The organism is Butyricimonas faecalis, from assembly GCF_003991565.1.
GTDB classification, from domain to species: domain Bacteria; phylum Bacteroidota; class Bacteroidia; order Bacteroidales; family Marinifilaceae; genus Butyricimonas; species Butyricimonas faecalis.
In genome coordinates this window covers 2,243,486-2,358,828 of the sequence record NZ_CP032819.1, presented here as the reverse complement: position 1 = coordinate 2,358,828, position 115,343 = coordinate 2,243,486, and the positions used below count along the sequence as shown (strand labels likewise).

At 42.9% G+C, this 115,343-nt stretch carries 95 protein-coding genes, 3 tRNA genes, 2 pseudogenes and 1 riboswitch (1 of these 101 cut by a window edge); of the genes and pseudogenes, 67 read left to right on the top strand and 33 right to left on the bottom strand.

The genetic code is table 11. The annotated features are described in order from the left end of the window. From D8S85_RS10375 to D8S85_RS10355, 5 genes are all read left to right on the top strand, one after another. Positions 1 to 1,387: the 3' portion of a glycerol-3-phosphate dehydrogenase/oxidase gene (locus tag D8S85_RS10375; protein ID WP_106480646.1), read on the top strand. It extends 191 nt beyond the left edge of the window; the window shows 1,387 of its 1,578 coding nt (coding positions 192-1,578); its start codon lies off the left edge, out of view; it ends in the stop codon at positions 1,385 to 1,387. Positions 1,388 to 1,490: 103 nt separating this feature from the next. Continuing rightward, positions 1,491 to 2,840, top strand: a complete 1,350-nt coding sequence (gene glpT / locus D8S85_RS10370; RefSeq protein ID WP_106480645.1) for a glycerol-3-phosphate transporter — start codon at positions 1,491 to 1,493, stop codon at positions 2,838 to 2,840. A 20-nt stretch (positions 2,841 to 2,860) separates the two neighbouring features. Next, positions 2,861 to 4,282 carry a glycerophosphodiester phosphodiesterase family protein gene (locus tag D8S85_RS10365; RefSeq protein WP_127075039.1) on the top strand — a complete coding sequence of 474 codons (1,422 nt, stop codon included), beginning with the start codon at positions 2,861 to 2,863 and terminating at the stop codon, positions 4,280 to 4,282. 24 nt (positions 4,283 to 4,306) lie between these two features. Beyond that, on the top strand, positions 4,307 to 5,662 hold the full coding sequence (locus D8S85_RS10360) for a porin (protein WP_106625067.1): 1,356 nt from the start codon (positions 4,307 to 4,309) through the stop codon (positions 5,660 to 5,662). 158 nt (positions 5,663 to 5,820) lie between these two features. Continuing rightward, a complete protein-coding gene (locus D8S85_RS10355) occupies positions 5,821 to 6,471 on the top strand; it encodes a tetratricopeptide repeat protein (protein ID WP_106480643.1) in 651 nt (216 codons plus the stop codon). A 69-nt stretch (positions 6,472 to 6,540) separates the two neighbouring features. Here the strand turns inward: D8S85_RS10355 and D8S85_RS10350 are convergent, their stop codons facing one another. Together D8S85_RS10350 and D8S85_RS10345 are read right to left on the bottom strand one after the other, a co-directional pair. Further along, on the bottom strand, positions 6,541 to 7,341 hold the full coding sequence (locus D8S85_RS10350) for a hypothetical protein (RefSeq protein ID WP_106480642.1): 801 nt from the start codon (positions 7,339 to 7,341) through the stop codon (positions 6,541 to 6,543). Between the two features lie 94 nt (positions 7,342 to 7,435). Then, the gene (locus D8S85_RS10345; RefSeq protein ID WP_106480641.1) at positions 7,436 to 8,032 is read right to left on the bottom strand and encodes a MarC family protein; all 597 of its coding nucleotides are present in this window, start codon (positions 8,030 to 8,032) and stop codon (positions 7,436 to 7,438) included. 98 nt (positions 8,033 to 8,130) lie between these two features. On the opposite strand from D8S85_RS10345, the gene D8S85_RS10340 reads away from it, so the two are divergent. Together D8S85_RS10340 and D8S85_RS10335 are read left to right on the top strand one after the other, a co-directional pair. Further along, positions 8,131 to 8,910, top strand: a complete 780-nt coding sequence (locus tag D8S85_RS10340; RefSeq protein WP_106625066.1) for a short-chain-enoyl-CoA hydratase — start codon at positions 8,131 to 8,133, stop codon at positions 8,908 to 8,910. Between the two features lie 68 nt (positions 8,911 to 8,978). Then, positions 8,979 to 9,824: a 3-hydroxybutyryl-CoA dehydrogenase gene (locus D8S85_RS10335; RefSeq protein ID WP_106480640.1), complete on the top strand. Its 846-nt coding sequence runs from the start codon at positions 8,979 to 8,981 to the stop codon at positions 9,822 to 9,824. 82 nt (positions 9,825 to 9,906) lie between these two features. On the opposite strand, the gene D8S85_RS10330 is transcribed toward D8S85_RS10335, so the two are convergent. From D8S85_RS10330 to D8S85_RS10320, 3 genes are all read right to left on the bottom strand, one after another. Continuing rightward, positions 9,907 to 10,482, bottom strand: coding sequence for an RloB domain-containing protein (locus D8S85_RS10330; RefSeq protein ID WP_158641552.1), 576 nt, complete (start codon positions 10,480 to 10,482; stop codon positions 9,907 to 9,909). Positions 10,483 to 10,487: 5 nt separating this feature from the next. Beyond that, a complete protein-coding gene (locus D8S85_RS10325) occupies positions 10,488 to 11,771 on the bottom strand; it encodes an AAA family ATPase (RefSeq protein WP_106480638.1) in 1,284 nt (427 codons plus the stop codon). 284 nt (positions 11,772 to 12,055) lie between these two features. Further along, positions 12,056 to 13,822, bottom strand: a complete 1,767-nt coding sequence (locus D8S85_RS10320) for an outer membrane beta-barrel family protein (RefSeq protein ID WP_106480637.1) — start codon at positions 13,820 to 13,822, stop codon at positions 12,056 to 12,058. Between the two features lie 737 nt (positions 13,823 to 14,559). Here D8S85_RS10320 and D8S85_RS10315 point away from each other — a divergent pair. From D8S85_RS10315 to D8S85_RS21500, 22 genes and pseudogenes are all read left to right on the top strand, one after another. Then, positions 14,560 to 15,081: a UpxY family transcription antiterminator gene (locus tag D8S85_RS10315; RefSeq protein WP_106480636.1), complete on the top strand. Its 522-nt coding sequence runs from the start codon at positions 14,560 to 14,562 to the stop codon at positions 15,079 to 15,081. A gap of 9 nt (positions 15,082 to 15,090) precedes the next feature. Continuing rightward, positions 15,091 to 15,849: a hypothetical protein gene (locus tag D8S85_RS10310; RefSeq protein ID WP_127075038.1), complete on the top strand. Its 759-nt coding sequence runs from the start codon at positions 15,091 to 15,093 to the stop codon at positions 15,847 to 15,849. Positions 15,850 to 16,022: 173 nt separating this feature from the next. Then, positions 16,023 to 17,332, top strand: a pseudogene (locus D8S85_RS10305) (UDP-glucose dehydrogenase family protein). Continuing rightward, complete coding sequence (locus D8S85_RS10300; protein ID WP_106480633.1) at positions 17,329 to 18,378, top strand: NAD-dependent epimerase; 1,050 nt, start codon at positions 17,329 to 17,331, stop codon at positions 18,376 to 18,378. The pseudogene D8S85_RS10305 and the gene D8S85_RS10300 overlap by 4 nt, the downstream one beginning before the upstream one ends. 8 nt (positions 18,379 to 18,386) lie before the next feature. Then, positions 18,387 to 19,502 carry an acyltransferase family protein gene (locus D8S85_RS10295; RefSeq protein ID WP_106480632.1) on the top strand — a complete coding sequence of 372 codons (1,116 nt, stop codon included), beginning with the start codon at positions 18,387 to 18,389 and terminating at the stop codon, positions 19,500 to 19,502. 73 nt (positions 19,503 to 19,575) lie between these two features. Further along, a complete protein-coding gene (locus D8S85_RS10290; RefSeq protein WP_106480631.1) occupies positions 19,576 to 20,814 on the top strand; it encodes an oligosaccharide flippase family protein in 1,239 nt (412 codons plus the stop codon). A gap of 71 nt (positions 20,815 to 20,885) precedes the next feature. Then, a complete protein-coding gene (locus tag D8S85_RS10285) occupies positions 20,886 to 21,791 on the top strand; it encodes an ATP-grasp fold amidoligase family protein (protein ID WP_106480630.1) in 906 nt (301 codons plus the stop codon). Positions 21,792 to 21,971: 180 nt separating this feature from the next. Beyond that, on the top strand, positions 21,972 to 23,027 hold the full coding sequence (locus tag D8S85_RS10280) for an EpsG family protein (RefSeq protein ID WP_172726503.1): 1,056 nt from the start codon (positions 21,972 to 21,974) through the stop codon (positions 23,025 to 23,027). Positions 23,028 to 23,054: 27 nt separating this feature from the next. Continuing rightward, positions 23,055 to 24,155, top strand: coding sequence for a glycosyltransferase family 4 protein (locus tag D8S85_RS10275; protein ID WP_106480628.1), 1,101 nt, complete (start codon positions 23,055 to 23,057; stop codon positions 24,153 to 24,155). Positions 24,156 to 24,165: 10 nt separating this feature from the next. After that, positions 24,166 to 25,359 (top strand): glycosyltransferase family 4 protein, encoded by a 1,194-nt coding sequence (locus tag D8S85_RS10270; RefSeq protein ID WP_158641551.1) that lies wholly within the window; start codon positions 24,166 to 24,168, stop codon positions 25,357 to 25,359. Between the two features lie 5 nt (positions 25,360 to 25,364). Then, positions 25,365 to 26,039, top strand: coding sequence for a sugar transferase (locus D8S85_RS10265; protein WP_106480626.1), 675 nt, complete (start codon positions 25,365 to 25,367; stop codon positions 26,037 to 26,039). Then, positions 26,008 to 27,096 (top strand): aspartate aminotransferase family protein, encoded by a 1,089-nt coding sequence (locus D8S85_RS10260; RefSeq protein WP_106480625.1) that lies wholly within the window; start codon positions 26,008 to 26,010, stop codon positions 27,094 to 27,096. Before D8S85_RS10265 ends, D8S85_RS10260 begins: the two co-directional genes overlap by 32 nt. Then, complete coding sequence (locus D8S85_RS10255; RefSeq protein ID WP_127075037.1) at positions 27,093 to 28,160, top strand: ATP-binding protein; 1,068 nt, start codon at positions 27,093 to 27,095, stop codon at positions 28,158 to 28,160. Before D8S85_RS10260 ends, D8S85_RS10255 begins: the two co-directional genes overlap by 4 nt. Before the next feature lie 11 nt (positions 28,161 to 28,171). Further along, positions 28,172 to 28,717, top strand: coding sequence for a GNAT family N-acetyltransferase (locus tag D8S85_RS10250; protein WP_106480623.1), 546 nt, complete (start codon positions 28,172 to 28,174; stop codon positions 28,715 to 28,717). A 95-nt stretch (positions 28,718 to 28,812) separates the two neighbouring features. After that, positions 28,813 to 29,973 carry a DegT/DnrJ/EryC1/StrS family aminotransferase gene (locus D8S85_RS10245; protein WP_106625065.1) on the top strand — a complete coding sequence of 387 codons (1,161 nt, stop codon included), beginning with the start codon at positions 28,813 to 28,815 and terminating at the stop codon, positions 29,971 to 29,973. A gap of 120 nt (positions 29,974 to 30,093) precedes the next feature. Beyond that, positions 30,094 to 30,372 (top strand): hypothetical protein, encoded by a 279-nt coding sequence (locus D8S85_RS10240; RefSeq protein WP_106480622.1) that lies wholly within the window; start codon positions 30,094 to 30,096, stop codon positions 30,370 to 30,372. Then, the gene (locus tag D8S85_RS10235; RefSeq protein WP_158641550.1) at positions 30,308 to 30,709 is read left to right on the top strand and encodes a hypothetical protein; all 402 of its coding nucleotides are present in this window, start codon (positions 30,308 to 30,310) and stop codon (positions 30,707 to 30,709) included. The genes D8S85_RS10240 and D8S85_RS10235 overlap by 65 nt, the downstream gene beginning before the upstream one ends. Before the next feature lie 251 nt (positions 30,710 to 30,960). Continuing rightward, positions 30,961 to 31,590, top strand: coding sequence for a DUF6266 family protein (locus D8S85_RS10230; protein WP_106480620.1), 630 nt, complete (start codon positions 30,961 to 30,963; stop codon positions 31,588 to 31,590). A 7-nt stretch (positions 31,591 to 31,597) separates the two neighbouring features. After that, complete coding sequence (locus D8S85_RS10225) at positions 31,598 to 31,966, top strand: 3TM-type holin (RefSeq protein WP_106480619.1); 369 nt, start codon at positions 31,598 to 31,600, stop codon at positions 31,964 to 31,966. 46 nt (positions 31,967 to 32,012) lie between these two features. Then, on the top strand, positions 32,013 to 32,618 hold the full coding sequence (locus tag D8S85_RS10220) for an N-acetylmuramoyl-L-alanine amidase (protein WP_106480618.1): 606 nt from the start codon (positions 32,013 to 32,015) through the stop codon (positions 32,616 to 32,618). A gap of 222 nt (positions 32,619 to 32,840) precedes the next feature. Beyond that, on the top strand, positions 32,841 to 33,470 hold the full coding sequence (locus D8S85_RS10215; RefSeq protein ID WP_106480617.1) for a DUF6266 family protein: 630 nt from the start codon (positions 32,841 to 32,843) through the stop codon (positions 33,468 to 33,470). Next, on the top strand, positions 33,467 to 33,643 hold the full coding sequence (locus D8S85_RS21500) for a hypothetical protein (RefSeq protein WP_158641549.1): 177 nt from the start codon (positions 33,467 to 33,469) through the stop codon (positions 33,641 to 33,643). The genes D8S85_RS10215 and D8S85_RS21500 overlap by 4 nt, the downstream gene beginning before the upstream one ends. A 284-nt stretch (positions 33,644 to 33,927) precedes the next feature. Here the strand turns inward: D8S85_RS21500 and D8S85_RS10210 are convergent, their stop codons facing one another. The 17 genes from D8S85_RS10210 to D8S85_RS10130 form a co-directional block, all read right to left on the bottom strand. Continuing rightward, positions 33,928 to 34,920 (bottom strand): electron transfer flavoprotein subunit alpha/FixB family protein, encoded by a 993-nt coding sequence (locus tag D8S85_RS10210; protein WP_106480616.1) that lies wholly within the window; start codon positions 34,918 to 34,920, stop codon positions 33,928 to 33,930. 71 nt (positions 34,921 to 34,991) lie between these two features. After that, positions 34,992 to 35,774 (bottom strand): electron transfer flavoprotein subunit beta/FixA family protein, encoded by a 783-nt coding sequence (locus D8S85_RS10205; protein WP_027201897.1) that lies wholly within the window; start codon positions 35,772 to 35,774, stop codon positions 34,992 to 34,994. A 12-nt stretch (positions 35,775 to 35,786) separates the two neighbouring features. Next, positions 35,787 to 36,926 carry an acyl-CoA dehydrogenase gene (locus D8S85_RS10200; RefSeq protein ID WP_106480615.1) on the bottom strand — a complete coding sequence of 380 codons (1,140 nt, stop codon included), beginning with the start codon at positions 36,924 to 36,926 and terminating at the stop codon, positions 35,787 to 35,789. 47 nt (positions 36,927 to 36,973) lie between these two features. Next, positions 36,974 to 38,179: an acetyl-CoA C-acetyltransferase gene (locus D8S85_RS10195; RefSeq protein ID WP_127075036.1), complete on the bottom strand. Its 1,206-nt coding sequence runs from the start codon at positions 38,177 to 38,179 to the stop codon at positions 36,974 to 36,976. Continuing rightward, positions 38,176 to 38,835 carry a 3-oxoacid CoA-transferase subunit B gene (locus D8S85_RS10190; protein ID WP_106480613.1) on the bottom strand — a complete coding sequence of 220 codons (660 nt, stop codon included), beginning with the start codon at positions 38,833 to 38,835 and terminating at the stop codon, positions 38,176 to 38,178. The genes D8S85_RS10195 and D8S85_RS10190 overlap by 4 nt, the downstream gene beginning before the upstream one ends. 86 nt (positions 38,836 to 38,921) lie before the next feature. Further along, entirely contained in the window at positions 38,922 to 39,710 is a 789-nt protein-coding gene (kamE, locus tag D8S85_RS10185) for a lysine 5,6-aminomutase subunit beta (protein ID WP_106480612.1), read from the bottom strand. A gap of 133 nt (positions 39,711 to 39,843) precedes the next feature. Continuing rightward, entirely contained in the window at positions 39,844 to 41,400 is a 1,557-nt protein-coding gene (kamD, locus tag D8S85_RS10180; protein WP_106480611.1) for a lysine 5,6-aminomutase subunit alpha, read from the bottom strand. A gap of 15 nt (positions 41,401 to 41,415) precedes the next feature. Further along, a complete protein-coding gene (gene kamC / locus D8S85_RS10175) occupies positions 41,416 to 42,831 on the bottom strand; it encodes a lysine 5,6-aminomutase reactivase ATPase KamC (RefSeq protein WP_228423185.1) in 1,416 nt (471 codons plus the stop codon). A gap of 130 nt (positions 42,832 to 42,961) precedes the next feature. Continuing rightward, positions 42,962 to 43,966, bottom strand: a complete 1,005-nt coding sequence (kamB, locus tag D8S85_RS10170; RefSeq protein ID WP_228423184.1) for a lysine 5,6-aminomutase reactivase subunit KamB — start codon at positions 43,964 to 43,966, stop codon at positions 42,962 to 42,964. A 126-nt stretch (positions 43,967 to 44,092) separates the two neighbouring features. Continuing rightward, positions 44,093 to 45,337 carry a lysine 2,3-aminomutase gene (kamA, locus tag D8S85_RS10165; RefSeq protein ID WP_106480609.1) on the bottom strand — a complete coding sequence of 415 codons (1,245 nt, stop codon included), beginning with the start codon at positions 45,335 to 45,337 and terminating at the stop codon, positions 44,093 to 44,095. A 131-nt stretch (positions 45,338 to 45,468) separates the two neighbouring features. Beyond that, the gene (gene kdd / locus D8S85_RS10160; RefSeq protein ID WP_106480608.1) at positions 45,469 to 46,506 is read right to left on the bottom strand and encodes an L-erythro-3,5-diaminohexanoate dehydrogenase; all 1,038 of its coding nucleotides are present in this window, start codon (positions 46,504 to 46,506) and stop codon (positions 45,469 to 45,471) included. Positions 46,507 to 46,593: 87 nt separating this feature from the next. Continuing rightward, on the bottom strand, positions 46,594 to 47,637 hold the full coding sequence (kdd, locus tag D8S85_RS10155; RefSeq protein WP_106480607.1) for an L-erythro-3,5-diaminohexanoate dehydrogenase: 1,044 nt from the start codon (positions 47,635 to 47,637) through the stop codon (positions 46,594 to 46,596). Between the two features lie 32 nt (positions 47,638 to 47,669). Continuing rightward, entirely contained in the window at positions 47,670 to 48,497 is an 828-nt protein-coding gene (kce, locus tag D8S85_RS10150) for a 3-keto-5-aminohexanoate cleavage enzyme (RefSeq protein ID WP_127075035.1), read from the bottom strand. Positions 48,498 to 48,572: 75 nt separating this feature from the next. After that, a complete protein-coding gene (gene kal / locus D8S85_RS10145; RefSeq protein ID WP_106480605.1) occupies positions 48,573 to 48,959 on the bottom strand; it encodes a 3-aminobutyryl-CoA ammonia lyase in 387 nt (128 codons plus the stop codon). Between the two features lie 62 nt (positions 48,960 to 49,021). Continuing rightward, on the bottom strand, positions 49,022 to 49,666 hold the full coding sequence (locus D8S85_RS10140) for a CoA transferase subunit A (protein ID WP_127075034.1): 645 nt from the start codon (positions 49,664 to 49,666) through the stop codon (positions 49,022 to 49,024). A 276-nt stretch (positions 49,667 to 49,942) separates the two neighbouring features. After that, on the bottom strand, positions 49,943 to 50,857 hold the full coding sequence (locus D8S85_RS10135; protein ID WP_106480603.1) for a helix-turn-helix domain-containing protein: 915 nt from the start codon (positions 50,855 to 50,857) through the stop codon (positions 49,943 to 49,945). A gap of 241 nt (positions 50,858 to 51,098) precedes the next feature. Next, on the bottom strand, positions 51,099 to 51,629 hold the full coding sequence (locus D8S85_RS10130; protein ID WP_228423183.1) for a flavodoxin: 531 nt from the start codon (positions 51,627 to 51,629) through the stop codon (positions 51,099 to 51,101). A gap of 246 nt (positions 51,630 to 51,875) precedes the next feature. Between D8S85_RS10130 and D8S85_RS10125 the strand changes: the two genes are divergently transcribed. After that, positions 51,876 to 52,553, top strand: coding sequence for an HhH-GPD family protein (locus D8S85_RS10125; RefSeq protein ID WP_106480601.1), 678 nt, complete (start codon positions 51,876 to 51,878; stop codon positions 52,551 to 52,553). A 123-nt stretch (positions 52,554 to 52,676) separates the two neighbouring features. Here D8S85_RS10125 and kbl read toward each other — a convergent pair whose 3' ends face one another. After that, on the bottom strand, positions 52,677 to 53,867 hold the full coding sequence (kbl, locus tag D8S85_RS10120) for a glycine C-acetyltransferase (RefSeq protein WP_127075033.1): 1,191 nt from the start codon (positions 53,865 to 53,867) through the stop codon (positions 52,677 to 52,679). Positions 53,868 to 54,543: 676 nt separating this feature from the next. Between kbl and ltrA the strand changes: the two genes are divergently transcribed. Then, positions 54,544 to 55,950 (top strand): group II intron reverse transcriptase/maturase, encoded by a 1,407-nt coding sequence (ltrA, locus tag D8S85_RS10115; RefSeq protein ID WP_127074879.1) that lies wholly within the window; start codon positions 54,544 to 54,546, stop codon positions 55,948 to 55,950. A 125-nt stretch (positions 55,951 to 56,075) separates the two neighbouring features. On the opposite strand, the gene D8S85_RS10110 is transcribed toward ltrA, so the two are convergent. The 4 genes from D8S85_RS10110 to D8S85_RS10095 all read right to left on the bottom strand — a co-directional run bounded on the left by D8S85_RS10110 (position 56,076) and on the right by D8S85_RS10095 (position 59,543). Next, positions 56,076 to 57,239 (bottom strand): aminotransferase class V-fold PLP-dependent enzyme, encoded by a 1,164-nt coding sequence (locus D8S85_RS10110; RefSeq protein ID WP_106625063.1) that lies wholly within the window; start codon positions 57,237 to 57,239, stop codon positions 56,076 to 56,078. Between the two features lie 22 nt (positions 57,240 to 57,261). Continuing rightward, positions 57,262 to 58,563, bottom strand: coding sequence for a (Fe-S)-binding protein (locus D8S85_RS10105; protein ID WP_106480600.1), 1,302 nt, complete (start codon positions 58,561 to 58,563; stop codon positions 57,262 to 57,264). After that, positions 58,553 to 59,047: a hypothetical protein gene (locus D8S85_RS10100; protein ID WP_127075032.1), complete on the bottom strand. Its 495-nt coding sequence runs from the start codon at positions 59,045 to 59,047 to the stop codon at positions 58,553 to 58,555. Before D8S85_RS10100 ends, D8S85_RS10105 begins: the two co-directional genes overlap by 11 nt. A 178-nt stretch (positions 59,048 to 59,225) precedes the next feature. Then, a complete protein-coding gene (locus D8S85_RS10095; protein WP_106625062.1) occupies positions 59,226 to 59,543 on the bottom strand; it encodes a TusE/DsrC/DsvC family sulfur relay protein in 318 nt (105 codons plus the stop codon). Positions 59,544 to 59,803: 260 nt separating this feature from the next. Between D8S85_RS10095 and D8S85_RS10090 the strand changes: the two genes are divergently transcribed. Further along, positions 59,804 to 62,458: a sensor histidine kinase gene (locus tag D8S85_RS10090; RefSeq protein WP_158641548.1), complete on the top strand. Its 2,655-nt coding sequence runs from the start codon at positions 59,804 to 59,806 to the stop codon at positions 62,456 to 62,458. A gap of 444 nt (positions 62,459 to 62,902) precedes the next feature. Here D8S85_RS10090 and D8S85_RS10085 read toward each other — a convergent pair. Further along, positions 62,903 to 62,979, bottom strand: a tRNA-Asn gene (locus D8S85_RS10085). 233 nt (positions 62,980 to 63,212) lie between these two features. Between D8S85_RS10085 and D8S85_RS10080 the strand changes: the two genes are divergently transcribed. The 28 genes and pseudogenes from D8S85_RS10080 (at position 63,213) to D8S85_RS09950 (ending at position 103,458) form a co-directional block, all read left to right on the top strand. Continuing rightward, complete coding sequence (locus D8S85_RS10080) at positions 63,213 to 63,782, top strand: RNA polymerase sigma factor (RefSeq protein WP_106480597.1); 570 nt, start codon at positions 63,213 to 63,215, stop codon at positions 63,780 to 63,782. 173 nt (positions 63,783 to 63,955) lie between these two features. Continuing rightward, a complete protein-coding gene (locus D8S85_RS10075) occupies positions 63,956 to 65,104 on the top strand; it encodes a FecR family protein (RefSeq protein WP_106480596.1) in 1,149 nt (382 codons plus the stop codon). Between the two features lie 101 nt (positions 65,105 to 65,205). Then, positions 65,206 to 68,655: a SusC/RagA family TonB-linked outer membrane protein gene (locus D8S85_RS10070; protein WP_228423182.1), complete on the top strand. Its 3,450-nt coding sequence runs from the start codon at positions 65,206 to 65,208 to the stop codon at positions 68,653 to 68,655. A gap of 12 nt (positions 68,656 to 68,667) precedes the next feature. Further along, entirely contained in the window at positions 68,668 to 70,161 is a 1,494-nt protein-coding gene (locus tag D8S85_RS10065; RefSeq protein WP_127075031.1) for a RagB/SusD family nutrient uptake outer membrane protein, read from the top strand. Between the two features lie 17 nt (positions 70,162 to 70,178). Next, a complete protein-coding gene (locus D8S85_RS10060) occupies positions 70,179 to 70,871 on the top strand; it encodes a DUF4843 domain-containing protein (protein ID WP_106480593.1) in 693 nt (230 codons plus the stop codon). Positions 70,872 to 70,887: 16 nt separating this feature from the next. Then, entirely contained in the window at positions 70,888 to 72,429 is a 1,542-nt protein-coding gene (locus D8S85_RS10055) for a PKD-like family lipoprotein (RefSeq protein WP_158641547.1), read from the top strand. A gap of 227 nt (positions 72,430 to 72,656) precedes the next feature. Beyond that, positions 72,657 to 75,320 (top strand): zinc-dependent metalloprotease, encoded by a 2,664-nt coding sequence (locus tag D8S85_RS10050; protein ID WP_106480591.1) that lies wholly within the window; start codon positions 72,657 to 72,659, stop codon positions 75,318 to 75,320. 147 nt (positions 75,321 to 75,467) lie between these two features. After that, positions 75,468 to 75,575: pseudogene (locus D8S85_RS22095) on the top strand (DUF5118 domain-containing protein); the annotation flags it as partial. Further along, the gene (locus tag D8S85_RS10045; protein ID WP_317128934.1) at positions 75,564 to 77,945 is read left to right on the top strand and encodes a zinc-dependent metalloprotease; all 2,382 of its coding nucleotides are present in this window, start codon (positions 75,564 to 75,566) and stop codon (positions 77,943 to 77,945) included. The pseudogene D8S85_RS22095 and the gene D8S85_RS10045, both read left to right, overlap by 12 nt. A 323-nt stretch (positions 77,946 to 78,268) precedes the next feature. Beyond that, positions 78,269 to 79,189, top strand: a complete 921-nt coding sequence (locus D8S85_RS10040) for an ABC transporter ATP-binding protein (RefSeq protein ID WP_106480589.1) — start codon at positions 78,269 to 78,271, stop codon at positions 79,187 to 79,189. A 21-nt stretch (positions 79,190 to 79,210) separates the two neighbouring features. Further along, complete coding sequence (locus tag D8S85_RS10035; protein WP_106480588.1) at positions 79,211 to 81,505, top strand: Gldg family protein; 2,295 nt, start codon at positions 79,211 to 79,213, stop codon at positions 81,503 to 81,505. Positions 81,506 to 82,158: 653 nt separating this feature from the next. Further along, entirely contained in the window at positions 82,159 to 84,249 is a 2,091-nt protein-coding gene (locus D8S85_RS10030; RefSeq protein WP_127075029.1) for an alpha-L-fucosidase, read from the top strand. Between the two features lie 19 nt (positions 84,250 to 84,268). Continuing rightward, complete coding sequence (locus D8S85_RS10025) at positions 84,269 to 84,589, top strand: 50S ribosome-binding protein YggL (protein ID WP_106480586.1); 321 nt, start codon at positions 84,269 to 84,271, stop codon at positions 84,587 to 84,589. Between the two features lie 107 nt (positions 84,590 to 84,696). Beyond that, positions 84,697 to 86,733 (top strand): M13 family metallopeptidase, encoded by a 2,037-nt coding sequence (locus D8S85_RS10020; RefSeq protein ID WP_106480585.1) that lies wholly within the window; start codon positions 84,697 to 84,699, stop codon positions 86,731 to 86,733. Positions 86,734 to 86,926: 193 nt separating this feature from the next. Further along, positions 86,927 to 87,667, top strand: a complete 741-nt coding sequence (locus tag D8S85_RS10015; protein WP_127075028.1) for a DUF169 domain-containing protein — start codon at positions 86,927 to 86,929, stop codon at positions 87,665 to 87,667. A 143-nt stretch (positions 87,668 to 87,810) separates the two neighbouring features. Beyond that, a riboswitch (FMN riboswitch) is annotated at positions 87,811 to 87,932 on the top strand. A gap of 92 nt (positions 87,933 to 88,024) precedes the next feature. Next, positions 88,025 to 89,134, top strand: coding sequence for a bifunctional diaminohydroxyphosphoribosylaminopyrimidine deaminase/5-amino-6-(5-phosphoribosylamino)uracil reductase RibD (ribD, locus tag D8S85_RS10010; protein WP_106480583.1), 1,110 nt, complete (start codon positions 88,025 to 88,027; stop codon positions 89,132 to 89,134). 78 nt (positions 89,135 to 89,212) lie between these two features. Beyond that, positions 89,213 to 89,860 (top strand): riboflavin synthase, encoded by a 648-nt coding sequence (locus D8S85_RS10005; protein WP_106480582.1) that lies wholly within the window; start codon positions 89,213 to 89,215, stop codon positions 89,858 to 89,860. 56 nt (positions 89,861 to 89,916) lie between these two features. After that, positions 89,917 to 91,170, top strand: coding sequence for a bifunctional 3,4-dihydroxy-2-butanone-4-phosphate synthase/GTP cyclohydrolase II (locus tag D8S85_RS10000; RefSeq protein ID WP_106480581.1), 1,254 nt, complete (start codon positions 89,917 to 89,919; stop codon positions 91,168 to 91,170). Between the two features lie 11 nt (positions 91,171 to 91,181). Further along, complete coding sequence (gene ribH, locus D8S85_RS09995; protein ID WP_106480580.1) at positions 91,182 to 91,643, top strand: 6,7-dimethyl-8-ribityllumazine synthase; 462 nt, start codon at positions 91,182 to 91,184, stop codon at positions 91,641 to 91,643. Between the two features lie 207 nt (positions 91,644 to 91,850). Further along, entirely contained in the window at positions 91,851 to 92,408 is a 558-nt protein-coding gene (locus D8S85_RS09990) for an RNA polymerase sigma factor (RefSeq protein ID WP_106480579.1), read from the top strand. 114 nt (positions 92,409 to 92,522) lie between these two features. Continuing rightward, positions 92,523 to 93,689: a FecR family protein gene (locus tag D8S85_RS09985; protein ID WP_106480578.1), complete on the top strand. Its 1,167-nt coding sequence runs from the start codon at positions 92,523 to 92,525 to the stop codon at positions 93,687 to 93,689. A gap of 135 nt (positions 93,690 to 93,824) precedes the next feature. Then, complete coding sequence (locus tag D8S85_RS09980; protein WP_158641546.1) at positions 93,825 to 97,133, top strand: SusC/RagA family TonB-linked outer membrane protein; 3,309 nt, start codon at positions 93,825 to 93,827, stop codon at positions 97,131 to 97,133. A gap of 17 nt (positions 97,134 to 97,150) precedes the next feature. Further along, positions 97,151 to 98,653 (top strand): RagB/SusD family nutrient uptake outer membrane protein, encoded by a 1,503-nt coding sequence (locus tag D8S85_RS09975; RefSeq protein WP_127075027.1) that lies wholly within the window; start codon positions 97,151 to 97,153, stop codon positions 98,651 to 98,653. A 20-nt stretch (positions 98,654 to 98,673) separates the two neighbouring features. Further along, entirely contained in the window at positions 98,674 to 99,459 is a 786-nt protein-coding gene (locus D8S85_RS09970) for a DUF4843 domain-containing protein (protein WP_106480575.1), read from the top strand. Positions 99,460 to 99,477: 18 nt separating this feature from the next. After that, complete coding sequence (locus D8S85_RS09965; RefSeq protein ID WP_106480574.1) at positions 99,478 to 100,953, top strand: PKD-like family lipoprotein; 1,476 nt, start codon at positions 99,478 to 99,480, stop codon at positions 100,951 to 100,953. 373 nt (positions 100,954 to 101,326) lie between these two features. Next, complete coding sequence (locus D8S85_RS09960) at positions 101,327 to 101,569, top strand: hypothetical protein (protein ID WP_240648935.1); 243 nt, start codon at positions 101,327 to 101,329, stop codon at positions 101,567 to 101,569. Between the two features lie 346 nt (positions 101,570 to 101,915). Continuing rightward, positions 101,916 to 102,425 (top strand): hypothetical protein, encoded by a 510-nt coding sequence (locus D8S85_RS09955; protein ID WP_106480572.1) that lies wholly within the window; start codon positions 101,916 to 101,918, stop codon positions 102,423 to 102,425. Continuing rightward, complete coding sequence (locus D8S85_RS09950; RefSeq protein ID WP_106480571.1) at positions 102,415 to 103,458, top strand: hypothetical protein; 1,044 nt, start codon at positions 102,415 to 102,417, stop codon at positions 103,456 to 103,458. Before D8S85_RS09955 ends, D8S85_RS09950 begins: the two co-directional genes overlap by 11 nt. 63 nt (positions 103,459 to 103,521) lie before the next feature. On the opposite strand, the gene yidC is transcribed toward D8S85_RS09950, so the two are convergent. From yidC to D8S85_RS09935, 3 genes are all read right to left on the bottom strand, one after another. After that, positions 103,522 to 105,369, bottom strand: coding sequence for a membrane protein insertase YidC (gene yidC, locus D8S85_RS09945; protein WP_106480570.1), 1,848 nt, complete (start codon positions 105,367 to 105,369; stop codon positions 103,522 to 103,524). 86 nt (positions 105,370 to 105,455) lie between these two features. Further along, on the bottom strand, positions 105,456 to 107,063 hold the full coding sequence (locus D8S85_RS09940) for a CTP synthase (protein WP_394345044.1): 1,608 nt from the start codon (positions 107,061 to 107,063) through the stop codon (positions 105,456 to 105,458). 186 nt (positions 107,064 to 107,249) lie between these two features. Then, on the bottom strand, positions 107,250 to 109,109 hold the full coding sequence (locus tag D8S85_RS09935) for a DUF349 domain-containing protein (RefSeq protein WP_106480568.1): 1,860 nt from the start codon (positions 109,107 to 109,109) through the stop codon (positions 107,250 to 107,252). A gap of 147 nt (positions 109,110 to 109,256) precedes the next feature. On the opposite strand from D8S85_RS09935, the gene D8S85_RS09930 reads away from it, so the two are divergent. The 7 genes from D8S85_RS09930 to D8S85_RS09900 all read left to right on the top strand — a co-directional run bounded on the left by D8S85_RS09930 (position 109,257) and on the right by D8S85_RS09900 (position 112,993). After that, on the top strand, positions 109,257 to 110,126 hold the full coding sequence (locus tag D8S85_RS09930; protein WP_106480567.1) for a lysophospholipid acyltransferase family protein: 870 nt from the start codon (positions 109,257 to 109,259) through the stop codon (positions 110,124 to 110,126). A gap of 34 nt (positions 110,127 to 110,160) precedes the next feature. Then, positions 110,161 to 111,168, top strand: coding sequence for a glycosyltransferase family 2 protein (locus D8S85_RS09925; protein ID WP_127075026.1), 1,008 nt, complete (start codon positions 110,161 to 110,163; stop codon positions 111,166 to 111,168). A gap of 68 nt (positions 111,169 to 111,236) precedes the next feature. Then, positions 111,237 to 111,806: an RNA polymerase sigma factor gene (locus D8S85_RS09920; protein WP_106480565.1), complete on the top strand. Its 570-nt coding sequence runs from the start codon at positions 111,237 to 111,239 to the stop codon at positions 111,804 to 111,806. Positions 111,807 to 111,833: 27 nt separating this feature from the next. Then, positions 111,834 to 112,220, top strand: coding sequence for a hypothetical protein (locus tag D8S85_RS09915; protein ID WP_106480564.1), 387 nt, complete (start codon positions 111,834 to 111,836; stop codon positions 112,218 to 112,220). 23 nt (positions 112,221 to 112,243) lie between these two features. Then, positions 112,244 to 112,705, top strand: a complete 462-nt coding sequence (locus tag D8S85_RS09910; protein WP_106480563.1) for a hypothetical protein — start codon at positions 112,244 to 112,246, stop codon at positions 112,703 to 112,705. Between the two features lie 103 nt (positions 112,706 to 112,808). Continuing rightward, positions 112,809 to 112,899: transfer RNA gene (locus D8S85_RS09905), tRNA-Ser, on the top strand. A 20-nt stretch (positions 112,900 to 112,919) separates the two neighbouring features. Then, positions 112,920 to 112,993: transfer RNA gene (locus D8S85_RS09900), tRNA-Pro, on the top strand. 744 nt (positions 112,994 to 113,737) lie between these two features. On the opposite strand, the gene D8S85_RS22250 is transcribed toward D8S85_RS09900, so the two are convergent. Together D8S85_RS22250 and D8S85_RS09885 are read right to left on the bottom strand one after the other, a co-directional pair. After that, entirely contained in the window at positions 113,738 to 114,046 is a 309-nt protein-coding gene (locus D8S85_RS22250; RefSeq protein WP_106480561.1) for a DUF3784 domain-containing protein, read from the bottom strand. A gap of 199 nt (positions 114,047 to 114,245) precedes the next feature. Continuing rightward, positions 114,246 to 115,208, bottom strand: a complete 963-nt coding sequence (locus D8S85_RS09885; RefSeq protein ID WP_106480560.1) for an ADP-ribosylglycohydrolase family protein — start codon at positions 115,206 to 115,208, stop codon at positions 114,246 to 114,248. Positions 115,209 to 115,343 lie beyond the last annotated feature (135 nt).

The window sequence follows — 115,343 nt, the reverse complement described above, 5'->3', positions numbered from 1 at the left end:
CGGTGTGCGCTATCTTCAAAAAGGAGATGTCGCTTTGGTGTTAGAGGCGTTAAGGGAGAGAGGGCGAATGAAAGCGAATGCTCCACATCTCGTGAAGGATCAAGCTTTTGTAATATCAAATTATACGTATTGGGATAATTTTCTGTATTTCTGCGGACTTACACTTTATGACCTGTTATCTTTTGGCTTCGGGTACGGCAGAAGTCGTTTTATTTCTTCCAGGAAGGTGATGGAGTATTTACCGACATCGGTGAAGAAAGGGTTGAAAGGGGGAATCGTTTATCATGACGGGCAGTTTGATGATTCGCGGATGGCGATTAATTTGGCTCAAACTTGTGCGGATAATGGTGGGGTAATACTCAATAAAGCGAAGGTCTCCGGGATTGTGCATGACCAGAACGGGAAAGTTGCCGGGGTAAAGTTCGTGGATGTGGAGTCTGGAAAAGAGATGCAGTTGAAGGCGAAGAGCGTGATCAATGCCTGTGGTATTCTGGTGGATGACCTGATGGCGATGGATTCCCCGGGGCATAGCAAGATGGTGACGCCGAGTCAAGGAGTGCATCTGGTGTTGGATATGAAGTTTTTGCAGAGCGATTACGCGATTATGGTTCCGAAGACGAGTGACGGACGAGTACTTTTTGCTGTGCCTTGGCACAATAAGGTCGTCGTGGGGACGACGGATATTATGCGTCCGGTTCCGGAAATTGAGCCGAAACCGTTGAAGGAGGAGATTGATTTTATTCTGAAGACGGCTTCTTTATACATGGATCCGGCCCCGACGTATGCCGATATTGAATCCGTGTTTGCAGGGCAACGACCGTTGGCAGCCCCGAAACACGAGGGAAAGAGTACGAAAGAGCTTTCCCGTGGGCATAAGATTATAGTTTCCGATAATGATTTAATCACGATCACGGGAGGTAAATGGACTTCATATCGTTTGATGGCAGAGGATACGGTGAATAAGGCGATTGCCATGAAATTGCTGGATGACAGACCTTGTGTGACGAAGAAATTCCATATACACGGGTACCGGAAGAATCCGAATCTGAAAAATCACATGTACGTTTATGGTAGTGATCAAGACGCGATTATGAAGTTGATGGCTGAAAACCCGGAATATGGGAAGAAGTTGTCAGATAAATATGATTATACCGTTGCTGAGGTTGTTTGGGCAGTTCGGGAGGAGATGGCCCAAGAGGTTGAGGATGTTCTTGCCCGGAGGGTTCGATTGTTGTTTGTCGATGCGAGAGAGGCGATGAAGGCTGCCCCGCTGGTGGCAGAAGTGATGGCGAAAGAACTTGGGAAAGATCAGGCATGGATTGATGAAGAAGTGAAGGAGTTCACCGAATTGGCAGAAAATTACATCGCTGCTAAGATCATGTTTTGATCTTAGCTCGATGTATTTCATCCCAAAGAAGTCGCAAGTAATAATGGAAACGTTTACGATAACCAGATTGGAATCAATATAATATTTATTAAAAATTAATATCATGTGGAGTTTTCTGAAGCCTGAGCCTCATAAACCCTTGCTACCGAAAGAAAAAATAGACCCTACGTACAAGAAGTTACGTCTACAGGTCTTTTTAGGTATATTTATAGGGTACGCGGGGTATTATTTAGTACGTAAGAATTTTACTCTGGCAATGCCTTATTTGCAGGAGTTGGGATTTGACAAGGGAGATTTAGGGGTAGCACTTTCGGCTAATGCGATTGCTTACGGGATATCGAAATTTTTGATGGGAGGTGTTTCCGATCGGAGTAGCGCCCGTAAGTTTTTGCCGTTGGGATTGGTGTTGTCGGCACTCGTGACGTTGTTTTTGGGAACAAGCGCGGGTGTTTCTTCGATCGTGGTCATGTTTATTACCCAGTTTTTAATCGGTTGGTTCCAGGGAATGGGTTGGCCTCCTTGCGGGCGGGTAATGACGCACTGGTTTTCCTTGAAGGAACGGGGAACTAAAATGTCGATCTGGAACGTGGCTCATAACGTGGGAGGTAGTTTGGTCGGAATCATGTTTTCCGTGGGCTTGGTGTGGTTCGGATTCTGGCAGTCTGCCACGTTTGTTTTCCCGGCTGTTGTGGCCTTGGTGATTGCCGTGATCGCGTTCTTCCTGATCCGGGACACGCCGCAATCGTGTGGTCTGCCACCGATCGAGGAATATCGTAATGATTACCCGAAGAATTACAGCGCGAAGTCGGAGGAAGAGTTGACGGCAAAAGAGATTTTTTTCAAATATGTTTTGAATAACAAGATATTATGGTATATCGCTATCGCTAATGCTTTTATCTATCTGGTGAGATACGGGGTACTTGACTGGGCGCCGACTTACCTGAAGGACGTGAAAGGGTACGATAGCGGAGCGGTGGGCTGGATTTATTCGGCTTACGAGATTGCGGCTATTCCCGGTACGATTATTTGCGGTATCGTGAGCGACTACGTGTTCAAGGGACGGCGGGCAATTACGACGATGATTTACATGGTGCTGGTGGCCCTGTTCGTGTTTATCTACTGGAAGACGGAACATAATTTGGTAATGGACAGTATCTGCCTGATCGCTATCGGTTTCTTGATTTACGGGCCGGTGATGTTGATCGGGGTTCATGCCTTGGATCTGGCTCCTAAAAAGGCGGCAGGAACGGCTGCCGGATTGACCGGTTTTTTCGGTTATTTCTTTGGAACGGCTTTGTTGGCCAATATCATGTTGGGGTACGTGGTGGATCATCTTGGATGGGACTGGAGTTTCGTCATCCTGTTGGTGGCCTGCGCTTTGGCATTTGTCTTTACGGCATTTACAGTGAAAGAAGAACAATATCTGGTAAAAGAGAGTACGAACAAACATTAAACGCTCTAAAATTCAAAATTATGATTAAAAAGTTTTTTCATGCAGTGATGGCATGTGGGTTGATAACCTTGGTCATGTCGTGTGAAGATCAAAAATTCAACAACATAAATGTCGATGTTGACAAGGTTGAATTGGATCATTTGACTCCTGAAATGGTTAAAGTACGGGATTACGTGCCGGAGTATGCTGTTGTGGCTCACCGGGGATCGACGTTTTGGACCCCGGAGGAGACGGAAGCAGCGTATCGTTGGGCAAGAGAAATTGGGGCTGACTATCTGGAGTGTGATATGCAGGTTTCGAAAGATGGAGTGGTGTTGGCATTGCATGATGACAACTTGAAACGAACCACGAATATCGAAAACGTGTTTGGGGAGACCATCCCTTACGAGATCAGAAAGGCGTATTACCAGAAGATCGGTTACTCGGAGGTCGAGGCCGAGGCTTTGGTGAAAGAGGATGCCAAGAATTTTGTCCCGAATCTTCCGGCTTATTATACCTACGAGGAGTTGATGATGTTGGATGCCGGTACGTGGTTTAATGAAACGAGTATCGAACAGGCTCGCCCGAGTTTTGCCTCACAACATCAATACATCTCTACACTGGAGGATCTCGTGGCTTATTCCAAGGGGAAAATGCTGGAGCGGGATGCTCAAGGGAAACGCGTGTTCACGATGGGCCAGAAGACCGGAGAGAAGATCAAGAGTTTAAGTGGTACGGCTGACGTGATCAAGTACACGTTCGGTTACGTGGATGATCCGGAAGACACGGGTAATCGGCCGGGTATTTATATCGAGTTCAAGGAACCGTGGCTGAATTCTACCGGCTTCGAGGAGATTGTCTACAAGGAACTGGATCGTTTGGGCATGAATATTATCACGCAACCGGAACCGGAGAGCAACCCCTTCTACGTGAATGGCAAGGTGAATACCGGGAACACGAATGGTAAGGTGATCCTGCAGACCTTCTCGTTGGAGAGCTTGGTGCGGGTAGCCGAACATTTCGAAGGCAAGGTCCCGATGTGTTTCCTGTTGTGGAAAGGTACGGGAGCGACGGATATCACGTATGACGACCCGCTAGGGTATGCCTCGTTTATCAACCTGGGCGTGAAGTACAAGGCCCATTTTATCGGACCGTGTATTGCCGGAGCCCCGAATGATTATCCGGAACTGAACCAACCGTGGCAGGATTACCTGATTCACAAGGCCGGAATGAAGAATCATCCCTACACGTTTGACACGTATGACCAGATGGCCAAGTATTTCGGCCAATATAATTTCGGTGTCGAGATTGACGGAAAATATAAAGCTCCTTATCTGGACGCGTTGTTTACAAACCATTCTGATATGAGTATCAACTACATGATAACTCAAGGCTGGCGAAAGAGTCCGGCTTCCGAGACATTGGTTGACGCGAAGGTGGTGTTGGAGAGATTAGGTTACTAAATAATTGTTTAAATGCAGACCGGTATGAAAAAATATATATTATTCCTTGTTGTATTATTCGCCCTTGTATTGTCGTCTAAAATGGTGAAAGCTCAGGTCGAGGATGTCGCCAATCCTCTTTTGCAATATATCAATAAAGATAAAGGAATTCGTTTCACGGCAGGCGCCCGTTTGTTTGCCGATGTGGCTTATTATCATTCGGAGTACACGCCGATGAAGTCGGGGGCTGCGATCACGGATGCCCGTGTACGCACGTCGTTGACGTACGGACCGTTGTATTTTTACGCTGATTTTGATTTTTCGAAAGGGGTTTTCAAGCAGAAGAATATTTTCGTGCGATACAATTTCCACGAATCGGCATTCGGGATTCATAGCGTGAAAGCAGGTTATTTCAACGAACCGTCGAGCATGAGCCTGAACGCGAGTTTGTATAATTACCATTTTATTTCCCGTGCGGCTCCGGCCATGGCTTTGTCTGCCGGGCGAGGTTTGGGGATTACCTACAAGTATTATGATGCCATGTTCTTCGCTGATCAAGGGATTTTCTCGGAGAACAAGTACAATGACCAGATTTCCGGTTTTCAAGGGGTAAGCCTGAGCGGACGCTGGTTGTACAAGCCGCTTAATAATGAGTTTATAACTTTGCACGTGGGAGCCTCTTTCCGCTACGGACGGATTAACACGGGTGAGGTGGTGAATAACGTGTTCAAGACGAATATCGAGCTGGAATCGAACATGCAGACCTACGTGGACGGTACGACGGAATTCTTGAACGCACGAGTGCCTTGGGCAAAGAACACGATCACGGTAGGGCCGGAAGTACTGGTGGTTACCAGCAATATGTTTTTGCGGGGCGAGTATATTTACAAGAGATTGTACAAGAAAAGAAATGACGAGGCCTTGTTCGAGAATCAACTGGGAGGCGTGTGGAGCTGGACAACCTTGTCTGCCTGGCAGGCCGGAAACCCGATACGGAGTTCCAAGTTCCAAGGAGCGTACGTGGAAATGGGATACTTGCTTTGCGGTGAAGGATACGGTTATGACGACGAGTACGGATTGTTACGGGGATGTAACGAGGGGGGCGACCTGGAGATTGTAGCCCGTTACAGTTACACGGATTTGAATGACATCAATAAAGGTGATTTCTTTTTGATCGGCAAGCAGGTGTTCTACCCCGGGGGAGTAGTGGCAGATTACCCGGCCGTGTCAACGAGTATTGGCGGGGGACGGTTGCATGCAGCTACGATTGGCGTGAATTACACGTTCAACCGGTACGTGAAGGTGATGGGGGAGTACCAGTATAGTAATTTGAAGAATGTTTATTTCCCGTTGGATAAGAATTTCCATCAGTTACAGATGCGTTTGATGGTATCGTTCTGAAAAATAGGTTTGTAAGAGGGTGACTTAAAATTCATCCTCTTACAGACTTTTATGGTTGTTATAACTTTTTGACTTTTTTAGCGAGTGTATTTGTTTTTTGATTCCTTTTCATTATTTTTGAGATTCAAAACACACAAACACTAATTTATATCCAAACTATGAAAAAAGTCATTTTGTTGTTGATGACCTTGGTTGCTGTGACTCGTGTTGCGGTAGGTCAGGTAGATGTGGGCGCAATTAATAAACCGATTGAGTTGTTGAACGAGGCCAACGCGGACATTGAAAATGGAAATTATAAAGATGCTGTTCAAAAATTAATCGCGGCGAATCGATTGAATCCGAAATTGAGGGAGGTTTACTCGTCTTTGAATACAGCTTGTACTCACACGAACCAGATTTCTTTGTTGAAGGAGTTTTTAGTGAAAGGGAAAGGGATATTCGAGGAGGATGACGAGCTTTGTTATTATTTGGGAAATATTTACCAGAATCAGCAGAATTACACGGCAGCCATAAAGGAGTACTCTCTGGCAATCCAGTATGCCAAGAAGAACGGGGAAGAGTACGAGTTGGTATATGCTTACTACTTGAACCGGGGAAATTGCTATCTGAAACAGCGTGAATTCGCGAAGGCAATACCGGATTATACCTATTCGCTCAAATTGAACAAGGATAACGGTGCCATTTACGCGAATCGGGGAATTGCTTATTTCAGTACCGGAAAGCGTAAGGAGGCATGTGCCGATTGGCGGAAAGCTAAATCGTTGGGGGTAACAAGCGTGAATGCTTATATTAATCGCTATTGCCGATAAAGGTTTTAAATAAAGTAAGCGAGTCAAATGATTTTGACTCGCTTACTTTATGTTTTTATAGGTTGGGAATTAGAAGGTCCAGCCTAATCGAAGAACCGGTTCGATGTATGTTTTGACATTTGTTTGACGTGTTTTTTCTGTCATTTTTTGATCGTATTCCGTGATGGTTGTTTCTCCTTGGCTATTCAAGGTTAATTTCCCGGTATATTTGGCTTTTTGGCTGCTTTCAGTCTTGACGCTTAAACCAAATTCTGTTCCAATGTACAAGCCTTTGTACAAGTAAAAATCCAATCCTGTAAAAATGGCGAATGTCACGCCGGAAGTTGCAGGATCATTAACTGCGTTAAGTAAATCTTCTTCATCCCAGTTATTGTCAAGTGTAAGTATGGCTCCGTTTTTAATCTTACCGTTGAATTTGTTGGAAAAAGCGCTTGATTCACTAATTCTTTCGGAATAGCCTTCTATTTTGGTCGAAGCAAAATGTTTTTTGAACCCGATACTTCCGCCCACGTAGGCATTTAGTCTTTTTGCCAGATCGTAATGACGTTCATAGCCTAAGTCCAGGTTGAAATCCCCGGTCGTGCTTTTGAATTCATTCTTATAGCTGGTTTTTATATCATTTTCTTCTTGAGAATCTGAATCTGTGAATTTGTTTTGAGTTGAATTGATTCCGAATTTCAAGCGAATGGCATCCCTGTCAGAAATGAAGTAACGGAATTTAAGCCCGTCTAATTGGAACGTCTTGCCATTTTGATCGAAAGGGTTGAATTGGATTTCAGTACCGAATGAACCTTTTTCAGGTTTTTGTTGTGCCGATACATTGTTTGAAACAATGAGTACGACAACCAGAATAAATAATAATTTTTTCATGCTTTAAATAAAATTGTTGATGAATCTTTTTCGTGGAACAAAAGTATACAATTCTCTCCCCTTGTGCAAGGGGAGTTGGAGATGTCCCTTCCCGTTATTTGAAAATATCAATCAGTGATGCGAGGTTGCTGGTAAAGAGTTTAACAGAGATAGCCAGTAGGATGATCCCTAAGAATTTACGTAATATGTAAGCTCCTCCTTTCCCGAACACCTTTTCGATCAACGATACATTTTTTAGGACAAAATAGACAATAATAATGTTTAATGTCAGCGCGATAATAATGTTGATGGTATGATATTCCGCCCGTAAAGCCAACAAGGTCGTTAGGGTCCCGGCCCCCACGATCAAGGGAAACACGAGTGGAACAATGGATGCCGTCCCCGATGGACCATCATTTTTAAAAATCGGAATCCCAAAGATCATTTCTACCGCCAGAACGAAGATCACGAGGGAACCGGCCACGGCAAATGAAGAGATGTCCACGTTGAACAGGTTGAGCAGTCCGTCCCCGGCGAAAAGGAAAGCCACGAGAAGAATGTATGAAGCCAAAGCGGCCTTGATAGCACTGATTTTGCGCCCGTTATTTTGAATATCATTAATAATGGGCACGGCTCCCGTGATGTCGATGACGGCAAACAGGACCATGAATGCACTTGCTAGTTCTTGTATACTGATGTCTGAAAAACTCATATCAAAAAGATTGGTTTATTCTTGATTAAAGGTTATTTTTGCCTACAAAGATACAGAAACGAGGACTGTTATCAAAATGAATGAAAATAGAAAAAATTATGACGTATACAAAACTAATTGTTGAGAAACAGGATAATATTTGCACGGTTAAAATTAATAACCCGGAAGCGTTGAATGCTTTGAATTCGACGATTTTGAAAGAATTGGATGCCGCTTTCACGGCTATCGGTGAGGATGACGGCATCGATGTTGTTATTCTGACGGGGGAAGGACGTTCATTCGTGGCGGGTGCGGATATATCCCAGATGAGCACGTTGAACGCGGTAGAGGGAAAAGCGTTTGGAGAATTGGGAGCGGCTGTTTTTCGTAAAATCGAATTGTTGAACAAGGTGGTTATTGCCGGGGTGAATGGTTTCGCCTTGGGTGGCGGGTGTGAATTGGCCATGGCTTGTGACATCCGTATCGCTTCGGTAAAGGCTAAATTCGGCCAGCCGGAAGTAGGTTTAGGGATCACCCCGGGATTCTCCGGTACACAACGATTGCCGCGTATCGTGGGATTGGGTAAGGCCAAGGAGCTGATCTACACGGCAGACGTGATTGTTGCCGAGGAGGCTTATCGTATCGGGTTGGTGAACAAGGTAGTAGAGCCGGAAGCACTGATGGATGAATGTATGGCCATGGCGAAGAAGATTGCTTCAAAGGCCCCGTTAGCCGTGCGTTACGCGAAAGAAGCGATTAATCGGGGAGTGGAAACGGATATCGACACGGGTATTTCCATCGAGAGCGACCTGTTTGGACTCTGTTTCTCAACCGCGGACCAGAAAGAGGGAATGCAGGCATTCCTGGGCAAACGAAAAGCGGAATTCAAGAAAAGATAAAAAATTGACATTTACATGATAATATAAAATTTGATATTATATAGTTGAAGATTTTAAATTAAGTAGAAATGAAAATTTGCGTTGTAGGTACAGGTACGATGGGTAATGGTATTGCCCAAACCTTTGCTCAAGCAGGGCATGACGTGTTGTTAAAAGGTCGTTCGGAAGCATCTTTAGGCAAAGCTCACAAGGCTATCGAGAAGAGTCTTTCCAAAATGGTAGAAAAAGGCAAGATGGAAGCAACCGAGAAGGATGCTATCAATGCCCGCATCAAGGACACGATGGCATACGAGGATTGTAAAGATGCCGATTTGGTCATCGAGGTAGTTGCCGAGGATATGGCTACCAAGAACGAGATATTCAAAACTTTGGATGCCATCTGTAAACCGGAGGCTATCCTGGCCACGAATACTTCTTCTCTCTCTATCACGGAAATCGCTGCCGCAACCAGCCGTCCGGAGAAAGTGATCGGTATGCACTTCTTTAACCCGGTGCCGATGATGAAATTGGTGGAGGTGATTAAAGGACAGTTGACTTCCCAAGAGGTTCACGACAAGGTGATGGCAATTGCATCCGAGATCGGTAAAACCCCTGTAAGCGTGAACGAGGCTCCCGGATTCGTGGTAAACAGAATCCTGATCCCGATGGTGAACGAGGGTATCGGAATCTATGCTGACGGTGTTGCCTCCAAGGAAGAGATCGACGAAGCCATGAAATTAGGTGCCAACCACCCGATGGGACCTTTGGCTTTGGGAGACTTAATCGGCTTGGACGTGTGTCTGGCTATCATGGAAGTGCTGTACAATGAATTCGGTGATTCCAAGTATCGTCCTCACCCGCTATTACGGAAAATGGTTCGTGCCAACTTATTGGGACGTAAAACCGGAATCGGTTTCTATGATTACCGGAAATAAGGAGTGATAATTTATAGGAGGATGTATTAAAACGAGTTTTTTACAAAAACGAGTTTAATACATCTTCATTCGAAGGCTTGTTTTACTTCATCACCTTGATAGCCTTCCATACATCAGAGTATGATGTCCCGCTTCGGCCTAGTGCTTCTGCTCGCCGCATAGCATGATCCATTTTGTTGTCCTTAATTAGTTCGGCAACCCACTTTTGATGCTTGAGAAAATTTTCCTTTTTGTCGAACTGGACAATGTATCTGCGCAAAGAACTGATTGCGTCACGAGAGGTAGCAAGGTGACGGTTAGTCTTTTCGTGGTGAAGTAAAAACCAATATTCGATAGAGGGCATACTACATGCAAGCGTTACACGGGAATTATTATCGTATTTACAATGCAATTCCTTTATACGTTTTCCTTCTACTTGATCCCATCGCATAACATCTTCATCGAAGAAGCATATTACCTCTGCGTCATCATTAAGTCCCTCCTCGATGAGTTTGTTTATCTCCCCCATGGATTCATTGCCAAATAGACGAGGGTATAACTCAAACTTTAAGTCAAGTAGAGGCTTGAGGTGCTTTAAATACCAAAATTCAGTAAGTCCTGCTCCAATCACACGTTTTTGTGGTTGTCGAGTTTGTCGGGAATTAATCTTGCGTGCCATAAGCATTAAATATTTGGAAGTGCACCAAATTGACCTTTACGATAGGCACGTTCAATCTTTGAAATCTTGTTCAATCCCTTGAATTCCACGAGAGAATACAAATCGGTAGTACCCGACTTGTCTTTCTCCACAAACCAGATATTATCCTTGCGGACAAGATCATCAATCGTGTTAAGCAAGCCAGGATAATGCGTGGTTATGAGCATTTGACTCTCGTTACTGTTCATGATATATTCTTGAAGAATAAACTCAATTAAATTTGGATGTAACGAAGATTCTATCTCATCCAGTAGCAAGACCGAGTTGTTTTTGATAGCCTCGTAGATAGCTGCTTCAATGTCCATTACACGTGTTGTACCATCACTCTCCTGACGAGTGGACAACTCGTAAGTTTCCAGACCGCGTTCATTTTCTACCGTGTGTTCGAAACCTAAGACATGTTCTTTATAAGCCTCTAGAGTAAGTAATTCTTTCTTTTTATCTTCGGGTAAAGAATCTTGTATCTGTAGATATTTATGAAAATAAGGAGGCAACGGCTTTTCTTCAGTCTTTTCACTCAATCCGGTAATATTGAAGTCTGCCTGGTGAAGAAAACGAAGCAAATGCTCTTTAAAATTCACATCTTCTCTTATCTTTCTCTTGCTATATTTCTCCATATTCGTAAATGGTCCCACCATAGGCATGAATCTGTTGCGAATCCATTGACGGACACCATCCACGTGTTCCATTTTCATATTCACGCGACCGCGAGCTGCAAAAAATGACTTGTTCGGGAGGCAGTTCAGCGTGAGGGCTTTCTGTTCTTCCTGATCAATCTTCTGCACGGCAGGATTGAATGACAATACAGATTGCCCGTCTTCCAATACTCGTTCAAACACTTTGATTGGCTGAACAGTCTTATAATATGACAATTTTTCGTGTATAACCAATTTTGTTGTGGCTGTAAGTTGATACCAATAGCGTATTCCGTTAACCCAAAATTTTATACTATATTCAGATGGCAAGTTTGGCGTTTCCTTGTCAAGTAAAAACGGTTCAAAACCTGTCGGTTCATCCATATTCAGTGGGTCAAACACCATAAAATCACGAAGCGCGGAGATTGCATAAAGTAAATTACTTTTCCCGCCTGCGTTAGGACCATAGACGATACCGAGTTTAAGCAATCTTGTGCCATTAGGCATTGTTACCACGTGTTGAGTTTCAAATGTGGTATCAGGGGTTGCTTCGAAACTGAATGTCGTTTCTTTTTTAAAGGATAATACATTCTTGAATATAATTTCTTCTATCATATTATGAGAGATTTGTTATAACGATGTAAAGGTAATGTTTTGATATGAATTGAAGAAATAAAAAGGCTAGAATTCATTATTTTTTTATCTTATTTTGGGGCAAAATGTGCAGATTTGCAAAATAAAATAGCTGTAATAGGCTTTTTTATGGCATTTCTAGGTTCAATATACATTAAATCCGGTAATTTGTGCTTTGTCGCCCGCCGACTAACCATTATTCTTCAGTCTTTAATCGTTGAAAACTCTTGCTTGGCATTATGAAAAGTAAAATTTCCTGCCATACGTTATTGCCCCACCTGTATCACCTGACGTTTTTGCGGGTGAGAATTGTCTGTTGACGGACGGGATTTGAAGTTGTTAAAATTGAATGTCAACCCGATCCAGTAAGCATGAGTGGCTTCTTTGCAGTAATTTGCCAGTCGATAGGTGTTCGTGTTTGAGCGGGCTTGCCATTCGGACGTATCGAAGACGTCGGAAACGGAGAAACTGATTTGAAGGCGGTCATTAAAGAAGCCTTGTTTGATGGCGAGATCAAGATAGTAATTTTCCTCCATTTTGAATTGGGGAATTTTTGTCGGCGATTGATAGGAAAAGAGGACTTGAAATTCGGTGTGTTTTTTGGAATTCAAGGTTAATTCCAGTTTCCCTGACCAGGAAAAATCGTCGACATGAAGGTCGATGCTTTGAAATTTCCCGTTGGTGTGAGCGTGGACGATGGATATGGAAGGGTTGATCGTCATCCATGATGCGGGAGCGCCGGATAGGTTGATGTCCAGACCGACTTTATTTTCCATGTTTCCATTTGCGTAAGACAGCGTTAGGGTATTGTCTTCTGTCAATAGCGCGACCGGGGTGATAAACTTCTCTATGGAAGTGAAATAAAGATTCCCGTTCACCTGGATCTTTTCCCCCGACAAAAGATAGTTGATCTCGGCCCGATTCGAGACTTCGGGACGTAACAGCGGGTTGCCTTGCTCGAAAGTCTGGTGATCGATCGGGCTTGTAAACGGGTTTAGTCGGGTGTAATCCGGGCGAGTGGCTTTTCTGGTAAAATGAAAGGCCAGTTCTTGCTGTTCTGAAGGCGTGTATTGAAGGGTTAGGTGGGGATAAAAGTAGAATCTATCCGAATCATGCTTGTCTGCGGTTTCCGTGAGCCGGGTGCGGGTAATATCGTAATCGGCGAGTAAGCCTATTTTGTAATGCCAGGATTCTCCCGGTTGTCGGGAGTAGGAAAGATGTGCCGTGTAAATGTACTCTTTATGGTTTAGCCCGTCGTTGGGATTTAATCTCGACAACCAGCTATCGGGATTTTCCCCCTTGTCATAAAGATGGTATCGGGTTTTATTCCACCTGGAGAAGAATTGAATACCGCTTTCGAGTTGTCCCCGGTTCGCGAATGTGTAGAGGTGATCCATTTGCATGCGGACGAATTCCGGCTGTTCGTTTCCGGTGGTGGTGTAAGAGAGAAGATCATCGATTTGATACGTGCTCGGGCGGGAATCTTTCGTGTGGGAAAAGACACCGTTTAGGGATAGTTCGTGCATGTCTTTTTCGTACACGTGTTTGTAGAATAAAGCACCTTCAATTGTTTTCCGGCTGAATGCGATTCGATGGTGTAGGTTATATTCTTTTGCTTGTGTACGGTTATTTATGTCCCGGTTTGTCGTGATCTTGGGAAATTGCAACTTGAGATTCCATAGAAACAGATCGTGCGAGGAGGGGCGTAGGTCTACTTGTAGGGCGAAGGAGTGGCTTAAATGGTGCTGTTCTGTTTCTATTAGTTGTTCTGTTTCTACCGAATAAGAGCGGAATAGCTCGCTGCTGATTTCAATCCGATCCGAGTGACCGGAGTAATCCAGGAATAGATCCCAGTTCTTTTGGGTATATCCCAAATTTACGTTTCCCGTGAAATTGTTCGTGAAATCATGGTTGAGGGAAACGGAACCGCTCCATGGATTTTTGGTTTTTCCCTCGTTTTCTTGGGCGTAAATGTCGGCATTCGTGTAAAAGGTCAGGAGGCTGAAGATGATTTGTGTGATGCGTTTTTTCATGGGTCTGTGCTGTTGTTTCGCAGGTTTGACAAGGAATGTAAGTAGAAACTTGCGCCTATTGAAGGTGTTTTAATATTTTTTGTAGTTCGTGATTTATAGGAGAAGCTCTAGAGAATAGGAGGAAATACTAGGGAAATAATACCCCTTTTTCGATGATGTCTCGATGCTTACTCGAAGCTTAACCATTGGGAAACGTGTGAGCAACGAATGTGCAACGGCTGAGCAACGAATAAGTGGGATTATTTGGGTTACTTTACTTCTTTATTTGGGTTAGTTTAGGGTGGGAATAGGAGGTGTTGAATTCGATATTATGAATCGCGTGGTGAAAGTATAGCGGTGAATATAATTTGAGCTTGTAGTAGACGAGGCAAGGGCGGGGACGGTTTATTTTAGAATGATTAGGATATCTTAAAACGATCGTTTAATGATATCGTCACTTATCAACAATGTGTCGATTTTCGCAAAATCATAAGTATTTGATTGCTAAAAAGAAAAAATATTTTATTTAAATTTGTGGAATTCGAAAATTCATTATATTTGTAACGCATTAAACGATCGTTTTTTTGTAGGAAATGATGTTTATGCGGACAGCTTCTAGGCGTTATTGCTGTTTAAGTATAGCGTGTAGGACACATGGCAATAAATCAGGACTCGTGGTAGGGTTAGTGCGCGAAGCGTACCCAATCGGGTCTTCATTTTTAAAATTGCCGGTATAAACACAAGCCTAAAAACAATCCATGATATCGACTGATAAATTAAACTGGTATGCCGCCTATACCCGTGTAAATCAAGAATTGGTCATTAAAAAGAAATTAGACGAACTGGGGGTAGAAAATTATCTGCCGCAAGAAGAGCGAGTACGTGAAACTCCACTCGGTCGAAAAAAGATCAGGGTAATTCTCATTCATGGCTTGATCTTTATTCGAACAGACAAAGCAACTAGTTTTTCTTTACTGAACGATCACTTGTTGAATATTGTTTATTTGAAGGATCGAGAAGGACGTTGTTCTTTGGTTATCCCGGATAAACAAATGCAAGATTTCATGTTTTTGTTAGACTTTTCCACCGATGGTGTAGAGGTGCTAAATAAAGACTTGAAAAGGGGGGATCGTGTGCGAGTGATCAAGGGGCCTTTGTCGGGTTTGGAAGGGGAACTGGTACGCTTGAAAGGACACAAACGGGTTGTTATTCGATTGGATGGTGTGGCATCTATAGCCACGTCTTATATACCGGGTTCGTTTTTGGAAAAAATAGAGTAATAAGAAATAATGGAAAAGGATTTATTTCGCAAAGTGTACAAGCAGGTGAGTGGATTGGCGTTGAAAGATTGTCCCCCCTCGTCTCTGTCGGGACTTTTGCACGGTTACTTGTCGGTTTACTCGATGGTGAGAGTGTACCCCTGGCTGGAAGACGAGTATGGTAGTCTTTGGGATATTCACGATCGAATACGGGAAATAGCCCGGGTTATTCAAGAATTGTTGAAGGATAGAGATCTTCCGGTGGATACTCGTGCAGGGTATGTCGTGGATTTGATGGATGCTTACCTGTTGTATTCGGATATGAAATTTTTGGATACGGCATTGGATGCTGCTTATGAAATTCTTATTCCTAAGGGGAGTGATAAGATGGTATTGCCTTGTCGGACACCGAATATTTGCCGCCTGCTTTGTAATTGCTATTATTTCACGGGAGAAGATGAATGTGGCATGTTGGCTAAAAATCTCGTAACGGAGGCTTTGGGAATAAGTCGGAAATTTAGTCATGAGGAGTTGTGGGATTGGTGGGGGGCTATCTGCTTTTACGAGGATGTTGTCGGGGCTATGGAATTGTCGCTAGAAGAGCAAATTTCTTTGGAAGAGGAACGAGTTCGTTTGACAACCTGCGTGAAACAACGGAAGGATGAGATGATAGAGCGTTTTATGGGGTCGGCAGGTGAGGATCTTGGGGCATTAGCAAATGTGTTTAAGATTTTGGCAAAACGTAATTTTTATGAATATAATGAATTGAATGGTAAGGCTTTTCGTTAGAGAGTGTTTTTGCTCCTATTGCGTCCCCGGGAGAATTACTAAGCTGGGAGTAAGCCATTACAAGCGAAAGCAGGTGGATTCGGTTAATAAAACAAGTGACACCGTATTTAAGCTGAAAGATTCGGTGTACGAGAAATTAGATAAGGTTGCAAATTAAATAGAAATGTCTCGATATGAAAATAGTAATAGTGGGAACTGGATATGTCGGTTTGGTTTCAGGAACTTGTTTTTCAGAGATGGGAGTGGATGTTACTTGTGTAGATGTAGATCGAAAGAAAATTGATAAACTGCAACAAGGAATTATCCCAATATATGAACCTGGTTTAGAGGAATTGGTTTGTAAAAATGTTAATGCCGGTAGATTACATTTCACGACAGATTTGAGGGAGATACTTGATGAGGTTGAGGTGGTGTTTAGTGCGGTAGGTACTCCCCCGACGAGGATGGTTCTGCCGATTTGAAATACGTGTTGGAAGTGGCTCGTTCCGTGGGGCAGAATATGAAAAAATATCTTGTAATTGTTACTAAAAGTACAGTCCCTGTCGGTACGGCACTTAAAGTAAAGAATGCAATTCAAGAGGAATTAGATCGTCGAGGTGTAAATATTGAATTTGATGTGGCTTCAAATCCGGAATTTTTGAAAGAGGGGGCTGCTGTTCATGATTTTATGTCACCGGATCGTGTTGTTGTTGGTGTTGCAAACGAGCGGGCAAAAGAGATCATGTCTCGGTTGTACAAGCCGTTTATGTTGAGTGGGGATCGGATGATATTCACGGATATTCCTAGTGCAGAGATGATCAAATATGCTGCTAATTCGATGTTAGCTACCCGGATTTCTTTTATGAATGATATGGCAAATTTATGCGAGCTCGTTGGAGCTGATATTAATATGGTTCGTAAAGGGATTGGCACAGATTCCCGGATTGGTAAGAAATTTCTGTATGCCGGTTGTGGTTACGGTGGGAGTTGTTTCCCGAAAGACGTGAAAGCGTTGATCAAGACTGCAGAGCAAAATGGTTACGAGATGCAAGTCTTGAAAGCGGTTGAAAATGTGAACGAGAAACAAAAATCGATTCTTTTTGATAAGTTTATGAAACATTTTGCTGGAGAGGTGAAAGGGAAGATTGTGGCTATGTGGGGATTATCTTTCAAGCCGGAGACGGATGATATGCGGGAGGCTCCGGCATTGGTGTTGATCGATTTGCTGTTGAATGCAGGTGTATGCGTAAAAGTATATGACCCGATCGCCATGGATGAGTGTAAAAGACGTATCGGTGATAAGGTTATTTATTGTAAAGATATGTATGATGCGACGGTTGATGCTGATACCTTGATGCTTGTGACGGAATGGAAAGAGTTTAGGATGCCGAGTTGGAACGTGTTGAAGAAAGTGATGCGAGGGTACGTGGTTGTTGATGGTCGGAATATTTATGACAGGAAGGAACTGAAGGAAAACGGTTTTAATTATTACAAGATAGGATGAAAATACTGGTAACCGGTGCGGCTGGTTTTATCGGTTTTCACGTGGTACGATGCCTCCTGGAGCGAGGTGACGATGTCGTCGGGTTGGATAATATCAATGACTATTATGATGTGAATTTAAAGTACGCTCGTTTAGCGGAAACGGGAATCGATAAAGAAAATATAGAATATGGGAAACTGGTACGGGGTAAGAGATACCCGTTGTATCGGTTTATCAAGTTGAACCTTGAGGATCGGGAAGAGTTGCCGAAATTGTTTGAACGGGAACGATTTGAACGAGTGGTAAACCTTGCCGCCCAGGCGGGAGTTCGTTACTCGATAGAGAACCCTTGGGCTTATGTCGATAGTAATATTACGGGCTTCTTGAATATCCTGGAATGTTGTCGTTACTTGGGGGTTCGTCATCTCGTTTACGCCAGTTCCAGTAGTGTTTACGGCTTGAATGCCAACGTCCCATTCAAAGAGGATAGTGGGATAGCTCATCCTGTCAGCTTGTATGCGGCGACGAAAAAATCCAATGAGTTGATGGCACACGTGTACAGTCATCTTTACGGTCTTCCTACTACGGGTTTGCGTTTTTTCACGGTATACGGTCCTTGGGGACGCCCAGACATGAGCCCTCACCTTTTTACGAGGGCAATTATGGAAGGGCAAACCATGAAAGTGTTCAATCACGGGGACATGTTGCGAGATTTCACTTACGTGGATGATATCGTGGAGGGGGTGATTCGGGTGATGGATCGGGTGGCTGTGCCGGATGAAGATTGGAACGCGGAAGTCCCGAACCCGGCGACTTCTAGTGCGGCTTACCGGGTTTACAATATAGGTAACTCTTCCCCGGTAAGATTGATGGATTTCATTCACGCCCTGGAGGAAGCGTGCGGTAAGGAGGCGGTGAAGGAATATCTGCCTATGCAACCGGGAGACGTTTACCAGACAGATGCAGACACGACCCGTTTGTATCGAGAGATAAATTACAAGCCGAAGACTCCCTTGAAGGAGGGAGTGGAGAAATTCGTGAGGTGGTACAAAAAGTATTATAAATAAATTTGGCGATGGGAAAATACCTCTTGGATGCGGTTGTGATTCGTCCCTTGATAATAGGAATTGTTGTTATTTATCACGCTTTTATAATCTATAATGGAGGCTGGGAGGAACCGGTTGGTTTTCAGTCCATAAAATGGTATGGATGGATTGCTAAATTTTTTGACACCTTCCAAATGCCAGCAATAATTTTTGTGTCAGGTTATATTTATGGTTATCAGCAATTGACACTTGGACGTTTCGATAGTTTAAAGGATATCATGATAAAGAAATTTAAAAGGTTAGTGCTTCCAAGTGTGTTTTTCAGTTTGATTTATTTTTTCATGTTTTATAGGTGGGAAGATTACACGTTTTTATCGAGTGTGCTGAAAATATTAAGTGGGGTTGGTCACTTGTGGTTTTTGCCTATGCTCTTTTGGTGTTTCGTGGTGGGGAAAATTCTCGTTAATATGTGTTTTAAGCGATTGCCTAGTCAATTAAATCAAAATGAACTTGGTACGTTAAACAGTAAATGTGGGTTAGAGGTGGTAATTTCTAAAGATGTATATGTTTGGATGTCTTTTTTGTTTCTGTTAATGATATCTCTATTCCCCTGTCCTTTGCCTCTCGGGTTAGGCTCTGCAACCCGTTATATGGTATTTTTCTGGGGTGGTTTTCTGGTATGGAAATATCGTGATTGGATTATAGAAAAAACTTGCGATTTAAAGTATGTTGTGTTAATCGTGTCATGTTTTTTATTCCTGTTTCTGTTGAGTAATTATTTTTTTATATCGGTTAGTGAAGATCAGAATTTGATTGGGCGTTTAATAAAATACGTGGTAAATAGAATTGTAATCCTGCCGGTTTCTATATCTGGTGTTTGTGCGATATACCTGCTGACGAACTATGTGATTGATAAATGTCGAGTTAGGCCTGCTTCGTGGGTTGTTAATGCCGGGGCGATTTGTTTTGGGGTTTATATTTATCAACAATTTGTATTGGAAGTGTTATATTATAAAACTTCTTTGCCTCAACTTGTAGGGCCTTATTGGCTGCCGTGGATAGCTTGTGTTGTTACGTTTGTTTTGTCTATAATGTTTTCACAATTGACATTGAAAACACGTTTAGGAAGATATTTAATAGGCTAAAATGATAAAATAATTCTTTGGAAGACATTAACGAAAATGTTTGATAAAAATGCGTAAACTTAAATCGCTTTTTATGCGAATCCTTAGAAGTAAAGACGGGAAAGTATTGGCTTCGAATTTTGCCTATCTTTCTTCACTTCAAATTGCCAGTTACATATTCCCGTTGATCTCGATACCGTATCTTGCTCGCGTGTTGGGTGTTGACGGGTTGGGTAAGATTTCTTTTGCGGCGGCAATTATTATTTGGATTCAAACTATCGCGGATTGGGGATTTGATATGACCGGGGCGAGGAATGTGGCGCAAGCTAGAGATGATAAAAAGGAAGTTTCCAAAATATTTTCGGATATCTTTTGGTCAAGGATCTTTTTGATGTTTTGTTCTTTTCTGGTATTGCTCCTCTTGTTGTTGATCGTTCCCAAGTTTCGGGAGAATTACGTGATAATATTGTTTACTTTTTTATATGTCCCCGGGCATATACTTTTCCCAGCATGGTTTTTCTTAGGTTTGGAAAGGATGAAGTATTCCACTATATTGAATGTAATTTCCAAATTGATATTTATTGTGGCAATTTTTATCTTTATAAAGGATAAAGATGATTACATACTACAACCGGTCTTGGTAGCCTCTGGATATTTTTTGTCAGGGATTATAGCTTTGTATTTTATTTTCGTGAAATGGAAATATCGTCTATATAAACCGGTATTTCGGACGATAATCTTTACAATAAAAGGTAGTACAGATGTTTTCATTAACACGTTGATGCCGAACTTGTATAATAATCTTTCAGTTTTGCTGTTAGGATTTTTTGGAGGGGATACGGCAAACGGGATTTATTATGCGGGGCGGAAATTCGGGCAAGTTGCGTACTCGGTTTTAAATACTCTTACCAATGTTTTCTTCCCGTATCTTTCCAGGAAAATAGAGTATCATTCTTTATACGCTAAATTCAATTTGGGTGTATCCGGTTTGGGTAGTTTGATATTATTTGTTTTCGCACCCTTGTTAATTAGGTTATTTTTTGGCGAGGGGTATGGTGATGCAATTATTGTTCTGAGAATTACTGCATTTGCATTATTATTCACGAACATGGATTCTGTTTACGGTCAGAACTACTTGATCGTGTTACATCGAGAAAAATTATTGAGGAATCTCACGATAGTGGCTTCTGTTTGTGGTTTTGTTATAGCATTTCCACTTATATATTATTTTTCTTACATCGGGGCCTCGATTACTTACATGGTATCGAGTCTTTTGATTGGTGTCCTTCCAATGTATTATGCATTAAAAATAAAGAGAACAACTTGTGTATAATATGAATTATTAATCTTTACTGAAGGTTGTTTGTTTTTTACAGTTTGAGGTATTATGTAATTATTAAATTTATGAGATCTTTAGGTTATTATATAAAAAATCCATTGAAGGCACTGGGTGCCATTGTTGTACGTTGTAACTTTTTTTTCCCTGATGATGAGTTGTATTTAAAACTATTATTTCGATTATACATGGGGAAGAGATTGAATTTGAAGCGACCTCAAACATATAGTGAAAAATTGCAATGGCTAAAACTTCATGATAGAAAACCAGAATACACACAAATGGTGGATAAAATTACAGCCAAGGAATATGTAGCTTCTATTATTGGTAGGGATTATATAATTCCAACATTGGGAATTTGGAAGAGTTTTGATGAAATTGATTTCTCTACATTGCCAGACCAATTCGTATTGAAGACTAATAATGGAGGGGGAGGTGGTGGTATTGCCATTTGTAAGAACAAGGCAACATTTAATAAAAAGAATGCTGAAAAAAAATTGATGCGTTCAATGAAATCTAATTTGTACAGAACCTTAAGAGAATGGCCTTATAAAAACATAAAGTCTAAAATATTGGCAGAACAGTTTATGCAGGATGATAGTGGGCAGTTGCGTGATTATAAATTTTTTTGTTTCTCAGGAGTTGTAAGAGCCGTACTAGTTGCTACAAATCGATTTACATCTCATAATTTTAATTATTATGATCCTTTGTTCAATCCTTTACCAATAGAGAGTCGTGATGGGAAATGTTCTAGTGCGATAATAAATAGACCAGAAAAGTGGGACGAGATGATCTCAATTGCGGAAAAACTTTCAAAAGAAATTCCTTTTATTAGGGTAGATCTTTACTATGTAAACAACCACGTGTATTTTGGAGAATTGACTTTTTTTGATTCGTCTGGATATGATGATCTGTCTTCAGAGCATTGGAATATGGTATTTGGTGATTGGATTCAATTGCCGGATTGTAATTAGTTTATTGATAATTTTTATAATAGCATTTTTCCTCTTGTGTAGGTATTTACAAGTAAATTAATATATTTTTTCTTAGAAATCATGTATCTAATTCCAAGGCTAATAGGTGTTGGTATATACGCATTATTGCTAATCATTGTATATTATCTGATTCCTAGAACGAAAAGATGGTCTATTCCATTGAATATCTATACGATTGCATTAGCACTTATGGGATTTTTCTACGTGCCAATGGATGGTTCTGATTTAACAAGAATATATCCCGTTTTACAGTTATATGCTCAATATGCCCTTGATGATCCAGAGTCATGGGGGATAATAATGGCAAGTGGAACCCCGATGGCGGCACTTTATTATCACGTACTAGGTAATTTGGGAGATGAAAGATGGTTGCCTTTTGTTAACGCTTGTTTAACATATGGTTTATGTTTTGCGTTATTGAAATCTATATGCAAGCGGAGGCAAGTATTGAAAAAGGATATAGCTTTAGTTCTTCTTTTTTTCATGTCAAGGGGACTCTTGATGATGACGATTGCAAATATCAGAACCATGCTTTCTATGGCGATCGTGGCATATTGTATTTATAAAATATTAATAGAACACAAGGGGGGTGTCAAATATTTTTCGTTATTGATTATTGCTGCATTGATACATGCTGCGGGGATGGCTGCGGTAATGGTTTTTATTGTTTATTATGTGCTAAAAGGAAATAAAGGAAGAAATCGTTTATTTACAACGCTGGGAGTGCTCATCTTTGTGGTGGTTTCCTACGTGTATGGACGTAATTATATTCATCTTGCTATTGATAAAGGGGGGGATTACTTGGCTTATTCACAAGCATCGACAGGGTATTTTTATATATGGGAATTTGTGTTGAGTCTGATTGTTATTTTCGTGACACTGTTCATTCTTTTGGTTTATTATTTGAAAATTAATAGAAAATTGGGATTAGAGGAGTATAAAAAGGAAAGAGAAGAATACGGTGCTTTTATGGGATTTATGTTGTTCTTTACATTGATTGATTTAGTTGCAATATGGATTGAGTTTAATATTGGTTGGAGGTTAAGCTGGTTGATAGCTATTCTAGATATGCCCTTGTTATTGCTGATACTTGTATCGAAGCGTTACCCTGATACATATAAGTATAGACTTAGGAATTTAATCAAGATTATCAGTTTTGTATTGTTGTTTATCGCTTGTGTAAGAGGTGATTTATGCAGTTTGAAATTCGTGTGATGGATAGGCTGTAATTGTTATTTATCTATGAATATTTTATACATTTCACATTTAGGGGATAAAATATCGGCAGGTCCCAGTTGGAGCGTGCCCGCTAGTATTCGAGCTCAGGCGAAGTACGATAATGTTTTTTGGGTTAATATAACCTCGGCTCGAATGGAACACTGGTTAAATATTGCGTCTTTTCATTCAATAGAAGATTGTGGAAGATTAAGATTGAAAAACTTACCGGGCCCTTTCTCTTCTCCCGATATTGTGGTGTTCGAAGGATTTTATGCAATTAAAGAGGTTTTATTTTCGTATGAGCTAAGACGTAAAAGAATACCTTATGTTATAATTCCTCGTGGCTCATTAACGAGACAAGCGTTACGTAATCATAGTTGGTTAAAAAAGAAAATAGCTCACTGGTTATTTTTCAATTCTTTCGTGAAACACGCGTTAGCAATTCAATTTTTGACCGAAAAAGAACACGAGGATTCAATAAAGTTAAATAAAAATCACGTGATTATTCCCAATGGTTTTCATCAGCCCGTTTTGAGAAAGGAATGTTTTTCAGAAGTTGGTATAAAGGCATTGTTTATCGGGCGGATAGATGTCTATCATAAGGGATTGGATTTGTTGGTGCAAGCATGCCAACAGATAAAAGAAGAATTGAGAGAAGCTAAATTCATGATTACTTGTTATGGTCCTAAAGGGGACGAGGCCGATGGACTCGACATGTTAATTAAAGGATACGGGATAGAAGATATTGTAAAATTGAAAGGCGAGATCGGGGGAAAAGAAAAAGAAAACGCTATTCTTGATGCGGACGTGTTCATCATGACCTCTCGTTTCGAGGGGCATCCCATGGGGCTGATAGAAGCTTTATCTTACGGGTTGCCGGTGTTGGTATCCCGGGGCACGAACATGATGGATGAGGTGCAAGAGGCGAATGCCGGGTGGACGTGTGAGAATGAAGTGAATAGTATCGTTACATGTTTATTGCGTTTAATAAAGGAAAAAAGTCTTTTAAAACAAAAATCTCGGAATGCTCGCTTGCTGGCGTCAAGATATGATTGGGATCTTTTGGCAAAAGATTTTCATCAAGCTATATCCAGTATCCTCGAAACAAGCAAGCTTTCTGTTTAGGGAGATTATCATGAAAACAATAATTATCATTGCAAATTTCTGTCGCAAGTTTGATGGGACAGTGAATGGGCGTTTTCTCTATTTGGCAGAGATGTTTGCCAAGCGAGGATTTCGAGTAGAGTTGATCACGAGTGATTTTGATCATGGAACTAAAAAGTATAAAGATGAACCGGTAAAGACATACGAGTCAAAAATTATTTATATACATGAACCGGGTTACGTGAAAAATATAAGCTTTAGACGCTTGTATAGTCATCGATGTTGGGGAAAGAACGTTCGTGAATATTTGGAATCGTGTACGGTTCCCGATTACATTTACTGTGCCGTTCCCTCGTTGACAGCGGCGAGGGAAGCCGCGAGTTTTTCGAAAAGACATCATGTGAAATTCTTTATCGATATTCAAGATTTATGGCCGGAAGCGTTTGGCCTGGTTATAAAATCTCGATCGTTGCGAAATTTGTTATCATTCCCGATGAAATTGTACGTGGACGAGATATATAGGGCCGCGGATAAAGTGATCGCAGTTTCAGATACTTATAGAAATAGAGCGTTAGCAGTAAATAAACGTGACAAAGAGAGTTTGAGTGTTTATCTTGGTACTGATGGGGGTGTTTTTGATCTAGCTAGAAAGAAATATCGACTTGATCGAAAAGATAATGAAATATGGCTTTGTTATGTAGGCACTTTAAGTTTTAGTTATGATATAGAGTGCGTTTTGGATGCGTTATGCTTGTTGAAAGAAAGAAACTTTTCTCGTGTAGTGAAGTTTGTCGTTATTGGAGATGGACCGTTAAAAAATAGATTCGAGAGATATGCAGAGAACAAATTCGTTTATGTTGAATTTGCAGGAAAAATGCCGTATGAAAAGATGGTCGGATTGTTATGTTCCTGTGATATCGCTATAAATCCGATAAAAAAAGGGTCCGCTGGTAGTATTATAAATAAGGTTGGAGATTACGCCCTGTCAGGTCTTCCGGTTATTAACACGCAAGAATGTGAAGAGTATCGTGATTTGATAGAACGATACAAGTGTGGAATAAATTGTGAAGTAGGAAATGTCAACGAGGTAGCAAATGCAATTGAAAAGTTGGTCTTAGATAAAGACTTGAGAGACAGGATGGGTAAGCGATCTAGTGAGCTGGGTGATGAGCGATTTGATAGAAGAAAAACTTATCCAGCTATAGTAAACTTGTTTGAGAATTGAAATTTATGTACAAGCATTTTTTTAAACGTTGTATAGATTTTGTTTTCGTGTCAATCGTCTTGCTGGTGATCTGGCCAGTCTTGTTCATTATCGCGATCTGGTTGCATTTTGCCAACAAGGGGGCAGGAGCATTTTTTCTTCAAGAGCGCCCGGGAAAAGGCGGGAAGATCTTTAAAGTGATCAAGTTCAAGTCAATGACGGACGAGCGGGATGCAACGGGAAAATTGTTGCCGGATAAGCAACGCTTGACTAAAGTTGGGCGTTTTATTCGTTTGACGTCTATTGACGAGTTGCCACAATTGATAAACGTGTTAAAAGGAGACATGTCTTTAATCGGCCCCCGCCCTCTCGCTGTAGTGTATCTTCCTTATTATAACGAAGACGAGAAGCACAGGCATGACGTGCGTCCCGGGATTACCGGTTGGGCACAGGTGAACGGGCGGAAATCTATCACGTGGGATCGGAAATTGGCTTATGATATTGAATACGTGAATAACATGAGCTTGTGGATGGACGTGAAAATATTCTTTCTTACCGTGTACAGGGTTTTCAAAAGAGAAGATGTCGGGGTTGAAACGAGCGGTATCACTAATTTCCATGATTATAGAATCGCCCAATGGAAGATGGAGGGCCGGCAAGATTTGATAGATGAAGCAAGTGATAGAAGAAATCGGCAGTGAATTCTGGATTGATGATGTTATTACGATTGTTGATAATATGCATCATGATTTTAAAGAAAATGGTTTTAGTGGAAACCGTCAATTATTGTTATCCGGTAGAACCGCCATAGATTATATTTGTCAGGATATCGAGAGAGATAGAAAGATCACCACTGTTTACATGCCCGCTTATTGTTGCGACTCCATGATATATCCTTTCAAGAATCGAGGTATTGATGTGATATTTTATGATTTGATTCACGAGAACGGGAAAATCAAGTGTGATATTGACACTACTTTGAAAATAGATATTTTATACGTCTGTAACTACTTCGGTTTTAGTACAGGTGTTGATATTGAAACGATTACAAGCATGCAGGATAAGGGCGTGATAGTTCTTCACGATAGAACTCATGACCTTTTCAACAAAGCAAACACGTTTTCTGATTACACGTTTTGTAGCCTCAGAAAATGGATGGGGATTCCAACCGGGGCGATTGTCTCTAAAAAAGACGGGAGTTTCTTTCAAGCCTCTTTAAAGGAATGTGATTTCTCGAGAGGTAAATTCAAGGGGATGAGAATGAAATACGATTATCTCCGGGGTAACACGACTATTGATAAAGAAGATTTTCTTCGTCTTTTCACCGCTTTTAACAAAAGATTATCACGAGATTATCAGGATTACTCGATAGATAAGATGTCGTTACGATTGTTGCATGAACAAGATTTTGAACTGGTAAGAACACGTCGTCAACAAAACGCGAAGTTGTTGCACGATGAATTATCTGGATTGAATAACGTGTCCATGATGTTTCAACACGAGGGGGATCGTGTCCCCCTGTTTGTCCCGATCCTCGTGAAAAAAGAGATTAGAAATTCATTAAGAGATTACCTGGTCGGCAATAAAGTTTATTGTCCCGTGCACTGGCCTAAAAGCCATTCATTGCCAGATACGACGCGTGCAGATGCTTTCTATAATAGCGAGTTATCCTTGGTTTGCGACCAACGCTATGGCGAGAGACAAATGAGAAAAATAGTGGATTTGATAAAGAATTATTGTAATAAAACCAACATATGAAAACAATCTTGATAACGGGGATAGGAGGACTTACCCCTCGTTCAATAGCGAAGACTATTCGAAGAAATCATCCGGGCTACAAGTTAATAGGAATTGACGTAAATAAAAAAGCGATTGGCTTTTTCATGAAAGGGTTGTTGGACGACTACTCGGTATGTCCCCGGTGTACCGATGTCGAATATTTCCCTTTTATAGAGAGGCTAGTTGAAGAAAAAGGAGTTGATTACGCGTTTGTCCAGCCGGAAAGTGAAATTGTTGAATGGGGTGATTACTTTGAAAAATGCGGGAAATTCCCGTGTCCTGTTTTCATGGGATGCAAATCGTTGTCAGAATCGTTGAGAGACAAAGCTATCATGGCAGAATTGTTGAAAGATACGGGCTTTATCCCAAAAACCATTAAGGTAACACAGGAGAATCCCCGGTTCGAGGACGTGGAAAAAGAAATTGGTTTTCCTTGCTGGATTCGCGCGACCGAGGGTACGGGAGGATTAGGCTCTTTAAAACTGGAAAATCTCAGTAGTTATAAAAGTTGGCTTTTTATCAACAATCAAATACCGGAGTTTACGGTTAGTGAATTTTTAACCGGGAGGCATCTGGCAAACGAGATGCTTTATTATAATAACGAGTACGTGAAAGGTGCGGCATTGGAATGTGTCGAGTACGTGATGGCAAACATCGCCCCGTCCCATGTCACGGGTAATACTGCATTCGGTCGTTTCTTGAATGAAGATCGCGTTAATAAATTTTGTGATGATTGCGTAAAATATTTGTGCGATAAACTGAACGTGCCGGCTCATGGCATATTATCTTTTGATCTCAAGGAAGACAAGGATGGTAACATGAAAGTAACGGAAGTGAATATTCGCCACATGGCTTATACCGGTGTTATGGCACAAGTAGGTTTTGACTTGATAGAAGACACGATACGTGTCATGGAAGATGGTAACGCGAATAACGTTACCAGGGACCGGTATCATCATTACGATAAGCCGTACGTGTTTTTTAGAGACGTGGATGTGGAGCCAATCGTGTTAGAGTCTGAAAGAATGTTTGTTGAACGTTGAAATGTTCGTGTATGAATATCTATGGGAATAAAGTTATCTTGAGGGCATTGGAACCTGGTGATATGCCTTGTTTGCGTGAAATGATTAATGATCCAGAAATGGAAAGAATGGTTATCGGTTGGAGTTTCCCTGTTTCAGAGAAACAACAATTGGATTGGTATAATCGGGTTATTAGTGATGATAAGAATTTTCGTTTCGCGATCATGTACGAGGGGAAATTTGTTGGCGTTTCAACTTTAACTCGAATAGATTGGAAGAATCGTTCGGCGGATCATGGAATAAAGTTGTGTAATGATGTGCCTAAAAAAATTGGAATAGGGACAGATGGCGTGTATGCAACGATGAGGTACGCTTTTGAAGAGTTACAATTAAATCGATTGTATAGTAGTATTTTGGAATATAACATAGCATCTCAAAAGTTATACGCGAAATGTGGGTGGAAGGTGGAGGGAAACTATAGAAGGAGCATTTTTAAAAATAATGCTTATCATGATGAATTGGCTATTGCGATTTTGCGAGATGAATATTTTGAGTGGAAGGCGAATCGGGGAGAATGATTTTTCGGGAATGTCTAGCATTGAATCGGGTATACATAAAAGAGTCGTGTAAGTGGTGTTGAGACTCGATGAATTTATTTTCTAAATTTTTTTCAATGAAAAATAGAATTTGGTTGTCTCTAGCCCACATGGGTGGACGGGAACAGGAATTTATACAAGAAGCGTTTGACACGAATTGGGTAGTTCCCTTGGGTCCGAATGTGAACGCTTTCGAAAAAGCCTTACGGGACTTTTTAATTGGAAATGGGAAATTGAAAGTTGAAAACGAGGGGAAACAGGTGGTGGCTTTGAGTGCGGGAACGGCGGCGTTGCATTTGGGGTTGATACTTTTAGGTGTTGGAGAGGGGGATGAGGTGATTTGCCAGAGTTTCACGTTTTCGGCGTCGGCGAATCCAATTGCTTATCAGGGTGCAACTCCTGTTTTTGTGGATAGCGAGGAGGATACATGGAACATGGATCCGGTGTTGCTGGAGGAGGCAATTAAGGATCGTTTGGAGAAGACCGGGCGGTTGCCGAAGGCTATTATCCCGGTGCATTTGTACGGGATGCCCGGGAAGTTGGACGAGATTTTAGAGGTTGCCGGTCGTTATAACATTCCCGTGCTAGAGGATTCGGCAGAGGCGTTGGGGTCAGAGTACAAGGGGAGGAAGTGCGGGACGTTCGGGGTGTACGCGGCGTTGTCGTTTAACGGGAACAAGATTATCACGACGTCCGGTGGTGGGGCGTTGGTTTGCCCGAGCGAGGAACGAGCAAAACGGGCGTTGTTTTACGCCACGCAGGCGAGGGAGCAAGCCCCGCATTACCAGCACGAGAAAATCGGTTATAATTACCGGATGAGTAATATATGCGCGGGGATCGGGAGGGGCCAGATGTTCGTGTTGGAGGAGCACGTTGCCCGCAGGAGGGAGATTCATGATTTGTACGTGAAGTTGCTGGACGGGGTGAAGGGGGTGAAGGTGATGTGCCAGCCGGAAGGAGGGGATTTTAACTCGAATTACTGGTTGACGTGCATCACGGTGGATCCGGAAGAGGCGGGTTTCACGAGGGAGGACGTGAGGTTGGCATTGGATGGGGATAACATAGAGAGTCGCCCGTTGTGGAAGCCGATGCATTTGCAACCCGTGTTTAAGGAGGCTCCTTTTTACGGGAACGGGACCAGTGAACGATTGTTCGAGATCGGGTTGTGCTTGCCATCGGGACCGATGTTGACGGATCAAGATATAGAAAGAGTGGTGAAAGTGATTTGCGATTTATGATTTACGATTGAAGGATTGAAAGGGTATTTTGATGTGATTTCCTGAACTTGATTTTAAAATTAAGGATATTTCCCGGGTAATGACGCCCGGGAATTTTTATTTATTTTTAATTTTAAGATTATGGTAGAATTATTGGAAACAAGGTTTTTTGCCTTATTAGCGGGAGAATCATTTGAGGAAATCACGAAAGAAGTTTTGGAGAATGAATTGGGAAAATTTGTTGAAGAGGTTGCGAGATTATGCGACTCGGGAGATGATTATTTGTTGACGTGTCGTGTGCTGAATTACACGAAAACTCGATTGCGGGCTTTATCGGAGATGTATAAGGACCGCGATGGAGTGGGGGAAAAAAGGGGCATGTCGGTTATGCTTTATCGGGCAAGGGTTACAAGTGATTGAGGATGAATGGTTGCTTTTTCACGAGAGGAAGGATAATCCGGTGAGGTTTCAGAAAAATGAGGAGAAGAAGGTGTTGGTGTACTGGCAGACAGAGAATGTGCAGACGAAGGTGATGGAGCTGTTGATTGGTTTCGAGGCTCTCGGGGAGTTTTATTCTCCGACGGGGAAGTTGCTGGAGTTTTGCGAGTTGGTGGCCATTGCAGAACAGGTTTTGGGCATACGGATTAAAAATTTCCGGCAGTTGAAAAGCAGGGTGTTGAAACGGTATAAGGAAGAGACGGTTTTAGATCAAATGGAGAAGTTGATTGAAAGGTTGAGGGTACAGGTGTACAAGTAGGTTAGAATCTAGAGTAAAAAGTTAGTAGGATTTAGGGTAGTACGAGTTTAAAATACTTTTACTACCCTTTTTTGTTGTCTTGAACGTGGGGTGCAAGTGCTTTAATGAGTGTTGGTAATCATGGATTTAGGGTTATTTTGTTTGACGTAACCGTGACGTATAACTATCGGGAAGTTGGGGTGTTGTAATATTGCATTCGGAAATCAGCGAGAGTTGATGAGATAAAAATAGTATTCATTAAAAAAAGAGTTATGGCTTTAGTTCGGAATGAATTTGGAATAAAGGGGCGAGTTGGACATGTGGTTTTCTGCACGCTGAACGGTACAGGTACATCTTATCTGAGGAGTGTATCCAATAGAATGGACGCCAACACGCCGAAGCAGCAGGAGGTGAGATCGCGGTTTCGGGTGGCCGTGCGTTTTTACCAGCGGATTAAGAATACTCCCTTGAAGTGGATATTGGATCTTTCGGCCGACGAGATCTGCAATAGTGGTTACGCGCTTTTTATGAAGAAGAATTTGAAGGCGTTTCGGGCAAACGGGAAGATCGGGGATTTTTCGCAGTTGCATTTTTCTATCGGGGAACGACAACGGGCGTATAATCTGCAGGGGAGAATGGATGAACAGGGAATGGTTACGTTGGAGTGGGAGAATGATGAGGGGGTGTACGACTTTGGGGCGGCAGATCGTTTGAATGTGATCGTGCTTTATTCGAATCGTTCATTTAGCCCGAAGTTGGTGGAGGGGGTGGAGGTGTCGCGGGTGGCAGGAAAAGCAATGTTCCCGTTAGAGTGCGGTGAGGGGGTGACGGCGCATTTGTATTGTTTCTTTGTGTCCCCGGATGGGAAACGATTCTCGAATTCGCAGTACATTAAATTGTGAACGGGGTATGAAACCGATAAGTGGAATCGTTAATTCGATCAGCGAGTTGATTGGTCAATTAACACTCCCGGCAAGGGAGAAGAGAGAGTTGGAAATCGGGTTGTTGAAGTTAATTCAAGAGTTGGAGAGAGAATTAACACAGGCAAGGGCAGTTGCGGTGCAGGAGGAGGTGAAGGGGAATTGGTTGCAGCGATCGTGGCGACCGTTGGTGATGTTGACGTTTGCCAGTGTTATTTTGATCGGGACGTTTACCAGTTTACCGTTATTGGCGGATTCTTCCCGGTTCTGGGATTTGTTGGAGATCGGGTTGGGAGGCTACGTGGTGGGGAGAAGCGGGGAAAAAATCATGCAGGCATTCGCACGAAAGCCACGCTAATTGATTTTATTTTAAATTTTACATTTTAAATTCTAAATTTTTTGTTATGGATGTATTTTCAAATTCGAATTCACGATTTTCAATTGTAAACCATCGTTTGGTGGGAGGTGGGGTGATTCATCTTGTGTGTGAGAAGAATAGGCGGACGCTGGGTGAGCCGGAGATGATTATTTTGCATTACACGGCAGGTAGAGATGCGATGTCTTCGGCAAAGTTTTTGGTAAGGCCGGAGGTGAAGGCTTCAACTCATTTGGTGATCGGGAGGGATGGGCAGGTGATACAACTGGTTCCCTTTAATATCGAGGCGTGGCACGCGGGGAAGAGTAGTTACAAGGGGAGGAGTGAGCTGAATCGTTACTCGATCGGGATTGAGCTGGACAATTTGGGACAGTTGCAACTGGAAGGGGGAAAGTTCGTGGCGGAGTGTGGGAAAGAAGTACCCGTGAAGGAGGTGTACTCGGAAGATTCGGGAGAGATGCCGACGTACTGGCATGACTACACGGATGAGCAAATGCGGGTGTTGAACGAGGTGTGTGGTTTGCTGGTGGATACTTACCCTATCGGGGATATCGTGGGACATTCGGACGTGACTCCAAGAAAGGTGGACCCGGGACCGGCGTTGAGGGTGGCGGAGTGGATTCGGTATTATTGATTTACGATTTTTGATTTTAAATTTTAGATTGAACTCCCTTCCCCCTTCGGGGTGCTCCCTCTATAAATGGAGGAAGAGTTGGATTACTCACTGTTTTTGGGAAACTGTTCATTCTAAATTTTAAATTCTACATTCTAAATTTCATTCTTCGTGTAGGGCCCATGCGGGGAGTGTGAGATCATTTTAAATTTTCAGATTTATTCATTTTTAAATTTTATTGTTATGGCAAAATTTGATTCTTATTTATTAGGTAAGGTAACGAATTCCGTTGGTAACGTGACGATGTGTTACACGAACAAGCAGAATATCGCAAAGGCGAAGATTTTTTCAAGGAAGGATAAACCGACTCCGGAGATTCTTGATCAACGTGCTAAAATGAAAGTTCTGGTTCAATTATCCAGACGATTGTTGCCCGTGATTCGGAAAGGGTTTGCCGGAATTGGTAGAGGAACGACTTCTAATGCTTTCGTGAAGGAGAATCTGGTTGCGGTGGAGACGGACGAGAAACACGTGGCAACGATTATGTTTGACCGGGTAAAGTTGTCAAAGGGGTTGTTGAACCCGCCTAAAGTGTCGGTAACTTATGCATCAGAGAATAAGACCTTTGCTTTCGAACAGACGATGGAAAAGGACGAGGACGGGTATGCTTTCGGGGATGATAAGGTGTACGTCGTGCTGTTGGAAACCGTGTTGAGTCGGTCCAAGATTGTGGCTTTAAGGGATCGAAGTGAAAGCGGTAACATGAGTTATGCTCTTCCCGAGGATTGGGATGAGGCTAACGTGAAGGTGTATTGTTTCGCAACTTTGAAGAACGGGAGTGCAGTATCGGACAGTCGTTATTTGACGGTATGATGGGCGTGTACTTTTTTACCGGAATATTTTTCACGCTGGGGTTTAATGCTTTTCTCTCGCAAGTGGCGGATGATTTCGTGACGGGGGTGTTGAGTATCGTGGGAGGAGTGATTAGCTCGGTCGTGGTGGCTTGGTGTAAGAACCGATGGGAGCGGAAACGTTCCGAGAGGTGAGGAAAAAGGGGTGGCTTCGGCTGCCCCTTTTGAGTTATAAGGGAGAGTCTAACAAGTCAGCCTTTTAATGACTACCTCCCCTAACCCCTCCTTGCACAGGAGGGGAAACCGCTTGGTAATCAACCTTTCCCCTGTCTTCGGGAAGAGTCACCAGTTCCTCCTCTGTTTGTGTCAGAGAAGGAAGAAGAGTTTTCAGTATGATGAAAACTCTTGATGAATTGAGGAAAAGTTTTCAGTATAATGAAAATGGAGTCCTTCAAAAAGAACTCCATTTTTAATTTATCTTATCTTTTCAACTTTTCAGTTAAAAGTGGAACGATTTTGCGAACATCGCCGACGATACCCAAGTCTGCCACGTTGAAGATCGGGGCAAATTTGTCTTTGTTAATCGCGATGATGTATTCGGATTCTTCCATTCCGGCCAAGTGCTGGATGGCTCCGGAGATACCCATGGCGAAGTACAAGTCGGGACGTACGGTTTTACCGGTCTGTCCTACCTGACGTTCGTGGCCTAATACTCCAGCATCAACCATGGCTCGGGATGCAGATACTTCGGCACCGATGGTGTTTGCCATAGCACGCAACATATCGAATCCTTCTGCATTACCTACTCCACGACCTCCAGAGATCAATACATGAGCTTCGGTGATGTCCACCAAGTTCTTTGTTTGTTTAACTGTTTCAAGAACCCGTACACGGAATTTAGATTTGTCGAAGTTGATTTTTACATCTTCGATGGTTCCTTTCCGGTTGTCATCGCGTTGGCCCATGCGCATTACACCCGGGCGTACGGTTGACATTTGCGGACGGTGTTCCTTACAGATGATGGTTGCCATCAAGTTACCTCCAAATGCGGGACGGGTCATCAACAGATCCCGGTCCTCAGAAATTTCCAAACCTGTACAGTCTGCTGTCAATCCTGTTTCAACACGGGCAGACAAACGGGGACCGAGGTCACGACCGATGGTGGTTGCTCCGATCAACACGATACTCGGTTTGTTGTCACGGATGATCTGGTAAATAGCCTGTGCGTAAGGTTCGGTAACGTAAGTTGCCAGTTCCGGGGCATCCACACGCAATACGGTGTCGGCTCCGTAAGCAATACATTCCTGTGCCTGCGTTGTCAGGTCATGTCCCAACAACATGGCATATACTTTTTCATTTAAAGCATCAGCTAATTCTCTGGCTTTGCCTAACAATTCCAGACCCACGTTTTGGATAACGCCTTCTCTTTGTTCAACGAAGACGTAAACGTTTTTATATTGTGCCTTATCCATTTCTAATTTTAGATTTAATGATTTTAGATTTTAGATTTTAGATTGAAATACTCTAAATCTATCCTCTTTCATTAGATAATAAATTTTTCTTTCAATTTGCTGATAATGATGTCTACAGCTTCTGCCGGGTCTACTTCGTAGATTTGTCCTGCAGCTTTTACACCCTTGGTGAATGATTTGAATACGCGGGTCGGTGATCCGTTTAGTCCGATCTTCTGGTCATCCACGGTGATGTCGTTGTAGGTCCAGGTTTCGATGGGGTGGTTGTAAGCCTCAACGATTCCTCTTACAGACATGTACCGGGGTTTTACGCCGGATGCCAATGCCGTGAACACGCAAGGGGTATCTACCTGTACCATCTGGTAACCGTCTTCCATGGATTTCTTCACAGTGAAGGTCTTGTTGCCGTCGAAAGTCAAGCTTTCCACGTAAGTTACTTGCGGTAGATCCAGGTGTTCGGCGATCTGAGGACCAACCTGTGCGGTATCCCCGTCGATAGCCTGACGTCCGGTGATCAATAAGTCGAATTCCAAAGATCTCAAGGCTGCGGCAATGGTATTGGAAGTGGCCAACGTGTCGGCTCCACCGAATTTACGGTCACTTAACAAGATGGCACGATCCACTCCCATGGCGTATGCCTCTCTCAGGATAGCTTCAGCCTGAGGCGGACCCATGGTGATCACGGTTACGTGTGCTCCATATTGATCTTTTAATTGAAGGGCAAATTCAAGTCCTCCCTTGTCATCGGGATTCATAATACTGGGTACACCGTCTCTGATAAGGGTTCCTGTTACGGGGTCCAGTTTGATTTCCGTGGTATCCGGAACTTGTTTAATACAAACAACGATCTTCATGTCAACTGTCTTTTACTTTAATAAATTTGCTGCAATCACCATTCTCTGAACTTCTGACGTACCCTCGTAGATTTCAGTAATCTTGGCATCTCTCATCATTCTTTCAACCGGGTATTCACGGGTGTATCCGTAACCTCCATGGAATTGTACGGCTTTGGTCGTTACTTCCATGGCCGTTTCTGCCGCGAATAATTTAGCCATAGCTGCATCTGCAGAATAAGGCACTTTCAGGTCTTTCTTGTAGGCAGCTTGTCTTACCAACAAACGGGCAGCTTCAACTTTGGTCTGCAGGTCAGCCAATTGGAATTGGGTGTTCTGGAATTGTCCGATGGCTTTGCCGAATTGTTTACGTTCTTTCACGTATTTCACGGTTTCATCCATGGCTCCTTGGGCAATACCTAAGGCCTGAGAAGCGATACCGATACGTCCGCCGTCAAGTGTTTTCATGGCGATACCGAAGCCTTTACCTTCTTGTCCGAGTAAGTTTTCGGCAGGAACGATGCAGTTTTCCATGATCAGCTCGCAAGTAGCCGAACCGCGGATACCCATCTTTTTCTCTTTTTTACCGATAGAGAATCCCGGGAAGTCTTTTTCCACGATAAAGGCAGAAATTCCTTTAGTCCCTTTGGATTTATCGGTCATCGCCATGATGATGTACACGTGTGCGTAACCGGCATTGGTGATGAAGATTTTAGATCCGTTCAGCACGTAGTGATCTCCCTCTTTTACCGCGAATGTCTGTTGTGCGGATGCGTCGGTCCCGGCGTTCGGTTCTGTCAGTCCGAATGCTCCGATCCATTCACCGGAAGTCAACTTGGGAAGATACTTGGCTTTTTGTTCGGGAGTTCCGTGTTCCATGATCGGTGCGCAACACAAAGAGGTGTGTGCCGACACGATTACTCCGGTCGTGGCACATACGCGGGATAACTCTTCTACCGCCATCGTGTAAAGGATGTTGTTACCGCCTGCTCCGCCGTATTCAACCGGGAACGGGATACCCATAATACCGAGTTTTGCCATTTTTTGAACGGTTTCCATCGGGAATCTCTCTGATTCGTCCACTTCCGCCGCCAGAGGTTTTACCTCTTTTTCTGCAAACTCTCTTATCATTTGTAAGAAGAGTTGCTCTTGTTTTGATAGACTGAAATCCATTATTATTAATGTTTTTTTAATTGATCGAAGCTAATTGTAATTCTAAATCAACATTTTTTCAGAATTATTGCCGTCCCCATGCCTCCTCCGATACAGAGGGATGCAAGACCTAATGTTGCTTCATTATTTATCATTTCATGTACTAATGATACAACGATGCGGTTGCCTGATGCCCCGATGGGATGTCCCAGTGCAATAGCACCACCGTTGATGTTCGTACGTTCATTTATCCATTCTCTCGTAACGCCGTGTTGTGCCATGAGTTCGTGAATCACTCCCAGTGATTGTGCCGCGAATGCCTCGTTTAACTCGATCACGTCGATGTCAGATAGTTTGATACCGGCATTCTTGAGCGCGTTGGCAATGGCAGGCACGGGGCCCATACCCATGATGGCCGGATCCACACCGCCTTGTCCGACACCGATGATCTCGCACAAGGGAGTTAAATGATATTGTTTAACAGCCTCTTCCGATGCGATCAGCACGAATGATGCCCCGTCGTTGATTCCCGAAGCGTTACCGGCCGTGACGGAACCCTCTTTTTTGAAAGCGGGACGTAAGGTCGATAATCTTTCCAGGGAGGTCGTTCGGTTCGGGAATTCATCCGTGTCGAACACGAGAGTTTCTTTCTTCACCTTGTACTCTATAGGCACGATCTCTGACTTGAATTTACCGTTATCGATAGCCGCAATAGCACGTTGTTGCGATTCGATAGCAAATTCATCCTGTTCTTCCCGGCTGATCGCGTATTTCTCTGCGATGTTTTCAGCCGTTATGCCCATGTGGTATCCCTCGAAGGCGTCCGTCAGTCCATCATACACCATATGATCCACTACTGTCACGTCGCCCATTTTGTGTCCGTCACGTACACGTGCCGGGAGGATATAGCCCGCATTGGACATGGATTCGGTTCCTCCTGCAATGATCAGGTTCGCCAGTCCCGATTTGATAGCGGCTACACCATTGAGCACGGCTTTCATGCCACTTCCGCATATCATGTTGATTCCGTAAGCCGGAACTTCTTGTGGAATTCCTCCCTTGATGGATGCCTGACGGGCTACACCTTGTCCCTGTCCGGCGGAGAGTACGTTGCCGACTATTACTTCATCAATGTTGGCGGGATCGACTCCGGTTTCCGCTATAATGTTTTTTATTACTGCGGCACCCAAGTCTGCTGCTGTCATTGAAAGAGTTGTTCCTAGAAATTTGCCAATCGCAGTTCTTTTTGCTGCTACGATATAGGTTCTTGTCATTGAGGCATTGCTTTTAAATTTTTTGAAATTATAAGTTCACAGCCTGTAGCTGCTTTGATGTCATCTAACGTAAATTCAGGGTTTAATTCTACCAGTTCGATACCTTCGGGGGTAACGTTCATAACACCCATTTCGGTGATAATCATGTCAACTTCCCCGGCAGCCGTCAACGGCAGGGTGCACTCTTTCAAAATCTTGTGATTCCCTTTTGCCGTGTGTTCCATGGCAAGGATCACTTTTTTAGCACCAACCAAAAGGTCCATGGCTCCACCCATACCCGGGGCTTTTTTGCCGGGGATGATCCAGTTTGCCAGGTTTCCTTTCTCGTCTACCTGTAAAGCACCAAGAATGGTGACATCCACGTGTCCGCCGCGGATAAGTCCAAAAGAGGTTGCACTGTCAAAGCTGCAGGCTCCTTCGATTGCCGTGATGTAACCACCACCAGCATCCGTCAACTCCGGATTTTCTTGACCTTCTTCCGGTTTCGGACCCATACCTAATAATCCGTTCTCGGATTGTAGGATCACGTGCACGTTTTTGGGCAAGTAGTTCGGTACCATCGTCGGAAGCCCGATTCCCAAGTTTACCACGTCGCCGTCTTTTAATTCGAGAGCTACCCGTTTCGCGATAACTTCTCTTACTTGATCTTTATCCATACCGTTTTGATTTTAGATTTTTTGATTTTAGATTTTAGATTCTTAAATAACGAATCGTAAATCATGAATCATAAATCGTAAATTAATTATTTATTTTTTCTTCTAACAAATTCTTGTGCAATGAATGACGCCACGTCATCTGCGTAAGTGTTCATGCCGAATCCCGCGTCGTAACCAAGTTCTTTTGCCAGCTCGTGAGAGATACGAGGACCTCCGCAGGCAAGGATAACTTTGTCGCGTAATCCTTCGGCTTCCAGCATCTCCACGAGTTCCGTCAAGTTCTTGATATGAATATCTTTCTGGGTAACAGTCTGGGATACGAGAAGAGCATCGGCTTTCAGCTCGATAGCTTTGGCAATAAACTCCTCGTTGGGAACCTGACTTCCCAGGTTGTGCGCCTCGATCATGTCGTAACGTTCCAGTCCGTAGTGTCCGGCAAAGCCTTTCATGTTCATGATGGCATCGATACCCACGGTGTGAGCGTCGGTTCCGGTACTTGCTCCCACAACAATCAAAGGACGTCCGATGTTCTCACGGATGAACTCGTCTGTTTCGTGCATATCCCATTTCGTTCCTTCTACTTTCGGGACATGAATGCTCGTGAAGTCCACGGTGTGCGTGCAGCTACCGTAGCAGTTGAAGAAGGTGAAGCCTTTGGTCAACTCTTTGTGGAATACCACTTGCGGGTTTTCGAATCCCATTTTTTTCAATAATTGTTTTGCGGCTTCGATAGCCTCATCTCCGGCAGGCACGGGCAACGTGAAACTCAATTGGGTTTTCCCGTCGTTCATCGTGTCCCCGTAGGGTTTTATTTTTTTCAGATCCAGCGTCTGGTCGAAATCATTTTTTTCAGTAGAATATAATCCTCCACTCATAATGAATTGAAAATTGAAAATGCAAAATTGAAAATTATCAATCGCATAGGTTTAAATTTTATTTTTATTCACTCTCTTGAAACTTGGAACTAAAAATGACAAGTCGTCATTTTCAATTCTCAATTTTCAATTTTCAATTGCCTTTCAGCATTAACTCGATAAACGGGTTGTAGTAGTTAGCACCTTTGGGGGTAACTCCGTCAAGTCCCTTACCACCATTCTTCGGACGTTTTACGTCACCGAAGATTCCTTTTTCCAGAGCGGTAAAAAGACCTTCACGTTCAATGTTTTCAAGTAACGCGATAGCGTTGTTCAATACTTCCTTGGCACGACTCTGGATGATACCGTCTTTTTTAAACTCTACTTCGTCACCGATATTCTTCATGTTATTAAAGATATATTTGGCGTTCTCGATAGAGAGATAGCGGTCGGACATGAACGGCGTGTGGATAGCTTCCGTCGGCATTCCCAGCAATTGGATACCTTGTGAAGTCCAGATTCCGATCATGTTGAAAAGTGCATCCTGAATGTGTCCTCGGAAAATATTTCCCGTCATGAATTTGGTCGGAGGCATATATTTTAAAGTGGCTTTCGGGAAGATCTCACGGGTCATTTGCGCTTGGGCCAATTCCAGCAAGAATCCGTTTTCAAGAGACGGATCCATTTCGAAAGCGTGTCCTAATCCCATTTGTTCTTCTTTCAGTCCAGCGATCAAGGCCAATTGCTCGTTGATCAAGTCGGATGCCAGCACGGTGTGTGCTTGTTCCACGGCATCAGCGGTCGTCAGGTAGTTATCCTCTCCGGTGTTGATGATTACTCCGGCAAATCCGTTGATTACTCTTGACATGAATTGGTCAACCAGTGTACGCTGCATGTTGATATCCCGGAACAGGATACCGTAAAGAGCGTCGTTCAACATGACGTCCAATCCTTCCAATGCTCCCATGGCCGCAATTTCCGGCATACACAAGCCGGAGCAATAGTTACATAAGCGAATGTAACGGCCTACTTCTTCGCCTACTTCATCCAAAGCCTTACGCATAATGCGGAAGTTTTCCTGTGTCGCGAATGTTCCCCCGAATCCTTCCGTGGTAGCTCCATAAGGCACGTAATCCAACAAACTCTGCCCTGTTGTACGGATTACGGCAATGATGTCTGCTCCCTGACGTGCGGCAGCCTGAGCTTGTACCACGTCTTCATAGATATTTCCGGTAGCCACGATCACGTAGAGGTAAGGTTTCGGACCTTCCCCGATCGTGTTTAAGTAGTTTTCCTTCTTGGCACGGCGGTCGCTGATCCGTTTGATACTTGCGTCAACGTGAGGTTTCAATGCGGCTTTAATCTTGTCTGTCGGATGAATGGGTAACGTGGTGATATCCAGTGTTCCCTCTGCAACCTTCTCTGCTATTTGTTGCGGGTTCATTCCGGTTTCCACGATAGCGTTTCCGAGGAAGAATAAAATACCTTCACCTAACACGCCTTTGTCTTTGATCTCGTCTACCAACACGTTGGGTAGGGGTACGGTGTTCGCATCGATCCCGTCAATGCCGAGCAAACGGCATAGCGTACGCTCTACGGCGACGGTAGAGTATTGTTCCACGAATTTTTGTACATCGTCGGCTATCTTTCGGGCCACGTCCTTTGCGTGTGCCACTTTGGTAAAATCAAGCCCTAGTTTACTGTTCTGCATATCTTTGTTCTGTTATTAATTTCTGTTCTCCTTCTCTTCATCATTCAAAAACTCCTCCGCCTTGTCCAACAATTCTTCGTCAACGCCTAGAATACGGGCGATGCGCATGGCTTCTTGCGGCACGGAGTCATGAGTATCTTCGATTAGCGAGTAATCGATGTACTCGTTTATGTTGTTGATGGTCAATTGACCTTTCACGTGTTCTTTGACAAATCCTTTTACCCGCATCTTTTTGCAACGGGCTTTGATCCCACTGTAATGGCTGGTAATCAAGGAGCGAGCCTGTTGATCTGTCAGAAAATCGAGCATGGCATTCACGATCGCTTTTCCTTCCGTGGGGTTCGTGGTTCTTGCCAGTTCATCAATCAGGATTAAAGCATTTTTGCCTGCTTTCACATCCTGAACAATGGCGTTTACCCGCAGCATTTCCGAGGCGTACGAGGACAGGCCGCTTAATTCGGATTGTTCGTCCCCGATACAAAGGAGAACTTCGTCAACCAATGCAATCTCGGCTTGTTCTGCCGGAACGTAGAATCCGAATTGGAATAACGTCTGTGCCAGTGCCACGGTTTTCAAGATAACGCTTTTCCCGGCCATGTTGGCTCCGGTAATCAGGCAGGCACCTTGCTCGATGTCAATGTCAATGGCCTGAAATTTTTTGCCTTCTTGCCAAAGTACCTCTTTTACCTGTGGGTTGAATATTTTTGTATAGCGAGTCGTGCCGGTGGAAATTTCCGGTTTACACAACTGCATATCAATGGTCTGTTGGGCTTTGGCCAACAGAATATCTAAAGTCGCCGTGTTTGTCAGGGCTTCGTTAATTTCTTTTTTATAGGGATGAATCTGTTCGGATAACTTTTCCCGAATCCGGTCTTCTAATTCCGTATGCTCGAATAGAAGTTGATCCAGTACTCGTTCCTCTGTTTTTCCATCCATTTTGAGCGCTTTCATTTTTGCCCGTAGGGCTGCCAGTTCCGGGGAATAGGCATCGTACACGTAAAAATGAGGAATACGCATCTTTTCGGGATCTAAAATGTCTACTACCGGTTCCAAATCCGGGAGTGAAACGACCGTAATATTTGCCGATAGGAGTAATTCCCGCATCTCCACGACCAGCAAAGAGAAAGCTTTTAATTCAAATAGTTCAATGTCATCCAGTACCTGCGATTCTGTTACCCGGTTTGCCGTGCCCCGGATGTCCTTCACTTGCATCAGTTTGACCTTGATCTTGGTAATGGTGTCTGTTTGTGCGGAGGTTTGTAGAATATTTCGCATGACCTCGGTTTTGTCCAATTCCTGGGCAATTGCTTCCGGGGTATGCAAATAAGGTAGTGTATTCAAGATTCGTTTTGCCAGACCGGATTGAATTTCCAGTTTGTCGATCATGAATCTGAACCCTTTAATTTCTTCTATGGCACTTCTTAAAAACACCGCTACTAATTTTAGATTTAATGATTTTAGATTTTAGATTGAACTCTCTCCCGGCTTTGCCGTACTTCCTCTATAAACAGAGGGAGAGTTGGAATACTCATCGTTTTCGGGAAACATTTCATTCTAAATTCTACATTTTCTTAACGTCATAAACAGGAATACCCAAGCTCTCTTGCATGGCTACTCTCAGTTCGTCGGAATCCAGACAATATCCTTCCGGGGATTGGGGATTGATGCAAACAGCCAGTAGTTTACTTTTTTGCAATACTTTCATGGTGCCACCTTTTTTAAGGAAGGCATAGTACGTTTCCATGGAGGCAAACACTTTGGTGAAATCACGGATAATCAGTGTGATCTCCTTGATTTGCTTTTGTTGCCGTAGAAATTGCAATAATTTGTCGCTGATGGCGCCTGCCACGTACAACGTGTTCCCGTACTTGAAAACTTCATCTTTGTTATTTTCAAGCATAAACACGGAAGGTATGTTCAGATCGTGAACTTTCCCGTTTTCATCAATGGACCACATCCCTTGCTCGATGTCAATCAGTTGCCGGATAATTTCCGGCTCTGCTTTCTCCAAGCAAATGAGGTCATACACGTATTTTGTTTTTCTAACCAATTGAGGAATATTGCAGGATACCGCAGCTCCCGTGGCTAGTACCATGGCTTCCGTCACAGCTGGAGAGCTGAGACTGAGCCGGGATAGTGCCCCGTCGACGATGGTGGTGTCCACGTCAAAGCGTTTCATCTTTTGGATGAGGGTTTTCAATGATCCCGTGTCGGCAGGCCCTGATAACAAGGCTTTCCCCGAACTGACGGCCCTGGCGGTTACCAGACGTCCTAACGAGGTTTGTTGTGTGCTGACATCCATGATTTCTGCCACCAAACGTTTGGACCGATAATGCATCTCCGATGTGATGAATATCATATCTTCGAAAATTTCAATTTCCGGTTTGGGTGTTTGGCAAACTTGATCCCTGTTTTCCCCGTCGATGCCTATTGAGGTAAGGGCGAAACGCTTCCCCGTATTCTTCACTTTCCGAAGAATATAGTTCAAGCATTCCGTTTTTCCGGCATTTTTTGCCAGACCCACGATTGCTATACTATTGTATTTTAGAATCTCCTCGATAAACACGGTTTGAATTTATGATTTACGATTTATGATTTTAGATTTCCACGCACGATCCTGTACTCGTTTAATTATAGATTTACGATTTAAGAAAGTGAATCAACGATCTTAAATCGTAAATCTAAAATTATTTTATTCGTGATGATTTCTCTCGTTACGAGCCAAGTGTTTCGGTTCGATGGAGAGCATATCACCATTTAGCAGGGCGGCAACGCCTTCTTTGCGAGCTTTTTCGCATTCCGGACAGTGACACTCTTCCTTGTAATCTGTCGGTTCCGTGTAGGTGGTGATAACACCTTCGTAGTTTCTCAATACAACGCGGTTCGGAGATTGAGAGATCACGTAGTTCGGCATTACCGGAGTCTTACCTCCACCACCGGGAGCGTCAACCACGAACGTGGGAACGGCATATCCGGAAGTGTGTCCGCGTAAGTTTTCGATGATCTCGATACCTTTGGAAACCGGAGTACGGAAGTGCTCGATGCCCATGGAAAGATCACATTGATAAATGTAGTACGGACGAACACGCATTTTTACCAATCCATGCATCAATTTTTTCATCACGTAGGTACAATCGTTGATACCTCTCAATAACACGGTCTGGTTTCCTAACGGGATACCTGCATCAGCCAAGCGGGCGCAAGCAGCAGCTGATTCTTCCGTGATCTCATTGGGATGATTGAAGTGGGTATTTAACCAAATCGGGTGATATTTTTTCAGCATATTCACCAACTCCGGGGTAATTCTTTGCGGGCATACTACCGGGGTGCGGCTACCGATACGGATGATTTCCACGTGAGGAATGGCTCTCAATCGACTGATGATGTATTCCAAACGATCGTCGCTTACCAACAATGCGTCACCACCGGACAACAGCACGTCTCTTACTTGCGGAGTCTTGGCAATGTATTCGATACATTTATCAATACGCTCGGTTGGGGAGGCACTGTCTTTTTGTCCGGCAAAACGTCTACGGGTACAGTGACGGCAGTACATGGAACATTGGTCCGTGATCAGGAACAACACCCGGTCCGGATAACGGTGAGTTAATCCCGGTACGGGAGAATCGCTGTCTTCGTGTAGCGGGTCTTCCAAGTCTGCACTAGCCTTGTGTAACTCCAACGCGGAAGGAACCGCTTGTTTACGAATCGGGCAATGCGGGTTGTTCTTGTCAATTAAACTCAAATAGTACGGGGTGATTGCCATTCTCAACATTTTTAATGCGTTGCGAATGCCCTCTTCTTCGCTAGGATCCAGATCAAGATATTTTTTTAATTGATCCACAGTCTCAATTCTGTTTTTCACTTGCCATTTCCAGTCGTTCCATTGTTCATCTGTTACTTCCGGAAAAAATTCTTTTCGTCTGCTTTCAGCCATCTCAGTTTATTTATTTTAGATTTTAGATTTTAAATTTTAAATTGCCCTAGTGCGCGGTGAGCGCTTCCGGCGTTTTGATTTTAGATTAAAAAATAGCTCGTTCTACATTTTAAATTCTAAATTCTACATTTTTATTTCACGTACAGTCTGTTAAATAGTTCCCGGATTTTCTCAGACTCCCGAATGATATTCAGTGTCAGTTCGGCATGTCCTTTGGCGTATCCGTTTCCTACAATTAAATTTATATCTTTTCCTACTCCTTCGGCTCCCAATGCAGCTTTCGTGAAGCTGGTCGCCATGGAGAAGAAATAAACGCATCCTTGTCCTTTCGTGACGAGAATCGAGGTCATCTCTGTCGAGGGAACATTTACATTGTTGATGGTAACCTCACAACCTCTTTCCCCTGCAATAGCAGTCACTTTTTTATACACGTCCATCACTTTTGTCGCGTCGGCAACAATAACGTGAGTGGCGAGATTCATATCTTTAATTCTCTGGGCATTCTCTTCCGAGTATTCCACCACGATGACCTTTCCGTAAGGCCCGACGTTTTTCATGGCCTGGTAGCAACAAAGCACTCCAGACTTTCCTCCTCCTCCGATGATACATACCGTATCGCCTTCTTTTACCAGACGGGCCACTTGAGCCGGGGCTCCTGCCACGTCCAATACGGCTAATGCCAGTTTCTCCGGAATATCATTCGGTAGCACGGCGTATAAACCGCTTTCAAATAGGATGGCTTGCGCATCCACGTCTACTTGATCCGATGCCGGGTCAAGATGTTTGATCTTGTTTATTTTCAATGGAGTCAGGGATAAGGAGACCAGTGTGGCAATTTTGTCTCCAACCTTCAGGGACTTATCCGGGAAGTTAGGCCCGATCTCTTTCACCGTTCCGATCAGCATACCCCCCGATCCGGTAACAGGATTTTGCATTTTACCTCTCTCCTCCACGATAGAAAGAATCATCTCTTTCATTTTGTCCGCATTCCCGTTGCAAGCGCTTTTGATCTGCGTGTAACTGGCCGAATCAATATTTAATGTTTGCACATCAATCAACAACTCGTTGTCATAAATGCTCATCGTGTTATCCAGCTTTAATGCCGGTTGCGGAAGTGTACCTTCCGGAGTAATTACCCTGTGTGTCCCGTATCTGCAACCCTTGTCCATCGAATAATTTTAAATTTTAGATTTTGAATTTTAGATTATGATTTACGATTGAGTCATCCTCAATCGTAAATCATAAATCTTAAATGATTAAGCGTAAAGTTCCGTAAAGATCTTTCTCAAGGCTTCGCATTCTCTCAGTTCCTGGAGCGTGATCTCTGCATGTCCTTTCGTGTATCCGTTACCAACGATCATCGTCACGTCGCTACCAACACCTTCTGCTCCAAGGGCTGCTTTCGTGAAGCTGGTGGCCATAGAGAAGAAGTAAACGATACCCGTGTTCTTCGTACAAAGAATAGAGGTCATTTCCGTATCGGTAATGTTCACATTGTTGATTGTAATATCGCACATTTCGCCATTGGTCAATTCCTCGATTTTCTCCATTACCGGAACGGGTTGAGTCGCATCGGCAGAGAATACATAGTCGCAGAAACCAAGTTTCTGTAAACGTTCGGTACTCTTCTGGCTGTGGCACAAACCGATGACTTTACCGGTAACACCTGCACGTTTTTTAGCTTCGTAACAGCACAACATCCCTGATTTACCACCGGCACCGATGATTAATACCGTATCGCCCGGTTTAACCAATTTAGCGGTTTGAGCGGGAGCTCCGGCTACGTCCAATGCCGACAATGCCAAGTTTTCAGGAAGGTCTGCCGGAATCTTGGCGTAGATACCACTTTCAAAAAGGATAGCTTTACCGTCGATGTCTACTTGGTCGATTTCCGGACGAATATCTTTGATCTTGTCAATACGAAGCGGGGTCAAAGAAAGAGAAACCAACGTGGCAATCTTATCACCTTCTTTCAAATCGATTTTGCCTTTCAGTGCATCACCGATTTTCTCTACCGTACCTAACAACATACCGCCGGATCCAGTTACCGGGTTACGATGTTTTCCTTGTTTTGCAACAATGTCCATCATGATCTCGGCGATCTTTGCTTTGTCACCACCGGCTTGTTGCTCGATCTGGGTGAAACTAGCCGAGTCGATATTTAAAGTCTGAACGTCGATCAGAATCTCGTTGTCGTAGATCTCGTCCATGTTGTTGTCAATCTTGTTGGCGGGTTGTGGTAATACTCCCTTCGGTTCGATTACACGGTGGGTTCCGTATTTATTTCCTTTCTTTTGCATAGTATAATTAAATTTGAAATTTATAAGATCGATTATTTTAAAGGTTTTAAGCCTAAAATTTCTCTTGCTTCCGCGGAGGTAGCGATCGGACGGCCTAATTCTTTGGCGATTCGAACTACTTTTGCTACTAATTCTCCGTTGGATTTAGCCAGCACACCTCTTTCCAAGTAAAGATTGTCTTCAAAACCTACTCTCACGTTACCACCCATGGCAATAGCGGGAGCTGCAAGCGTGAAGGCATGACGACCGATTCCTGTTGCCGTCCACGTTGAGCCTGCTGGAATCGCGTTTACAAGCCAGCAAAGGTTCGATACCGTGGCAGGAGTACATCCGGGAACGCCGAGAACGAAGTTGAATTGCATCGGGGCACCGGGAACCTGTCCTTTTTTAGCCATGTTTAATACGGTATCAAGATGTCCCATTTCGAAACATTCGTATTCCGGTTTGATGTTGTTTTCTAACATCCTTTTTCCGAAATCTCTCATCATGGGCATGGTGTTCTCGAAAACATCGTCTCCGAAGTTACAGGTTCCGCAATCCAGAGTTGCCATTTCAGGGAAAAGTTCTGTCGGTTGAAGACGCTCTTCAGCGGTCATTCCCACGGCTCCTCCGGTAGAGGGGATCAAAATAACATCCGGGCATACCTTATAAATAGCGTCGATACACTCTTTGAAGCGTGCTTTGCTTTGGGTCGGGGTACCGTCATCTTCGCGAACGTGAAGGTGAACAATGGCTGCACCAGCGTCTACAGCGGATTTCGCTTCTCTCACGATCTCTTCTACTGTATAAGGAACGGCGGGGTTTTGTTCTTTGGTAACTTCCGCCCCACAAATGGCTGCTGTGATAATTAATTTTTCCATAATAGTAATTTAGAATTTAAAATTTAGCATTTAGAATGAGATCTAAATTGCACGAGAGGGATGTTGTTCCCTTTTCTAATTCTTTCTCTGGTCTTCTTTCTTCACCACGCAGGTTCCGCTTGCACGGCAAACCACGATCGGTTCCTCCAATACATCTGCAGCCGAGGCTGAAATGTCAGGTCTGGCAGCGACTACTTTTTTTGCTTCGAAAACCATTTTGCGGGAAGTGTTCCCTACTTTCACGATCTCTCCGGTAGCTTCGATGTAATCTCCGGCATAAACAGGAGCCAAGAACTCCACGTTGTCATAGGCAACAAACAGACCTTCGTCACCATCATGCATGATTAATAATTCCGTGGCCACATCCCCGAACAAGTGCACCATGTGTGCCCCGTCAACCAAATTACCGCCGTAATGAGCATCTTTTGCACTCATTCTTAATCTTATCATTGATTTTTCCATTTCCTTGAATTTTTAATTTTATTAATCAGACGATTTGATGTTTTTTAATCAAAAATCGTCAATTATTTAACGATGAAGTCCACCATGATGGAAGGTGTCTTCACGTTTTCTGCGGCAATTTCACCGACTTCAACCAACTCGTTAACCTCGGCAATTACCAGGTCTGCGGCAGAAGCCATTAACGGGTTGAAATTTTGAGATGTCCCCCGGTAAACCAGATTCCCTGCTTTATCCCCAAGGCTGGCGCCAACCAACGCGATGTCGGCTCTCAACGTTTTTTCCAACAAATAGTCTTTCCCATCCACGTTGACGATCTGTTTCCCTTCAGCCACGATAGTACCCATTCCGGTTTGAGTCAGGATACCTCCCAGTCCGCAACCTCCGGCACGCACACGCTCTGCCAATGAACCTTGCGGGCAGAATTCGATTTCTAGCTCTCCGCTATTCATTTGTTCGCTCGTGTGCGGGTTGGTCCCGATGTGTGACACGAAAAGTTTCTTTACTTGTTTGTTGGCAATCAATTGACCTACTCCTTTGTCCGGGTAAGCCGTGTCATTACAGATCAACGTCAAGTTCTTAACGCCTGATTTCGCTAATGCATCAACGATCTTGTTCGGGGTTCCGTTTGCGAGGAATCCGCCTACCATGATGGTCATGCCATCTTTTACTTTTGATACAGCCTCTTCGATAGAAATAAATTTACTCATAGGAAGCATTTTTATATTGTTTCAGTTAAATATTTAACACATTCGCATTGATTTGTCAAATTTATATTATTCCGGGCAATAAATGAAATATTTTCAACACAAAAACGGAAATAATTCTTTATTGAGAATCATTTTACGTAGTCGAAAATAAAATCTGGTTACCGCCTCAGAATTTACGGTATTAAGTTATGAAATTTTAAGATAAAAAACAAACGAATGGGATGGGAAATGTAATTATCCCACTGGAAATCAATTTTAAAGAAGAGAGCGAATGAGCTAGTTCGGTTTATTGTTTCCTTGTTGCCTGTATTCGTTCGGGGAACAACCTACGAGTCTTTTAAACAGGCAGAGAAATGTTTGGGTGTTAGAAAAACCTAACGCGAGTGCGATTTCGGAAATAGTTTTATTTGAGCTTGTTACAAGGCTTTTGGCGATGTCTATTTTTTTTAAACGTACGTATTCTCGGAGTGTTTTCCCGGTTTCAACTCGTACGAGATCATTGAGATAGGCAAGGGATTGAGGCAGGTGGTCATGGACGTATTCGATCGAGCGCAGTTCGGTTTTTACTTCGTGTTCCGATTGGAGATGCTGCTCTAAAAGCTGGTCGAAATACGTCAAAATATCATTATTTATATGGCAGCGGGTAATAAATTGGCGTTCGTAAAATCGCAGGCAGTAATCCAAGAGTAATTCGAGATGCACGGCTAGCAACCGGAGACTGAACCGGTCAATGTCTCGTAGCAACTCTTTTTGGAAATTGCTCATGCATCCTAAGACGATCTGTTTTTCCCGTTCGGATAAATGAAGGGATTCATTTTCCTGATAGGAAAAAAACGTGTATTCGGATTTCTTGCAGACTAGCGGTGCCTCGTTAAATACTTTGGGATGGAATGCGATGCCAAGAATATGGGTTTGTTCCGGAAGATCGTGGCGATTAACGTCAATGGTTTGTCCGGGAGCTTTGAATACGAGAGTACAGGATTGAAAATCATGACATCTGCGGCCGTATCTGAAATCACCGCATGGTACTTGTTTGAAGAATAGGGTATAAAAATCACCGGAAATAGAGAGTTGGTCGAGGCGGGTAGCCTCGGTTAAGTCAATAACGCTTAGGAGCGGGTGGCGTGTTTTTTGCCCGATTAGCGTGTTAAACTGACTGATGGATTCTATTTTCTGGGTGTGATGGATCATGATAATATGATTTGCCTTTGACAAGTTGGCTGGTTACTAATGAAGGTGTGTCTAACAAGTCAGTCTTTTAATGACTACCACCCCTAACCCCTCCTTGCACAGGAGGGGAAAACGTTTGGTAATCAACCCTCCCCCTGTGTAAGGGGGAGTTGGAGGGGGTAGTTTGTTGATAGGAATAAGACTTGTTAGACACCCTCGTATAGAGTAGTTGAAATAAATAAATCGTTATTTTTAAGACGGGTTATTTATTTATAATATCAATTTCTTTCAACCATTTTTCTACTTGCGGACGAGCAGAACTTGCCGCACCTCCACTGGTGATAAATCCTTTTTTATTCGTGGCCTTGCTTGTGTTTTTCACGAAATCCTTAAAGCAACTTTGTTCACCGCCTCCACCGTGAGTGCAAAACGGGATCACGATTTTACCCTCCAGTTTATAACTTTCCAAGAAGGTCAGGATCGGCATGGGCATCGTTCCCCACCAGTTCGGGAAACCGATAAAGATAATGTCGTACTCTTCCATATTCTTCACCTTCTCTTTTAATGCGGGACGGGCATTGTCGTTTTTTTCTTTTTTGGCTACTTCCGTACAAGCGTGGTAGTCTGCCGGGTATGGTTTGGCTGTTTGAATTTCGAATAAATCTCCGCCTGTCAGATCTTTGATATAATTTGCTATCGCTTTCGTGTTCCCGCTGCGTGAGAAGTAAGCGACCAACACTTTTTTCCCGTTAGAAGTTTTTTGTGCTTCTGCACTCATGCTAAATGTTGCCATAACTGTTGCAATTATTAAAAAGTACATTGTTTTCATCATGATACATTATAAAGTTGTTCATTATTTTTGTAATACAAATGTATGAGGTATCAGAAAAAATGAGTGTAGATAAATTACAGATATGTGTACCATTTTTACTGATTTCAAATGTTTGATAGAGAAACTTAAACGAGAATTATTATTTTTGTTTGGCAAGAAGAAATTCCAAAGGACGTACATGTTGGGCTTAAATGTAAATTGAAATTTATGCGGGAAGTCATGGTTCAATATCTGCAACATCGGTTGTTGAAGTGGTTCGATGAGAATCACCGGATATTCCCGTGGCGAGAAGATCAGGCGACAAAGTACCAGCAAATTGTTTCTGAAATTTTGTTACAGCGCACGAAAGCGGAGACGGTGGCAAAGTACTATGATACGTTTTTCTCTAAATTTCCCGATTGGAACGCTTTGGCGAATGCTTCGCTTGAAGAGTTGGAAGAAATTATGAAACCTTTGGGGTTATATCATCACCGGGCTCGGCGGTTGTATAAATTGGGGGAAGATATTCGCAGACGGGGAGGGAGAATTCCTGGAGATGAGAATGAATTGAGAGATTCCGGCTTTATCGGGTTGTATGTCACCAATGCTTTCGAGTTGTTTATCTTGAAAAATCGCAAACCCTTGTTGGATGTGAATATGTCCCGTTTGCTAAAACGTTATTTTAAACCGGGAGATTTTATTGACGTGCGCCATGATAAAGAGATTCAAGAATTGGCCAACGATATCATCGAGGTGCGTAGGTGTAAGGAGTTGAACTGGGCTATTTTGGATTATGCGGCATTGGTGTGTAAAGTCCGGAATCCGTTATGTGGGAAGTGTGTGTTGAACAAATATTGTAGATATTATGAGTTATTCCAAGGTGACGTGACTGAAAAGCCGGAGTGATAATCTTCAGCAGTCTTTGCAACAATTTTCCTGATCGTTCATTTAAACCATGGAGCATTCAACTTAAAAAACAGTTTGAGAATCATTCTCAAACTGTTTTTTATGATGTAGGTGTTATCTTCTTTATTTAATAACTCCCAATTTTTTACCAATCTTGATGAAGGCAGCCAATGCACGATCCAGTTGTTCACGCGTATGAGCGGCAGACAATTGGATACGGATACGGGCTTGTCCTTTCGGTACAACCGGGTAGTAGAATCCGGTAACATAGATGTTTTCTTTCTGTAATTCGGCAGCGAATTGTTGAGAAAGAACGGCATCATAAAGCATCAAGGCGCAGATTGCTGATTCTGACGGTTTCAGATCGAATCCGGCTTCCGTTAATTTAGCACGGAAGTAGTTAGCGTTGTCCATGACACGGTCTCTTAATTCAGTACTCTTTGACAGCATGTCGAACACGGCGATAGAAGCACCGCAGATTGCCGGAGACAAGGAGTTAGAGAACAAATAAGGTCTTGAACGTTGACGCAACATATCGATGATTTCTTTTTTACCGGTCGTGTAACCACCCATAGCTCCACCCAGTGCTTTACCGAGGGTTCCTGTGAAGATGTCCACACGGTTCATGCAATTGTGGTGTTCTGCAGATCCACGACCTGTTTTACCGATAAATCCGGCAGCGTGGCTATCGTCAACCATTACCAATGCATTGTATTTCTCAGCTAAGTCGCAGATTTCGTTCATTTTGGCAATATCCCCGTCCATGGAGAACACACCATCGGTAACGATGATCCGGTAGCGTTGAGCTTGGGAAATTTTTAATTGCTCTTCGAGGTCAGCCATGTTGGCGTGTTTGTATCTGTAGCGTACGGCTTTACAAAGACGAACACCGTCAATGATAGAAGCGTGGTTCAATTCATCAGAGATGATGGCATCTTCCTGACCGAATAACGGTTCGAACACACCACCGTTGGCATCGAAGCAAGCAGCGTAAAGAATGGAATCTTCCGTTCCGAAGAATTGAGAGATTTTAGCTTCCAATTCTTTGTGAATATCTTGGGTTCCGCAGATGAAACGCACTGAAGACATTCCGTAACCACGGCTGTCCAATGCTTTCTTGGCTCCTTCGATAACCGTCGGGTTAGAAGAAAGTCCTAAATAGTTGTTTGCACAAAAGTTTAATACAGTTTCTCCCGTGGCAAGCTTGATTTCTGCATCTTGCGGGGTAACGATAATTCTTTCGCTCTTGTATAAGCCGGCGTCTTTTATGGACTGCAATTCAGTCTTTAAAAAGTCTTGAAATTTTCCGTACATATAACTAATTTTTATGTTTGTTTTAATGGCCTCAAAAGTAATGAATTTTTATTTACGACGTATTCGAAAATGAAGATATCGTATTTTATTTGGTAAATAAGTTGTGAAATGTTATGATTCGGGGATAAAAACTTGAGACTGTCTAGCAAGTCTGTTTTTAACGACAACCTCCCCTACCCCCTCTTGTATAAGGAGGGGGAAACCTCTTGGCAATCACCCCTCCCCGGTGCAAGGGGAGGGGGTAGTTCGTGTATGCTCGGCATGAGCATTGTCTAACGGGTGCAAGTCCCGAGTAAGCCCTAATAGCGGGAATTACATAGCCCAAGGCAAGGGTGTTCATCGTGAGGTGAAATCTGAAAGAAGCCGGCGGCAAACATCTGACCTAACGGACAGAAACTTCATATAAGGCATATGACCGTGGGTAAGGCTGCACGACAAGCCAAAGCCCTATAGCTATTCGGAACGGTCGGTGTAAATGAAGTGGGTATAAGATGGAAAGACAATGCTCTTATCCGAGGAGGTCTCACGGACGCTTCAAATAGTTTTTTTTTTTACGAAAGAAGCGGAGTAAAGCTTGCCGTGAGAAGTCAGCAGATGCCATAGTATTGCAATAATCGATAACATTGCATGAAGGGCTGAACCTAACAATTAAACGATAGTAATTGAAACATACCTTATGAAGGAAAGAATGCAGAAAACATTATCCCAAGTTAATGGCTGCCCCCAAAGAGATAGGTCGGAAACCGAATGGTATGGGGGAGTGCAGACCTTCATGTGGATGTGTGAAGACAACATCGTGGAAGTACCATTCTACAAGGAACACCTTTTCGAGCAAATCCTCAGTCCTACGAATCTCAACCGAGCTTACAAGGCTGTTATGAGAAACAAAGGCTGTGGTGGTATCGACAAGATGTCATGTGAGCAGTTGCTCCCATGGCTCATGACCAACAAGGATGTGCTCATCCGTTCCTTGATGGACGGCTCTTACCGTCCGAACCCAGTGAAAAGGGTAGAAATACCCAAAGACAACGGCAAGATGCGCCTGTTGGGAATACCTACGGTTGTAGACCGTGTGGTGCAACAAGCCATCAACCAAGTACTGACTCCCATCTATGAGAACCAATTCTCCAAGACAAGCTACGGCTTCCGTCCGGGAAGAGGATGCCATGATGCACTGCGTGGAGCGCAAAGGATAATCAACGAGGGCTACACCTATGTAGTAGACCTCGACCTTGAACGCTTCTTCGACACCGTGAGCCATAGCAAGCTCATAGAAATCCTCAGCCGTACGATAAAAGACGGCAGAGTAGTCAGCCTTATACACAAATATCTCCGAAGTGGTGTAATGAACAAAGGATTGTTTGAAGCGAGCGAGGAAGGAACTCCCCAAGGAGGACCGCTAAGTCCGTTGTTGAGTAACATCATGCTCAACGAATTGGATAAAGAACTCGAACGCAGAGGACTCCCCTTTGTGCGTTATGCTGACGACTCGATGATATTCTGCAAGTCAAAAAGGGCTGCAATGCGAGTGAAGGAGTCTATAACCCGATTTATAGAAAATGTTCTATATCTCAAAGTCAACAAGGAAAAGACCGTAGTGTCGTATGTGCGCGGAGCGAAATACCTCGGCTACTCCTTCTATGTGATGAAAGGCAAATGCCAACTCACGGTGCATCCCAAGTCCAAGGACAAGATGAAGTCAAAATTGAAAGAACTGACAAGTCGCAGCAACGGATGGGGATATGCCAAGAGAAAGCAAAAGCTGAAAGAATACATAAGAGGTTGGGTTGGCTATTATCACCTTGCCAATATGAAGCGTCTCTTGCTTGTAACAGACGAATGGCTAAGGCGTAGAATCCGCATGTGTATATGGAAAGCTTGGAAGAAAGCCAAGACAAAAGTGGCAAACCTCATCATATGTGGTATCAATAAATATCAAGCATACGAATGGGGAAATACTCGCAAGGGCTATTGGCGAATAGCTGATAGCCCTATTCTAAAAAGGGCGATAGATAACAATAAACTACGCTCCGCAGGGTATGCTACTTTAATAGGGTCGTATCTCGATTGGTATCCAAAATAGGAACCGCCGTATGCGGAACCGCACGTACGGTGGTGTGAGAGGTCGGAAAACGAAAGTAGGAAGAAAACTGCTTCGTTTTCCTCCTACTCGATTGATGTTGGATAAGACCTGTTCAGCCTCGGTGATTAATTCCTGATTGCAGCAATTTCTTTCACAGCCTCAATAGCTGTGTTCACGTCCTCTTCCGTGGTGAAAGCGCCGATACTCATGCGGACAGTTCCGTGAAGATCGAATGTGCCGATGACTTCGTGTACTTTCGGGGCACATTGTAATCCGGTACGTACGGCAATATTATAATCCACGTCAAGCATGGTTCCCACGTCTCCCGAGTCGAAGCCGTTGATGTTGAAGCTTAATACCGGGTTCTGGTTTTCTATGCTGCTGGCGCAATAAGTGGTTACTCCTTCGATGTCCTGTAAAGCTTTGCGGAGTTTATCCCAAAGTAGGATTTCCCGGTGATGGATGTTCATGATTCCTTGTTCTTGAATCCATTTTACCCCGGCGTTCAATCCGGCAACCCCTAACAAGTTAAGGGTCCCGTATTCCAAGCGGTAAGGATATTCGTCCAGATGTACGGGATAAGCGGAGCGGACTCCGGTACCTCCGGCTCGGGTATGTTTGATTTCGATACCTTCACGCACGTATGAACCGCCTATACCTGTCGGGCCCATGAGGCATTTGTGGCCCGTGAAGCAATACACGTCAATGCCGGATTCCTGCATGTCTAAGTCAACAGCTCCGGCTCCTTGACTACCGTCAACCACGAAGATAACCCCTTTCTCTTTACAGATTTTGCCGATCTCAGTCAATGGTTGGATCGTTCCCAGCACGTTGGAGCAATGGGTCACGACAACAAATTTCGTGTTCGGGCGAATGGCGTTCTTTATATCATCGGGATGTACATAGCCGTGCTCGTCGAAAGGCACGTAAGTCAAGTCAATGGTCCCGTTTTGATGATGCATATTCAACGGGCGCAACACGGAGTTGTGTTCCAGCATGGTTGACACCACGTGAATGCCTTTTTCTACTAGGCCGTTAATGATCAAGTTCAAGGAGTCCGTGGCGTTATAGCTGAACGTTAGTCTGTTGTGGTCATTCCCGCCGTTGAATAGTTTGGTCAACATTTTACGGGTGGAATTTACAACCTCTTCCGTTTCAACGGCAGCATCAAATCCGGAACGTCCCGGGTTTACACCATGTTTACGATAAAAGTCGTTCATGAAATCATAAACTACATCCGGCTTCGGGAAGCTGGTTGCTGAATTGTCTAGGTAGATTAATTTGCTCATAAGATTATAAATTTTAGGTTTTTCAACTTTCAATGACCAGGGCATCTGCAACCAATTCCGCCACCGTCTTTATGGTGATACCCAGTTTGTATGTATGATTAATTTGAGATAGCTGGTCTACACAATTGTGGCATGGGGTCACGACAATCTCGGCTTTTGTCGCGGTGATTTGATCGGCTTTGATTTTGCCGATGTTCAGACGACGTTCGTTGTACTCGCTCATCGCGAGAGCCCCGCCACCACCGCCACAGCAGAAGTTGTCCGTGCCGTAGGGTGTCATTTCCACCACGTTTGCGGCAGCCGCGTTGACCACGAAACGGATTTCATCGAGAAGTCCCCCGTTACGAACCAAATTACACGGGTCGTGGATAGTGACGACTTTGTTGTTCCGTGTTTTGTCGAGCTTGATCCTGCCGCTTCGGATGTATTCCCCGATGAGTTCAACCACGGTAAGCGTGTCAAAATCATACGGAGTCTTGAGGTAATTGGGACCTTCCCAGCGCATGGCTCTTGAGCCGTGACCGCATTCCCCGAGGACAAGACGTTTGCCGTGTAGGCGGTGAATTTCATCGTAAAGATTGCGGGCGATTTGAGTGGCCTCTTCATTGTTGCCGTTGAAATACCCGTAGTTTGTTACGTCGTAGTATTTGGACGAGAGGGTCCACTCTTCTCCTGCGGCGTAGAACACCTTTGCCATGGCAGAGATTGATAGAGGGAAGAATTTGGGTTCCCGCGGGTTCAAGGTATAAAAGACGTTTTTGTCGGGCAGATCAAGAAAGATGCCGGCTTTCTCGTCTTCCAGTTCGTCTTGCAGTTCCTCTTCCATCCATTGTATCGTGTCAACAAATTCTTCGGTGGGAATACCCATGTTGTTCCCGGTGTTGACTGCCGCATCGACGGTTGCTTGGAGTGTTTTTGGAACGAGTCCCATGACAGCAAGCATTTCGCGCCCTTTTTTTACCAGGAAGGGAATGTCCACCCCGATCGAACAGTGTTTTACGCAGCGCCCGCACATGGTGCAAGCCCCGAACAGGGAGTCAACCATTTCGTCGCATGTTTCTTGATTCAGTTCCCGGGCATGAAATAGTGACGGGAACATGGCTCCCTGCCATGTTTTGTAACGTCGGTAAATGGAACTGACGAGGTCTACTTTTCGTGCCGGGATGTATTTGCCTTCTTTCATCGTGAGGTAGTACATGCAACTGGATGCACACAAACCGCAACGAACACAGGCATTCAAGTGAGTTTCCAATTTGCTGTCATTCGTGTTCGAGATAATGGCGAGGGCTTTGGCTTTTTGTTCGTTTGTGATATTATTTGTCATATTGAATCGCTTTTTTAGGAGGCCATGTTCCACGCCAACCGTAGAAAAAGCCCAAATGATACCTGGCAAAGAAAAAGTAAAGCACGTGTTTGATTTTGCCCAGGGGCATCCACACGAAGAGAAGAGCCATGATGATATAATATGCCGCCCCGAACTGTAAGGTGAGTAGGCAGTAGGTCGTCAGAAAGAGCATGATGGTGCAGAGAAGATTAGAAATATAATCATCCGCGCAGGATAACTCCCTGAGTTCTTGTTTGGCCAGTCGTTTGATAAATAGAGCCAGCCCGCAAATGGCAGCAATAAAGATGATCGCTGCCAAGATCATGACGATGAGGTTCGTTGCGCTTTCAATAGGAATTTGGAATTTGAAAATAACCGCAAGCGTGAATAGAAGATACACGGCTATTGCCAAAAAGTTGCCTATATGAAAAAATATACCTGCCGTGTAAGTGGGCAGGTGTAAATAGGCTGATTCTTTTTGCATAGGTGACATGGCTCCGATACAAGAGTAACAGACTGCCTGGGCAATATTTCCCGACTTTTGCGAAAGGTCCTTGGGAGGACCATGTTTTAAAAGTCGTACGAAATATCCCCCAGTAGCACTACGCAAAAAAGAAGTGCAGCTAACGAAGTCCAAATATACCAAGACATGGTCGTGGATATTAGACGCACCCGTCGGGTTTCGGTAACCCGGCCACCCGACACGCTCCTCGGGCTGGTCCTAATGGGAACAATTCATAAATGTCTTTCAATTTTAGTCCTGTTTCTTTGCAGATGGTACGTACCATCGGGGCATTCCCCTTTTCTTCAAAATTATCACGAATAATTTTGATAATTGCCCAATGTTTGTCGTTTAATTCCGTGATTCCATCTGCCTCTGCAAAGAGTTTTGCCACGTCTTCATTCCAGATGGAGGGATCGGTGAGGAAACCGTCGCCATCAACTTCGAACGTCTTTCCATGAATTTCTAGTGTTGCCATAATGTTTATTGGTTTTAGATTGATTTGCAATATAATAAATATTTGAAACAACAACAATGATTTTGGTTGTGTATTAAAGAAATATGTGTGATTATGTGCTTTCCCGCGTGGGAGTAGGGCGTTAAAGAATTTGAAATTGAAATTCAGATATATTTTCATGTGCAACTTTTGCAAAATAGTCGCATTTGTGTCTGATTCTGGATAAAAAGATTACCTTTACATATGAAAGTATGTGTTGGATTACGAAAAAATATTGGCCTATGAAAGTCTTTCTATTGTTTGTACTGTTCTTTGGGTGTGGGGAGTTGGGATATGCCCAGCGTGTTGAAGGGAGTGTTGATACTCCTTTAGAAATCAGACGGGTTTTGTTTGTTAGCTCGTATCATCCGGAACAAGTGTGGGAACGTAAGGTGTTGAATGGGGTGAGAAAACAGCTTGAACGGACGGGATACAATATAGATTTGAGGGTAGTTTATTTGGATTCTAAACGGCTGACAAGTACAGAGGTGAGAAATTCTTTATTAGAGGCACAATTACGGGAGATTAAGGGAAAGTTGGATTTGATAATTGTTTTGGACGAAGAGGCCAATAAAGCCCTTTTTTCATTGGATATTCCTCTGGTAAAGGAAACGCCTATCGTGTTTTGTGGTGTTATGCAGTATTCGAAAAAGTCGGGTTTTGATCAAGTGACGGGAGTTATTTGCGCTATTGATTATGAGCAATTATTTTTGTTAGGACGGAAATTATTCCCGGAGGCGCAAAAAGTTTACGTGTTTTCGGATCTGTCGGGAGCGGGGCGGGTGCATGAGGCTTTGGCTCGACAACAATTGTCCAAATATTGCGAGCGTTTTCCGATAATCTTTGCGGGAGACACCATTTCGAACGTGAATAGTTTTATAAAGGAGTTGCAAGAGGTTTATCCCCTTTCTTTTGTTATCCTGACCACGTGGCAACACGGTAAACGGGGCGTGTATCTCGATCCGGATATTTATTATTCCATGTATGCTCATGAATGTCCGGTCCCGATTTTTACGGTGATGGATAACGGTTTGGGAAAGGGAATTTTTGGGGGAATGGTGACATTTGCCGATCAGATGGGAGTCATGGCCGGAAAAATCGGGAAACGAATTTTGAATGGAGAGCAGGCGAAAGCGATTCCGATAGATACGGTTCGTCCTGTTCCGGTTTTTGATGAAAATCAATTGAAACGTTGGCAGGTGGAACGGAAGGATCTCCCGGGTAAAAGTTTGATTATTAATGAACGGGATGTCTTTTGGCGGACGTATGGGAATTACATTTGGATTGCGGGAGTTGTCTTTGTATTGTTATTACTGCTTGTCTTGGTCTTGGTGTTATCTCATTTGAGATATCGGGAAATGTTGCATCGAAGTGTTTTTTTAGAACAATCAGCCCTTCGGATGGCTGAAATGTTGAAAAAAAAGACCGAAATATTGTCTAATACCTTGTCTTCTATGAGTGAAGGCATTTTGGTGGTAGATAAGACGTTGCGAGTGATCGAGTTAAACCATGCTTCGGTGGTCGGTTTGGGATGTGAAGGGAACGTGATTGGTAAATCCTTGAAGGAGATTTGCGAGATCAACCGCGATCAAGTCGGGGATGGAATTGAAGATTTTGTACGGAAGGTGATGAGAGAGAACAAGCGTCGGGAGTTGGCATTGAATACGGTGTTAATTTCGTGTGGGGTTCCCGTGCAACAAGTGACAGGAAGCGTTTCTCCTTTATTGAATGAAAATGGAGACGTGAACGGGGCCGTGATCATGTTGCGCGATGTTACTCGGGAGTGGCAGCAACAAACTTTTTTGCGTATCTCGATAAATGCTTTGCAGGCTTACTCTTGGTGTTATGATATGGATAATAATATCATGACGATAGGAGAGAGTTTCTCGAAGGATGAGGCATTGAATCGGGATTTAAGTACAATTGAAAAATACATGGCTCATATCCATCCGGATGACCGGGGAGAATTGTTGACTTGTCTGAAAGGGATAGCCAAAGGGGAATTGAAAGAGTTTGTTGTTGTTTTCCGGGTGGATTATTTATATCCCGGGGAGTATCGCTGGTTGGAGAACCGGGGAGTGGTTGAGTCCGTGGAGATGAGTGATGGACGGAAAGCGAAATACGTGTACGGGATGGGAATAGATATCAACCGTTACAAGGTGGCAGAGGAAGAGATGGCAATAGCCATGGGTAAGGCAGAGGAATCCGATCGGTTGAAATCTGCTTTCGTGGCGAATATTTCGCACGAAATTCGGACACCTTTGAACAGCATCGTCGGTTTTGCCAATTTGATGGTGGAAGAAGGCATCTCCTCTGAGGAGAGAAAGTTGAGTAGTGATATGATCACGAATAATAGCTTGACATTGTTGGGGTTGCTGGATGATGTACTTGATTTATCCCGTTTGGAAGCCGGAATGGACAAGGTATTTTTTAGTGAGTGTGATTTGCATTTCTTGGTTCATTCCATGTTGGATATCGGCCACTTAAATATGGAGCAAGATGTTAAGTTGATAAATGAAGGGCCTCAAGAGGGATTATGGGTTATGACGGATGAGGTGAAATTGACAAAAGTATTTATGAATTTAATAGGGAATGCCAAGAAATTTACCACGCAAGGGCATATTGTCGTTGGTGCCAAGATTACTTCGGATGATGTATGGGTTGAGTGTTGGGTTAAAGATACGGGAATAGGTATTTCTCCGGAAAATCTGGAGCATATTTTTGATCGTTTTTATAAAGTGAATGAGTTTAAGCAGGGAACCGGGTTGGGACTTTCCATTTGTGGGGCTATTATTGAACTCCTAGAAGGTCAGATTTGGGTGGAGTCAGTTTTAGGCGAAGGAACTACGTTTTATTTTAGAATTCCTTATCAGAAGCCAAAGGAGGAGGGGATATGATTCGGTGATTAACCGTTGTGGTCCCGGTGCAAACAGGTGATAATTTCGGTATTCTTTCGGTACAACTTCGGTGCGCTTCCGCTCGTGAGCGGAAGTGAAGCGTCGGTGTTCCCCAAATATATTGGAAAAAACTACTTGTTTGAATACTATATCAAAGGGTCTATTTGCTTTTTTCATCTAAACCAACTCTTTGCTTGAAAAGAATGGTATCGACACCGCGAAGAACAAGATATTCACCTATTCACGTGAGCCCATTTAATGACTATCTCCCAGAATCCCTCCTACATAGGAGGAAAAACTGCTTGGTAATCAACCCTCCCCCTGTGTAAGGGGGAGTTGGAGGGGGTAGCTTATTGATAGGAATAAGACTTGTTAGACAGTCCCATGCTTGGCAAATATTTGGACATTAAAAAAAGTCAGTATTTCTACTGACTTTCAACTTCTTGGCTCCTCAGGTAGGACTTGAACCTACGACCTACGGATTAACAGTCCGCCGCTCTAACCAACTGAGCTACTAAGGAATTTTCTCAAAAGCGATGCAAATATAGGGGTTTTGTTGAATTCCGCAAAATAAAATGGAAGAAAAAAATGGGTTGATGAGCTAAAAAAATGAAACGATAGGCTGGTATTTTGAGAATCAAGGAATTGTGTTTCGTGATGTAAAAAAGAGATTGTGTGTGTTGTTTTTTTGTTTTTGAGAGATATAAAAAATGTTGAGTTTTTTATACATTTGTAAGACATAGAAACGGAAGTGATGGAAGATATAGAATTAGATATACTTCAAAATTTGAACAAAGGTAAAGAGTGTGCGCTAAAGGAGATTTACCGTCTGTTCTTTCATGCACTATGTGCATTTGGAACCCGTTTCGTGAAGAATGATGCAGCGGTGGTGGATATAGTGCAGGAGGTATTTATAAAAGTATGGGCTCGAAGAACCGATTTCCAATCTATTTATTCATTACGTTCATTCATGTATCTTTCAGTTCGTAATGCTTGTTTGAATTATAACCGTGATTATGCAAGGGTGAGAAAAATTTCTTTTAATGACTCGGAGTTGGAGACATTTGCGGAAGTGCGGGAGAATGATTTTATGATAGAGGAGGATGTGCATCGTCAGATTCGTAATGAGGTGGAGCGTTTGCCGGAGGCGATGCGGAAAGTTTTTAATTTGACGTTATTGGATATGTCCATACCTGAGATTGCAAAGACCTTGGATATTTCGGAAAATACGGTGCGTAATCAACGGGCGCGGGCCAGGGAAATTCTACGGGCTAGGCTGCAAGACAAAATATTCTTTTTGTTATTATTATCTGATATTTGTTAGTCGCGATACTTGTAACGACATTTGAAGGCAGGTCAATTAATTGTTCCCTTGAACTGTCATAAGGCTTTGTGATCGCTATGGAAATAATAAAATGCATTTTTTTCAAAAAAAAATGCATCATGACTAGTATGCTTTGATGGTTTTCGTGTTATAGTGACAAAAAGAAGTAGATTATGTCAGAAGAGAATTTCAAGATAGCGGATATTATTTTTGCCTACATCAAGGGAACGATTACCGAGAGCGAGCTGGAGGAACTAACGGAGTGGATGAATGCCGCGGAGGATCATCGGAAATTGTTTCAACAAATAATAACTTCGGAATCCTATCGGGATAAGGATGCCGTGTATCGGCGTTTTGATTCCTATTATGATTTTGACCGTTTGTGGGGTACGATTCGGACGAGGAAGCGAAGTATGTGGAAATATGTTGCTGCAGCTGCCGTTATTGTGCTGCCTTTGCTGGTCACGTTTTTATTACAAATGAAACAAGAGGGGATTTCTTCGGGGAAGATTGCTTTGCAACCGGGTAAATCATTGGCAACATTAACTTTATCGGATGGGAGTTCCAAAGTGTTGAGTCCTGAGAATTTTGATTTGATGGATGGTTCGAAACGAATTGTAAATGATCCGGGCGGGTTGAACTATCAAGTTGAAGACACGAGTACATGTGCCGAGACGACCTATAACGAGATAACGGTTCCCCGTGGCGGAGAATACAAGGTGACGCTGAGTGACGGAACGCGGATTTGGGTAAACTCGGAAAGTTACATTCGTTTCCCGGTTGTATTCCAAGGTGATGAACGTCGGATTTGGGTTGCCGGTGAGGTTTTCCTAGAGGTCGCGAAAGATGCTGAACGTCCTTTTATTGTTAACACGGAGAAGTTGGATGTTAAGGTTTTGGGGACACGGTTTAATGTCAGGGCTTATCCGGACGAGAAATGTGTTCAGACAACGCTTGTGGAGGGATGTGTGCAGGTGGATAACTCGCGGGGGGAAGTGGCGGTGTTGCATCCTTCTGAACAACTGGTGTATGATGTTCGGGATGGAAATCATGAAGTTCGCGAGGTGGATACCGAATTGTATGTCTCTTGGAAAGACGGGGTGTACGTGTTTGTTTCTCAACGGTTGGAAGATATCATGTCGTTGATATCGAAATGGTACGATGTTGACGTGTTTTACCAGAATTCTGCTGTAAAAGATATGATGTTTTCAGGGCGCTTGAAACGTTACGAGAACGCGGAAGCTTTGTTAAAAGTGCTCGAACGCTTGGGAGGAGTGAAATTCTCCGTTCAAGGCAAGACTGTTGTTGTCGAAGACGAGTAAAAAAATAAATGGAAAGGAGGTGCAACTACTTTCCATTCATGTACGACCTCGACCGGGTGCAACCGGGCGAGCATTGTTTAATCATATAATAGTACAAATGTATGAAAAAAAATCGAGAATGCTATTCCCGCTCGTCGGGGATGCGAAAAATTTTATGGACTATGCGTTTTCTAGCTCTTTTTCTTTTTTGTACAGCCATGCATTTATCTGCATCAGTACATTCGCAAAATGTCGTTTTTAGTTTTAACTTGAAAAATGCCACATTTGAGGATCTCATGAAGGAGATTCGTCAACACAGCGACTATTATTTTATCTACAAGGATAGCGAAGTGGCTCAGGTGACGAAACTAAACAAGCGGTTCAAATCTGTGAGTATCGACGAGGTGCTTGAAGAGTGTCTGAAAGGTACCGATTTAACCTATTCTGTCGAGGATCGGTTGATTATCATTAAAAAGAATCAAGTCGTGGCAGTACGAGATACCACGGCGAAAAACAAGGTCCGGTTGATTAAAGGAAAGGTTGTGGACGAGATGGAGAAACCGTTACCGGGTGTGACGGTCGTGGTGAGGGGAACGAACACGGGGGTAGTAACGAGTGCGGATGGTCTTTTTAGTGTCGCTTTACCCGCGGATACCGTTACATTGGTGTTTACCTTCGTGGGGATGGAGACTCAGGTGGTTAAAATATCACCGTTGAAACCGGGCGAGGTGCGTAAAGATTTGCGTGTCGTGATGAAGGAGGATAAGATCGCTTTGGAGGATGTGGTGGTGACCGGATACGCGAATATCAAGAAGTCTAGTTTCACGGGAACGGCCACGCAAGTGAGTCGGGAGGATGTGTTGAAAGTGGCGGGGCGGAACGTGATCGATGCCCTGCAGGTGTTTGATCCATCACTGCGAATCATGAAGAATAATCTGATGGGATCGGACCCGAATACTTTACCGGAGTTCTACGTGAGAGGACGGTCGGGAATTACGGGTGTGAAAGAACTGGATGCTTTGGAGGCTACTGACGTGTCACAGTTCGCGATAACCAATAACCCGAATACTCCTATATTCATTTTGGATGGGTTTGAGGTGTCTGTGGAGAAAGTATATGATTTTGACGTGAACAGAATCAAGGATATCACGATATTGAAGGATGCGGCGGCCACGGCCATGTATGGTTCAAGGGCTTCTAACGGTGTTGTCGTGATTGAAACAATAGCTCCCCGTCCCGGACGTTTCGTGGTGAGTTATAGCGGTAATTACGAGATCACGGCTCCTGATTTAAGTAGTTATAATATGATGAATGCCCAACAGAATTTGGAAACCGAATGGGCTGCCGGGGTTTATGAGGGGAACCCTAATAGTGCAAATTATGAACGAGATGAGGCCTACAAGTACGGGATCTATTTGGACAAAAAGGATGTGATTTTGGCAGGAGGAGATTATTACTGGATGTCACAGCCGTTGACGACGATGTTTAACCATAAGCATAGTGTTTATGTTGAGGGTGGGTCAGATGTCATCCGGTTTGGCATAGAATTGCGCTATGATAATCAGAACGGTGTGATGAAGAAATCTTTGCGTGACCGAATTGGTACGGGCTTGACACTTGAATATCGTTACAAAGGTTTCCAGATGCAGAACAAGATTTCTTATGATATCATGACTTCGAAAGCATCGCCTTATGGCTCTTTTGGAGATTACACGAACAAACATCCTTATGAATCTTGGGAAGATAAAGATGGAAAGTTGCTCAAGAAATTACCACTGCGTAATTATGGCGAAACTTTTATCAATCCTTTGTATGAGGCAACATTGGGTAATTTTAACAAGAGTAATTACAAGGAGTGGACGGATAATTTGGCTTTAAATTGGTACGTGAATGATTATTGGTTAGTGAAAGGACAGTTCGCGATCAGCTATAAGTTGGATAAGAGCGAGGTGTTTACCGATCCGGAATCAGCCAAGTACAAGGATAGTGCAACGGCATTTCTACGGGGTGAGTTGACAGAAGCCGAGACGACAACAACCCGGTGGAATACGAATGTGTTTACTGCTTATAATCGTTTGTTCGGGTTACATAATTTGAATTTCTCTTTAGGATTCAACGCGACATATTCCAATATTTCTTACTCCTACACACATTATCGGGGATTCCCGGATGCTTACAGGCACTCTCCGGCGTATGCTTATGAGGTCGTGAAGAAACCGACGTTTACTGACAACAAGACCCGTTTGTTCGGAGTGTTCCTAATGATGAATTATAGTTATAATGATATTTATCTGGCTGATTTTTCATTCCGTTATGATGGGTCGTCCGAATTCGGAACGGATAATAAATGGGCTCCTTTCTGGTCTGTCGGGACGGGAATAAATGTACATAATTATGCTTTCTTAAAAGGAAGTAAGTGGATAAACCAGTTCCGGATAAAGGGGAATGTGGGCCAGACCGGTAAATCGAATTTCCAACCTTACATGGCCCGGAATACTTACGAAGTATTATTGGACGATTGGTACCAGACGGGTATCGGGGCCAGCTTGGTTTATATGGGAAATGAGGACTTGACTTGGGAGAAGCAATTGTCTTGGAATATCGGTACGGATATCGTCACGTGGAATAACCGGGTGACTTTAGGGTTTGATTACTACTACAAGAAAACAATTGATTTGGTGACAGAAGTTTCTCTTCCAACGTCTTCCGGTTTCACGAAGTATACGGATAATATGGGTGAGATCTTGAATGAAGGAGTTGAGCTTGATTTGAACGTGCGGGCTTATAGTGATAAAGATTGGGATGTTATCGTGTTCGGAAATTTGGCTCATAATAAGAATAAGATACTGAAGATTTCAGAGTCTTTGAAACAGTACAACGAACGGATTGATGAGTATTTCCAGGATTATTATTCATCATCCGGAACGCCTTCCGAGGATTCGAAGTATGCCAAACCGTTTATGAAGTACGAGGAGGGAAGTTCCTTGACGGCGATTTACGGGATGAAGTCCATGGGTATTAATCCGGCTAATGGCCAGGAGGTTTACGTGAAACGGGATGGTACATTGACATACACGTGGGAGTCGAATGAACAACAGAAAATCGGGGATACCGAGCCGAAGATACAAGGGGCTTTCGGGCTGAATGTGCGTTATCGGAATTTTACACTTTACACGACGTTCCTTTATGAATATGGTGGTGACGAGTACAACTCGACTTTGGTGAATAACGTGGAGAACGCGAACTTAATTAAATATAACGCGGATAAAAGGGTGAGTTCAGATCGTTGGCAGAAGGTCGGGGATGTTACTCCTTTAAAGGATATAAAAGATCGTTTGTACGTGACTCGTTCAACTTCTCGTTTTGTGCAGAAGAATAATAACGTGGTCTTTAATTCTCTTTCTGTCGGCTATGACGTTAATCCTGTATGGTTGCGGAAAATACACTTGAGTTCGTTGAAGTTACAGTTTAATATGAAAGATATTGCGACAATGTCAACGATTAAACGGGAGATGGGGTTAAATTATCCGTTCGCCAGGACATTTACGTTTACTTTAAATGCTAGTTTCTAATACTGAAAGATTATGAGAAAGTTATATTTAATATTATTGTTGCCGATCTTTTGGCTAACATCGTGTAATGATTTTCTGGATGTTTCGGCAGATAATGAGTTATTGCAAAAAGAGATTTTTGCTGACTATAAAGGAGTGAGAATGGCGGTAAACGGGGTGTATCGCAATCTCTCGTCAACGAGTTTGTATGGACAAAATCTGACGTGGGGATTTGCCAGTGCCATCGGGCATAATTATCAATCCACCAGTCGGATATACCTGCCTTATGGTTTGTATGAAGTGGCATCTTTCGATTGGGAAAATGCTTCTGCTCAAAGTTTGACAGGAAGTATTTGGGCGACAGGATACAACGTAATTGCCAATTGTAATGATATTATCCAGCAGGTGATCTCGAAAGACACGAGCTTTTTTGGTGAAGGAAAGATGGAGAAAGATATGATTCTGGGAGAGATGTACGGTGTACGCGCGTTGGTGCATTTTGATTTGTTCCGCTTGTTCTGCCCTGCTCCGATAACCCAAAATACGGGACGTGCAATTCCTTACGTGACGAAGTATCCCGATCTGCAACCGAGTTATCAGGATGCTCCGGCTTTTATGGATTCGGTTATTATGGATATGACACGGGCCCAGAGTTTGCTGGCGGTTGTGGATACCGTATTTAATCGGAGACAGAATACGAGTGTAGAGCACCGAGTACGGAGTGAGGGGAAAGGATTGGTTGATTCTCCAGATGACTTTTTCCTTTATCGGGCAACCCGGATGAATTATTTTGCAGCAAATGCTTTGCTCGCCCGGATGTATATGTATAATGGAGATGAGGAGAATGCCTATAAAAATGCTTGTATTGCCTATGGCTTTCATAAACGGTGGTTTAAATGGACAGCAAATTCTAATCAAGGAAGTGTTTCCAATATAAACTTCCTGTATCCTAAACGGTATAATGAACTTTTCCTGTGTTTCTCGAATAATGATGTTGTCGATAACGTGGAGAAAATATTTGAAAATTATAGATATGCTCTACAGATGAAAAACATGGACGTCCTTTTTGCCGGAGATATGGATGACTATCGTTATACGGGTTTCTACAATAAGACGACTCTCGCGTATGGGGCAAAACGTTATGCCACGTGGTTGAGATTTTCCGGGGAGACATTTAAGGTCGTGTTGGACCAATTGTCTTTGTTACCCGTGATTCGGGCTTCGGAGATGTATCATATACAGATAGAATATTTACTGAATAAAGGGCGCAAAGAGGAGGCCGTTGAGTTGTTTAACTCTTTGAGACTAAGCCGCGGGGCGAAGGCAAAATTGACAACAGACATGACAATTGACGATTTGCAGCAGAAGTTGGTATATGATATTATCCGGGAAACTTTGACCGAAGGGCAGACATTCTTTATGTTCAAGCGTCTGAACCGGGATATTTTTAACGGTAGTAGTGATATTAAGATGACACCGGAAAAGTGGGTGGTTCCTATTCCTTATAGTGAATCGGCATATCAATAATATAAAATCGAGTGATTATGAGAAAGATATATTTGTTTTTAGGAATTATGCTTGTGTTGGGAGCCTGTTCGAAGGATGCAATGAAAACATACGATGGTGATAATTATCTTCAGTTCGTGAAGGTGGTAACGGATTCATCGGTTTGTTCGTTCTTGGCTTACCCGAATGATAATGAATTGGAATTTCCCGTGGAAGTGGAGGTGATCGGATTGCCTTCTGAGAGGGAACAAGAGTATAAGATCAGCGTGGATCAAGAAAAGTCAACTGCCACGACAGCGAATTACAGGTTGCCGGAGAAATTCACGATGAAGCCCGGTAAAGTTCGTGATACTTGTCGGATCGCCTTTATTAAAACGGAGGAAATATCGAATGTAGCATTACGATTGTACTTAAAACTGGAGCCGACTGCTGATTTCATGTTGGGGCAAACTGAATGCCGTTCGGCAATTATCTACGTTTCCAATGTGGTGGCTAAGCCGAATTGGTGGACCGATAAGGTGACTCGGGATTATCTGGGAAAATATTCGGATAAGAAGTACCGCTTGTTTATTCAAGAGACGGGTAAAGCGGATATAGATAGCGATAACGTAGAAGAACTTCGTTATTACTCGATTATATTCAAACATTACCTGCAAAAGAAGAAAGATGCGAACGAGATGGTGCGTGAAGATGACGGAACAGAAATGACTGTGGCATTGGTAGTCGGATAATTAAAATAGAATGTTTATGAAAAGATTTATATTATTCTTTTTGTTCGTGAACTTTTGCTTTAGCGCATGTTACGAGGATAAAGGTAAATACGACCTTGTTGATTATAATGATGTTACGCTGAATGTTGTAACTTCTTTAACGAAGAAATCAATTGTTTTGGGGGATACGGTACGCATTGTACCGAAAATGACGTGGAAGTATCCCGATCGCGACACGTTAGCTTATGATTATCGTTGGGAGATGGGATTGGGAAATGTTGTTTCGACAGATCGGAATTTTGAGTATATCCCGACGAGTTGTGGGCAATTTGACGTGAATTTCTATATGACAGACCGGCAAACCGGACTCGTGTTTCACGATAGTCACACGTCAATAGAGGTGAAATCTCCATATAAGGTCGGATGGCTTATTCTGTCGGAAAAGGACAATCGGACAAGCTTGAGTTATGTTCGGCGGGATAGCTGGAAGGATGAAGATAAAAAGATACATTACGAGTGGGTGGCTTACCCGGATGTATATGCGACGTTGTATCCCGATAGTCCGTTAGGAACGGGGCCGTTGAAATTGGAAAACATGATAACAGGAGGCGAGGTGGATGAAGTCATGGTTGTGCAACGTACCGGAGGTGCTTATTATTTGAGCGGAATGGATTTTGCCAAAGTATTGGCACTTCATGAAGAATTTCCTGGAAGTACTTATCCTGCCGGATTAGAGCCCGTGGAGGTACGTAATGGTGGATGGCAGGATTTCGTGTTAAGTGCGAATGGAGATGTTTACTGGAAAAGAAATCCCGGTGCAGAGATACAGCACGTGGCGGCTTTTATTGATATTCCGCTTTATTTTTCAGGGACAACCAATGGTGGGCAAATCACTCAATTCTTTGATCTGGATACGCGGGATTGTGGCGTGGTGTTGATGTATGACGAGGGAAATAACCGCGTGGTGGGTCGAGCAACTCGCTTTAATAGCAATTCGGATAGTCGTCCGGTTGAGTTTACTTATGCTCCGGATGATCCAAACGTGGTTAAATTGACTGATTTGACCGGTTATAAGATTATGTACTTGGGCGATTATGCTAAGGGTAGTGGACTTAATATTATACTGAAAGAAGAAAGCACGGGAAACTACTACTATCAGAATATGGGATTCAATTATAGTAGTTTCAAGATTTCTAATTGTACGCAGGAACTTTTTGCCGGTAGTAATGTTATTTCAGACAATACGGTGTATTTCCGGATTCGCCCCAGTTCTTATCTTTTCATGGGAGAGGGGAGTAAATTGTACTTTTATGATGTAAATACGAAGATCGTGAAGTTATTTGCGGATTATACAAATGGAAATGTCGTGGAGATATTGCAAGATGCTGATGCCGGAGAGATTGGTGTGGCTCTGGATGACGGAAATTTCTATATCTATGAGTTGAGCACGGAAGTGTTGGCAGATGAGAATCCTGGAGAGAAAGGGTTATTATTCCATGTTTCCGATTTGGGACGGATTGTGGATATAGAATGGAAATGGGGAGGTTCTTTTAACTGGGCATTTAAGCGTTACGAGTAAAAATTTTCCTAGACTTGGGACAATGTTTAGGTGGTTTCCCTCTATAAACAGAGGGAAGTTAGGCTACTCGTTGTCTTTGAGAAAAGTCACGGCACCTCCTTTATTGATGAGGAGGTGCCAGAAACCGGAGGAATTTTTAAGCAATAAATAGAATTTTTGGGATACCCTTTTGGGGATATGCCAGACGTGGTATATAGCTATTATATGTAAATTAAAATGGAAAAATTATGAAAAAATTATCAGTGAGTTTTTTCTTCGTTGTGCTGTTCCTGTTTACCTGTGGAGTACAGGACGGGTTCGCTCGGAAAAAGAAAAAAGAGGTGAAAGAGGTGAAAAAAGAGACACCTTATCAAAAGCTATTCAAAGGTAAGGCCTGTGAAACGGTAAAAGGATTACTGACCATTCACAAGATGAATGGAAAGGTATATTTTGAGATACCTAGAAATTTGTTGGGGAAGGATATGCTATTGGGATCAACGATTTCTGAAACGACCAATAATCTGTTTGGAAATGTGGGAGAGAAACCGACTGAGCCCTTGTGTGTGCAGTTTACCCAGACAGATACGGTTATCAGTTTACGTCAAGTAAGTCATGCTTACACGTCGGAATTGGCAAACGTAACACAACGGATTCGGGAGAGCATGAAGCCTGCCGTGATGTACAATAGCGGAATATTGGCTTATAATCCGGATAGCACGGCGGTTGTTGTCGATATGACCGATTTCTTCCTACGGGATGATGAGCAGTTAACTCCTTTCTCTGCTTATGCTCCGGCAACTTGGGGAGGAAGATGGATTGTGAAAGAATTTAAAAAGGATAATTCCCAATTGGGTAAGATAAAAGCGTTTGAGGATAACGTGAGTGTACAGTCATCTTTGAGTTACGAGGTGAATCTGCGGAATCAAAGGTATTATTATATCTATAAACTTCCGTTTACTTCTTTGATGACACGTAGTTTTATCCTTTTGCCGGAGGAGCCTATGCGTCCTCGAATGGCAGATCCTCGTATCGGGATATTTTATCAAGGAGTGTCGGATTTTCGGAATGGCGATTCCGGATTGAAACATATATATTACGCTCAACGTTGGCGGTTGGAGCCATCGGATGAAACGGCTTACCGGATGGGACAGCTTGTAGAACCGAAGAAACCGATTGTTTTTTACGTGGATAATGCTTTCCCGGAGAGTTGGAAAAAGTACATTAGGGCTGGTGTAGAAGAATGGAAGGATGCGTTCGAGAGAATTGGTTTTAAGAATGCGATCATGGCAAAAGACTTTCCGCTGGATGATCCGGAGTTTGATCCGGATAACATAAAGTATTCTTGTATTCGCTATTCCCCTTCGCAAGTGGAGAATGCCATGGGACCTTCATGGACAGACCCGAGAACCGGGGAGATTCTGAATGCCTCTGTCTATTTGTATCACAATTTGATTCAGTTGGTACATGATTGGCGATTCTTGCAAACTTCTCCGGCAGATCCGGATGTACGTAAGGTGATTTTTGATGAAGACGTGTTGGGAGATTGTATTCGTTACGTGGTGTCACATGAGGTGGGACATTGCCTGGCGTTGATGCATAATATGTCTGGTTCCGCGTCGATCCCGACGGACTCGTTACGTTCGCCTTCATTTACTCAAAAATACGGAACAACGTATTCGATTATGGATTATGCCCGGAATAATTATATCGCTCAACCGGGAGACAAGGAACGTGGTGTGAGATTGACCCCGCCTAGATTGGGTTTGTATGATTATTTTACGATTCAATGGCTGTATACTCCTTTGCTGGATGCCAAGAGTTCGAAAGATGAAGTTCCTACATTAAGTCGTTGGATTTCGGAAAGATCGGGAAATCCGATTTATCGTTACGGGAAACAACAGTTATCGACAAAACTAGACCCTAGTTCGGTGGAAGAAGATTTGGGAGATGATGCTGTAAAATCGGCAACTTATGGAGTGAAGAATTTGAAGTACGTGTTGGCGAATATGGGTGAATGGGTGAAACAGGATGATCCGGATTACAGATTCCAGCAGAATATGTACAATGAAATTATTTACCAGTACGTGCGTTACGTGAATCACGTGATGTTCAATATTGGGGGAATATATTTGAACGAGCGATATGATGGAGATGAATTACCGAGTTATTCGGTGGTGCCGAAAGAGAAGCAGAAACGAGCTGTCGATTTCTTGTTGGGACAAATAAGAGACTTGGAATGGCTGAATGCTCCTGATTTGCAACAGAAATTACCTTTGATGAGTAATATCTCGACTCAGTTGGAAGAAAGCATATTCGGGGCATTATTAGCCCGACGCTGGTTGGTGGCTTTGAGTGCCGCAAAAGATGATAGTAAGGATACTTATACCACGAGAGAATTCTTGATGCACCTGCAGGATTTCGCTTTTGCTGCTACTCGTCAGGGAAAGACGTTGACCACGCAGGATAAAAAGATGCAGATGGAGATGATAAAACAAATACTGCTCGTTACGGACTTGGGGAAAAAGGGTATGTCCGGGAAACCGTTGTCACTAACCGACAATTGTAAGATGGTCGAGGTGCCGGAGCAGGTGAAGTTGATGAGCCGGGAACGGTATGGAATACTATCGCAGGAAGTGTTAGGAGGTTTCTCTAACGCGGAGACGATGCAACCTTGTGCCGAGGCTCCGGAGACGGATGTGGCGCAACAACCATTGAATATGGCTGAAAAACAGTGGTTCGGTTATGGTGTGAACGTGAATACCAATCTGGTAATCGAACCGTTGGATCACGTATATTTCGATATGTTGAAGCGAATTCAGACATTGTTAAAGAGTAAGGTAAATACCGGATCAGAAGATACTCGTCAGCATTATCGGTTGTTGTTGTACAAGATAGAGCAAGCATTGAAATAGGTTTGATTTTCTAATAAACGAAAGAATATGAGAAATATATTATATATCTGTTTTCTTTCTTTTTTCCTGTTCGGTTGGGGGGTACAAGGACAAGCGAAGGAAAAGGATAAGAAAGAGACATTGACGGCTTACTAGAAATTATTCAAGGGTAAGCAGGTGAAAACGGCTCATGGGTTGATGACGATCCATAAGGTAGGAGGCAAAGTATTGGTCGAATTCCCGATAAAATTGTTGGGTAAAGATATGATGCTGACCTCTTCTATCGAGGATATCAGTGACAATGGAGAAGGTGTGGTTGGGCAGTTCGCTGGATATGCTTTGCCATTTCGTTTCACTCGTTTGGATTCGACATTACAGGCCCGAATATTCTTGACAGATAAACCTTTGAATAATAGTTCGGAAACGAATTGGAACCAAGCTATCGAACGGTCGAATGCCGGGGGTGTGTACGGCTCGTTCAAAATAAAGGCTTATACACCGGATAGTACGGCAGTTGTGGTGGATATGACCCCATTGTTCATGGAGTATTCCCCGTACACAACACCATTTGCGTCTATCGGTGGAAATTCATTCTATGGACTGATTTCCAGAACACATGAATACAAAAAGGAGTGTTCATTGTTGAAAGACGTTGACGCTTTCGATAATAATATCGTGGTGACATGTGATTTGGGATTTATCGAAAACCAGTATCTGTTTGGGGCTTTTAAGGTGATCCCCGGAGATACGAAAGTTTCCGTGACAACGAATAAGATGTTGATGTTACTGCCGGAAGAACCGATGCAACCCCGGTTGGCCGATCCCCGCTTGGGCGTCTCTTTCATGAAAGTTTCACAGGTTGAGAGCGATCGGAAGGGGTTGGACCACACGTTTTACACGAAACGTTGGCGTGTTGAACCGGTAGATGAAGCGGCTCATCGTCGGGGAGAAACCGTTGAGGTAAAGAAACCAATCGTGTTCTATATGGACACGTTGATGCCAAAGGCGTGGAAACCTTACATTAAAGAAGGAATTGAGGCATGGAATGAGGCTTTCAAGAAAATTGGTTTTAAAAATGTGATCCGGGTAATGGATTTCCCGAAAGATGATCCGGATTTTAATGCTAATAATATCAAGTATTCTACGATCAGGTATGCCCCGTTGTGGCTCGATATACAGAATTCAATGCACGTGGACCCTCGTACGGGAGAGATATTGAATGCCTCCCTGTATGTCTATGACGGGTTAATGTCTAGTTTGAAAGCAAACCGGATATTGACCACTATGGCGGCAGATCCGAGTGTTCGGACAAATCATTTCTCCGAGGAAATGATGGGGGAAATGATACGTTCAGTGATTATGCGGGAAGCTGGTATTAACTTAGGCTTGGTGTACAATGTAGGTGCATCTGCCGTGTATCCGGTTGATTCGTTACGTTCTCCATCCTTCACGCGGAAGCATGGATTGAGTCCTTCTGTGATGGATTACGTGCCGTGTAATTATATCGCTCAGCCGGGGGATGTGGAAAAGGGAGTGAGAATGGTTCCTGGTGGGGAATTAGGCGAGTACGATTATTACGTGATCAAGTGGTTGTATGAACCGATTCCGATGGCCTCTACACCGAAAGATGAATTTGCAACCTTGGATCGTTGGATTCGGGAGGGGCGAACAAATCCGAACTATACTTTCGGGAAGATGCCTTATTATTACTACGATCCCCGTTGTTTTGCCGGAGATTTGGGAGATGATCATTTGAAGGCTTTGGAGTATGCTGTGAACAATCTAAAGATTGCCGTTCGGAATTTCTATGATTGGTATGCCGAGGGAGATGAAGACTTGACTTTTAGAAGCCAGTTGTACAACATGTTACGCAATCAGTTGAAAAAGCGGATTAATGACGTGTCTGTGAATTTGGGTGGTTTTTACCAAATGGAAGCTTTTTCCACGGAAAAGGAACCGAGTTATGTGGTTGTTCCCGGTGCGATACAGAAGGCTGCCGTGAAGTGCATGATCGATATGGCGAAAGATCTTGCTTGGTTGGATAACAAGGCTGTGGAGAAAGAGTTGGGAATTCGAAATTCCAATGTAGATCAAATTCGGAGTTTTATCTTGGGAACCTTGACCTTCCGTTTGAAATACGTGGCTCTCGGAGCAGAGAAAGGTGGAGATTATTCGTTGGCCGAGTATGTCGATGATATCTATAAAAACGTATGGGATGGAACGTTGAAGAATCGTCCGTTGGAGAAATACGAGATGGAATTGCAGAAGGAGTTCTTGGGTAGTGTGGTTGCATCCTCTACGATTGCCACTACGGCGGGTAACTTTACACCGCAAAAAGGGATTGTAGCGACAGGCCATGAGGAGGCAATTTCTTCGGAAGTGATTGATCGGAAACAGTTGGATTTGATACGTGAACAATTTGCTGTTCTGCCGGAGAAAGGGATAAATCCGGAAGAGCAAAGCGGATTTTATCCGATGAAACAAGTGGTGATGCCCAGTGATTATGTCCCGGTGAATTACTATTTCGACATGTTGTTCAAAATACAGAATTTGTTGAAAGGAGCCGTAACGAAGAGTTCCGGGGAAACGAAGTCGCATTACGAGTATTTGCTGTATAAGATTAATAAGATGTTAGCTGACAAGTAAACGATATAAACAGAGGGAGAGTTGAGTTACTTCCTGTTTGAGAAAAGTGTGTCAGCTCCCCCTTTGTTTATGAGGGCACTGAGAAAGTCTTGTTGCTTTGAACTACCTTCCCTGACTCCTTCCCACGCTGGAGAGGAAACCGATTGGTAATCAGTTTTTCCCCTTCTGTACGGGGGAGTCGGAGGGGGTAGTGATGTTTCGCCAATAGAACTTTTTCAGTGCCCTCGTTTATAGAGGAGGTGGTCGAAGGAATTTATTTCGAGGGAAAAACTTGCAGGATAACCTAGTGGTTTGTGTGTATTGTATGAATTTAAAATGAGTGTATGGAAGAATCTATTATAAAAGTGGAGCATTTATCTCATCGTTACAGTATTCAGTGGGCGATTCGAGATATTAATTTTGAAATTACGCGAAATGGCATTTACGGGTTGCTAGGCTCCAACGGGGCAGGAAAGTCAACCACGATGAATATCATGTGTGGTGTGTTGAAACAGACGGAAGGGGAAGTGTACATTAAGGGTATCAATTTGCGGGAGAATCCGGTCGAGGCCAAAAAACATTTGGGCTTTTTGCCGCAGAAACCGCCCCTGCACATGGATTTGACGGTGGAGGAATATCTGGTGCATTGTGCCAATATGCGCCTAATCCCTACTCATGAGGTACAGGGAGCCGTGAAAGACGTGATGGGACGTTGTGGAATTTCACATTTCAGTCGGCGATTGATCCGTAACTTGTCCGGTGGATACCAGCAACGTCTGGGTATAGCGCAGGCAATCATCCATAATCCGGACTTCGTGGTATTGGATGAACCGACAAATGGGCTTGATCCGAATCAGATTATGGAAATTCGGGAACTGATCCGGGAGATTGCCGTAGATCGAACCGTGATTTTATCCACGCATATCCTTTCTGAAGTACAGGCAACTTGTGATTATATCCGGATGATCGAGGAAGGACAAGTAGTCTTTTCCGGCACCATGGATGAGTTCGATAATTATATTGTTCCTAATACGTTATTTGTGTCGTTAATAGCTACTCCGCCAGTAGAAGAGATTCGGGAGATTCCGGGTGTGGTTGCCGTGGAGGAATTGGGCGGATCGAAGTTCCGGATTCAATTTTCGGATGCGCTGGAAGCAACGGAACGTCTGGTCGAGACCAGCGTGACCAAAGGATGGCGATTGGTCGAAATCCGTCAGGAGAAAAGTTCCTTGGATGAGATTTTTGCAGAATTATCAAAGAAATAATGACTAAAAATAGATAACGAGATGAAGACAATATATAAAATGGCTCGCACGGAGTTGCAAACTTTGTTTTACTCTCCGATTGCGTGGTTGATTCTGGTGGTATTCACTTTTCAGGCGAGTTTGGTGTTTTCGAACGGATTGGCAGGTTGCGTGAGGAACCAGGAGTTAGGGTATGGCCTTTATAACGTAACAATGAACGTCTTTGCCGGATGGCGGGGAATGTTTACAGCGATGCAACAGTATCTTTATCTTTATATACCGTTGCTGACGATGGGATTAATGAGTCGGGAACTGAGCAGTGGATCGATTAAGTTACTGTACTCTTCTCCTGTAACCAACACACAGATTATTCTGGGGAAATATCTTTCGATGATGATCTATAACTTGGTGCTGATGTGTATTTTTGCCGTCTATCTTATATTTGCTGCTATTACAATAAAATCGGCAGATATACCTTTGATCCTTTCCGGGATGCTCGGCCTTTACCTGCTCGTGTGTGCTTACGCGGCGATCGGGTTGTTCATGTCGAGTATTACTTCCTATCAAGTTGTGGCAGCCATGGGAACTTTGGCGGTATTGGCGGTGTTGAATTTAGTAGGGGGTTTGTGGCAGGATATTGAGTTCGTGCGTGATATAACCTATTGGTTGGCGATTAACGGTAGGGCGCAGGAGTTTGTAAGCGGTTTAATTTGTAGTGAAGATGTGCTTTACTTTGTTATCGTGGTAGCTTTGTTCCTTTTCCTTTCAATCATCCGATTGCAGTCCCGTCGGCAGAAGACCACGTGGATGACGACTGTAGGGAAATATGGAACTGTTATCGTGATTGCCATGTTATTGGGTTACCTGACTTCTCGTCCGAAACTGATGTGTTTCTATGATACTACAGCCACGAAACAACGAACGCTGACACCTAATAGTCAGGATATCGTGGCTCAGATGGATGGAGGTTTGACGATAACAACTTTCGTGAATATATTGGAGGAGAACTATTGGATCGGTTTGCCTCGGAACGTGAATAAAGATCAGAAACGTCTCAAAATGTATACCCGGTTTAAACCGGAGATTAAAATGAAATACGTGTATTATTACGATAAGGCGAAGAATCCGGAATTGGACAAGGCTTATCCTAATTTATCCGATCGGGAGAGAATGTTGAAACGGGCTGAAATCTGGAATTTGGATTCCAATATGTTTATGCGTCCGGAGGAAGTGCGGAAGATGGTGGATCTTCGGCCGGAAGGAAATCGTTTCGTGCGCTTGTTGGAACGGGATAACGGGGAGAAGACATTCTTGCGGGTATTCGATGATATAAAACGCTTCCCCTTCGAGACGGAAATTTCTGCTGCCTTTAAGCGCCTGGTGATGGAATTGCCCCTTGTCGGTTTTGTGAAAGGACATGGGGAAAGGGATTGTATCCGGGAAGGCGATCGAGACTACAACCGCTTTGCTCAAGATAAGCCGTTCCGCTATTCCTTGATTAATCAAGGTTTTGACTTTACGGAGGTGACGTTGGACAAACCGATCCCTGAACAGGTGGACATTATCGTGATTGCGGATATGAGAAGTCCGATGACCGAGAATGAACGAGCAAATCTGGATGCTTATATAGCTCGCGGGGGAAATCTATTGATAGCCGGGGAACCTCGTCGTCAGGAATTTATGAATCCATTGGTGGAACCTTTCGGTGTACGGTTTATGCCGGGACGGTTGGTGAAGAAGAGTGAGCATTTCCAGCCTGATTTTATCGTAGCCACACCGACCAAAGAGGCCGGAGAGTTTTCATATATTTTTGACCAGATGATTCGTAAGGAATACGTGGTGACTATGCCGGGGACGACAGGATTGGAGTGTTTCGAGGATAAAGGATTTTCGATCACGCCTTTGTTCGTGAGTGACACGATTGGTAGTTGGAATGAATTGGAAACGGTTGATTTTTTAGATGATACGGTTTCTCTTAATCCATCGGTTGGAGAAGTTGAGCGTTCGTATGTTACGGCTTTGGCGATGTCTCGTCCGATGGGAGGGAAAGAACAGCGTATTATCATATTGGGAGATGCAGATTGCCTGAGTAACGGTGAAATTAGTATCGATCGTAAGGATATTTCCGCGGTAAACTACTTTTTAATATCCGGTTCTTTCTTCTGGTTATCTAATGAAGAAGTACCGATTGACGTACGCCGTCCGACTCCGCCTGATAATGAAATGTACGTGAGTATGGATTGGATGTATTTCTGGAAAGTGGTACTCATGGGTGTTTGGCCCGGTCTGTTGGCCTGCTGGGCGATCTTTATATGGATTAGGAGACGAGGGAGATAATAGAAGTGAAAATTAAGTATGGGGTAAACGTGTTATCTCATGAGAGTTTTCTTGTTGTGTGGGGATATTCCGGAACTTTCCGGGGTATCCCTTATTTTATTACAATTAATTGTATGTAATAAATGATGTTAGATTGACGTAAGTTCGAAATAAATCAGCATAAAACAAAAAGAGCGCTCGTGCGAGGACTTGTAAAGAATTAGAAGAGATAGTCGTGGGAAAATAATCCGGTATATAGTCCGACCTAATACACGAAATCAGGATTGAAACATGATTACATCCGGATCACTACCGTGTAAAGCGCTATTAGAACGCTATTAAAACCCTATTAAAACGCTATACGGAATAGCGTTTTAATAGCATTCTAATAGCTTACTAAAAATTTTATACACGGTAGTGATCTGCTAGTGATGATGATTTGTTGTAATTTTGTTGTTTCAATTAAGCGTCTACATAACCTGAAATGCTACAATACATGCCGAATATTTTTATCACTATGCTTGTAATATTCAAAAAAATAATTTAATCCTTATATCGAACTCACGCTGGATTATGAATAATTTTGTTGGCCAATGGGCTTTAAAAACGTTGATAAATACTATATTTACAGCCTCTATTTTGTGTAAAGTGTTTAAATTGTAAAAGTGTTTATTATGTTATTACGCGGATGTTTAGTTGTTTTGTTGTTAGGCGTGCAATTTGCTTTTGGACAGCAAAAGCCCAATCCAGATTGGGTGAATCAAAAATTCTCCATGTTTATCCATTGGGGATTGTATTCTGAGCTGGGAGGTGTATGGAAGGAACAGCCGGTTCGTGCCGGATATAGCGAACAGATACAATCTTTTGCCAAGATTCCTAAAGCGGAGTACGAAGCGGTGGCGAAAGTATTCGATCCGGAGAAATGGAATGCTGATTCCGTGGTGGCTTTGGCAAAAGCGGCAGGGATGAAATCCATCGTGTTCACGTCGAAGCATCATGACGGTTTCTGTATGTATCACTCCAAGTACACTAAATATAATATCGTGGATGCTACTCCTTTTAAGCGGGATGTGATGAAAGAGTTGTCGGAGGCTTGCCGGCGGCAGGGGGTGAAGTTTGCGGTTTATTATTCATTGATCGATTGGAACTTCCCCGGCAATGGTATTACGCCTCATAATGCAGATGCGATTTCAAAGGAACATCATGCGTTCAGTATGCATCAGGTGGAAGAGATCATGACAAATTACGGTCCGGTTTCTGAAATCTGGTTTGATATGGGTTCTTTGAGTGGACAACAGAGTAAGGAATTGTATGATCTTGTGAATCGTTTGCAACCGCAGTGTATGGTGAGCGGGCGTTTGGGAAATGACCGGGGAGATTTTGCCGTAATGGCAGATAATGCTTACCCGAATTACAAGATTGGAGTGCCCTGGCAAACCCCGGCTTCGTTTTTTGACGAGACATGGAGCTATCGTTCTTGGCAGGAGCGGGGAAGTTTGGATAAAAAGATTGATGAGAAGTTGCGCAGTTTGGTGAAGGTGGTAAGTCGGGGAGGTAATTTCTTGTTGAACATTGGTCCGAGGGGAGATGGTTCCGTGGTGGAATTTGAACGGGATGCCTTGTTGGCCATGGGGAAATGGATGAAACGTTACGGGGAGGCAATTTATAATACAAAGGCGAATCCCTTTGATCATGCCGTTGAATGGGGAGATATTACTTGTAAAGGGAATAATCTTTATTTATTTGTTGAGCAGGTTCCTGCTGATCGGAATATCATGTTGAACGGGTTGATCGGGAAAGCGAAAAAAGCGAATTTGTTAGCAGACGGAAAGGTCTTGACGTTGAAACAGAATGGGCAGACCGTATCCATAAGTATTCCCGGGGATGTGAAGCCGGACCGGGGGATGGTCGTGGTGAAGTTGGAATGTGCTGGAGCCTTTCGGGTAATTCCTGATCAGATTCTTGAAACAAGCGAGTTATCATCGGTAAATGCTATCCCCGTGTATGCTTATTCTAGCATGGATTATTATTCTAGTTTCCGGAGTACGGTTGGTTTTAGCTGGAATTTCAAAAAATCCGGGAAGACGATTGTTCCGGCAATTGTTTACACGGCTGGAGATCGAGGAAAAGAACTTCGTTTGATTATTGACGGGAAGGAGCAGGTGGTGACGTTGGAGGGAGGAGACGTGCAGAAATTGAATAATTATCCGGAGGGGATTACGTGGGGTAAGGTGTATATGCACACGCCTCGGGCAGATCGTTTTAATGGAAATATTTTGGGAGTCAAGGAAGAGATAAACGAAAATGTGAAGGGATGGCGTTTGTGGGATGATTTTAAAGTGGGAAAAGCTTTACGTGTTCCGATGCAGGAAAAACAATCGATACATGTGTTACATGAGTTGACGAGTGATCGAGAACAGGATGTGTTGGTAGAATTGGGTGTTGCTGATGGGGTGCAGGTTGCCTTAAATGGAGAGACGGTATTGCTGAGAACGTATGTAGGTGGAATTCCCCGGACGAATGAAGTCATCAAACTGCATTTGAAAAAGGGGGTTAACCGGTTGGTGGTGAAGTTACACAATCGTTATGGGACCGAAGTGACTTATTTGATGAATCCAAATGTGAAGCAAGAGGAGTATAAACTTCGTTTGAAATCAATGAAACTCTATCAAGGAGAAATTCATGATTGTCGTCTCGGAATGGCCCATCCTGCTAACAATAACAGTGATATGGGGCTACGAGATATACGGGTTGAACTAGAATAATAAAATAGTATAGAAAAATATGAAAAAGAGATTACGTAAGAAATTGCATAAAGGGGAGTTCCGGGAACTGGGATTTTCTTTTGATGCAAAATTTAAGGCTGATACGGAAATGGCGGTGGTTGAAGAGTGGTTGCAGGAGTTGGCCGGTTTGTTGAACGACCATTCTTTGGAGATGGGGGGCGGTTGGAATTCCCATGTTTGCGGAGGATTTATTACGCGTGAACGTGGTAGCGTGACCCCGGAAGATAGGGAAATCGTACGGCAATGGTTTGATGAACACGGGCAGAATTTGGAGACCATCGCTGTCGGTGAGTTGAGAGATGCCTGGTACGGGTGGTAAGCGAGGGGTGTTTGTATTCAATGATATGAATCGTGAATGTGATTTGTTGGTTGAAAGAATTTTACGAATGTTTTTCGTTAGGACAAGAAGACTAGAAAATTGATGATATGAAAACAAAATTTTATTTACCTTTTATTGCTTTGGCATTGATGGCTACAAGTTGCAATAGTAAAAAAGAAGCAGACCAGAAAGGCGGGATTCGTCTTGCAAACCTGGATCAGACTGCTAATCCGAGAAATGATTTTTATCAGTACGCGTGTGGAGGATGGATGAAAGCGAACCCGCTTACGGATGAGTACTCCAGATTTGGTTCGTTTGATCAATTGGCAGAAAATAATCGTACCCAGATCAAGAGCTTGATCGAGGAACTGGCGAAACAACAGGCTCAACCGGGGAGTGTCGCTCAGAAAGTGGGTGATTTGTATAATATTGCCATGGATAGTGCTAAGTTGAATGCGGATGGAGTAGCCCCGATCAAGGGATACTTGGATCAATTGGCCGCGATGAAGGATCGGAGTGTGTTATCACAGAAAGTTGCCACGATGCATCGGGATGGTTTCGGACCTTTCTTTGGGTTATACGTGGGAGCCGATGATATGAACAGTTCCATGAACATTGCGCAAATATATCAAGGAGGTCTGAGTTTGGGCGAACGTGAGTATTACTTGGATAATGACGAGCACACGAAAGAGATTCGTGCGAAATTTGAAGAGCATGTGGCTAAAATGTTCCAATTGGCAGGATTTACTGCCGATGAGGCACAAAAAGCTGCTGCTGACGTGATGAAAGTGGAGACTCGTTTGGCCGAAAATTCTAAATCTGCTGTAGAATTGCGTGATCCGTATGCCAACTACAACAAGATTTCTGTAGCTCAGTTGAAGAAAGAAGTTCCGGAAATTAACTGGGATGTTTATTTCTCAACGATTGGGTTGAAGGATCTGCAAGAAGTGAACGTGGGGCAGATGGGTGAAATTAAAGCGGTTGCCGATTTGTTGAAAAAAGAGGATTTGAACGTGTTGAAATCATACTTGCAATGGAACGTGATCAATGCGGCTTCTTCTTATTTGAGTGATGCTCTCGTGGCTCAGAATTTTGATTTTTACGGGAAAACGCTTTCCGGTAGAAAAGAAATGCAACCGCGTTGGAAACGTGCCGTGAGTACGGTGAATGGCGTGTTGGGAGAGGCTGTGGGTCAAATGTATACCGAGAAATATTTCCCGGCAGCGGCCAAAGAACGTATGACGAAGTTGGTGGCTAACTTGCAGAAGGCTTTGGGCGAACGTATTCAAGGTTTGGAATGGATGAGTGAAGAGACAAAAGTGAAGGCCTTGGAGAAATTAGCTGCCTTCCATGTGAAGATCGGTTACCCTGACAAGTGGAAGGATTATTCTAATCTGGAGATTAAAAATGATTCTTACTGGGATAATATCGTACGTTCCAATCATTTTGATTACGATAAGATGATTGCTAAGGCTGGCAAGCCGGTAGATAAAGACGAGTGGTTGATGACCCCTCAGACGGTAAATGCTTATTATAACCCGACGACGAATGAAATTTGTTTCCCGGCAGCTATTCTTCAATACCCATTCTTTGATATGAATGCTGATGATGCTTGTAATTATGGAGCCATCGGAGTGGTTATCGGTCACGAAATGACTCACGGGTTTGATGATCAAGGTCGTCAATATGATAAGGATGGAAACTTGAAAGATTGGTGGACGTCGGAAGATGCAAAGAATTTCAAGGAACGAGCTCAAGTGTTAGTGGATTACTTTAATAAAATAGAGGTGTTGCCCGGCTTGATGGCTAATGGAGAGTTGACCTTAGGGGAGAATATTGCCGATCATGGTGGCTTGCAGGTTGCATATTTGGCTTTACAAAAAGCTATGAGCGAGAATCCGCTTGGGAAAGATGAGAATGGTTTCACGCCGGAACAACGTTTCTTCCTTTCATACGGTAACGTGTGGGCGGGTAATATTCGTGACGAGCAAATCCGTTTGCAAACGAAATCCGATCCTCACTCTTTGGGACGGTGGCGTGTGAATGCCGCACTTCCTCATATTAGCATGTGGTACGATGCTTTTGGAGTGAAAGAGGGCGATGCTTTGTTTTTGCCGGTTGAAGAAAGAGCTTCTATCTGGTAATAGGTAAGTTTTTGTGGTATGATTCCCCGGGTTGGCCGTGTTGCTGATCCGGGGAATGTTTTTATTGGGGGATCTCGTCTATATTGGCGAATACTAGTGCTGGAATCTCGTTCGTTGGTCACCCGTGTGGATGATTCATTTGTTTTTAACCAAAAAATAATTTATATTTGCTTGATACTAAAATTAGAAGGGTATGGATATAGTTAAGCGAGATCAGTTTATTTCTCTTTGGAAAAAATATTTCAATGATGCCGAGCTTCCTGTTGCATTTTATTATTCAAAAGAAAATAATAATGCCATGATCATGAAAAAGGCGGTGGGGCATACTTGTATCATAGCCCAGCTTGGGCGGGTTCGTAGAGGTGAATCGCTTTGCTTTTTACCGGAGTCCGTGGGGTGTGGCGGGGGAAAGTTTTACCTTGGATTTAGTAAAGGTATGAGAGAGGGATTCGAGTATTTTCTTTCTCACGGGGAAAATGAACCTCACTGCGAGCGTTATAAACGGACATCGGAACAGGTAAATGCTTTTTTGAAGACAATTCATGAACTGCCGAGAAAAGGTGATTGTCTCGTGTTCAAGCGTTGGGATCACTTGACGGAACAGGACGAACCGGAGGCCGTGTTCTTTTTTGCTCCGGCAGACGTTATTTCGGGACTTTTCACGTTAGCTGGTTTTAATAGTTCAAAACCGGATGCGGTGATCTCTCCTTTCGGGGCGGGATGTACCTCTATTGTTTATTATCCTTACCGGGAACAAGTAGAGGGAACGAAAAGAGCGGTACTTGGGATGTTCGATCCCTCGGCAAGATTATGTACGGACAGTAATCTATTGTCTTTTGCCATACCGATTTCGAAATTCATGGAGATGATTGACCAGATGGAGGAGAGTTTCCTGATCACGAACACGTGGAAGATGATGAAAAAACGGATGTGATGGACGTGAAACGGGGAGGCCGGTTATATTTCTCGGGAGGGAACTTCCGATGAACGGAACGGGATTTGTTTGCAGAAAAAAACATGAATTATTCTTTACTTGTTTGTTATCATTAGAATTATTTCTACTTTTGTGTTTGTAAAATGTTTCTTCGGGGCAGGGTGCAACTCCCTACCGGCGGTTATAGTCCGCGACTCCCTTGCGAGGGATTGATTCAGTGAAATTCTGAAACCGACGGTTAAAGTCCGGATGATAGAGGAGATATTTAGTTGTAATTGATATTATATTCATACAATATAGATCTAATGCCCCGAATGTTATGCATTCGGGGATTTTTGTTTAAAGGAGGTTTTGAATATGGTGAGACAGGAAGATATTGAATACATGCGACGGGCGATGGAACTTGCCGAACGAGGAGTTGGATTCACGAATCCGAACCCGATGGTGGGAGCCGTGATTGTGAAGAATGGAAAGGTGATCGGGGAAGGATGGCATGAGAGATACGGTGAATGGCATGCGGAGAGGAATGCTTTCAAGAATTGCGCGGTTCCTGCGGAGGGAGCCACGATGTACGTGACGTTGGAACCTTGTTGCCATTATGGAAAGACCCCACCTTGTACAGAGGCTATCATTGAGCATCGAATTGCCCGTGTGGTAATCGGGATGGAAGATCCTAATCCCTTGGTGGCGGGTAAAGGGATAGCCTTGTTGAGAGAGGCCGGAATCGAGGTGGTTTGCGGGATTGAGGAAGAGGCTTTGCGGGAGCAGAATCGGGTATTTTTGAAATATATATCGACAAAATTGCCTTGGGTGGCACTAAAAGCGGCAATGACGCTGGATGGAAAGATCGCGACTCGGACAGGTGATTCGAAATGGATCACGGGAGCGGAAGCACGAGCTTACGTGCATGAGTTGAGACATCGTTTTATGGCCGTATTAGTTGGAATCGGAACGGCCGTGGCGGACGATCCTTTGCTGAATTGTCGGATCGAGGGACGTGGTGTCAGGCAACCGATACGAGTGGTGGTAGATAGTAATGCCCGTTTGTCGTTGGAGAGCCAGCTTGTGAAAACTGCCGGTGAGTATCGTACGATTGTGGCCTATACTCGTTTTGCTCCGGAAGAGAGAGTAAAAGCCTTGCAGGAAACGGGGGTGGAGATGTTGCTTTGTGAAGAAAAGGAAGGACTTGTAGATGTCAAGAACTTGTTGGTGCTATTGGGACAGTCCGGAATTGACTCTATTTTGTTAGAAGGCGGGGGTAGTTTGAATTATACATTTTTGGCAGAGAGGCTTGTGGATGAATTGTATGCTTTTATCGCTCCGAAGATTGTGGGTGGCATGAGTGCCAAGACGCCGGTGGAAGGTCTCGGAGTGGAGAAAATGGCTGATGCCATAAACCTCGAATTGAAAAATGTACTGAACATGGGTGACGATGTTCTTTTGAAACTAAAAGTTAAAAACGAATAGGTAAATGGATTTCTGGATTAAAAGAAGGAATATTGAGAGAGGAAATCTAAAAGCATAAATTGTAAATCTGAAATTAGCATGTTTACAGGTATAATCGAAGAAATAGGAACCATACGGGGAATCAAGCGGGGAAACCGGAGTGTGGTGCTGGAAGTACAAGCGAAGAAGGTATTGGAGGATCTGCACGTGGGGGATAGTATTGCCACGAACGGGGTTTGCTTGACGGTGACCTCTTTTGCTAACGGGAGTTTCTGTGCGGATGTGATGCCGGAGACAATGTCACGTAGCAATTTGGGAGAACTGCACGTTGGGGACCGGGTGAATTTGGAGAGGGCGTTGACGTTGAACAGGCGTTTGGGTGGACATATCGTGTCGGGGCATGTTGATGGAGTTGGAAAGATTGTGGGGAGAGAGAAAGACGAGAATGCCGTTTGGATCATGATTTCAGCTCCGGCAGAGCTATTGCGTTATATCGTGGATAAAGGTTCTATCACGATCGATGGGATCAGTCTAACCGTCGTGGCCGTGACGGATACGGGTTTTACGGTTTCCATTATACCTCACACGCAGGATGAAACGACATTAGTGAAGAAAAAGATTGGTGATGTAGTGAACCTGGAAAATGATGTGATTGCTAAATACGTGGAAAAATTAATGCGTCCGGCAGCCCCGGCAGAGTCAAAGGGTGGGTTGACATTGGATTTTTTGTTGGCGAATGGATTTTAGAAAGTTAAAAGATAAAAACTAAAAGTTTAAGGGGATAAAATTAAAAGTATTAAGATATGGGAGAGTTTAAATTTAGTACGATAGAAGAGGCTGTTGCAGATTTGAGAGCAGGAAAGATGATTATCGCCGTGGATGATCCGGATCGGGAAAACGAGGGGGATTTGATTTGTGCCGCCGAGTTTGCCACATTGGAGAACGTGAACTTTATGGCTTCTTATGCCAAAGGTTTGATTTGCATGCCAATGAGTAAGGTCTTGACCACGAAGTTAGGGTTGGAACAGATGGTTGCCAAGAACACGGATAACCATTGTACGGCATTCACGGTATCTATCGATCATGTGGATACGACCACGGGTATTTCTGCATTGGAGCGTTCCATAACCGCAATGAAGGCGGTAGAGGATGATGCGAAACCGGAGGATTTTCGTCGTCCGGGACACATGTTCCCATTGGAGGCAAAGAAAGGTGGCGTGCTGGAGCGTATGGGACACACGGAGGCCACGGTGGACTTGATGCGGATTGCCGGACTGAAAGAGTGTGGTCTGTGTTGTGAGATTATGCGGGAGGACGGAACAATGATGCGTACCCCGGAATTGAAAGAGTTTGCCCAGGCGCATAACATGAAAATGATAACGGTTTCGGATTTAATTACTTATCGCAGAAAAACCGAGATCTTGGTAGAGCGGGTGACGGAGGCCGATCTGCCAACGAAGTATGGTGACTTTAAGGCTTACGGGTATGTGAATAAAATCAATGGGGAACATCATATCGCTTTGGTGAAGGGGGACGTGACGGATGGAGAGCCGGTATTGTGTCGGGTGCATTCAGAGTGTTTGACGGGTGACGTGTTCGGTTCTTTGCGTTGTGATTGTGGTGATCAGTTGGCAGAGGCAATGCGTAGAATTGGCGAAAGAGGTCGTGGCGTATTATTGTACATGCGTCAAGAAGGTCGGGGTATCGGTTTGATTAATAAATTGAAGGCCTATCATTTGCAAGATGAGGGAATGGATACCGTGGAGGCGAATATTGCTCTTGGGTTTAAGGCAGACTTGCGTGAGTATGGTACCGGGGCAGAGATTCTGGCTGATCTGGGTGTGAAAAAAATGATTTTGATGACCAATAACCCGTTAAAAATTAATGGTTTGACCGGATACGGCATTGAAATCGTGGGACGAGAGCCGATTGAAATGACTTGTAACGAGAAGAACGAGTTCTATATGTACACGAAGTACAAGAAGATGGGACACATGATTCACGTGCGTCAACGGGAAGAGATCGAGAAATTGAAAGAAGGATTAGAAAATAAATAAATATAGAAACTATGAATTTACTGGAAGGGAAATTACTGGCAGAAGGTCAACGAATTGGTATCGTTGCAGGACGTTTTAATGAGTTTATCACGAGTAAATTGTTAGGTGGAGCGTTAGATGCTTTCAAACGTCATGGTGGTGATGAGGCAAATATTGATTTAGCTTGGGTGCCGGGCGCTTTTGAAATTCCGTTAGTGGCTAAGAAAATGGCAGAGACGAAGAAGTACGATGCTATTGTTTGCTTGGGTGCCGTGATTCGCGGGGCAACACCTCACTTTGATATGGTAGCTAACGAGGCAACCAAAGGAATTGCTAATGTCGGGTTGCAAACGGGAACCCCGATAATCTTCGGCGTTTTGACTACCGACACGATCGAACAAGCTGTTGAAAGAGCCGGGACAAAAGCCGGAAACAAAGGTTTTGAGGCGGTAACAACGGCTATCGAGATGATAAATTTGTTGAAGCAGATTTAGTTTGACGCTATCTGTAAAATGGTATAAATGGTAACTCGGATTTTAAGTATTCGAGTTACCATTTGTATTTTAATTGAATTGTGTCAACTTTTCGCCGTGGTGGTATCTAAAAGTTATGATTATAAAAGTTGCTGTTGTTTATTGTTTTATTTCAATAAATAAGTATTTTCGTACATTTATAATTGTTAATAGTTGAAAGTGGGTTGTATGGGAATATTAAACGAACAGGAGCTAAAGGAAATAGGATGTCGTGTAAAGAAAGGTGATCATGAAGCTTTTCACACACTTTATCGTTGTTACTTTGAGCGTTATGTTCGTTACGCTATGCGTTATACCTGCGATGTCGAGGAGGCTGCGGATTTGGTGCAGAATGCTTTTTTCTCGCTATGGGAGAATCTTTCCCAGTATGACGAGAACAAGAACATTTTTCTTTATCTATTGATAATCGTGAAGAATAATTGTCTGAATTATTTGCGATCGATTAAAATTAAGGATAGTCATGGAGACAAAATTGTAGAGGCAATGTTGTTTTCAGGGGTGGATGATGAAGGAGTGGATGATGATATTCGAGCCCGATTGAAATTGGTATTACAAGAACTACCGGACAAAGGTAGATTTGTGTTGTTGGAGCATATTGTAGAAGGGAAAAAGGTGAAAGACATAGCCTTGGAGATGGATGTGGCGGAATCTACGGTAAAAACTCATTTGAAACGTTCGTTAAAGTATTTGAGAGAGCATCTGTCATTTATTCTTTTTTCTGTGTGATGATCTTCTCCTTAAAGACGAATTCTTGAGATGTAGAACTTTTCTTTGAAAATATTTTAAAACATTGTCCCCGTTTTGAATCTCCGTGTGTACTTGTGGTAAAATGAATCGAGTATGCATGAAGATAATTTTATTGAATGGAGTATACTTATCGGAAAACTTCGGGGAACTCTTTCAAGCGAGGAGGAACAGGAGTTTCAGGCTTGGTGGGATGCGAGCATACGACATCGGAAATATTTCGAACGATTGGGGAAATTATGGAATTTGGGGGAAGAGTGTGAGTTTCGGGTGGATGTGGAGGCCATGATTCGTGACTTTGACAGACACGTGGAGAAGAGAAAGAGAATTTCGATCCGTCGTCGCTGGATACAAGTGGCAGCCATGGTAATTCCTTTGATCATACTGGGAACTGTTGTTTATTGGAATCGAGGGACGAAATCGGAAGAACAGGTTGCTGTTAATACGCTGTTGATGCCGGGAGAGAGCCGGGCAAAATTGACTTTGTCTGATGGGCGGGAGTTATTGCTTGATAAAATGCAAAAGGATGAAGTCATGATTGATGCAGGAAATTCTTTTATCCGGAGGGATAAAGGGCGGGTGGTTTATGTAAAAAGGAATGAGAAATCCCCAAGTAAGGTGGAGTATAACACGATGGAAGTACCTAGGGGCGGCGAATACGTGTTGGAATTGAGTGATGGAACCCGGGTGTGGTTGAATTCTCAAACACGCTTGGTTTACCCGACTTGTTTCGTGGGTTCGGAGAGAGTGATAGAGCTTGATGGGGAAGCATATTTTCAAGTCGCTCGTGATTCGACTATACCTTTTGTTGTCCGAGTGGGAGAGAATGCCGTTCGAGTATATGGAACTTCATTTAACGTGAGTGCTTATCGGGAAGATGCCAATATGATAACAACGCTGGAAACCGGAAGCGTGGGACTTTGGGTCGGAGAGAAGGAGTATCGATTGATTCCCGGTGATCAGGTAGACGTGATGGTGGCAACTGGAGTAGTGATTAAACACAAGGTGAATGCAGAAGCATATTGCTCTTGGAGAAATGGAACATTTATTTTTGAGGAAGAACGCTTGGAAACCATATTGAATCGATTGTCCCGATGGTATAATGTGGATATATTTTACCAAAATGCATCCATCAAGGATCTACATTTTACAGGGGATCTAGGACGGTATGAAGATTTTATGGAGGTGTTGAAGTTAATCGGGTTAACGACGAATGTTGAATTTATAGTAAATGAAAGGAATATTATCGTGAAACACAAATAAAAAAGACCGGAGAAGAAACAGCCATTTCTCTACCGGTCAAGAATAATCATATTTAATTAATACAAAGTTATGAAAAAAAACAATGTGTTGTATCCATTGCTTGGACTGCGGATACATTTAAATCGATGTTTGCCCATGAAATTGATGATTTTACTGATTTTTGTCTTTTCGATACCCGCCTTCTCGGCTGCGTATAGTCAAGAAGGGAGTGTTAGTTTTTCTGCGGAAAATATGAGGGTAGAGGAGATAATTAAACATGTGAGGAATATTTCGGGGTATAAATTCTTGTTTAATCATGAGGAGTTGAGATCCGTGGGGACCAAAAGCGTCAAATTTGCTAACACACCTATTCGGGACGTGATGAATGAGGTGTTGAGGGGAACAAATTTGACCTATCGCTTGGAGAAGGATGTGATTGTTATTTACCCGATGGTTGTCACGACAAGAGATTCGGTGCAAAAGAGTGTGACGGTAAAAGGGGTTGTCAAGGATATAAAGGGGACAACATTGCCGGGTGTTACTGTCCTATTGAAGGGAACTACGATCGGGGTGACAACGGACGAAGGTGGAAGGTTTTCTTTAACAATACCGGAATCACCGAATGCGGAATTCCTTTTCTCGTTCGTAGGAATGATCCCGCAAACTATTCTTTACCGTAATATGCCGAAGGGCGATTGGACTGTAGTTATGAAAGAAGAGGTGATGGAGGTTGACGAAGTGGTCGTGACCGGATTGCTAACCCGTAAGAAAAGTGGTTTTGCAGGGACTACAACCATGATCACAAAACAAGAATTAGCTAAAGTGTCAACGGGTAATATTTTCACTACGATTTCGGCTATTGATGCAGGATTTAAGATCAACGAGAATAATTTGGATGGGTCTAACCCGAACGTGTTACCCGACTTTACTATTCGTGGCAAAGGGTCTTTTCAGAACGGGTCGACAGCCCCTATTTTTATTTTGGACGGTTTTGAAGTATCTGCCCAAAAAGTTTTCGACATGGATGTTAATCGTATCGAAAGTATTACCTTGCTGAAGGATGCCTCAGCCACGATCCTTTACGGTTCCCGGGCATCAAACGGGGTGATCGTAATAGAGACAACAGCTCCCCAAGCGGGGAAGTTACGCGTGACTTACGATTTCAAACCGACCATTGGGGTGATAGACCTGACGGATTATGATTTGATGAATGCCAGGGAAAAATTGCAGTACGAGAAAGAAGCGGGGTTGTACGAGTACGAGGGAAGTGTCGGTTACGAGGAGAATAATCGTCGGGAACAGGCGAAATTGGATGAGCAATATTACACGAAATATAAAAATATTGTAGAAGGAGTAAACACTTACTGGTTATCTCAACCGGTAGAGTCCTCGTTCTCTCATGCTCATTCCATATTTGTGGAAGGTGGGGCAGATAACGTGCGTTATGGCATCGATGCCTCGTATAATCAGAATAAAGGGGTGATGAAGGAGTCTGGACGTGACCGTTTGGGGTTGGGGTTTACTTTAATTTACCGGATAAAGGATAAAGTGACGATCCGGAATTATATGTCCTATGCTCACACGAATGCTTATGATTCTCCTTATGGCAGCTTTTCCACGTATGCTACGTTGAATCCCTACGAACGGATATATGATGAAAACGGGGAGTTGATTGCCAAGTTGAGCGACGGGACGACGAATCCTCTATACGATGCCTTCTTGCCTAATCGCAGTTTTTCGAAGATGCAGGAATTCACGGAACAATTAAGCGTGGACTGGTTTATCCATGATGGATTGCGTCTGAAAGGACAAATCTCTATCGTGAAAGGTGAATCTAGTGGTGAGAACTACAAGTCTCCATTCTCTGCAGAGTTTCTGAATACCGTTTATAATTCTGAAATTCGAATGCAGGAATATCTTCCGATTTCGAAACGCGGATATTTGTCCATGACGGACGGGAGTAGCTTAGGTTATAACGGAAATATTACGTTGAATTATAATACTTTGTTTGGAGAGAAGCATATTCTTTATGCAGGTATCGGGTGTGAGGTGAAACAGGATGATAGCAATTCACACGGTTTCACGGTAACCGGATTTCCTGACGATCGTTATTCGGATCCGGCTTTTGCTATCCAGTTCAAGGAGAATTCAAGAGCTACTAGCAACGAAAGCAAGTCCCGTTCCATTGGTTTCTTTGCTAACGGTAACTATATTTTTGACGATCGTTATTTTGCGGATGTATCTGTGCGTATTGACGGCTCTTCCAAGTTTGGCGTGGATAAACGTTTTGCACCTTTCTGGTCCGTAGGAGCCGGGTGGAACGTGCATAACGAGAAATTCTTTAAAACAACAAAGGTGAGTATGTTGAAATTGCGTTATTCATATGGTGTAACGGGTAACCAAGAGTTTTCAGCTTATCAAGCCCAAACCATGTTTCAGTTCAACACGGATCGGTTGTATAATTCTTCCGTTACGGCAGAGCTAATGGGGTATGGAAATCCGAATCTGGAATGGCAAAACCAGTACCAATCGAATTTCGGAGTGGATTTTGGTTATGCGAAAGACCGTATTCGTGTGCAGTTCAACTATTATCTGAAAAAGACACAGGGATTGTTAACCACGATTACTGTGGCTCCTTCTCTGGGCTTCCCATCAGATAAGTATACGGCGAACCTGGGGGAAATTCAGAATAAAGGGCTAGAGGTAAACTTGAATGCCGTGATTATTCGTGATATGGAAAAGGAATTTGAATGGTCGGTGATGCTTCAGGTTGCCAATAATAAGAATAAGATCGGAAAAATTTCTACTGCCTTGAAAACGGTAAATGATGAGAATAATAGAAATGCCCAGGTCCCGGGAGCGGTTTACGAAGAAGGGGAATCAATGAGTGCAATTAAAGCTGTACGTTCTCTGGGAATAGATCCGACTACCGGCAAGGAGCTATTCGTGAAAAAAAACGGAGAATTGACTTATACGTGGGATGCGGAGGATAAGGTGATTTGTGGGGATACAGAACCCAAGGTCTTCGGAAACTTCGGTACTAATTTGTATTGGAGAGGGTGGAATTTGAACTTGGTATTTAAATATAATTTGGGAGCGGATTATTATAATGCAACCTTGGCTCAACGGGTTGAAGGTGCCGATCCTGCGAAGAATGCTGATCGTCGGGTGTTGAAGGATCGGTGGAAAGAATCGGGACAACATGCTCTTTATAAGAATATAAAGGATTACAAGACAACTTATATTTCCAGTCGTTTTGTGCAAAAGGATAACACTGTACAATTGTCAACGCTCTCTCTGTCCTATGAGGTGAATAAGGTGTGGATTAGTAGGTTTGGAATGAATACATTAAGATTAAGTTTTTATATGAATGATGTGTTCCGAGCTTCATCCGTGAAAAATGAACGGGGGATTGATTATCCTTTTCAACGTAGTTTTGTGTTCGGATTAAATGTCAGTTTTTAATTAAAAAGAATCAAGTTATGAAATTAAAATATGTAATTATTGTGTTGATCGCACTGTTGTCGTGCTCGTCATGTAACGATTGGCTAGACGTAGTCCCGCAGGGACAAGTGCAGGGCGAAGATTTACTTATGGACGAAAAGGGATATAATTCAGCCTTAGATGGCATTTATTATAAGTTGACTTCGAAGACGCTTTACGGGATGGAATTGTCATTCGGGATGATGGACGTGTTGGCTCAATATTGGGATTTGTCCACGAAGACGAAGAATCCCTACTATAAACAATCGCTGTTTGACTATGAGGATGCTACTTCAAAAACTCGTTTCAAGGCGATTTGGTCCATGATGTATCAGGGAGTCACGCAGGCTAACTACATTTTGGAATCTTTGGAAGGGAACAGAGACAAGATCAAGTATTCTGAATTGATAGAGGGAGAAACATATGCTTTGAGAGCTTTTATCCATATGGAATTGGCGTCCATGTATGGTCCGGTGATTCACTCAGAGGCCGATTTGGATAAGAAATGTATTGCTTATCGCACGGAGTATAATGTGAAGGCACAGGAGTTTGAATCTATGCGTTCTGTGTTGACAAAGGCTAAGGAGGATTTGATAAAGGCAGCGGAATTGTTGAAAAATGATCCGATCGTTGAGAACAAACGTTATGGGAACGGGAATAGTTCCATGCTTGATTATCACGCTGTGTTGGAAAGAAGAGGCGATCGAATGAACCTATATGCTGTGAAAGGATTGTTGATGCGGGTGGAATTGGCATTGATGAATAAAGCGGAGGCTCGGCAGTGGGCTGTGAACCTGATCGACGAGTGTAAATCCACCGAGTTATTTATTTTGACAGATAAGACGGATAAACTATATGATATTAATATGGGCGAGGAGATGTTGTTGGGATTCTACAAGAATGACCTATGGGAAGTGGCTCGTGATACTTTCGGGATGGACAAAGGGAGTGCAGAGTCGAATTTCTGTATCACTCCCAACCAGTATAATATATACTTGAATGAACTTTACGGGAGGGCACCGGATGGGGCGGGTACGGATAATCGTTTGCGTGTTTGGTTCCAAAGACCTTCTTCTGGTGCAGATTATTATAATTTTCAGAAGCTTTACGAGACTCCGCATCCCGGTACGATATATTTGCCTTATTATCCGGAAGTGGCTATCTTGAAATTATCAGAAGTGTACTATGTTGCCTGTGAAACATCGATTGGTTTGGATAACGAAAAAGCCTTGGAGTATCTGAATGAGGTACGGGATTCCCGAAATCTGGCTAAATTGGCAGGTCCATACGGAAATGAGGAATTGTTGGAATACTTGATGCGGGAGATGCGAAAAGATTTTATCGGGGAAGGTCGGATGTGGCCTATTTACAAGAGATTGTATCAGGATTTCTACGTGCGTCAAGGGGTAATCATTGCCCCGACGGAAGACAAATATGTGTTCCCCATTCCGGATGAAGAATATGAATATTCTCCCAACACGAACCCCAAAGGAGACAAGTAATCTAATAAGCGAATTATACTATGAAAAAGATAATATTATATATGATCATGGCTATTGCGGGCATGATCGCCGTGTCTTGTGATAAGGTAATAGATGAGTTTGATAATTCAACTAATTATATTTATTTCGATATGCCATTCATTTTGGATCAATACGGGAGAAAGACAACTGTTCGAGAGGATAGCTTGATGTACTCTTTTGCCATGGATGACCCGTCGGTGACGGAATACACGTTTAAAGTTCCGGTAAATTCTGTTGGTTTGATGACCGATCAAGACCGGAGTTTTAAAGTGGTTGTTGAATCAGGAACCGCTACTAAAAATGATTGGGATGAAACGGTTTTATCCAAAGGAAAAATTTCAGCAGGAGAATTGATTGATACCTTGCGAGTGACTGTGAAACGTACCGATGTCCTGAAAAAAGAGTGGAGAACAATCACCTTTCGTTTAGAACAGAATGAACATTTTGCACTAGGAGCTACAGAGTTGTTGAAAGCTAAAATATCTTTCACTGATATTCTGCAACCCCCAACTTGGTGGACTAAGTGGGAAAGATATTTTGGCGAATTTTCTCGTGAGAAGTACGCCAAGTGGCAGGAAATTTATTATTTGGGTGCTGATCCGAATTTGGAGAAATATGGTCCGGATACCGGTAAGCAGTTATACTGGGGGCAGATGCCTTATTATGTGAATTCCGACTGGACTCCTTCAACGTTTATGTTTATCCGTAAGTTGAAACAGTATTTTATCGATAACGAGGTATATCCGGACGGGGATACTTCTAAACCCCGAATAACTCTTCCTTAATCCTAAAACTTGTTTATTATGAAAAAGAATATAACTATATATCTACTTTTGTTGGTAACGATATTTTTCGCTTGTTCGGAAGATAAAGGAAATTATGATTATGACCCTGCCAATAATTTAAAAATTAAAGGAATTCCTGCGGATACTACTGTGCAGAGTTATGAGGTATTGAAATTAGTGCCGGAATTCGAGCGTTCTTTACTTCTATCGGAGGAGGGACTTGTGTACAGTTGGACAATTGAGGGGGAGGAAATTGCCACGACTCGAGATTTGGAATACACGATTCCTGGTAGTTTGAACGTGGGTAAACATGATTGTCGTTATATTGTTACGGATTCAAAGAATGACATGAAATATTTCTACTCTTTTAATATTTCTGTGACATCGCCTTTCTCTTGGGGATATTATTTCTTATGCGAAGGGGCAAACAAGGAATCAATATTGTCCTATTTTTCTGCAAAAGAGGGTACGACAGATTGTATTCACGTGAATAATATTGGGGGATATTCTTTGGGAAGTGAGCCAAAGGCAATCATCGAAAAATTTGGACATATTTCTTCCCTGGGAAATTATTATTATACGTTTTATGTAATCTCGGCCAAGGGAGAGACTCCAACAATTATTACGGATAACGGGGCTTTCATGCCAACCGGGTTGATCACGAATTCCAGTTTTATGTTTGAGGGAGATTCTTATAACCCGACGGATGGCGTGATGATGGCCACGGGTACTCCTTATTTTATCTCGAACGAGAAGATTTATTCCTATAATTCGGGGTTGTTATATCGTCCGGCACAACATGATAAGGAGTATAAATGGAGTCATCCGGCTTCTTATTATAGCTACGTGTTTGTTTTTGACGAACTGAGCAAGAAGTATTATGTACTGAAGAATCAGATTAACGATCCGGAACAAGGGTTGTTATCTGATAGTTATGCGCTGGATCGAGTTGTTGAGATCGATGGACAGCCGAGTTACGATGGACAGACTCTCATTACACAGTCTGTGGGGACGGATGCCGATGCTCATATTTTGTCGTTGGCCTTGGCAGAATCGGGGAAAATTAATTTGATTTCGCTGCGGTATATTAATTTTAGGGCTGCAGAGGATGAAGCCCCAGAAATTAAAGAACAAGGAATATTGAATGCATCCGAGTCTCTCTCTTTGGCAGGAGCGGATGCTAATACACGGGGAATTCTGGTTGGACAAGATTGGTATTTTGTGGTAGGTAACAAAGTGTATACTTCTCCGGTTTTGATGCCACAACTTGCAGATTTGACGACTTTGCCGGATGGCTTGGGAGTACCGGTAGCCGTGGCTGTATCTTCAAAAGAAACGCATTTGATTATCGCTACTTATGATGCTAGTAGCAGTCATGAGAATAAAGGGTCATTTGCTCTTGTGGACCTTACAACAAAAGAAGTTAAGGTATATCGTAACGTAATGGGAAAATGCGTGGTGGCTAAGGGGTTTGATGCGAACCCATGGTTCTAATATTGGATTTCCTTTCCCCTCCTTGTCCGGGAGGGGAAAACCATTTTCCTGCCACTTCGAGTATTCCAAGTGAGATGATACCTAGTGTTTGTGCCGTATTCCACACTTTGTAATGGATTTAATATTTATTTTCTTTGCCTGCAATCTTTGTTGCTTGTAAATTTTTAACCATGAATGAGGATAATCCTTTTTCTTGGTATAAATGATTTAAAATTTTTTGTAGATCGAATAAATAGCGATTAGCAAATTCTTTGCAAAATTGTTTTAGTTTTATTTCTGCGAACAGGAAACTGTTATGCAAAATGAATTAGAAATGGTTGTATTGTTATAACCATTTTGGATACTTCTAGTATCTTTGTTACGTCAATTGTTTGTGAGCGAAAGGAATGAAAATGTATGGTGGTATGATGGGGAACGGATTGCATTCGGAACACCTAATTATATGAAGATACTGAACGCTATGCGAACACAGCTCACTCTAACGCTTGCGGACATGAAAGAAGAAACGGGCATCAGTGTGACAGCCATTCGGAAGCTGCTAGATCAGCTGATTTCTAAGAAACATGTAGAGCGTGGAGAGAAAGATGGTAGCTGGAGAGTATTTGTGACACAGTGATATACCATTAGAATTAGACTACCGGAGGCAACAAGGGAGCAACAATAAATTCTCGAGGTTGCGTTGCCATCGGAATTCCCATAGATTAGGGGATATATTCTCATGCTGCTGTTTGCTTTGTTTAAAAATATTGTATCTTTGTAATGCATATCATATTCGAGGGAGCAGTAAACCTGCTTCAATTTCAGTGGCAGGCATTTTTTTTGCCTGCTGCTGTTGCCGATATTCGGTTCCGCACCCCCGTGGGGAGTATTAATGTGCCCCCCAGCTTCCTCGAAGTGATATGCAACGGGTCAGGCGGGACCGTTCTTTTTGGAATACCCGTCAAAATTAATACATAATTATTATGGAAAAGGATGTAAACCGTGTATCTGCGGTAGACATGGAAGCCCCCGGACAGGTAGCAAATCAGTTATCAATTGAGGAGAAACAAAAATTGATGGAATATTATTCGAAACAACTCGAAATGATATATCCGATTGCCTCTCCGGGAATGACGAATAGAGCAGGACTCGTGACTCTTCAAAGAAGGAACACGAGTTTGATTGAGATGTTGACCTTATTCAATCGTTCATGGGCAAATGAAATCACGGTTGTACAAAAAGCTGTTCTGCAATACTTGGCCACCGAGGGTATTTCTAAAAAGGAACGATTGCAGATAATAAAAGTATGGGGAGATTGGACTGCTTTTGTGTTAGACGTTTCCCGCTTTAAAGGATTGCTCGCTCGATATTTGCAATATCATCGGCGTCAAATACATGATTTGGAGGAGCTGCTGAATCTCAATGGCGTATTCTTAGGTGTTGATAACCAAGAGGCGGATGAATCCTTTAAAGGTTACAATCATGTGGAATAGGAAAAAGAAATTCATACCGGCATCACGTATTTCGGAAGAATTTACTAGGGGAGAGTACGAGCCCGATTCCCTGTTAGAAAATAGTTTCTATCGGCAAATGGCGGAAAACCTTAAAAGTTTTAACGTAGATTTGATTTCTGACAATCCATTGGAGACGCTTTATAATCATATTTGTCATCTTGACAATCTATTTCGTCTTCTTCGCAATCCGTGGCATGTTGAAGCCGGGGAAATACAAAAGGCCTGTGCTTATTATGTCGCTCATGCTAAATTATCAAAACAGGAGAATGATGCCTTTACTGACATGGTAAATGGTTTTGTCGCTTCGGTATGTTATTTAACAGAATGGCATGATTTTATCTGTCAGATGCAGCAATTCTTTTGTCATCAGGAAAAAGAACTGAGGCAGGTGTTTAAGGTGCAGAAGCAGAAAGCTGTCGGTAATGATAAGCCTGCTATAGAAGCTGCGACTTATTGTATGACCGTGGGGGAAAGTGAAATCTACGGTATGACGTATGAGCAACTCGAAGAACTTTACAAGGCTGTCGGTTTATTCATCAAGCGGGAAAAAGCTCCTTTTGATTGCAATATTAAAGGGTATAACAGATATCCGATTAGTATTGATAAGAGTGTAAATTTTGATGTACGCAAGGAAGTGTTTTTTGTAGACTATAGTCTTGACACGTTTGAATCCAGTTTGAATTGCATGTCTGCTGATCAATTGAAAAGGGTGGCGGATATTATTTCTGAATTCTTAAAAACGTATGGAGAGAATGGAGATCGCAAAGTTTATTGGGATATTGCGGATTATTCTTCTGTTGTGTCTGGTCGGGAAATTTATTTTAGAGTGAATGAAGATTCCCGGAGCACACGTTTCATGACACCACCTTATGTTAGAAAGCGTATTGATAAAATGGAAGATCGGGGAGTAGAGATCAGGTACGATATTAACGTGAACGAATTGGAATCAGTAAGTTTGTCTTTTGAGGAATTCATATCGTTGTATCGACAATTGGGGAGTTTTTTAAATTAGTACTTACAAAACGAGGGAGTCATTAAATATAATCACTCCCTCGTTAATGTTATTTGTAGTACCTTATTTCTTTTTCGGCATCTGCTTCATCCGTTGTTCTTGCATCCGTTGCATCTCTTCCAGTTTCTGTTGGAATTTGGATTTCTTCACGGGTTTCGTTTTAGCGAGTTCTATTTGTTTCAATAATTTCTCGTCATTTACGAATTTCCGGATAGCCCAAGTTTGAACGATTGTAATCAACGTGGCGATGAAATAATAGTAACTCAAACCGGATGAATAACTGTTGAAGATAAACAAGAACATGATCGGCATGATATACATCATCGTCTGCATTCCTTTCATCTGGTCATTTTGTGGTTGATTTTTGCTATTATACCACATGTATAGGATGTTCGTGATCGTCATCAACAAACAGAATAAACTGACATGGTTTCCGTAGAACGGAATCGTAAAGGGTAGCGTGGCAATAGAATCATAAGAAGCCAAGTCCGTAGCCCATAAGAAACTCTTTTGGCGCAGTTCGATTGCTCCGGGGAAGAAGTAGAAGAGGGCGATCAAAATCGGCATCTGCAAAAGCATCGGTAAACATCCCCCCATGGGGTTCACTCCTGCTTTCTTGTATAATTTCATGACAGCCTGCTGGCGTTCCATAGCCTTGTCGGCAGGGATTTTCTTGTTGATCTCGTCAATCTGTGGTTTCAGAACCCGCATCTTGGCTTGCGACATATATGACTTGTAGGTCAGCGGGAAAAGAACGAGTTTAATAATCAAGGTCAACAAGAAGATAATAAGACCATAATTCAACGTCACATTGGCTTCCAAGAAGTTGAAGATCGGGATTACAACGTAACGGTTAAACCAAGCGATCCATTTCCATCCCAGGTTAATTAACTGGGGAAGTTCAATATCTTTGCCGTATTCTCTCAGGACCGGATAGGAGTTCGGACCGAAAAAGAAACGCATATCGTATTTTTCAATGGCTTTCCCGGAGTAAGGTAATGAGATTTCGGCATCTGCCGTTTTCAAAAAGCCCGGGGTCGTGTTGTTTGTCGTGGAGACCAACACGTTGGGGAATGACTCGTTTGCGATGAGTATGGAAGAGAAAAATTGTTGTTTGTAAGCCACCCATTTCACACTTGTCGGCAGGTCTACTTTCTCATCCCCGGTCAGGGAAAGATGTTCTACATCATTATTTGAGAAGTTGTAATATACCCCGGTATAGCGGCTCTCAAAATCTCTACTTTTTTCCAGCTGAGGCATGTCCACTCCCCAGTATAGCGTGAGAAAGTTCGTGTTCGAGGCGATAACGTCATTTAGATTGTACGTGTTGATGTTGAAATCGACCGTGTAAGAATCCGGGGCTAATTTGTACTCGAATTCGAGGTATTTATTTTCATCCACGTAAGCTCGCATTGCGAGTACTTGTTTTGTCCCCTCTGCATTCAGCTCTTTTTGATTCGTGTTGGGAACGAAAATCAGGTCGGCCGTATTAATTTGCTTGTTCCGAGCATAGAAGTTCAAACCCATGGAACTTTTGTGGTCTTTCCATAAAATTAGCGGAAGCGAGTCATGTGTGCGATACCCTTTCAAATCAACGTAATCAATGCATCCTCCTTGGGTATTGATGTGTAACTTGATTTTGTTGTTTTCCAAGGTGTACTGTTCCACCACTAGGGAGTCTTGCTTGAAGATAGCTTCGATCGCTTGTTGTGTTTCAGGATTTTGTTGCTGTGCTGCGAAATCTGCTTGGCGTTCCTTCTCCAACGCGGCGGCCCGTTGGGCTTCAACCCGTGCAATAGAGTCCCGCACGTGCATGGCTTTCAGTTCCTCTTTGGAAGGACTCATGAAATAGGAGTAGCCGATTAGTATGAGCGCGATGACAACTAAACCGGTTATTGTATTTCTATCCATATTTTTATTTTAGATTTTAAATTTATGATTTTGGAGTGAACCGCGTGAAGCGGTTCTAACTGTTATCTTTTAGTTTTTATCTTTTTTTACGATAGACAGGCTTTCACAAACGCCACGAATAAAGGATGCGGGTTCGTCACCGTGCTCTTGTATTCGGGGTGGAACTGAGTTCCCACGAACCATTTATGGGTCGGGATTTCCACGATTTCAGTTAATCCCGTCTCCGGATTAACCCCTGTCGTGATCATTCCGGCTTGTTCGAATTGTTCAGTGTATTTACCGTTGAACTCGTAACGATGACGGTGCCTTTCCTCTATTTCTTTTGTCCCGTAAGCTTCAATGGCTTTAGATCCTTCTTTCAACACGCATTTGTATGCACCCAAACGCATGGTACCCCCTTTATCGGTAACCTCTTTTTGAGACTCCATCAAGTCGATAACCGGGTATTTGGTTTTTGGGGCCATTTCCGTGGAATCGGCTCCTTCCAGGTGCAGAACGTTACGAGCATACTCGATAACAGCCATTTGCATACCCAAGCATATTCCTAGGAAAGGGATATTATTGGTACGGGCGTATTCAATAGCAAGAAGTTTTCCTTCAATTCCTCGCTGTCCGAATCCGGGGGCAACGAGAATTCCGTCTACATCTTTGAATATGTCACACACGTTCTCCACGTTGATGTCGTGCGCGCTATGTACCCACTTGATATTTACCTTACAATCGTTAGCTGCCCCGGCGTGGATGAATGACTCTACGATGGATTTATAGGCATCGTGTAACTCCACGTATTTTCCGACAAGGGCAATCGTGATCTTGCGGTTATAGTTTTTGAATTTGTACAGGAAACGTTCCCATGATTCTAGGTCCGGTTCGTGTTTTAAAGGTAACCCGAGTTGTGAAAGAACGATTTCATCTAGTTTTTCTTCCCGCATTTTGATCGGTACCTTATAAATAGTATCCACGTCGATGGATTGGATAACGGCTTTCGGGTCAACATTACAGAAAAGGGCAACTTTTCTTCTCAAATCAGAACCCAGTTCGTGTTCCGTGCGCAATACGATGATGTCCGGCTGTACCCCGTTTTCCAGCAGGGCTTTTACCGAGTGTTGCGTGGGTTTGGTCTTCAACTCGCCGGAAGCGCTCAAGTAAGGAACTAACGTCAGGTGGATGAACACGGATTTCTCACCCAGTTCCCAACGTAACTGACGAACAGCCTCGATGAACGGTAAAGATTCGATGTCACCTACCGTACCCCCGATTTCCGTAATCACCACGTCATAATCTCCTTTTGTTCCGAGGAGTTTTATATTTCGTTTGATTTCATCCGTAATATGCGGGATGATTTGTACTGTTTTACCCAGGTAATCACCGCGGCGCTCTTTCGTGATCACGTTTTGGTAGATACGTCCAGTCGTGATGTTGTTAGCTTGCGATGTCGGGATATTCGTGAATCTTTCGTAATGCCCCAAGTCCAAGTCGGTTTCTGCTCCGTCATTGGTCACGTAGCATTCTCCGTGTTCATAGGGATTCAAGGTTCCGGGATCGACATTGATATACGGGTCCAATTTTTGGTTTGCAACTTTATAACCTCTTGATTGGAGTAGTTTTGCTAATGAGGAAGCAATAATTCCTTTTCCTAAAGAAGAAGCAACTCCACCCGTAACGAAAACATATTTTGTTGACACGATATAAATATTTTATAGTTATTTCTATATATACATCCAACGGTTTGAAAATACTTGAACTTTTTGTTATTCAATGAATAACAATTAAATGGAACAAGTATGTTGAAACTTAACGACAAAAGTAAGAAAAAATATCATACAAACATAAAAAGAGGCACTTTTGAAGCGCCTCTTTTTATGTTTGATGGTCTTGATTTAAATCATGCCGTCGATGAGCCTCAACTTTTCTTGCATTAGTGCCAGTTTGTGACGAGCACTCTCGATTTTGTTGGAAAACTCCTTGACCAAACTATCGGAATTGCTTGATTTGGAGAAGAATCCAATATTATTTTCCCAAGCGTGTAGATCTGTTTCCAGTTGTTTGATCTTGTTGACTAATTTTTCTCTTTCCTGGATAATCTTGCTATCCTTGTCGTCACTGTTGTCGAACGTGTTGATTTTAGACTTGAAACGTTCAATGTTTTTCTCGAACTCGTCGATATCAAGTTGGTCGAAGTGATCGTTAATCAATTTACGGAATTCGTTTTGAACAACTTCCTTCTCTTTGATCGGCACAAATCCGATTTCAGCCCAGCGGGTTTGGAAGGCTTTCAATGCCTCTATGTCATCATCGTTATTCCCCGTCAGTTTGAAGTTACGTACCTCCTCGATCAGTTCTCGTTTCAGTTCAAGATTCTTTTCCTGGTCGGAAGAGACGTGTTTGAATTGTGCTGATTTGCGATCAAAGAAATAATCACAGGCAGACCGGAAGCGGTTCCATATCTTGTTCGATATTTTCTTGGACACGGGACCGATTGTTTTCCACTCTTTCTGGTATTCAATGATTTTCTTTGTGGTTGTGCCCCAATCCGTACTATCCTTTAAGGCCTCAACTTTCTCACAAAGTTCTATTTTCTTGGTCAGGTTTTTATTTTGCAAGGCCTGTATGTCTTGGAAGTACTGGCGTTTTCTATCGAAGAACGTGTCGCAAGCTGCCCGATACCGTTTATACAGGCGATTACGCTCCTTGAGCGGAATTGTTCCGGCGTGTTTCCATTCGGTTTGTAGGGCAAGAACGCTATCCGTGGCCACGTTCCAGTCAGAAAGTTTCTCAAAAGAAACAGTGGCGTAGTTTTCCAATTTCGCACAAATATCCTCTTTGATTTTTAAATTGTTATCCTGCTCTTCCCGGAGGTTGTCGAAGAAACGATGGTAAGCGCTGTTAATCTTGTCCGTTACCTCTTTGAATCGATTCCAAGTTTCTTCTTGAACTTCTTTGGCAACCGGTCCGATCTCTTTCCATTGTGAATGGAGAGATTGCAATTGTCGAAAGGCATTCCCGATATTGTTGTCTTCGAGTAAAGCGTTGGCTTGCTCGATCAAGGCGTTTTTGGCATCCAAGTTCTTTTTCAGGTCAAGATCCCGTAACTCCTTATTAATTTTGATATAATTGAAAAAATTCTCCACGTGGTGGTGATACGTTTCCAGCAAGTCACCAGCTTGAGCTTGCGGAACCATACCTGTGTTTCTCCATCTGTCTTGCAGATTTCTGAAATCTTGGTACGTTTTGTTCAACGACTCTTCGTGTTGAATCAGATCCTTCAACTCCTCGATAATCTGGAGTTTTTCCTTCAGGTTCTGTTCTTTCTCACCTTCCAGTTTCTTGTAATATTCCGTTTTTTTCTCCCGGTAGGTTCTGTACACGCTATAAAAACGTTCCTTGGAAGTGTCTTGATAGTCAAATGCTTCAGCCGGGCTCCCGTCTTTGGTGAAATCGGCTAATGCTTTATCGTACTCTCTTTGGTACTGAGCCTCGAAAACTTGAGGTAGGGAATCCAGCACCTTCAAGCGTTGCACGGGGAAGTCGTCTATTAAAGACTTCATGTGAGAAATGATCTCATCCGTGTTAAAACTGGAGAAATCCCATGCCGGAACTTCCTTTTCGGGGGCTTTCTCTATCGGTGTAGGTTGACCCTGAACTGAAACCTCGTTTTGTGTTTCATCATTTAAAGTATCCGGAGAAATTGTCTCGTTGTTATTCAACTCTTCGGCTTGTTGTAAGTTTTCTTGCTCCATAACAGTTCGTATTTTTATGCATTCAACTCACGAAATTAATGATTAATTCTGATAATGCCAATTTATAATGAGTAAAAAAAGCGAGAGAAAGTTCTTTTTGGATTTCAAATGTAAAGCACGTATCTTTGACATTTATAATTGATGCTTATGTTTTCGTATATTCTGTATGGTTTTGTATGGCTGATTAGTTTTCTTCCCTTCCGGGTTCTCTATCTGGTGGCGGATTTGAACTATTTGCTGCTTTACTATGTACTCCATTATCGGCGCAAGGTCGTGAGGGAAAATTTGTGTAATTCTTTTCCGGAGAAAAGTTTGCGGGAAATCAAGGTGATTGAACGGAAATATTACAAACATCTGGCTGATTTGTCTATCGAGCTATATAAATTGTGGCACATGTCCGAAACTTCGATCCGGAAACGTTGCGTGTTTAAAAACACGGAATTACCCCAGTCGTACTTTAACGAGGGGAGAAGCGTGATCGGGGTATTGGGGCATTACGGTAATTGGGAATGGATGTCTTCTTACAGTTTGTGGGAAACGGGGGCGGATTTTCTGGCCTTGTATAAACCGATCCGTGATAAAGTGACGGATCGCGTGATGAAACAAATCCGTTCCAGGTTCGGGGCTGTACTCGTGGCAAAGGATGACACGTTGCGGGTTATCGCCCGTTATCGTTCGGAAAATCGTTTGTTTTTGGCTGGTTTTATCGGTGACCAGACTCCTAACGGGCGTAATTTGAATTTCTGGATGCGCTTCTTGAATCAAGATACTCCCGTTCTGCTAGGTACGGAGCGGATTGCCCGGAAGTATAATATTCCGGTGGTTTCGGTTCGTATGCGTAAGGTGAAACGTGGATATTACGAGGTCGAGTTCGTGGATGTGTGTGCCAACCCGTCCGAGTTACCCCAAGGAGAATTGACGGAAAGACATACTCGTTTGTTGGAATCTTTTATACAAGAAGAGCCGGAGTTTTGGCTGTGGTCGCATAAGAGATGGAAACATAAGAAGAAGTCTTGAATTTAAAATCTAAAATCATAAATCAAAAATTAGAATGGCGAACCGGGTAGTTGTTATTATATTGAATTGGAACGGGGAGAAATTGTTACGGGAATTTTTACCTTCAGTCGTGAAAAATACGAATTCTGAATTGGGGCGTGTCGTGGTGGTGGATAATCATTCTACGGATGGTTCTTGGGCATGCTTGGAACAAGAGTTTCCGAATGTGGAACGGGTGCTGTTCGAGGATAATTTCGGGTTTGCCGGAGGCTATAACCGGGCGATCGAGATGATCGAGGCAGAATACGTGGTCCTTTTAAATAGCGACGTGGAGGTTGCTCCCGGCTGGTTGGAACCCTTGGTGTCCGTGTTGGATCGTGATGAGAACGTGGCAGCCGTGCAACCGAAAATATTGGCATATCGGGATAGAAGCAAATTCGAGTACGCCGGTGCCTCCGGGGGATACATTGATTACTTGGGATTCCCATTCTGTCGCGGGCGTGTGATGGATACCACCGAGCGGGATTGCGGACAGTATGACAATGAGGTAGATGTTTTTTGGGCAACGGGGGCCTCTCTATGCATTCGGCGGGACGTGTACCGGGCAGCCGGGGGACTGGACGAAGCCTTTTTTGCGCACATGGAAGAGATTGATCTTTGCTGGCGATTGAAAAATGAAGGGTATACTTTAAAGGTAGTCCCTTCTTCCGTGGTCTACCATTTGGGGGGAGGCTCGTTACCGATGAATCACCCGAGAAAGTTGTTTTTGAATTACCGGAATAATTTGTTGATGTTGCATAAAAATTTATGCGGTAAACAGCGCGAGAAGATATTTTTTGCGCGTGTTTTGTTAGACATGATGGCAGGAGGTCTTTTCCTGTTAAAAGGTCAATGGTCCAACACCCGTTCGGTAATTCAGGCATACAAAGCTTTCCGGGAGATGAGAAAAGCCTATCCGGTTCCTGAAAGTTCCGCGTGTCTCACGGGAATATATCCCCGGAGTATCGTGCTGGATTATTTCTTACGGGGTAAAAAGAAGTTCTCGGATTTAAATTTTAAATGAAGGGAAATAAACCTTTGACATGAAATATTGTCATAAGAGTGTAGGCTTTAATGATATGATTAGGACGCATGAACGAGATAAGCGATGAAGATATTGTAAGAATGTTTCATTCCGGAAATGAAGGAGAAAAAGCTTTTCGGTTGCTTGTAGAAAAGTATAGCGAGAGGCTTTACTGGCATATTCGTAAAATCGTGATCGGACATGAGGATAGCGACGATGTGTTGCAGAATACCTTTATCAAGATTTGGAAGGGTTTGAAGGAATTTCGCTATGAGGCAAAATTATTTACCTGGATGTACCGGGTGGCGACGAATGAGGCCATTAATTTTTTGAGTGAAAAACGCCGGAAGACCTATGGGAATTCGAAGGAAATTACTCCCAGCTTGGAAAATCAGCTGGAAAGCGATAGCTTTTTCTGTGGGGATTCAATCCAGCGAGAATTGCAGAAAGCCGTGTTAAAATTGCCGGAGCGTCAACGTCTGGTATTTAATATGAAATATTTTGATGACATGAAATACGAGGACATTGCCGAGGTGCTGGATGTCGCCGTGGGAACGCTGAAGGCAACTTATCACAACGCCGTAAAGAAGATAGAGGAAAGTTTGAAGATTTCGGATACTTTACCCTCGTTCGAGTAGTTATTGGACAATAGAAAATGGATGGTTATGGATAATTTGGATGAGAAATATAAATCAAAGAACCCGTTCACGGTGCCCGATCGTTATTTCGACACGTTGGGCGATCGGGTGATGGACCGAATAAAAGACGAGGAAGGGGAAACTCGGAAAACAAGCTTGTTTCAGACGTTGAATCCTTATCTTGGTTTAGCGGGATTATTCGTTTTTGTAATGATCGTCGTCCGGTTGCTGATCCCTAATCTGGCGGATGAAAATCGGACGCGATTGAAGAACGGAGAGCAGGCGAACCTGGCGGCACAGACGGAGAATGAGAATATTTTCGACTCGGATTTTAACCCTTCTCGTGAAGAGATTATCGAGTATCTGTCACAAGAGGCTGATCCGATCGAGTTTTTATACGCGGAACGTAGGTAGAATTAAATGTACAAGCAAGAAATATGAAAAGAATAAGTTTGATTATATTGATGATGGGGGTCGGTTTTTCTTTATTTGCCCAAAGTGGAAAATTGAGTGAAGACAAACGGAAAGAGTTCGAGGCCCAGAAAGTAGCCTTTTTTACCCAAGAGATGGAGCTAACCCCGGAAGAGGCCACCAAGTTCTGGCCTTTATACAACGAAATGCAACAGAAAATGCGTGTCGAGAATGATAAAATACGAAATTTAGCTTGTCGAAAAGATAAAAAAGAGGCCTCGGAAGTGACGGAACAACAGGCATTGAAAAATTTGGCAACCATTTTATCGGCCGAACAGGCTGTACGGGATATTAAGAAAGAGTATTTCGAGAAATTGACCAAGGCTTTGTCTGCCAGAAAAGTGTGGATGATGATCGAGGCCGAGCAGAAATTCCATCATCAGCTATGGAAGAAGATGGGGAAATTTCCAGCCCCTGAGCGAAAATAGTTGATAACGTGAGAGGATTCATGGATGGACGTGAAAAAAAAGAAAAAAATCACGTCAAAAGCTTGCAAAAACGATAAAAAGCACTACTTTTGTCAGCGCAAATGGAGAGATGGGTGAGTGGCTGAAACCAACAGTTTGCTAAACTGTCGTACGGGATTACTGTACCGGGGGTTCGAATCCCCCTCTCTCCGCCACTAAATTTGAAGCTCATTTTCGGGGCGTAGCGCAGTCCGGTAGCGCATCTGCTTTGGGAGCAGAGGGTCGCAGGTTCGAATCCTGTCACCCCGACAGATAGACAGCCACGAAAGTGACTGTTTTTTTTATTCGAATAAAATACTTCCTTTATCCTTATAAATTTAATAGGCTCACCTGAAAAAGTAGGTGGAGCAGTCATAAAGTGTTATCTTCTTCACGTGAGTCGAATAATAACTTCGACCATTAAGGATTACCGGGGAACCGTGATTGTCGTCTCGCATGATCAGAGTTTTATGGATGGGATTGGGGTGAGCAGGTATATAGAGGGTATAATTTGTGGTAATATCGAAAGCTCTGAAGTAAATCTAAGGAGAACCATGTGTAATCCTACCGTAAAGTAATCGAGAAGCTACCTCTTATTCGTTGCTCATACACTCCGGACTGGTTAAGCTCTGAATAAGCTTCGAATGATCTTCGAAAAAGGGGTAGCTTCTCACCTAGTTCTCGGTAGGATTACCATTACTTCTCTTATAAGATTCTTATATACCACTTTACAACGAAATATAAAGTAAACTTTTCCCAGGTAATACACGTTTATCTTCCGTGGCATATTCGATGTTCTTAGGGATTAAAGACGAATCAAAGACGAATCAAAGACGTTACAAAGACGTTCGTGAACGTCCGCGATATGTCTTCGAGGCGAAATTAATTGGCGCTTGTCTTAGAAGTTAATCCCTTATCCATTTGATCACGAATGGTAAATATACCTTCTTGCATGCAGGAGTTAACAGCTCACAACAAAATCGTATATAACTACCTTGTATTATTCTATATTTTTCAATCTTGTTGAATATACTTGTTTTTGTTGCTGAACAGAATTATTAACATCAAAATATACAAAATCGGATGAAGGATATAGTTTAAATATGGTACTTTTAGCCAAGTGAAAATGTAATTCCCGATAATAATGATTATTCCCACAGAAAAAAGTACTTTAAATACGAATTTAGCAAGTTGCTTTACTTTAATTTTTTTCTTTTCTTCATTTGAAAGCGTATTGTACCCTGCTATTGTATTAGGAAATGTGAAGATTATAATACTTAATACAATAAAGAATATGCCTATTATTAAATTTGGAGTTGACATACAGATAATTTATAGATAATGTTGATTAATTGATAAATATACAAAATTTTGGTCTTGTTTTACAATTAATAGGATGTTTCGATTGTGTTGTTGCTAAAAGTAAATTTTGTAATTAGCTATATGTGATATAGGGAGTTTTTCTATTTTATATGCTTATAAATCATCTAGTACCTTTTTGATGTGTGTCGGTGAATTTGAACTAAAATGATTGTTCTTCCACACCTCCATATATTGAATCTAATTTCTCTCCTAATTTAATAATATCATCTTTTCTGGCTAATATATCTATCCATTCAGAAGGAATGGTATCATATCCATATATAATCCCAGCTAATCCTCCTGTAATTGCTCCCACGGTATCAGTATCATGGCCTAAATTTACAGCCTTTAAAACCGCATCTTTATAGTTAGTGGTATTGAAGATACACCACAAACTGGCTTCCAGTGTATCAATCACGTATCCACTTGAACGAATATCCTTTAATTCAATAGTTTTAAATTCTTTATAAGATAAGTCTACCAACCTTTTAAAAGGAACCTCTTCCTCAATAAATATCTCCCTTTTCAAAAGTTGTAAAATTATTTGCTGCATAGCTTGATAGGCATTCTCTATTGATTGGAGGTTTATATACCGTATGGCAAACTCACATAATGCAATACAGGCTAGAATGCTTCTTGGATGTCTATGGGTTAATGATGAAACTTCTTTTATTATTCTGAATTTTTCCTCTTCCTTCATCTTGAGAATATAAGGAACTAATGGCAGAATCCTCATGAGCGATCCGTTACCGTTATCCTTTTCTCTATCCATGCCTGCTAAATGTGGTGATATTCCATTTCTTAAATTCACTATGGCAGAATAAGTTGTATTACCGATATCGAATGCCTTGTTAAATGGTGTCCAATAGCCTTCAAACATCCATTTTATGAAGTTGTTGGCAATATCATTTAAATCGTACCCATTGCATAGTGATTCTGCCAAACAAAGGGATAAAGAACTATCATCAGACCATGTCCCTGCTGGTACATCAAATTGACCATGTCCCACCATTGTAATAACAGGATTCTTTGCTATCACGTCTCTATCTAAAAATTGAACTGGTAATCCTAAAGCATCACCTATGGCTGTTCCTAGTAATATATTTTTATTTAAGTTATTCATATTCGATGTGTTTATGAAATTTATTCTGTAGCTCAAATATAAATGAATCTTTTGACTTATGATTGCTTTTGGATAGGTGTTTATTAATTAGTCTTATATATTTTTTAGGTGTAGAGGTGAGTTCTTCATTTTTTT

Coding starts and splice junctions, on each gene's coding strand:
- D8S85_RS09985 (WP_106480578.1), top strand. CDS start 92,523: ATGCATGAAGATAATTTTATTGAATGGAGTATACTTATCGGAAAACTT.
- D8S85_RS10200 (WP_106480615.1), bottom strand. CDS start 36,926: ATGGATTTCAGTCTATCAAAACAAGAGCAACTCTTCTTACAAATGATA.
- D8S85_RS09915 (WP_106480564.1), top strand. CDS start 111,834: ATGGATAATTTGGATGAGAAATATAAATCAAAGAACCCGTTCACGGTG.
- D8S85_RS10005 (WP_106480582.1), top strand. CDS start 89,213: ATGTTTACAGGTATAATCGAAGAAATAGGAACCATACGGGGAATCAAG.
- D8S85_RS10270 (WP_158641551.1), top strand. CDS start 24,166: ATGAAAACAATAATTATCATTGCAAATTTCTGTCGCAAGTTTGATGGG.
- D8S85_RS10335 (WP_106480640.1), top strand. CDS start 8,979: ATGAAAATTTGCGTTGTAGGTACAGGTACGATGGGTAATGGTATTGCC.
- kamD (WP_106480611.1), bottom strand. CDS start 41,400: ATGCAGAACAGTAAACTAGGGCTTGATTTTACCAAAGTGGCACACGCA.
- D8S85_RS10050 (WP_106480591.1), top strand. CDS start 72,657: ATGAAAAAATTATCAGTGAGTTTTTTCTTCGTTGTGCTGTTCCTGTTT.
- D8S85_RS10325 (WP_106480638.1), bottom strand. CDS start 11,771: ATGATAGAAGAAATTATATTCAAGAATGTATTATCCTTTAAAAAAGAA.
- D8S85_RS10235 (WP_158641550.1), top strand. CDS start 30,308: ATGGAGTGGGGGAAAAAAGGGGCATGTCGGTTATGCTTTATCGGGCAA.
- D8S85_RS10285 (WP_106480630.1), top strand. CDS start 20,886: ATGAGATCTTTAGGTTATTATATAAAAAATCCATTGAAGGCACTGGGT.
- D8S85_RS21500 (WP_158641549.1), top strand. CDS start 33,467: ATGATGGGCGTGTACTTTTTTACCGGAATATTTTTCACGCTGGGGTTT.
- D8S85_RS10100 (WP_127075032.1), bottom strand. CDS start 59,047: ATGCAAAAAGAATCAGCCTATTTACACCTGCCCACTTACACGGCAGGT.
- kdd (WP_106480607.1), bottom strand. CDS start 47,637: ATGCAAAAGAAAGGAAATAAATACGGAACCCACCGTGTAATCGAACCG.
- D8S85_RS10295 (WP_106480632.1), top strand. CDS start 18,387: ATGGGAAAATACCTCTTGGATGCGGTTGTGATTCGTCCCTTGATAATA.
- D8S85_RS10360 (WP_106625067.1), top strand. CDS start 4,307: ATGAAAAAATATATATTATTCCTTGTTGTATTATTCGCCCTTGTATTG.
- D8S85_RS10030 (WP_127075029.1), top strand. CDS start 82,159: ATGTTATTACGCGGATGTTTAGTTGTTTTGTTGTTAGGCGTGCAATTT.
- D8S85_RS09910 (WP_106480563.1), top strand. CDS start 112,244: ATGAAAAGAATAAGTTTGATTATATTGATGATGGGGGTCGGTTTTTCT.
- D8S85_RS10310 (WP_127075038.1), top strand. CDS start 15,091: ATGGAAAAGGATTTATTTCGCAAAGTGTACAAGCAGGTGAGTGGATTG.
- D8S85_RS09950 (WP_106480571.1), top strand. CDS start 102,415: ATGTGGAATAGGAAAAAGAAATTCATACCGGCATCACGTATTTCGGAA.
- D8S85_RS10045 (WP_317128934.1), top strand. CDS start 75,564: ATGATGCTGACCTCTTCTATCGAGGATATCAGTGACAATGGAGAAGGT.
- D8S85_RS10195 (WP_127075036.1), bottom strand. CDS start 38,179: ATGACAAGAACCTATATCGTAGCAGCAAAAAGAACTGCGATTGGCAAA.
- D8S85_RS10215 (WP_106480617.1), top strand. CDS start 32,841: ATGGCAAAATTTGATTCTTATTTATTAGGTAAGGTAACGAATTCCGTT.
- D8S85_RS10250 (WP_106480623.1), top strand. CDS start 28,172: ATGAATATCTATGGGAATAAAGTTATCTTGAGGGCATTGGAACCTGGT.
- D8S85_RS09955 (WP_106480572.1), top strand. CDS start 101,916: ATGGAAAAGGATGTAAACCGTGTATCTGCGGTAGACATGGAAGCCCCC.
- D8S85_RS10125 (WP_106480601.1), top strand. CDS start 51,876: ATGCGGGAAGTCATGGTTCAATATCTGCAACATCGGTTGTTGAAGTGG.
- D8S85_RS10275 (WP_106480628.1), top strand. CDS start 23,055: ATGAATATTTTATACATTTCACATTTAGGGGATAAAATATCGGCAGGT.
- kamA (WP_106480609.1), bottom strand. CDS start 45,337: ATGGCTGAAAGCAGACGAAAAGAATTTTTTCCGGAAGTAACAGATGAA.
- D8S85_RS10240 (WP_106480622.1), top strand. CDS start 30,094: ATGGTAGAATTATTGGAAACAAGGTTTTTTGCCTTATTAGCGGGAGAA.
- D8S85_RS09935 (WP_106480568.1), bottom strand. CDS start 109,109: ATGGAGCAAGAAAACTTACAACAAGCCGAAGAGTTGAATAACAACGAG.
- D8S85_RS09965 (WP_106480574.1), top strand. CDS start 99,478: ATGAAAAAGAATATAACTATATATCTACTTTTGTTGGTAACGATATTT.
- D8S85_RS10040 (WP_106480589.1), top strand. CDS start 78,269: ATGGAAGAATCTATTATAAAAGTGGAGCATTTATCTCATCGTTACAGT.
- D8S85_RS10315 (WP_106480636.1), top strand. CDS start 14,560: ATGATATCGACTGATAAATTAAACTGGTATGCCGCCTATACCCGTGTA.
- D8S85_RS10065 (WP_127075031.1), top strand. CDS start 68,668: ATGAGAAAGTTATATTTAATATTATTGTTGCCGATCTTTTGGCTAACA.
- D8S85_RS10225 (WP_106480619.1), top strand. CDS start 31,598: ATGAAACCGATAAGTGGAATCGTTAATTCGATCAGCGAGTTGATTGGT.
- ribD (WP_106480583.1), top strand. CDS start 88,025: ATGGTGAGACAGGAAGATATTGAATACATGCGACGGGCGATGGAACTT.
- D8S85_RS10015 (WP_127075028.1), top strand. CDS start 86,927: ATGGATATAGTTAAGCGAGATCAGTTTATTTCTCTTTGGAAAAAATAT.
- D8S85_RS10210 (WP_106480616.1), bottom strand. CDS start 34,920: ATGGATAAGGCACAATATAAAAACGTTTACGTCTTCGTTGAACAAAGA.
- D8S85_RS10090 (WP_158641548.1), top strand. CDS start 59,804: ATGAAAGTCTTTCTATTGTTTGTACTGTTCTTTGGGTGTGGGGAGTTG.
- D8S85_RS10345 (WP_106480641.1), bottom strand. CDS start 8,032: ATGAGTTTTTCAGACATCAGTATACAAGAACTAGCAAGTGCATTCATG.
- D8S85_RS09970 (WP_106480575.1), top strand. CDS start 98,674: ATGAAAAAGATAATATTATATATGATCATGGCTATTGCGGGCATGATC.
- D8S85_RS10135 (WP_106480603.1), bottom strand. CDS start 50,857: ATGATCCATCACACCCAGAAAATAGAATCCATCAGTCAGTTTAACACG.
- D8S85_RS10340 (WP_106625066.1), top strand. CDS start 8,131: ATGACGTATACAAAACTAATTGTTGAGAAACAGGATAATATTTGCACG.
- D8S85_RS10355 (WP_106480643.1), top strand. CDS start 5,821: ATGAAAAAAGTCATTTTGTTGTTGATGACCTTGGTTGCTGTGACTCGT.
- D8S85_RS10220 (WP_106480618.1), top strand. CDS start 32,013: ATGGATGTATTTTCAAATTCGAATTCACGATTTTCAATTGTAAACCAT.
- D8S85_RS10205 (WP_027201897.1), bottom strand. CDS start 35,774: ATGAAGATCGTTGTTTGTATTAAACAAGTTCCGGATACCACGGAAATC.
- kbl (WP_127075033.1), bottom strand. CDS start 53,867: ATGTACGGAAAATTTCAAGACTTTTTAAAGACTGAATTGCAGTCCATA.
- D8S85_RS10000 (WP_106480581.1), top strand. CDS start 89,917: ATGGGAGAGTTTAAATTTAGTACGATAGAAGAGGCTGTTGCAGATTTG.
- kamE (WP_106480612.1), bottom strand. CDS start 39,710: ATGAGTGGAGGATTATATTCTACTGAAAAAAATGATTTCGACCAGACG.
- ltrA (WP_127074879.1), top strand. CDS start 54,544: ATGAAGGAAAGAATGCAGAAAACATTATCCCAAGTTAATGGCTGCCCC.
- D8S85_RS10350 (WP_106480642.1), bottom strand. CDS start 7,341: ATGAAAAAATTATTATTTATTCTGGTTGTCGTACTCATTGTTTCAAAC.
- D8S85_RS10130 (WP_228423183.1), bottom strand. CDS start 51,629: ATGGCAACATTTAGCATGAGTGCAGAAGCACAAAAAACTTCTAACGGG.
- D8S85_RS10230 (WP_106480620.1), top strand. CDS start 30,961: ATGGCTTTAGTTCGGAATGAATTTGGAATAAAGGGGCGAGTTGGACAT.
- glpT (WP_106480645.1), top strand. CDS start 1,491: ATGTGGAGTTTTCTGAAGCCTGAGCCTCATAAACCCTTGCTACCGAAA.
- D8S85_RS10075 (WP_106480596.1), top strand. CDS start 63,956: ATGTCAGAAGAGAATTTCAAGATAGCGGATATTATTTTTGCCTACATC.
- D8S85_RS10020 (WP_106480585.1), top strand. CDS start 84,697: ATGAAAACAAAATTTTATTTACCTTTTATTGCTTTGGCATTGATGGCT.
- D8S85_RS10095 (WP_106625062.1), bottom strand. CDS start 59,543: ATGGCAACACTAGAAATTCATGGAAAGACGTTCGAAGTTGATGGCGAC.
- kal (WP_106480605.1), bottom strand. CDS start 48,959: ATGGAAAAATCAATGATAAGATTAAGAATGAGTGCAAAAGATGCTCAT.
- D8S85_RS10255 (WP_127075037.1), top strand. CDS start 27,093: ATGAAAACAATCTTGATAACGGGGATAGGAGGACTTACCCCTCGTTCA.
- D8S85_RS10260 (WP_106480625.1), top strand. CDS start 26,008: ATGAAGCAAGTGATAGAAGAAATCGGCAGTGAATTCTGGATTGATGAT.
- kce (WP_127075035.1), bottom strand. CDS start 48,497: ATGGAAAAATTAATTATCACAGCAGCCATTTGTGGGGCGGAAGTTACC.
- D8S85_RS10245 (WP_106625065.1), top strand. CDS start 28,813: ATGAAAAATAGAATTTGGTTGTCTCTAGCCCACATGGGTGGACGGGAA.
- D8S85_RS10060 (WP_106480593.1), top strand. CDS start 70,179: ATGAGAAAGATATATTTGTTTTTAGGAATTATGCTTGTGTTGGGAGCC.
- D8S85_RS10320 (WP_106480637.1), bottom strand. CDS start 13,822: ATGAAAAAACGCATCACACAAATCATCTTCAGCCTCCTGACCTTTTAC.
- D8S85_RS10025 (WP_106480586.1), top strand. CDS start 84,269: ATGAAAAAGAGATTACGTAAGAAATTGCATAAAGGGGAGTTCCGGGAA.
- D8S85_RS09980 (WP_158641546.1), top strand. CDS start 93,825: ATGAAATTGATGATTTTACTGATTTTTGTCTTTTCGATACCCGCCTTC.
- D8S85_RS09990 (WP_106480579.1), top strand. CDS start 91,851: ATGGGAATATTAAACGAACAGGAGCTAAAGGAAATAGGATGTCGTGTA.
- yidC (WP_106480570.1), bottom strand. CDS start 105,369: ATGGATAGAAATACAATAACCGGTTTAGTTGTCATCGCGCTCATACTA.
- D8S85_RS10365 (WP_127075039.1), top strand. CDS start 2,861: ATGATTAAAAAGTTTTTTCATGCAGTGATGGCATGTGGGTTGATAACC.
- D8S85_RS22250 (WP_106480561.1), bottom strand. CDS start 114,046: ATGTCAACTCCAAATTTAATAATAGGCATATTCTTTATTGTATTAAGT.
- D8S85_RS09930 (WP_106480567.1), top strand. CDS start 109,257: ATGTTTTCGTATATTCTGTATGGTTTTGTATGGCTGATTAGTTTTCTT.
- D8S85_RS10055 (WP_158641547.1), top strand. CDS start 70,888: ATGAAAAGATTTATATTATTCTTTTTGTTCGTGAACTTTTGCTTTAGC.
- D8S85_RS10105 (WP_106480600.1), bottom strand. CDS start 58,563: ATGACAAATAATATCACAAACGAACAAAAAGCCAAAGCCCTCGCCATT.
- D8S85_RS09925 (WP_127075026.1), top strand. CDS start 110,161: ATGGCGAACCGGGTAGTTGTTATTATATTGAATTGGAACGGGGAGAAA.
- D8S85_RS10330 (WP_158641552.1), bottom strand. CDS start 10,482: ATGGCACGCAAGATTAATTCCCGACAAACTCGACAACCACAAAAACGT.
- D8S85_RS10080 (WP_106480597.1), top strand. CDS start 63,213: ATGGAAGATATAGAATTAGATATACTTCAAAATTTGAACAAAGGTAAA.
- D8S85_RS09920 (WP_106480565.1), top strand. CDS start 111,237: ATGAACGAGATAAGCGATGAAGATATTGTAAGAATGTTTCATTCCGGA.
- D8S85_RS09975 (WP_127075027.1), top strand. CDS start 97,151: ATGAAATTAAAATATGTAATTATTGTGTTGATCGCACTGTTGTCGTGC.
- kdd (WP_106480608.1), bottom strand. CDS start 46,506: ATGGACAAGGGTTGCAGATACGGGACACACAGGGTAATTACTCCGGAA.
- D8S85_RS10290 (WP_106480631.1), top strand. CDS start 19,576: ATGCGAATCCTTAGAAGTAAAGACGGGAAAGTATTGGCTTCGAATTTT.
- D8S85_RS09885 (WP_106480560.1), bottom strand. CDS start 115,208: ATGAATAACTTAAATAAAAATATATTACTAGGAACAGCCATAGGTGAT.
- ribH (WP_106480580.1), top strand. CDS start 91,182: ATGAATTTACTGGAAGGGAAATTACTGGCAGAAGGTCAACGAATTGGT.
- D8S85_RS10300 (WP_106480633.1), top strand. CDS start 17,329: ATGAAAATACTGGTAACCGGTGCGGCTGGTTTTATCGGTTTTCACGTG.
- D8S85_RS10035 (WP_106480588.1), top strand. CDS start 79,211: ATGAAGACAATATATAAAATGGCTCGCACGGAGTTGCAAACTTTGTTT.
- D8S85_RS10070 (WP_228423182.1), top strand. CDS start 65,206: ATGAAAAAAAATCGAGAATGCTATTCCCGCTCGTCGGGGATGCGAAAA.
- D8S85_RS10265 (WP_106480626.1), top strand. CDS start 25,365: ATGTACAAGCATTTTTTTAAACGTTGTATAGATTTTGTTTTCGTGTCA.
- D8S85_RS10140 (WP_127075034.1), bottom strand. CDS start 49,666: ATGAGTAAATTTATTTCTATCGAAGAGGCTGTATCAAAAGTAAAAGAT.
- D8S85_RS10190 (WP_106480613.1), bottom strand. CDS start 38,835: ATGGATAAAGATCAAGTAAGAGAAGTTATCGCGAAACGGGTAGCTCTC.
- D8S85_RS10110 (WP_106625063.1), bottom strand. CDS start 57,239: ATGAGCAAATTAATCTACCTAGACAATTCAGCAACCAGCTTCCCGAAG.